Here is a 115,343-nt window from a genome sequence, read left to right on the forward strand (position 1 = left end):
TCCAATTTTAGTCCTTAATAAATGCCTAAGCTTAAATTTCGATTTAAGCTGTGTCCCTTAAATCTTTCATGCAATATTCTGCCCTTTAAACTAGACCGTATCACATTAATAATTATAAGCAAAACATATCTCTAGGAGATAAATACAAACGTGATTTCACGCAATAAAAAGGCTATGTCTGAGTAAATTGTTGCAAAGGAACCATACTTAATTTATGTGTGAATAACTTCCAAGGTGACACTCATGAATGAACAACAATTTACTCCTTTTTTACAGCAGCTTACATTGTTATCGCCGAGTCAGCGACAACGACTTCATCACAGACTAGGACAGACTGAATTATCGGCAGAAGAAGTCTTATCAGTTCAGGCAACTTTGCAACGATGTCCTCACTGTCAGTCAACGTTATTAAAATCATGGGGTTCAAGCCATGGACTGCCCCGTTATCGGTGTGCAACCTGTCAAAAAACATGTAATCCATTAACTAAAACGCCACTGGCTAGATTACGCCAACGCGATAAGTGGCTAACCTATGCTCAAACATTAATTGATGGGTTGAGTATTAGAAAAGCAGCCACATTATGCGGTGTTGATAAGAACACAGCATTTCTTTGGCGTCACCGGTTTCTAGAAATCGCTAACACGCATCAAGCGTTGCATGAAGAAGGGATTGTTGAAGCTGATGAAACCTTTTTTCTTGAGTCGTTTAAAGGTCAACGCAACTTACCGCGGCCACCAAGAAAGCGTGGAGGCGTGGCGTAACGCCATAACTTACAATATCTATTAATACATTAAGCTGCCCGCCAAAGGCACTATCGGTTCCTGTTCACCCCTTCATTATTCGTGCAACCAGTCCATCAGCCCAATCAAAAGTAACAGCCCAAATCATGCAAATCATAGCGGCTGCATAAACACCTATGATACAAAAATAAATTGCAAGTACTGTACAAGCCAGACCAGCAAGAGAGCAAAAGTTGGGAATATCCTTTACATAAGAGGGTATGGTTGGTTGCTGAGTTTCTGTTGTCATTCTGGTTCCTTGTAATTATTCAGTTCTACTTCATTTGAAGTGTGCTATCTTGGCTGCGAAATTATTACTATCATAGGATTATAAGAGAATGGTTGTTTATACAGTCGGTACATTTGATTTATTGCATGTTGGTCACCTTGCCTTGTTGGAATACTGCGCTAGCTTAGGTGATACAGTTGCCGTTGGTGTTGCCTCTGACGAAGTTGTTAAATTGTATAAGCCTAATGCTCCGGTTATTCCTCTTGAGCAACGTATAAAAATGCTTCTTGCTCTAGACTGTGTGGATATCGCACTTCCCTACCATGAACTTGATTATATCGCTGTTTGTAAGGAAGTTAAGGCTGATATTTTTGTGATTGGCGAAGACTGGGGGAGAAAACCTCATAATCAGGGTGTAGAAGAATATTTAAAAGATAATGGTAAGAAAATTGTTCAGGTTAACTATCATCCGCATAATTCATCGACTAAAATCAAAGCACAAATTATCGCTCAATATCAAATTGATGCAAATACATATAACAAATGATAAAATAAACTTGTGTAATGTCTTATATAAATAACAAAAGCATCTAAGGGACTTCCGCTTCGCCCGTCCCCGGATGCAGGGCGTTGGTACAAAATCTAATCCAAACCCTGTTTTTACAGTTTAAGCCTAATGTCGGCAGTGTGGTAGAAACGGTCTATATTAAATTATTATGTGTGGAACAGGGAACTTTAATACCGATAGGTGTTCTTATAATGCGTTTACTTGAATTCAGGTGAACGCTTTTTTTTGACCTGATTTTAAGTTTCTTTATTGATACAAAATATAATCCTAATCACTATTTTAACCAAATTAAATAATGTCTATTTTGTGGTAACAGTGTTCCTTATCTCGTAATCAATGACCAATAAAAAACAGATAACCGTAAGCTAACGGTGTTTTGAGTGTGATATTTTATTACTCTCCCGCAGTAATAAGCCTAGGTCTAGTTAACATAGACTAGGACTTACTTTAAAGGGTCATTCGAAGAAATTAACGCCTGCTCAAACGCGGCCTTTAACACACCCTCAATTTTTGCTGGTTTTTCGGTTACTCTATCAATAAATACATGGGTCATAGTGCCATAAGCGCATGCAGACTCTTGTCCTTGTTTAAATATTGCCACGCCATATTCAACTGAAGAGTTACCTATTCTGTTTACTCGAAAAGCGCCAAAAATTTTGTCTGGAAAAGCGATGCTCGTATAATAATTACAGGCTGAACTTACGATATAACCAATAATTGGACTGGTTTGAATATCGAAACCGGCATGTTCAATAAGGTAGTTATTGGCAATGCTATCAAAGTAAGAATAATAGGTGACATTATTGACATGCCCGTAGACGTCATTATCCATCCAACGCGTGGTAATTTCTTTCATAAGCGGCTTGGTAAATAGCCAAGACATCTTCATATAGCACATCTTTAGGATTATTAACCAATAAACGCGTTTGCATCATGGCATCTTGTGCCAACATGGCTAATTTATTTTCGGCTATGTTCATTGCTTTTAATGAGTTAGGTAACCCTAAACGTTGTATCAAATCTTCAAGGTAAGTAATTAAGTCATAACAAAGTAATTAAATAAAAGTAATTTGAACTTGCAGTATGTTTTGAGTGTATTCAAGTATTAGTTAACTAGATAATTTTGATAGATGATTTATTGAGTAAGTAAACCCTCTTTTGACATTGTCATTTCTATCACTTATAAACTATAAATGCGTAATTTCATTTTGAGCAAAAATCACTTTATTTTTTCCAGGTCCAACATCATCAAAAGCAAACAAGGAAGCAGCACTATACTCAGATGTATTAGCTTTGATACCAGCTAAGTCATCAATAAATGATCCTTATTTTCTTGGGTTGAGAATGTCTTTGAAGGAGACTAAACCTTACAACGAATTTATCAAAGATTGAGCTGACATAGCGATTATGTTCGGAAGTGTCTAAAACGAGAAAGGGCTGCACATTGTGCAGCCCTTTGAATGTGGCGGTGAATCCAGATTTGAACTCTACGTCGTAGGTGCTGCACTACAAACCCTTGTTTTTTTTAACGTCAGAAAGCAAAAAACCGCAACTCGTTAAAGTTGCGGGTTCTTAGAATGTGGCAGTGAGATTGAAATTTGAACTCTATGTCGTGGGTGTTGCGCTATAAACCCTTTACCTACTTTTAAACACTTTAAATGCAAAAAACCGCAACTAGTTAAAGTTGCGGTTTCTTAGAATGTGGCGGTGAATCCAGATTTGAACTCTATGCCGTAGGTGCTGCGCTACAAACCCTTGTTTTTTTTAACGTCAGAAAGCAAAAAACCCGTTAACCTTTCGATTAACGGGTTTTTCTAAATGTGGCAGTGAGATAGATATCTGAACTCTATGCCGTAGGTGCTGCGCTACAAACCCTTGTTTTTATTAACGTCAGAAAGCAAAAAACCCGTTAACCTTTCGATTAACGGGTTTTTCTAAATGTGGCGGTGAGATAGAGATTTGAACTCTAGGAGGGCTACAAACCCTCGCCGGTTTTCAAGACCGGTGCTTTCGACCACTCAGCCATCTCACCAAGTTACTTAAAAGGAAAGGTTTTGCTATTCCTCGAAAGTGGGCGCATTCTAAATACTGGCACCTTCTTTGTAAAGCGTTAAATGCGAAAAATGTTAAATAAAGTCATCTAAACTGTTTGTTCGGCTTTTAAATAAGCAAGTTGTTTTAAAAATAAGCAAACCTTTGCTGATTTTACTTTCAAATAAAATATTATTTACTTAAGGTGTGACAGTGGTTAACAAATAGATATGAGTTGCATGATAGGATAAATCACCGGCTAGTTCTTTTAATGCTAACCCTATAAAACATAACTAATAAAATTTTATAGTAAGGACTTTTCTTATACATCTATAATCGCTTTTATATTTGTATTTATGCGATAATAGCTAAAAATACCGTTTAATTCATCGTTTTTATCCTAGGTCGCGACGTTAGCATTATGATACCCACTGATTATTGGCTTAGCGTATAGTGTTTTATTTTAGGGCATTAGCCAGCGGATTTTTTATACTTATCTTAAGTCACTCTGTTTACGCCAGTAATTTAGTGGTCACACTCAACGGCCAATTGCCAAAAGTTGTCCATAACAATATACGTGCTCATTTAGGTAAGTTACCCAATAGTGTCTTAGAGCGCTCTGCTTTTATTTATAGCGCCAAAGATAACACCCGCGAAGCACTACAAGCGCTAGGCTATTATCAAGCAGAGATTATTAGCCAAGTAATTGACAACAATACTATTACTGAAAAAACGAGTGCAAAGCCATGGCTGCTTAACCTTAACATAACGTTAAACGCTGCTACCTTAATAGATAAAGTGATTATTAGCCTTGATGGTGAAGCGAGTCAAGACCCCGCCTTCCAAGCATTACTTAATAATCATGGGATTAAACCAGGTGAAAACCTTCATCATGGCAAGTATGAAAAGTTAAAAGCGGATTTGCTTTCTTTAGCTTTACAGCGTGGGTATTTCAATGGTGCATTAACTGAAAGTAAAATAGTGATCAAAAATCAATATCATTACGCTGATATTACTTTGCGCTATACCAGTGGCCCTCGTTACCGGTTTGGCGACGTTACCTTTAATGATTTTGATCTAGAGCCTGAATTGTTATCCAATTTAATCCCCTTTCAGAAAAATCAATATTATAGTACCAGCGCTTTTCACCAACTACAGCATCAACTGGAAGCTACTCAGTACTTTGGCAGCATCATCGCAGTGCCCGCAGATAAAATTGAGGATAATATTAATCACCAATATACTTTACCCATTAATGTTGCTCTAACGCCCGCTAAAAGTCATCAATTCGACTTGGGCATTGGTTATGCCACCGATACCGATTTTCGTCTTTCTGCGGCTTGGCGTACGCCTTTAATTAATAAATATGGACACTTTCAAGAAACTAAATTTGAATATTCTGAAATAAATCCAACAGGTAAATTTATTTATAGTATTCCTTTAAACCACCTAAGCCGAGATTTACTGCAATTTCAAATGAACATTGAAAATGTGGATTATGCTGAGCAAAAAACAAAATTTTATTCCACTCAAATTGGCAGGCTGGTCAGTAATAATAAATGGCAAAGGCAAATTTATACTCGTTATCATAAAGAGGTCTGGCAATACGAACTTGATGAGCAAGTACCGAATATTGATTGGTCTGAGTTAGATGCAGCAAGTTATCTTATTCCTGGCATTACTTGGTCAAAAACAAAGCGCTCAGGCCCGCCATTAGATCCCAGTGAAGGCTTTCGCCAAACCTATAATATAGAAGGGGCGCATTTAAAAGCAGGTTCGGACAATAGTTTCTTTCGCATTCATGCCCGTTGGAATTACATTACCACATTGAAAACTAATCACCGTCTGGTTACCCGCGCCGAGTTTGGCGCCATTTATGTGGATAGAGACGCAGAATTAGCGCCATCATTACGTTTTTATGCCGGTGGTGATCAAAGCATTAGGGGATTTGCCTATCAATCTATTGGTGCAACGATTCCCTCATCATCTGATCCTGAGCAAGGCGAGCCTATCGTTGTCGGCGGTACTCGCCTCTTAGTAGCAAGCATAGAATATCAATATTACCTGAACGATAAATGGCGTATTGCCCTATTTTCTGATGGTGGCAGCGCCGCCAATAAAGGTGAATTTAAACCCGTGTATTCTTTTGGCACAGGTTTACACTATATCTCCCCTGTGGGCGCGGTAAAATTTGATTTCGCCTATGGCATTGATGGTGATGATAGCAACTGGCGCATTCATATCAACTTAGGCGCCGAACTGTGATCTGGCGCAGAATAACCTATAAAATAGCAAAATGGTTAACGCTATTACTTTGTTTAGTCACTATTTTACTGACCACACCTATAGGCAGCCGCTTAACGATTAGCTTACTGAACAACATTGATGGCATTCATGCAGACTACAAAGCTGGCTCCTTAATCAGAGACATTGAACTCAACTCTTTTCATCTTAACTTAACGACTTTAGACATTAAGATTAAGGATTTAGTTGCTGAAATTGATTTTTCATGTAGTTGGCAAAAAAAGTTATGTATTAAATCACTTAAGCTAGCTAGCTTTTCGCTAACCTATACAAAAAATAAAACGGCGGCTAAGCGTGCGAGTAATACGGTAAATGATGAGCGTTTGTTTGTTATGCCCTTTGCCATTGAAGCGCAAGCAATAACAATTAATAACAGCCATTTAGTCATTAACCAAACGGTAATAGATATTGAGCAGTTCACCGCGCAAGTAGATATTAAGGCAAGTCAATTTACTATCTTGCAGCCAAATGCCGACAAATTAACCATAACGTTCGACAAAAATAGCAACAATGAAAACAATAGTTCTCAACAAAATAACGCTGAAAACAGTAATAGCACAAATTCAATATATGCTGCTTTTAGTACACTACCAAAAGTCTATTTACCCATATCGTTAAATATTCAACAATTATTCGTTGATAAGTTACGCATAGTCGATGATCAAACACAGAAAAACATCACACTAAATAGTACCCTTAATAATGATATCCAATGGCCTTATCAACAAAACCAACTCACTGGCACTTGGGCTAAAAGTGATGTCAATATAACGGAGTTTAAGACCTCAACAGCAGACTATGCCATAAAACATTTAGCGCTAAACACGCAACTGATACCGCCTTATAAAATTAATGCTCAGTTGGTTGCCCGATTAGATAAAATACCACTTTGGCCGGAAGCGTCTGATTCAACCCTAGACATAAGATTGCAAGGTAGCGTTGATCAATTAAACGTAAAGCTAACCAGTCAGGGTAGCGTGGTATTAAACAGCCAAGGGACAATTAACTTAACCCACCAGCAACTTCCTTTTGAGCTACAATTATCGGCCGATAAACTACCCCTGCCCTGGTCTTTAGCGCAATACGGCCAGCCTTCATCACTTTACTTAGATCTGGTTGGTGATTTAAGCCAGCAAACAGTTAAATTAAGCAGCCAGCTCAATAGTTATGGTTATAAAAATGCCCAATTAAAGTTATCCGCTCATCACCAACAAGGTTTAATTAGCCTGGATAAATTAGCATTTAACGAGCCAGACTCGAATAGTCAATTAAATTTACACGGGCATATAGATTTTCAGTCTAAAGAAATAACGTGGCAATTATTTGCTGACTCTGCTGGTTTTACCTTGCCAGAAATTAACCTTAAAGCGTTAGTTTTTCCAGAAAACACTGAGTTCAACATTAACACCAGCGCCAACGCCAGTGCAGACAAAAGCACTGAAGCCAAAACCAGCTTTATTGAAGACATATTACCAGATGTTATCAATGGTCGAATTCGAGGGAAATTTGCCAGTACTGGCTCTTGGTCTAAGTCACAATGGTCACTCGCTATTACGGATACCGATGTTTCTGGCCGCATTAATGATTCGGAGCTAGTCATTCAAGGCGACATAGCCTTAAATCAATCTGGCTACTTCTCATCGGGTGATTTATCACAAGGTAAGCTGCTAATAGCCATTGATAATGATCAATTAACCTTACAAACGTCCCGCGATAATAACTGGCATGTTAACGGTCAACTCAGAATTAGTGAGATTAACCGCTGGTATCCATTGGCTAGCGGCGCTATTACCAGTAATTTCACCATTAAGGGCAATAAACACCAGCCCATTATTACCCTTAATAGTAAGCTAAAGCAGCTACATTGGCAGCAGTTTTATAGCCCCTCGCTAGAAATCACCGCGGTTTATCAGCCATTTAATAATCATAGAATCCAGCTAACAATACAAAATGAACGTTTGCACATCACTGTTAACAACGACAGCCTAAGTTTGCAAGATATAGCGCTTAATTTTTCTGGTGACTTTAATCAGCAGCAATTACAGCTCGATTGGTACGGCGATTTGGCGGGCAAACTAAAATTGTCAGGTCAATGGCATAACGCCCTAAACGATTGGCAAGGCATAGTTGAATACAGTGCCTTAACGTATAAAGACATCACTTGGCGCAATGATAACGCTTTTTCTTTAGCTTTTAATCTAGATAAACAGCAGTTACTCATCGAGAAACATTGCTGGCAAGGTACAGCAGTTAAAGTATGTTTACCTGACAATACCATTGTGGGTGCATCAGGTGATATTACTTTAGGGTTAAACATAGATTTATCCTTAATGGATGAATTGATTTTACCCGAGGGGGTACAACTAAAGGGTAAGGTTACCGGTGAGATAACCGCACAATGGTCACCCACTCAGGCAATATCGGCACAGGCTAACTTTGCCTTGTCGTCAGGTAACATAAAGGTAAATGACGAGTACCATGAACAACAAATTGGCCAGTGGCACCAAGGTGGGTTTTCGTTCAAGGTAAACAAAAAGCAATTTACCAGTAAATTTCAGTTACAAGATATTCAAGAACAAGTACTTATTAACATCAACTCAAAAATTGACTTTATTGATGATTTTCCCATTGATGGGCAAATAGAAGTTAATCAGTTTAATTTACAACCTTTTCAAGCACTAATTAGCAAGGTAGTTCATTTACAAGGTTTGGTAACGGCCATGCTAAGCGTTAGCGGTACAATAAAGGCTCCTGTAGTCAACGGTAGTTTAGCACTAGAGAGTGGCGAGCTATTATTGAGTCAAAACCCCAACAAACTGACAGACATTAACGCTGAACTGCACATTAACAATAATCAGGCAACGCTGCTTGGGGAATTTTCTATAAAAGGTGACCCGGCTATGTTAAAGGGTCAGCTTGGCTGGCAAGATGGTTTTACTATGGAGTTAGATCTTACTGCCAAGCAGATACCCTTAGTATTTCCGCCACAATTGCTAATGACAATATCACCCGCATTGAATTTCTCTGTGCAAGATAAAGTATTAACCATTAGTGGCAATGTAACTGTGCTAGACGGTAGTTATAATATTGAAAAACTGCCACAAGGCAGTATTACCTTAAGTGATGATGTCATTATAGTTGATCAATATGGACGGGAAGTTGTTAAAAAATCATCTGGGTTTGATATTACAACCAATGTCAGCATTCATATCACCAAAGCGTTTAAAGTCTCTGGCCAAGGGTTAAAAAGTAATTTGTTTGGCCAATTACACGTTAGTCAGCAGCTGAATCAACCGTTACAAATTTTCGGTAATATTCAATCAGCAAAGGGTACCTACCAAGCCTACGGACAACGATTAACGATTGAAAAAGGAGAACTGAGCTTTAACGGGCCGATTAATAATCCCTACTTTAATTTACGTGCGAGTAGACATATTAAAGCCGAAGATATTGAAGTTGGACTAAAAATAACTGGCTTAGCTGACACTTTAGCTATACAACTATTCTCGACACCAACGATGGAAGCGCCTGAAATACTGTCTTATTTAGCCAGAGGGCGAGGTTTAGATTCTGGTGGCAGTAATGGCACAGCAGCGGCAAGTATGCTCATTGGTTTTGGCGTAACGAATAGTGTCGGCTTATTTGATCGATTAGAACAGCTACCATTTATTAGTAATATTGCTATAGATACTGAAGGCGAAGGCGATACCACACAAGCGATCATAAGTGGCTATATTGGCAACCGTATCTATGTAAAATATGGTATTGGTGTCTTTGAGCCTATTAATGAATTGACGGTAAGGCTGTATTTACTTAATCGCTTATGGTTAGAAATTGTCAGTGGCATTGAACAATCAAGTGATCTCTATTATTCCTTTGATATTGATTGAAGGCCATAGATAAACGTTTTGTCTGGTAAATATTCAAAATAAATAAGCATCGCGTCGGGGATTTCATCAATAAAGTAAATTACGGTGAATTACTCATTGATTGGCAACAAGACGATCCACAAATCACACTGAGTTTAAAAGAAGTTGATGGTAAGGTTTTTAATCGAAAAAAAATATCATAGTCGAGCATCAGCCCTTACGATAAAGAATAAAATATAGCGTTAAATCAAAAACGACAGCTATGTTTATTGCCATTTATAACGAGCATTATTTTTAAATTAGAGTTTCATAGGGATTGCTAGTATATTAGCTGATAACATCATTAACCTATTATTGACCTTTTATTGACACTATGATATTTACTCATTCTAAATTCTATCCGAGCAACGCATGCTAAAGTCTCACTTTCTTCCACACGGAAGTATCGATATTCAGCTGGATAATGACCTAGTTTCTATGGATATTTCAGGACCTTGCAATACTGAGTTTTTTGAACTTATGGCGGAAAAATTAGCGAAACTTATACCACAGCTAAATATGAATAACTATACTGGCTTAGTCATACTTCGCGATGAGGCACTAGCAACACCTGAAGCGATGGCATACTTCACCAACTATTTAAAAACAGTGCAAGTACGTGCTGTCGCCATCAACTTGCAGCATAGCCTTACTCCGTCAACCACTCATGACATTTGCAAAAAAGCTTACACTGAGGCCGGCGTAGAGCATCGCTTTTTCTATGATAACCATAGTGCTAATGCTTGGCTAAGAAGTTGTATGGCTACCCCGAGATAACATATTAATATTGGTAAAACTATTAATAGATTTTATCTTTGTCTGTCAAATAACAGCTCAGCTAATTTATCGACTCAAATTTATAAATAATTTTCCGCTGATATTGTTGCTTTGGCATCAATATATTACTGGGGAAATGTTTATGATTGTCCGCATCGGTATAGTTTTGCGCTTCTAAACATAAACCTTGGTACGAGCTAAATTTGCCAGTTAAGTAAAAGCCCGTATAAAGCTGTATCGTTGCTTGGTCGGTATAAACAGACACACTAATTTGATTTTTTAGTGAAGTAAGAATTGCTTTAGGCTGTTCAAACGGCGTGTTATCCAAAATAAAACAGTGATCATAACCGTTTTTTGTTTTAAGGGATTCATCTTCAGTATGCTGTTGTCGATGGCCAATAGCGGCAGGCTCTCTAAAGTTATAATCTGTCTCTGCTACCGAGATAATATTACCCGTAGGTATATTGGCTGAATCAGTTTCAAGCAATGCCGATGACATCATTTGTAAATAGAGTGATTGGCAATCTTTTTCACCCAAATTAAAATAAGCATGGTTGGTCAAATTTATTGGCGTAGCTAAATCAGTATTGGCCGAATATTGAATACTGAGTTTATTGTCAGCACTTAACTGATAAGTAACAGATAACGCTAAGTTTCCAGGAAAACCTTGATCGCCATTAGGGGAAATAAGCAATAATGTCACTGCAGAATTAGTGACTGTTTCTTTATCTACTTGCCAATAACGTACGGAAAAATTATCGGGTCCGCCGTGTAAACAGTTGTCACCATCATTTAAGGCTAACTGAACTTGACGACCAGCAAGCTCAAACTTACCACCGGCAATACGATTACAGACTCGACCACAAGTTGCCCCTAAATAAAACTCATCGGTTAAGTAATCGCTAGCCGAGGCATAGCCCAATATCATTTCCGTGGCTTTAGCGTTAACGGGAAACTTAATTGACTTAATTCGGGCACCAAAATTCATAATTTCAACTGACATGCCAAAGTCATTGGTCAATGTTACTGTTGTCAGTGCTGATCCTAATTCTGGTGCTGTTTCTAGCTCGGTTGCCAAATAAGTCATTAAATTAAAAATCCATTTGGATTCTTTGACTGCCAGCGCCAGGTATCCGTCATCATTTGTTCAAGACTTCGATTGGCTTGCCAATTCAATTCTTTATTGGCTTTGCTAGCATTGGCCCAAAAAGCAGGCAGATCGCCGACTCGTCTTGGTGATACTTCAAACGGAATTTTTTTATTAATCGCTTGTTCGAATGCTTTGACAATAGCAAAGACCGAAACGCCATTTCCTGTACCTAAATTAAAGGCTTCAACACCGCTAAAGTCAGGGTGGCGATTTAACCAGTCTAGTGCCGCAACATGACCTTGGGCTAAATCCATCACGTGTAAATAATCACGCTCGCAGCTACCATCTTTAGTAGGGTAATCATCACCAAATATGCGGAGCTTGTCGCGCTTACCTACGGCAACTTGGGCAACATAAGGTAATAGGTTATTGGGAATACCTTTTGGATCTTCCCCTATAGCACCACTTTCATGAGCACCAATGGGATTAAAATAACGTAGGGATACAGCTCTAAATTTACTATCCGATAGTGCTAAATCGGCTAGTATACGCTCGACCATGACTTTGCTAGCACCATAGGGACTAGAAGGTGTACCCAGTTTCATCGTTTCGACATAGGGCACATTATTTTCTTCGCCATAAACGGTAGCGGATGAACTAAAAATGAAATTATGTACCTTATGTTGCTGCATAACTTCCAGTAGGCAAACCGTGCCATGGACATTGTTTTGATAATAACTTAACGGGATTTCTGCCGATTCACCAACCGCTTTAAGTGCAGCAAAATGAATAACCGCATCTATTGAAAATTGTTTAAATACCCGGCTTAATTTCTCTTTGTCGCAGATATCACCTTCAACAAACTCAACTTTCTTTCCGGTGAGCTTTTCAACTCGGTCAATTGACTCAATACTGGAGTTAACCAAATTATCATAAACGATAACGTCAACATTATTTTCTAATAACGATAAAACCGTATGGGAGCCAATATACCCCGCGCCACCGGTGACTAATACTTGCATTTTGTGTCCTTTAAAAATATGAAAGGTCAATTGCTTATACTTTTAATTAGCATATGGATGGCAATTGACCTTTATTAACTTACTGTTTAGCTGATTATTTTGCTTAGCGCTTTACGTACCGCTTTGTTTACCACCAAGTGGCATATAAAGCGGTAAGAATAAGTACCACACCTACTGCGGCGACATTAAATGACTTAGTGGTGGTAAAACTCACTTGTGATAAATCAACACTACTATCTTCCGTAGGCGGTTTACCTGCCATAGAGACAAAGTAACAAAGCGCTAAACATAGTAAAAACACTAAACCAACACGGTCCATAAACGGTAGTTCAGGCCAAGCAAACTTAAGTATTAAAGAAAATACTGCCGAGCCTAAGGCGGCCGATAATGCGCCCATTGAGGTAGCTCTTTTCCAGAACATACCCAGAACAAATATCACCACTATGCCTGGAGTAAAGAAACCAGTGAATTCTTGGATGTATTGGAACGCTTGGTCAAATTCACCCAATAATGGCTGAGCGACGATCAAGGCGATACACAAAGAAACTAACGCGGCAATACGGCCGATATGCACATAGTGACGTTGGCTTTCATTCGGTTTAAATTGGCTATAAATATCCATGGTAAAAATGGTAGAAATACTATTGGTCATCGATGCCAACGATGACACTATCGCAGCAACCAAGGCGGCAAAAACTAAACCTTTAATGCCAACAGGCAACATTGCCATCATCGATGGATAAGCTTGGTCTGGTGTGGTTAATGTGGGATAAAGTACAACCGCGGCAATGCCGGGCAAAACCACAACAATCGGCATCAGCAATTTAAGGTAGGCAGCAAAAGCAATGCCTTTTTGCGCTTCTTTAAGATCTTTAGCGGCCAAGGCGCGCTGAATAATATACTGGTTAAAGCCCCAATAACTAAAATTCATCACCCACATGCCGCCAATTAATACCGAGATGCCCGGCAGGCTCATATAATGTTCATTTTCTGGGCTTAAGATCATATCAAAATGCTCTGGCATTTGCTCGGTCAGTATACCAAAACCAACTAATACCCCTTGGCCATCAGCAACTGCATCTAAGGCCAAGTAACTCAGTAACAGGCCGCCCAAGACTAATAACACCACTTGTAAGATGTCGGTAAAAGCCACCGCTTTCAAACCACCATATAAAGAATAAGCAACCGAGAATACCGCTAAAAAAATCATGCCGAACATCCAATCGACGCCCGCCACGGTTTCAATAGCCATGCCGCCTAACCATAACACCGCCGTTAAGTTAACAAAGGTGTAGACCGCCAGCCAAAAAATGGCCATGGTCGTTTTTACCTTGTTATCAAAGCGTTGTTCAAGATATTGCGGCATGGTAAATATTTCATTTTTCAGGAAAATAGGCAGCATATATTTACCGACTAACACCAAGGTAATGGCAGCCATCCACTCGTAGGAAGCAATCGCTAAACCGATGGCGTAACCCGAGCCTGACATGCCGATAATTTGTTCAGCGGAAATATTGGCAGCGATTAAAGAAGCGCCGATAGCCCACCAAGGTAAGGATTTACTGGCTAAAAAATAATCTTCGGTATTCGCTCCCTCGGCCTTCTCATTGCGAGAAATCCATAACGCTAGGCACAACAGTCCTATGACATAGACAATAAAGATGGTGCTATCTATCGTGCCCAATTTGTTGGTAAATTCCATATATCTCCCCTTTAACTTTTAATTGTAATTATTTGTTTTTATTAGTTTTATTATATTTTATTTTTATAAATGTTAGCTTTATTCAATTCTAACTTTAGCAATTATCTAAATGCACCTTGTGTCGCCGTACAGTAATATATACTCGGCTTTAAACCAAATTCCTTCTCATAGTTGTTGTTGACAACCTGCTTTACCTGTTCGACCAAAGCCGTTGGCACTAAAGCGACCACACAGCCACCAAAACCACCGCCGGTCATGCGCACGCCGCCTTTTGAGCCTAAGACACCATCAATCATGTCAACTAAGCCATCCATTTCCTTGGTAGTGACTTCAAAATCATCACGCAAAGAAATATGAGACGCTCTCATCGCGACACTGATTGTTGCCATATCATTATTTTTAAGCGCCTTGAAAGTAGCAAGCGCTCGAGAATTTTCACTGATCACATGACGGGCGCGCTTGAACAATACCGGCTCAAGTTGCTCTTTGGCTGAATTAAGTTGCTCTATGGTGACCTCCCGTAGGGCAGAAACACCAAAGTACTTGGCAACTTGTTCACATTGCTGACGCCTTAAGTTATAGGCACTGTCTACCAAGCCACGTTTTACCTTGGAATTTACGATAAACAGCGTTAAATCATCTGGAATAGGCGCATTTTCAAACGATAAATCTTTGCAATCAAGTAACATGGCATGCCCTTGCTGTCCCAGGGCTGAGATAAGTTGATCCATAATGCCGCAGTTACAACCAACAAAATTATTCTCCGCTTGTTGGCCAATAAGCGCGGCATTAACACCATTTAAATCTAATTGATAAAGCTGGCTAAAGGCTTTTAAGATAGCAATCTCAAAACTGGCAGAAGAGCTTAAACCAGCACCTTGTGGTACATTTCCGGTAACCACTAAGTTTGCGCCATTAATTTCAGGGTACTTTTTCATTAATGCTTGTAATGTACCTCTAACATAATTACTCCACATCATCTGTTGATCAAACACTATCTCAGTCAAATTAAATTCATTAGTTTGTTGGTCACAATCATGAGCATAAACTTTAATGACCTTATCTTCGCGAGCTGATGCAGCAATGGTAGTGCCGTAATTAATAGCGGCGGGCAGAACAAAACCATCATTGTAATCGGTATGATCGCCAATTAAATTGACTCGGCCAGGGGCATGGCAAACTAGCTCAGCTGAGCGTTGAAATTGCTGTTCAAATAATTGTAGGGCTAGTTCTTGCAGTCCAATATTCACTTGAGTCATTTACTTGCCGCCTTATAATGAATATTTGGCAAATCACACAATTTTTGGGCTGCTTGCTCTGCCGTAATATCTCGTTGCGCTTCAGCCATCATTTCATAACCGACCATAAATTTACGCACCGTGGCCGACCTTAATAGTGGCGGGAAGAAACTGGCATGTAGAGTCCATTCATCATGTTGTTGGCCATCAAAAGGCGCACCGTGCCAACCCATAGAATAAGGGAAAGAACACTCAAATAAATTGTCATACTTGATGGTGATTTTTTTAAGAATATCTGCGAGAGATAACTTTTGCGCGGCATTTAGCTCAGTTATACGAGCCACGGAAAAGCGTGGTAGTAGTAAAGTTTCAAACGGCCATGCGGCCCAATAAGGTACTACCACTAGCCAATCATCATTTTTCACCACAATACGTTCTTTATTTTCGACTTCTCTGTTTACATAGTCTTGCAATAAATTGCTGCCATGTTGCTCAAGATAAGCCAACTGCGCATTTTGTTTTTTCATCACCAAGGTCGGTAATTGTTGTTGCGCCCAAATTTGTCCATGGGGATGTGGATTAGAACACCCCATAATACTGCCTTTATTTTCAAAGATCTGCACCGATAAATAACGTTGTCCTAATTCTTGACATTGATTTTGCCAAGTATCAACAATATGAGAAATTTCCGCTATTGATAACTCCGGCAAGGTTTTACTATGATCCGGTGAAAAACAGATAACACGACTTTCGCCCTGCTCTGTCGCCATTTTAAAAAGTGGATCATCACTACTCACGATTGGAGTATCTTTTTTTATCGCGGCAAAATCATTAGTAAAAACAAAGGTATCTTTATAGTCATCGTTAACTTCACCATTGATGCGAGTATTACCTGCACATAAAAAACAGTCTTTGTCGTAGGCCGGTCTTTGCTGCTCATCAAGCTTTTCTACCTGACCTTGCCATGGCCGCTTTGCTCGGTGAGGAGAAACCAACACCCATTCATCAATAAGTGGGTTATATCTTCTGTGCGGGTGTTCCGTTGGGTCAAATTCTACAGTCATAATATTTTTCAAAGTGAATAAGTGAAAACTTAAAACCAAGGGTAAACGTTTACCCTTTTATGTGCAAGATCTATTTTTAGTAAGGTTAATCTTGATGGATAGCTATTAATTAGTGTATATTCCCTGAGTATTTAACTAAATCTAATCATGTAAACATTTACCCTATGGCAACAATAAAAGACGTAGCTCGCAGCGCTGGTGTTTCAGTGGCATCCGTTTCACGCGTATTAAACAAGGGTCCAAAAGTCAGTCAAAAGACTATTGAAAATGTATTAAAGGTGGTGAAAGAGTTAAACTACAGCCCTAATGCTAATGCTAGAGCCTTAGTCACACAAAAAAGTACCACTATTGGTGTGGTCATTCCTGAGCTAGTCGACCCGTTTTTTGCCTCATTAGCTCATGGTGTTGAACAAGTAGCCCGCAAAAAAAACATGCAATTATTATTAAGTACCGGACTAGTAAGTGCAGCAACAGAAATGCAGGCCATCAATTTACTGATTGAAAGGCGCTGTGATGTCATGGTGGTGCATAGCAAAAAATTATCGGATGAAGCCTTAATTGAGTTAGCCAATAACGTCCCTGGCTTAGTACTGATTGATCGCTATATTGAAGCAATAGCTCACCGTTGTGTTTGGTTAGATAATCTAGAAGGTGGTAAAATCGCCGCTCGGCATTTATTAGCTTTAAATCATCAAAGCTTTGCCTGCATATCCAGTAAACATCAAATAGACGACCCTCTACTGCGCCTACAAGGTTTTCAAAGCGAACTTGAATTGGCCGGTGCCAATATTGAAGAAAGCCTGATTGAATATGGCGAGCCGACCCTGCAAGGCGGGGAAATGGCCACGCAAAAGCTACTGGCTTCAGGCAAGCGTTTTTCTGCGTTATTTGTTTATAACGATGCCATGGCAATAGGGGCAATTTCGACCCTAGAAGATAATGGTTTTAAAGTGCCATCAGACATTTCTGTACTCGGCTTCGATGATGTTTTACTGTCAAGATATTCTAGACCAAAATTGAGTACCCTCAATTACCCCATTGAAGAAATGGCCATGCAAGCCGCCAATATAGGGCTTGAGATAACAAAAAATCGACCTACAAACACTAGTGGCGTAAGCTGCAAGCATATCCCTAGACTTGTTAAACGAGAGTCAACAAGTTTTAAACAGTAGCGGTGAATCCAGATTTAAACTCTACGTCATAGGATTTACGCTACAAATCCTATATCTGTTGCACAACTACACTCTAAACGAAAAGAAACCGCAACTCGTTAAAGTTGCGGTTTCTTAGAATGTGGCGGTCAGATTGAAATTTGAACTCTACGTCGTGGGTGCTGCGCTACAAACCCTTTGCTACTTTTAAACATTGTAAAAGCAAAAAGCCCGTTAATCTTTCGATTAACGGGCTTTTCTAAATGTGGCGGTGAGATAGAAATTTGAACTCTATGTCGTAGGTGCTGCGCTACAAACCCTTGTTTTTTTTAACGTCATAAAGCAAAAAACCGCAACTCGTTAAAGTTGCGGTTTCTTAGAATGTGGCGGTGAGATTGAAATTTGAACTCTATGTCGTGGGTGCTGCGCTACAAACCCTTTGCTACTTTTAAACATTGTAAAAGCAAAAAACCCGTTAACCTTTCGATTAACGGGTTTTTCTAAATGTGGCAGTGAGATTGAAATTTAAACTCTATGTCGTAGGTGCTGCGCTACAAACCCTTGTTTTTTTAACGTCAGAAAGCAAAAAACCGCAACTCGTTAAAGTTGCGGTTTCTTAGAATGTGTCGGTGAGATTGAAATTTGAACTCTACGTCGTAGGTGCTGCGCTACAAACCCTTTGCTACTTTTAAACATTGTAAAAGCAAAAAACCCGTTAACCTTTCGATTAACGGGTTTTTCTAAATGTGGCGGTGAGATAGAGATTTGAACTCTAGGAGGGCTACAAACCCTCGCCGGTTTTCAAGACCGGTGCTTTCGACCACTCAGCCATCTCACCTGAAGTTAACAAATAAGCTGATAAAACAATGCTTGCTTGAGAACGAGGCGAATATTAAAGTCTCTCCAATGGCTTGTAAAGCACTATTTTAGTATTTATGCTTGTTTTAAGTTTGTTTGCTAAAAAAACAACCAGCTTGCTTTTTTTTCCAGCAATTTAATTAACATCAAAGAAGGAATGTCCCAATGACAGCTGAAAATACCTGCCGTTGCCCTTGGTTAGACACAACGAAGCTAGACTATGTTAAATACCATGATGAAGAATGGGGGGTTCCTGTTCTTGATGATGATAAGATGTTTGAATACCTTGTACTTGAATCAGCTCAGGCGGGTTTAAGTTGGTATACCATATTAAAGCGACGTGATGGCTACAGAAAAGCCTTTGCAAACTTTGATGTTAATAAAGTCGCTTTATTTACTTTGGCGGATGAACAACGTCTAGTGCTCGATGCCAGTATTATTCGTCATCAGGGGAAAATTGCCGCCACAGTTAATAACGCTAAATGTTTTATTGCCATACAAAAGGAATTTGGTAGTTTTATTAACTACATTTGGGCATTTGTCGATAACAAGGTACAAGTCAGTAATTTACAGCAATTGAGTGATTATCCGGCCACCTCCCCTATTTCGGATAATTTAAGTAAGGATTTAAAAAAGCGGGGCTTTAAATTTGTCGGTTCAACCACTCTATATGCTCATTTACAAGCCTCAGGTTTGATTAACGATCACAGTAATGACTGTAAAAGAAAACAAGAGATAATCGACAGTTATCAAACTTTAGGACTAAACTGGCAACAGTGTTAACTAACGCCCTTTTGTTTAGCACCTTAAGCAATGCATAGGTAAAATGGTTATCATTTGTTACAAAAGAAAACAAATTATTGCCACTGTTAAACAAAGCAAAGCATAGTATTTTAAAAATCACCATGCCATAATATGTCATAAGGCAGCAAGTTAGCGTAAGTCGGTTATACAGTTATATAAATAATAAAAACTTGAACTTATCTAAAATGACCTTATCTTAGCTTATAACAAGTAAATAGAATTAAATTCTTAAGGAAGTTTTATGCAATCTAATATGAGTTTTCAAACGGCGAGTCAAAGTACGGCGCTAGAAATTAATAAAGTATTGAAAAATACTTATATGTTGTTATCAATGACACTAGGGTTCAGTGCCGTAACAGCAGGCATTTCCATGGCGATGAACCTACCATCCGGTGCTGCGCTTGTTATGACGTTAGTGGCTTTTGGTTTAATGTTTGTTGTTAACAAAAAAGCAGATTCTGCCAGTGGTATTTATTGGATTTTTGCGTTCACCGGTTTAATGGGTGCTTCTTTAGGGCCAATGTTAAGTTCTTACGCGGCAATGCCGGGTGGCGGCGCATTAATCATGCAAGCACTTGGTGGTACAGCATTAATATTTTTTGCGCTTTCAGGTTATGCACTAACCAGTAAAAAAGACTTCTCATTTATGGGCGGTTTCTTAATGGTCGGTATGGTTGTGGCATTGGTGGCAATGGTTGCTAATATCTTCTTTCAAATTCCAGCGCTTTCTTTAGCGATTAGTGCAGCAATCATTATGATTATGTCGGGCTTAATCTTATATGATACTAGCCGTATTATTAATGGTGGTGAGCGTAACTACATTCGTGCCACTATTTCTTTATACTTAAGTATCTATAACATTTTTGTCCACTTACTTATGTTATTAGGCGTATTAAACAACGATGATTAGTTAATACTAAAAATTTAGCTGAAAAAGCTTTATAATCATTTATAATAAAAGCCTCGCAATTGCGGGGCTTTTTTTTGACTTATTTTTTTATGATGGATGTGTTGTGAAAACTCTTGCTGTAGTAATAACTACTCCCCCCTATAGCCACCTAACGATTACCGCGTTAACGTATGTCGAGGCGGCATTAGTCGCTGGCATCAACGTTATTGGCGTGTTCTTTTACCAAGATGGCGTAATGCATGCGAATGAAAATATTAGCATTGCTAGTGATGAATACCAGGCTATTGAACACTGGCAACGACTGCAAAAACAGTATCAATTACCACTACATATTTGCATTACTGCAGCAGAAAAACGTGGTATAGCTTGTGATGCCATAGATAATGACAAAATAAATAAAGCCTTTACCGTCTCAGGTTTAGGTGAATTAGTTGAGTTAACAACAAAAGCATCGCGCTTGGTACAATTTTAATGACCTCAATAGAGCAAAACTCCTCTGCATCGCCACAAGAAAGTGTTCTGGCAATCATTAACAGTAAAGCGCCTTTTAGTAGTAACAATGGTAAAGATGCCCTTGATGTTGCGTTGATTTTTGCTGCATTTGAACAAAAGGTTTCGTTATTCTTTCAAGGTGATGGTGTTTATCAACTGATGGATAAGCAAGACGGCAGCTTGCTTGGCATTAAAGATTATTTAAAAACGTTTTCGGCTTTTGAGTTCTATGATATTGAAGACATATACGTTTGCCAGCAGTCATTAGCCAGTCGTCAACTCGATGAGGATTTTCATATTGATGATGTACAAGTATTATCGAGTATTGAATTTGGTTTAGCGCTTAACCGCCACCAACATGTACTGAGGTTTTAAGGCTTTATATTTAAGAGCTTTTATTTAAGGAAACGAACATGAGTACTTTACATTTAATACGACAATCCGCTTTTGCTAGCAATGACTTTGCCCAATGTTTAAGTGTGCTAGACCATCAAGACTCCGTAGTATTGATGGATGATGGCTGTTATAACCTTAAACACTCGTTGATGGATAGCTTAATCAAACGAGTAGGCTCGGTTAATATCAATATTATCGCCAGTCATGCACAGGCTAGAGCCATTGAAATCATAACAGCGGTCAACACCATTGAAATTAGTGATGTTGTTGAATTAACCTTTACCCATAATAAAGTGATCACATGGCAATAGCATTAATTTTTCAAGACAAAATTATTCCAACAGATAAACACGGTTATTTACTTGATCATCAGTTGTGGCAAAGAGAATTAGCCTTGGTTATGGCAAATCATGATGATTTTGAGCTAACGGATGCCCATTGGGAAGTGATTAACTTTGTCAGAGAGTTTTATCTCACTTATAACACCTCTCCTGCTATTCGAGCACTCACCAAAGCGATGAAAGCAGAGTTTGGTGCAGAGAAGGCTAGCAGCCGTTATTTGTATAAGTTATTTCCTGAGGGACCCGCTAAACAAGCAACAAAATATGCAGGATTACCTAAACCTGCTCGTTGTATTTAAGCGACAGCTAGTTTGACAAACACCCTTGGTAAGTCAGGGCCATAAGATAAAGGCTTTACACCTTAATATTGACTTGAAAACCACTATTGCCCATTGGCGCGGGCACATTATTTATATTTGCTGATTGAATAAGCAGTAATACCATTTGTCCCTCTAATTCTTGCTGGCTTTTAGCTACTGCTGCAGTGAGAAATTCAGCACCAAAGTTAGATTGCGCAGCAACAGAATTATTTTGACCTAAGCTGATAGACATAAATCCCCCTTGTGTATTAATTAGCAATAAACATTTATCGGCCGACTGCTGAAAAACATAAGTATTATACCAATTTGATTAAATTTCTTCCCAACTCAGAGTTATGCTCGATGTTCAATAACAAGGTAAATTCGTTTCGGTTTAGTCACTCTAAATCAAATGAATTTAACGAAGTTAGTGGTCATCGAGTAAGCTCCCGAGGGCGAGTTTAAAAGGCTTACACACAGCGTTATTGATTTGGAGAAGGGAGTAACCATTCTCTTCAATCAATGCCTTGTCTCTAAGCCTTTTAATTCTCGCTGAGTGGGAAAGAACTTAATCAATTTGGTATTAAGTGAGTTGTTATTACCAGCCACTAAAAAACAACGACTACTAAAACAAAAAAGCGCATATTATTATATAATATGCGCTTTTTTTTGATCACTTATGTTTATTAAGTGAATTTATTTATGCGGTAAGCTAGGTACCGTAATTCCTGACATTTCAAGCATAACTTGCAATACTTGACAGCTATAACCAAACTCATTGTCATACCAAATGTATAATACCGCACGATCACCCTCAACAATTGTTGCTTGTGAATCAACAACACCCGCATAACGTGAGCCAACTAAATCGCTAGAAACGATTTCGGTCGAAGCGGTATAATCAATTTGGTTTTGTAAAGGCGAGTTCAATGAAATATTACGTAAGTAATCATTTAACGCTGCTTTATCCGTTGATTTTTTCAGGTTCAAGTTCAAGATAGCCATGGAAACATTTGGCGTTGGCACTCGAATTGCGTTACCAGTTAATAAACCTTTCAGCTCAGGTAATGCTTTAGCCACCGCTTTAGCTGCACCCGTAGTGCTGATAACCATATTTAAAGGCGCACTGCGACCACGACGTGGTGCTGGATGGTAATTATCAATCAAGTTTTGATCGTTGGTATATGAGTGGATAGTTTCCACATGGCCATTGCGAATACCGTATTCATCATTAATCGCTTTTAATACCGGGGTAATCGCATTCGTTGTACAACTAGCAGCAGAAATAATTTTATCTGAAGCTAATATCATATCGTGGTTAACACCATAAACGATGTTTTTAATATCGCCTTTAGCCGGTGCTGTTAGTAATACTTTACCAACACCTTTAGATTTAAGATGTTGCCCTAAACCCTCTTCATCCGTCCAGATACCGGTATTATCAACAACTAAGGCGTTATTAATACCATATGCAGTGTAATCGATTTCAGCCGGTGAATTGGCATAAATCACCTTGATAAAGGCACCGTTGGCTTTAATGACATTATTTTCTTTATCAATAGTAATGCTGCCATTAAAAGCACCATGAACGGAATCACGACGGAGTAAACTCGCACGTTTTTCTAGATCATCGGCGCCTTTACTTGGACGTAAAACGATAGCACGAAGGTTTAGTGTCGCATTTGGTCCGGCACGCTCAATTAATAAACGCGCTAACAAGCGACCAATTCGACCAAAACCATAAAGCACTACGTCTTGGCTTTTTTGACCGGTGTTTTCACGACTTTCTACTGATAACTCTTTCTCTAAGTATTGTTCAATCGATAGGTCATTGGCTTTACCAAGGTATAAATAACTATAGGCTAGTTTACCGACATCAATGCGAGCAGGTGCTAGTTCCATTTTGCTAATGGCTTCAACAAAAGGGAAGCTTTCACGTAAACGTAATTTGCTTGCTTCATGTAGAGCAACAGACTTATGTGCTTTAATAATATCAATAGGAGACGCATTTAATAACTGGCGACCGTACACTGAAATTTCAATGCCTTTATTACGATACAACTGTCCAATAAGGGGTTGCATATTTTCTGCGAACGTTTGACGCTCTTGCCAGCTTGCTTGATATTTTTCCTCAAGATGAGAAGTCATTACTTAAACCTTTTATTTCAGTCAATTAAACAATAGGCTATTATCATAGTGTTCTAGAATCGATAATAGCTAGTTGGGTTATACTCACGGGCGTATTGTAATTCAGTATGAATTATTTCTCTACCGGTTACAAAAATCTTTTTGGTGTTTTTATGATTGCTTTTCGAAAAATAATACAGTTACGATTTCCCTCGGTTAGCAAATGCTGGCCCCTCATTTTAGTGCTAACTCTTAATGCCTGTGACAGCAGTGTTACCTTGATGCAATTGTGTAAGGAAAATGAAGATATATGTAATGATTTTGGCCAAGATAGCTGGTGTAAAACCCAACGAAACCAAGTCATTTTTGCACGAATTAATGTCAAAGATAAAAACCTTGATGTTGATAAATACAGCTTACTTGTTGCTTATGAGGGGTATATTAAATGTATGTCACTGGCTTCTCAAATCCAACACATCAAATTAAAAGAAAAAACCACGCTAAGAAAAGATAATTTAATAAAAGCTCAAGCGAATTTATCATTACTAACCGAACAAAGTGCTCAGGCTAAGCACCCACACCTGCTTTATTATCACTGGTCCCGGGAAGGAAATACCTTGGCCCTAGCCGAGTTTTTAAAACTAGAAGGTACACCGATACTTGAAAACTCAACGGCACAACTGCATTTAGCCACCTATTATATAAAACGAGACCGCAATAAAACCTTGGGCTTGTTATACCGTGCCCTTGAACTTCATCAACCTGGCACTGAACTGCCTGCTGAAATATTACAGACCCTAGTCACGATATTCACGCAGAAGAAGCAATATAAGCAAGCATATATATGGTTACGAATATACCAGTTATTACAAGATAAGCCCGACCAGAGGATAGAAGCTAACCTTAAGAACTATCAACAAGCTAAAAGCCTAGATGCAAAGTTTCTTGATAAAGTCGCGCGCACTACCTTTGCTAAAATTACCGCGGGACAATTTACTAGCCCAAGTTATTAATCTGGGTAAGTATATGTTTAAGGGGGGCAGCGATAGTGCTATATACGACTAAGCAACATTGCTGTTACCGCTTATGTAGGCTGAAAGTTTAAGCTAAGTGAGTTAACGCAATAACGTTTACCCGTAGGTTTCGGGCCATCGTCAAAGACATGGCCAAGATGAGATAAACAGTTTTGGCACTGAATCTCTACCCGTTGCATGCCATTTGAGCTATCTGTTTTATATAGCACTTGTTTTTCAATACTGGCAAAGAAGCTAGGCCAGCCACAGCCGGTATCAAACTTACTTTCACTGGTAAATAAAGCTTGCTCACAGCAGGCACAATGATATGTGCCCTGCTGCCAGTGATCATTATAAATACCACTAAAGGGCTGTTCAGTAGCCGCTAACCGACATACTTTATAAGCATCATCGGTGAGTTTATTTTTATAATCATCATTATTTGTCATAATTTGAACCCTTAGCTATCAACAACGACAGTTTCTCTGTCCTTGGTTGACCACTGCACATGATATTTTTTACCCGGCGTTTTATCAATTCGCTCAAAAGTATGAGCACCAAAAAAATCTCGCTGAGCTTGCAACAAATTAGCGGGTAAGGTTTCACATCGCATTGAATCATAATAAGCAAGTGAAGAGGACAAGGCCCCTATAGGTACACCCTGCATAGTTGCAAAACATATCGCTTTGCGCCAGTTTAATTGTCGCTCATTTAGTTGCTTAATAAAGAAATCATCTAGCATTAAATTATCTAAATGCTCATTTTGCTGATAAGCATTTGTTATCGACTGCAAGAATGCGGCTCGAATGATGCAACCCGCACGCCAAATTTTAGCAATACTGGCAAAATCTAAGGTCCAACCATGCTCTTTGCCGGCAAGTTTCATTAACTGGAAACCTTGGGCATAAGCACAAATTTTAGCGCAGTACATGGCATCATGTAATTGCTCAATAATTTCTTGCTGCTCTGCTGCAGGTAAAGCTGTCTGTTGTGGACCGGTGAGCAATGCTGATGCCTGAGTTCGTAGCTCTTTAAATGATGAAATAGAGCGAGCATAAACCGCTTGAGCTATGGTAGGTGCTGGACAACCCAATTCTAAGCTACTCATTGCCGTCCAAAGCCCAGTGCCTTTTTGCCCCGCTTTATCTAGAATCAACTCAACCAAGGGAGTATTAGTATCCTTGGTTTTATGGCGTAATACTTCGACCGAAATTTCCAATAAATAACTGTCTAATGGACCCTTATTCCACTGGGCAAATATATCAGCAATTTCATCGCACGTTAAACGTAACGCCGATTTTAATACGTGATAGGCTTCACAAATTATTTGCATATCCGCATATTCAATACCGTTGTGCACCATTTTAACGTAATGGCCTGCTCCCGCTGGACCAATATAAGTAGTACAAGGCTCACCATCAGTGATAACTTGCCCAGGTTGAGTACGCTCGATAGGTTTACCCGTTTTCTTATCAACTTTAGCGGCAATAGCTTCCCAAATTGGTTTAACACGAGCCCAAGCATAAGGAGAGCCACTTGGCATTAATGATGGACCAAAACGTGCGCCAACTTCGCCCCCGGATACTGCCGAAGAAAACAACAAGAAATTACTCTTGTACTTTTTTTCTCTAGCAACGGTATCAAGCCATAAGCTGTTACCGGTATCAATAATGATATCGTCTGGCTGAATACCCGCACCAATAAGGTTTTCACAGATTTGGTCAACCGGATCCCCCGCAGGAACACTTAAGACAATAAGGTGAGGAGCTTTAAGTTGCGACAATAATTCAGTATAAGAGGAGCAGCCATACACACGTGGAGTGCCGGTAGTGTTCTCAATTTCATCTTGAGCAATAAGGGCTTGAACCTTTTCATCACTTAAATCAAATGCTGCAATATTGTAGCCATTATCTGCTAAATTAAGCACCAGATTTTTACCCATAACACCTAGGCCAATAAAGCCAATGTCACACAAAAATTTATCTTGTGTCATAAATATTTTTCCTCTGCCAAATAAGGTCGGGAGTCTTGGCTCGCAACTATTCTTCAAAATTTTGCGCATTCTATCATGCTATTTCTAAAGTATTGTACAAAATACGCAATTAATTAAGCTGTAAATACAAAGTTTTGTAATTAAAACAAAACAACAGGCTAAATATGAAATATTAAGTCAAAAAAGCTATGTTTAGCTTGTAATAATCTCAAAATGGTGTAATTTTACTACATAATGAAGTTAAGAGGTTCTCCATGAAAATTAAAGTTGGTATTAATGGTTTTGGCCGTATTGGCCGTTTTGTATTTAGAGCAGCCGCAGTACGTGATGACATTGAAATTGTTGGTATCAACGATTTGATGGATATCGAATACATGGCCTATATGTTGAAATATGATTCAACTCATGGCCGTTTTCAGGGTACTGTTGATGTAATTGACGGGCAGTTAGTGGTAAATGATAAAGTAATTCGTGTCACCGCTGAGCGTAACCCTGAAGATTTAAAATGGAATGAAATTGATGTAGATGTTGTGGTTGAATCTACTGGTTTATTCCTAACCGATGAAACAGCGCGCAAACACATTACTGCCGGTGCCAAGCAAGTGGTCTTAAGTGCACCGTCAAAAGATGATACCCCTATGTTTGTTTGTGGTGTTAACTTAGACACCTATGACGGGCAAGATATTGTTTCAAATGCCTCTTGTACTACTAACTGTTTAGCGCCTATCGCTAAAGTATTGCATGATAATTGGGGCATCGAACATGGCCTGATGACCACAGTACATGCGACCACCGCGACGCAAAAAACAGTAGATAGCCCTTCGGCTAAAGATTGGCGCGGTGGTCGTGGTGCCAGTCAAAATATCATCCCGTCATCAACGGGTGCGGCAAAAGCGGTTGGTAAAGTTATTCCTGAGTTAAATGGTAAGTTAACCGGTATGGCATTTCGTGTACCAACCCCGAATGTATCGGTAGTTGATTTAACGGTAAACTTGAAAAAACCAGCCACTTACGCAGAAATTTGTCAAGCCATGAGCGCGGCTGCAGAAGGTGAGCTAAAAGGTATTTTAGATTACACTGAAGATGCTGTGGTATCGAATGATTTTATCGGTGCAACCTGTACATCAATATTTGATGCGACAGCAGGTATTTCTTTAACCGATACCTTTGTTAAAGTTATTGCTTGGTACGATAATGAGATTGGTTATTCAAACAAGGTACTCGATTTAGTTGCCTTCATACACCAATACGAAAAATAAACGCCAGTGAAATAAAAACTCCGGTATAAAAAAGCTAGGTCATTCATTGAGCTAGCTTTTTTTTGTCTTGTTTTTATAAAGTATTATAAAAAATATGCATTATTAATACAGAAAATAACGTTATACCATTTTCATTAAGTTTGTGATCTTGTTGTGCTTAGAGAAAATATTGCAGGACAAGGCGCTCGATTGACCAATAGCAGGCTATTGGGATTGAGAGCAACATAGTCTTGGGCTATTTTACCCCCACAAGTGGGCAAGACCTTAGTGGAATTGCTATTAGCTTATGGAAGCATTAATTTGTTGTAAGACAAGTTGTGGATCTTTTGCTTTAGTAATGGGGCGTCCGATCACCAAATAGTCGACACCCACATTCATTGCTTGCTCTGGCGTCATAATCCGCTGTTGATCATCTTGCGCCGAGCCTGCCGGTCTTATGCCAGGGGTTATCAATTTAAATTCTTTACCTAAATCCAATTTTAATTGCTCAGCTTCCCATGCAGAACAAACAACACCATGCAAACCACTTTGCTTGGCTAGATTCGCTAAAAAACTCACCTGCTCTGCCGGAGATTTAGTAATGCCTAAACCACGCAGGTCATCCTCGCTCATACTTGTTAATACGGTGACCGCTATTAATAACGGCGCATCTTTGCCGTAATGATCTAAGGCCTGCTTAGCTTTAGTCATCATTTGGCTACCACCACTAGCATGAACATTCACCATCCAGACACCTAAATCAGCAGCTGCGGTAACCGCTTTTGCCACAGTATTAGGAATATCATGAAATTTTAAATCGAGAAATACATCAAAGCCCTTCCCTGTCAGTTGCTTGACAAACTCAGGACCAAAGTAGGTAAACATTTCTTTACCGACTTTTAAGCGAGCATCTGTGGGTTGAATCTTATCAACAAATGATAACGCAGCTTCTTTTTTATCAAAGTCTAGAGCGACTACTACTTTTGGATCGTTCATGATTTTTCCTTTGTGTTCTTTACTTAAGGCCTTCAATTAATTCCTGAAGGTCTAGTTTGTTGCTAACTTTTAATATTACTAACAGAAAATTAATAAACTGGATATTCAAAGCGAGTTTCTTCAATATTGAGAAAAGAGCACGGAGCTGACGAATGTCAGTGAGTACTTTTGACAATAATATTGTTGAAAGTAGCAACGAAGATGCTGTTTATTCGCCTTCGAGCCCGCGGATCGGTTTCAATTGCTCCCACTCATGACATGATGGACATGACCAATAATGAATCTGGCTATTAAAGCCACAAGTACGGCAGCTATATCTGTGTTTAATTTTCAAATATTCACTGATCAACTCTTTAATTAAATCTAAGCCGGTATTGCTGACCGGCCCATCTGTCGATGTCATTTGCATATTGACGAAGTGTTCAAAGCCACGGATAGTCGGTCTACGCTTTAACGCTGACACAATAAATTCTAATGCTTTTTTCTTACCGTGTTTTTGCTCTACATAGCTAAGGTAGCAGATTAACGCCCCTGAGCTTGCCGTTTCATCATAAACCATTTTAATAAAGCTATAGAATTCTTCCAGAGCATCTAAGCGAGTATAACAAGCTAACATTTGGTCAATAACATCAGGAAAAAACTCATTATCTTGATGATAAATAGCTTGATAACACTTAGCCGCTAACTCACATTGCTGATGACTCTCATAAATTTTAGCCATCAGCCAATTTGCGCGACATGAATTGGGATCGAGTAACAGTGCTTGCTCTAGTAATTCAATCACTTCAATAAATTGATCTTGTTCAAAAGCTGTGGTCGCTAATTCACAGTAAAAGTTAGCTAGGGTATGCAATAAGCGTTTATCTTTATATTTTACGATTAATTTTTTTCTGTCTATGCCATGCTGCCAATCTTTTGTTGATTGAAATATTTTCAATAAATACGATAACGATTTCACCCCATAGTCTTTCGACTTTAACAACTTGGTAAACATAGTTTCCGCACGATCATACAAACCTGCGCTTAAAAAATCTTTACCTAACTCAAAGACCGCTTGCTGTTTATCTTTAGTGGGGAGGTGATTTAACCTAACAAGATGCTCGTGAACTTTTAATGCACGGTCTAACTCACCACGTTTACGAAATAAATTGGCCATAGCAAAATGTGCTTCAACACTATCATCTTCAACCTTTAGCGCATCGAGCAATGAATCAATAGCTTTATCTTGCTGGTTCGATAGTAAGTAATTTAAGCCAGTAGAGTATTTTATCGATAGATCTTGTTTTGCCGTTTGTTGGTTTTGTTTGATGCTATTACGCCCCATAAACCAGCCATAAGCCATAGCAACGGGTAATAATAAAAAGAGTAATTCAATCATTTGATCTCTTGAGACAGGTGGTATAAAGAAAGAGAAAAGTCTAGTGTTAAGTCATATGACACTACACTTCCTGAGATTTATTTTTCGCGAATGCTTTTTTACTTTTTCGTACAATACGCCAAAGAATAGTAACTAATAAACCTAAGAAAAATCCTAGACCAGTAAATAAACTCACCGCGGCAGCCACAGTTAATTCTGTGCGCGCAATTAAATAGTTTAAGGTCAGTAATTGCTCGTTTTGGCTACCAAAAATAAATGCTACGGTAAGTAAAACTAAGATAAAAAAGAGTGTAGTATATAATCGCATTTTCATCGGCCTTGTTAAATTTTGCAAAAAAAAACGGCATGGTTAACATGCCGTTTATTATCTAATTTTTTAGTTAGCTTTGCAATTTATGCTACAGAAAGATTAACTCTTTCACGTAACTCTTTGCCTGGCTTAAAGTGAGGAACGTATTTCCCGCTTAACTCAACCGATTCACCGGTCTTTGGATTTCTTCCAACTCTAGGTGCGCGATAATGCAATGAAAAACTCCCAAAACCTCGAATTTCAATGCGCTCACCTTTTGATAAAGATTGTGCCATTAATTCTAAGATTTCTTTGATTGATTTTTCCACGTCTTTAGCGGATAAATGACTTAATTTATCGGATAATTTTTCAATAAGTTCTGACTTAGTCATGCTCGACCTCTCAGTATTTACCTAGCACCGCGCAACTTTACTTATCGTATAAAGTTGGCTCCGCCGATGGCGTTTAAAATAAGAAAAGAGTATCACCACAATAGTGATAAATACTCTTTTCACTTGCTGTAATAATTACAGCACCATTGCAAAGTAAAACTAATTCCGTTTAAGGAATATTAGTTTTTAGCGTTTTTAAACGCTGCAGCCATAGCACTTAAACCACTTTCTTCAACTTGGTTTAGGTTATCCATTGCTTCACGTTCGTCAGCTTGATCTTTTGCTTTGATAGATAAGCTAATAGTACGATTCTTACGATCCACACCCATAAACTTAGCTTCAACGTCGTCACCAACTTTAATTACTGTAGAGGCATCTTCGATACGGTCTACAGAAATGTCGCTAACACGTAGGTAACCAACAACACTTTCAGCTAACTCAATAGTTGCGCCTTTAGCATCAACTTCAATTACCTTACCAGTAACAATAGCACCTTTTTTCTTATCTGTCAGATACATATTGAACGGGTCGTCTTCAGCTTGTTTAACGCCTAACGAGATACGCTCACGTTCTGGGTCAACTTGTAAAACGATAGCGTCGATTTCATCACCTTTCTTATAATCACGAACGGCTTCTTCACCACCAGCCCATGAAATATCAGATAAGTGAACTAAACCATCAATGCCGCCGTCAAGACCGATGAAGATACCAAAGTCAGTGATTGACTTGATTTTACCTGAAACTTTATCACCTTTGTTGAAGTTTTTAGCAAACTCTTCCCAAGGGTTAGCAATACACTGTTTAAGACCTAGAGAAATACGACGACGTTCTTCGTCAATTTCTAATACTAGCACTTCAACTGTGTCACCTAAGCTAACAACTTTAGATGGGTGGATATTTTTGTTAGTCCAATCCATTTCAGAAACGTGAACTAAACCTTCAACGCCTTCTTGGATTTCAACAAAACAACCGTAGTCAGTTAAGTTAGTTACGCGACCAGAAAGTTTAGAACCTTCTGGGTAACGGTTAGCAATTGCTACCCATGGATCTTCGCCTAACTGCTTCATACCTAGAGATACACGAGTACGCTCACGGTCAAATTTCAATACTTTAACTTGAATTTCATCGCCAACATTTACGATTTCACTTGGGTGTTTAACACGTTTCCAAGCCATATCTGTGATATGTAATAAACCATCAATGCCGCCTAAATCAACGAATGCACCGTAGTCAGTAAGGTTCTTAACGATACCTTTAACTTCTTGGCCTTCCGCTAATGATTCAAGTAATTCATCACGTTCTGCACTGCCTTCAGCTTCAATAACAGCACGACGTGAAACAACTACGTTATTACGCTTTTGATCAAGCTTAATAACTTTGAATTCTAATTCTTTACCTTCAAGGTGAGCAGTGTCACGTACTGGACGAACATCTACTAATGAACCTGGTAAGAAAGCACGAATGTTGCTAACTTCAACAGTGAAACCACCTTTAACTTTACCGTTGATAACACCGATAACAGTTTCTTTTTCTTCGTATGCTTTTTCAAGCACTTGCCATGCTTCGTGACGTTTCGCTTTTTCACGAGAAAGAATCGTTTCACCGAAACCATCATCAGTTGCATCTAGGGCTACGTCAATTTCATCACCAACAACTACTTCAAGTTCACCAGCAGCGTTTTTAAATTGATCAATTGAGATAACACTCTCAGATTTAAGGCCAGCATCAACAATAACATTGTCTTTGTTAATGGCTACGATTGTACCCTTGATAATTGAACCAGGGCGTGTTTCGATTTCTTTTAAACTTTCTTCAAAAAGTTCTGCAAAATTTTCCATCATAACTTGTAATAACTCAGCTATTAATCCAGTCAACGTCAATGTTTCATGGGGTGGTTAAGTATGCCCAGTGCATCCATACAGTAGGCTTTCAAATAAAAGTTCTTTAATGCTAGCAGGTATTAATGATTAAGCTAGCTTAAAGCTGGTTGTTTTACGTTAACTTGCCATTGGCAAACGACAGAATTTTATTGACCACTTCCGTAATGGAAATATCAGTAGAATCAATCATTAACGCACCCTCTGCTGGGATAAGCGGCGCCACCTTACGGTTTTGATCTCGCTCATCTCGTTGACGTATGTCATCCAAAAGGCGGCCGATTTTAACATCAAAGCCCTTTTCTTTCAACTGATTAAAACGTCTTTGTGCGCGCTCTTCTGCACTGGCCGTTAGAAATATTTTAACTTCTGCTTGCGGAAAAACGACTGTGCCCATATCACGACCATCAGCAACCAGCCCTGGACTCACGCTAAAAGCACGTTGTCTGCGTAATAATGCTTCTCGAACACGAGGAAAGGCCGCCACTTGTGAAGCTAACTCACCGATTTCTTCGGTACGAATAATATCGGTAACATTCTCGCCTTCTAAAATAACGGTTCCTTCACCTTGATTATTAATTTCAAATTGCACATCTAAGTGGGCAGCCATAGGGATAAGCGGCTCTTCATCATCTAAGGAGAGTTGATGATGCTGAATTGCCACCGCTAAGACACGGTAAATAGCACCACTATCGAGCAGATGCCAACCCAATTGATCCGCTACTATCCGAGCAACGGTCCCCTTACCTGCACCACTTGGACCATCAATGGTAATAATGGGGAATTTTTCATTCATATAGTTTTCCTTTCTTTACGCCACAGTACGTTATTCATTTTAAAGCATTATAAACAATTTAACGCGACAACACTCTGTTGTTTTGTAACATTATCACCCAACTTACGCTTGAGTAATGGATAAACCTACTTCATTTGCTAAACTAACAAAATTAGGAAAAGAGGTGGCTACATTATCACAATCTAAAATAGTAATACTACCGGTTGCTCTTAATGAACTAATAGCAAATGACATGGCGATTCGGTGATCATCATGACTATGAATAGTACCTGAGCCGATTTCCCCACCGGTAATGTCAATACCATCGTCAAAAACAGTACACTCTATACCAAGTTCAACAAGGCCGTCAGCCATCGCCTGGATACGATCACTTTCTTTTACTCTTAACTCTTCTGCGCCGCGTAATCTCGTTGTACCATTAGCACAGGCTGCGGCAATAAATATTGCTGGAAATTCATCGATAGCGAGCGGCACATCACGTTCACTAATATCTATGCCCTGTAATTGCGATGCTTTAACAACAATATCAGCAACGGGCTCACCACCAGCCATGCGTTCATTGATAATGGTTAAATCACCTTGCATTGCTTTTAAAATATTTATAGCACCGATGCGGGTTGGGTTCATGCCTACATTACGAATCGTCAGTTGCCCTGACTTAGCAATTAAGCCAGCAACCATAAAAAAGGTAGCCGAAGAAATATCACCCGGTATTTGAATATCACAAGCGGTCAATTCATGGCCACCTTCAATAGAAATACGTGTTTTTTGTTCGTCTCCGTCGATATTTTTCTCAACAGTAACAGGGTAACCAAAAGCGGTTAACATACGTTCAGTATGATCACGAGTAATGCCAGGTTCAATAACGCTAGTAACACCTTCTGCATACATGCCAGCTAAAATAACGCAAGACTTCACCTGAGCGCTAGCCATAGGCAATATATAATCGATAGCTTTGAGCTTTTGATTTTCTGCAAGTCCCTGACAAACAACCGGTGGTGTGCCATCTTCACGTGCACTTATATTAGCAGCCATTAATTGTAATGGCTCAACGACACGTGCCATAGGTCTTTTATTTAACGATACATCACCGGCCATAGAAGAACTAAACTGCTGTCCAGCTAGGATGCCCGAAAGCAAACGAATAGAGGTACCTGAGTTGCCAATATCAAGCTGTTCTTTCGGCTGTGATAAACCATGTAAACCTTTACCGTGAACAGTCACATTATGATCGCTATCTGGCCCTTCAATTTCTATGCCCATCGCTTTAAAGCAATTCATAGTCGCTAAACAGTCTTGACCCGGTAAAAAGCCTTTAATATGGGTAGTACCATTGGCTAATGAACCAAACATGATTGAGCGATGAGAAACTGATTTATCGCCAGGTACTATAATATCACCTGAAACGCTATGACCAGGGCGAGTAGTAAAGGTTAACGCCTTTTTTGCTTGAGACATGGATATTCCAACTATTAATAATATTGTTCTAGAAAGTGTTAAAAATAATTTTTCTTTGTTTTATTGTTAAGTAAGAGCCACTAACTTTTATTTTCTTGCTCAAACTTTGCCATAAAGGCAACAAGGGCTTGCACACCTGCCAGTGGCATGGCGTTATAAATGCTTGCCCGCATACCGCCAACCATTCTATGGCCTTCTAGCGCCATTAAACCCGCAGCTTCAGATTCACTTAAAAACTTATCATTTAAGCTGTCATCTTTTAGCCAAAAAGGAATATTCATCTTACTACGATACTGGCTTTCTATGTGATTAAGGTAGAAGTCACTTTTATCGATAGCTTGATACAATAGCTCAGCTTTAACTTTATTTACTTTAGCCATTGCCTTTACCCCGCCTAACTCTTTGAGCCACTGAAAGACCAGACCGGCAAGATACCAAGCATACGTTGGCGGCGTGTTATACATAGAATTATGATCGGCAGATGTTTTATAATTCATAATACATGGCGTTGCTATTTGTGCATGACCAAGTAAATCTTCTCGAATAATAACAATGGTTAAACCAGATGGACCAATGTTTTTTTGTGCCCCTGCGTAAATTAAACCAAACTTACTGACATCCACTTCATGGGATAAAATAGTTGATGACATATCAGCGACTAAAGGCACACCATGTGTTTCTGGAATAGTATTAATTTCAAGACCATTAACGGTTTCATTGGGACAGTAATGGACATAAGCGGCATCGGGGTTAAGTGGCCAGTCTGAACTGGCTAAAAGGCTCAAGCTGATATCATTGTCTTGGTTGATATTAATGGTATTAATGTCACCAAAGTTTTTGGCTTCAACCGCCGCCGCTTTTGACCAAGAGCCTGAGACAATGTAATCCGCAGACTTACCCTGAGGTAACAAGTTAAGTGGTACCGCAGAAAATTGTCCTCGTCCACCACCATGGCAAAACAATACTTGGTAATTATCAGGAATAGACATCAACTCACGCAAGTCTGCTTCTGCTTTTTTAGCCATAGCGATATAAATATCACTACGGTGACTGAGTTCCATCACAGAGCATCCTGTGTCTTGCCAATTAACAAATTCTTGCTGTGCTTTTGCCATTACCGCTGTCGGTAACATGGCCGGTCCAGCACAAAAATTAAAAACTTTAGACATTATCATTCCTAATCATGTTAACTATGCCCGTTAAAGTCACTTTAAACCCCATCGAAGAAGCGTTTGAGCAACATCACTTCATCGTTGCTGTAACTTATAATGGCACAACCATTATTTCATCACTACACCTTGAATTGAAATGACTTAAGCACTCTGAAACATGCATCTTGAATGGTAACGGGTATGGTATCTTAAATATTATTTTTTATTAATAAAATCACATTAAAAAAGGCGGTTATTAGCCGCCCTTGTCATTGTTACTACGACAATTACTCTTGTTTGTCGTCTTGTTTTTCGTCTTGTGTGCTATCTGCACTATCCTGCTGAGCGCTATGCTCTGGACTGTTTTCAGAATTGGGCTCGGCACTCGTTTCGACTATCTCGTCACCCTCAGCAACTTCTTCAACGTGTTCGGGCTCCTCAATTTCATCAATACGTTGTAGTGCAACCACATGCTCATTCTCTGCTGTACGAATCAGACGTACCCCTTGAGTATTGCGGCCGATAACGCTCACTTCATTAACGCGGGTACGAACTAGAGTACCATTGTCAGTAATTAGCATAATTTCATCAAGTTCTTCAACTTGCACTGCGCCAACAACTTTACCATTACGTTCGCTGACTTTAATAGAAACAACACCTTTCGTCGCTCTACTTTTCGCTGGATATTCTGCTAATTCAGTACGCTTACCAAAACCATTTTCGGTAATGGTTAGAATGGCACCATTATTTTTAGGCACAATAAGCGAAACAACTTTTTGATCACCGTCAAGTCGAATACCACGAACACCTGTACCGGTACGACCAATGGAGCGTAAGGCTAGTATTTCTTCGCCAGTTTCAGGATCAATTTTAACTGCACCTGTTTCACTATCACGAGCTTTCTCATTGAAACGCACCACTTTACCTGCATCAGAGAAAAGCATTATATCGCTTTCACCGTTAGTAATATCAACACCAATTAAGGTATCGTCATCACGCAAGTTCAAAGCAATGATGCCATTGGCACGTTGATTTGAATAAGCCTTCAATGGTGTTTTCTTAACGGTGCCCGAAGCAGTGGCCATAATGATAAATTTATCATCTTCATATTCACGCACGGGTAAAATAGCAGTAATACGTTCATTACTTTCTAATGGTAAGATGTTTACAATCGGTCTACCTCTGGCAGTACGGCTTGCTAACGGTAATTGGTAAACTTTCAACCAATATAATTTACCACGATTTGAGAAACATAAGATGGTGTCATGGGTATTCGCCACTAATAAACGTTCGATGAAGTCTTCTTCCTTCATCTTAGTTGCCGCTTTGCCTTTACCACCACGACGCTGAGCTTCGTAATCACTTAATATTTGGTACTTAACATAACCTTCGTGAGATAAGGTCACGACAACATCTTCTTCAGTGATTAAATCTTCTAACGATAAATCATGGGAAGCGTCAGTGATTTCAGTCCGACGTTCATCGCCAAATTCTTCACGAATAGCAATAAGCTCTTCACAAATAATTTCCATTAAACGTGATGGCGTAGTCAAAATATGCAGTAATTGCGCAATTAGCTCTAATAGCGATTTGTACTCGCTTAAAATCTTTTCGTGTTCCATGCCCGACAATTTATATAACTGCAAGTCCACGATGGCTTTTGCTTGTTCTGCGGTCAAATAATATAAACCATCACGAATACCGTATTCTGCTTCTAACCACTCAGGGCGTGCGGCATCATTGCCTGACGCGCTAAGCATATCGGCAACAGCACCTAATGCCCAACCTTGGGCAATCAGTTTTTCTTCGGAATCTTTTCTATTGCTTGAATTTTTAATTAATTCAATGATCGGGTCAATATTTATTAAGGCAATCGATAAGCCTTCTAAGATATGAGCACGTTCGCGTGCTTTCTTTAATTCAAAAATTGTTCTACGAGTAACCACTTCACGGCGATGTAAAACAAACTCTTCAAGCATCTCTTTAATGTTAAATAATTTTGGTTGACCGTTAGTTAACGCCACCATATTAAAACCAAAAGAGACCTGCATCTGTGTGAGTTTAAATAAGTTATTTAAAACAACTTCACCGACTTCGCCACGTTTGATTTCGATAACCATGCGCATGCCGTCTTTATCCGACTCATCACGCAAAGCTGAAACACCTTCAAGACGTTTATCTTTCACTAGCTCGGCCATTTTTTCAATGAGACGTGCTTTATTTACTTGATACGGTAATTCATGGACAATAATGGTTTCTTTACCCGTAGTTTCGTGCACTTCAATGCTGGCGCGAGCACGAATCTTTATTTTACCACGACCCGTACGATAGGCTTCTTCGATACCCGCACGGCCACTGATAATACCTGCTGTTGGAAAGTCAGGTCCTGGGATGATTTCTAATAACTGTTCAAATGATATTTCACTGTTTTCAATAAGCGCTAAACAGCCATTGATGACTTCAGTCAAGTTATGTGGCGGGATATTGGTTGCCATACCTACCGCAATACCACTACTACCATTGACTAACAAGTTAGGCACACGCGTTGGCATAACCACGGGGATAAATTCAGTGCCATCATAGTTAGGCACAAAATCAACGGTTTCTTTCTCTAAATCAGCTAAAATAGAATGGGCAATTTTAGACATACGGATTTCGGTATAACGCATTGCCGCGGCACTATCACCATCAACAGAACCAAAGTTACCCTGCCCGTCTATCAGCATGTAACGTAATGAGAATGGTTGCGCCATACGAACGATGGTATCGTAAACAGCCGTATCACCATGGGGGTGATACTTACCAATAACATCACCAACCACACGGGCTGATTTCTTATACGCTTTGTTCCAATCATTACCTAAGACATCCATGGCGAATAAGACGCGGCGATGTACAGGTTTTAAGCCATCACGAACATCAGGCAATGCACGCCCAACTATTACGCTCATGGCATAATCTAAATAGGAGGTTTTTAGTTCATCTTCAATATTAACTTGAACTATTTGTTTGGCCAGATCGGACATAAATCGATGGTATCCCTTAACTAATTCTTTTGCTTAACAAAACATCTAATATAGCGAGGCTAATTATTAGCGTCTTGAAAAACGCTATTTTAAAGATTTTATTGTTATCTAATAGACACTAACAATAGTAATCAACGCAGCATACTAGCATAAAAATGTTTGATGCCATACCGCTTTATTTAAAGCATTTTTAAGGGGTTATAATCAGTTTAAAAAAACAACAAAATAGCCTTGATTTGATCTATACCCTTTGTTTCAAAATAACTTTGGTTTAGAATAAAATAATGAAAAGTTAACTTGAAGCTTAAAATACTATGTCAACCAAACCGCTTAACGTAAATGAAGATGAAATTGCAAAATTTAATAAAATTGCCAGTCAATGGTGGGATTTAAATGGAGACTTTAAACCCTTACATCAAATCAACCCATTAAGAGTACAATTTATATGTCAACATATTGCCTGGCTAGATAACGACACTCAAGCAAATAATGGCTTGTATGATAAGCAAGTCATCGATGTAGGCTGCGGAGGTGGCATCTTATCTGAATCATTAACAAAGTTAGGTGCTAAAGTCACCGGGATAGATATGGGCATGGAACCCTTAAATGTTGCTAAATTACATGCACTAGAAACCAGTTTATCCATAGATTATCAGAAGATTACCGCAGAAGAAAAGGCGCTAGCATGTAGTGAAACGTTTGATGTGGTTACCTGTATGGAAATGCTTGAACATGTGCCTGACCCTGCTTCCGTGGTGCAAGCGTGTGCGACATTAGTCAAACCGGGTGGTTTGGTGTTCTTTTCAACGCTAAATAAGGGTATTAAGTCATATTTACTGGCCATAGTTGCCGCAGAAAAAATCTTAAAAATTGTTCCCGACGGTACCCATGACCATGATAAATTCATTCGCCCTTCACAACTCATTAGCTGGGCAGCATTACATGGCTTAAAGTGTATTGATGCCAGTGGCATTCACTACAATCCGTTAACGGGCAATCACAAACTGATAGACTCTCTTGATGTTAATTATATTATCTGTTGTCGTAAGCTTTGATAGCAAGCGATAGACCTAGCTAAATTAAAGAATGCTAGTGCTTAGCGTAAGGAATAAGAGTGTTGTATTAATAGCCAAGTTGTTTAAACATTAATCTGCTGTTGCCATTAATTCATAAGTCATTGTTATTAATACACATTAAATCCGTTATACTAAATCATTATAGCGAGCAGATATTTTTACTAAAAATAATTTATGAAATTGAGTGCAGACTAAAATAACTAAAATAATCGTTGCTTTTGGTAAATTCCAAAATGAAATAGTCTTGCTAGGTTAGTCAACACTAACCCTGGTTTTTTGGAAATAAAAATGGCAACGATGAACGTGTTTTATCACTTGCAAAACAGCTCAAACCCCATTATCTTGTGTTTGAAATTATAAAAAACCCTAGATATTGTGCATTTGCTGCTCAGTCGTTATTTTAAAATACTTCGTTTTTAGGCTGCTATTTGCTAAAACGAGTGTGGGATTTTTTATTAGGGAAGTTTTAGACCCTTTTTATTAGGGACGATAAATAAGCAATCACAATAATCTCTTTACAGGTACTTCATGAATAACAACCTCTTTGTAACCAAACGAAATGGCGAGAAAGAAGCCATTGACCTTGAAAAAATTCACCGTGTTATTGCTTGGGCCGCGGAAGGACTTGAAAAAGTCTCTGTTTCTCATGTAGAGCTCAAATCTCATATTCAATTTTATGATGGTATAAAGACTGAAGATATTCACGAAACCATTATAAAATCTGCCGCGGATCTTATTTCAGAAGAAACACCTGATTATCAATACCTTTCGGCAAGGTTAGCAGTATTTCATTTGCGTAAAAAAGCCTATGGTCAATTTGAACCGCCGGCGCTTTACACCCACGTTGTTAAAATGGTGCAAGCAGGGAAATATGATCAACACTTATTAACCGATTACACTCAAGATGACTTTGAGCATATGGAAAAGTTTTTAGATCATAGTCGTGATCTAGCCTTTAGTTATGCCGCGGTAAAACAGCTTGAAGGTAAATACTTAGTCCAAAACCGTGTTACCGGTGAAATTTACGAGAGCGCACAATTTCTTTATTTATTAGTTGCTGCCTGTTTATTTGCTAAATATCCAAGTGAAACACGTTTACAGTATGTAGAAAAATTCTATCATGCTATCTCAACCTTCAAAATTTCATTACCGACACCTATTATGGCTGGCGTACGCACACCTACCCGCCAATTTTCATCTTGTGTATTAATCGAATGTGGTGATAGTTTAGACTCAATTAATGCTACCTCTAGTGCCATTGTGAAATATGTTTCTCAACGTGCTGGTATTGGTGTTAATGCGGGAAGAATTCGTGCCTTAGGGAGCACTATACGAAACGGTGAAGCATTTCATACCGGTTGCATTCCCTTTTACAAACACTTTCAAACCGCAGTAAAAAGTTGTTCACAAGGTGGTGTCCGTGGCGGTGCTGCAACCCTCTTCTATCCCTTGTGGCATTTAGAAGTAGAAAGTTTACTGGTGTTAAAAAATAACCGTGGGGTCGAAGAAAACCGTGTTCGTCATTTAGACTATGGCGTGCAATTTAATAAAGTAATGTATCAACGCCTCATTAAAGGGGGGGTTATTACCTTATTTAGTCCCAGTGATGTACCTGGCCTTTACGATGCATTTTTTGAAGACCAAGAAAAATTCGAACAGCTTTATGTACAATATGAAAATGATGATTCTATCCGTAAAAAACGTATTAAAGCGATAGAGTTATTTACCTTGTTTGCTCAAGAACGTGCCAGCACTGGTCGTATCTACTTACAAAATGTCGACCACTGTAATACTCACAGTCCGTTCGATCCCAGCAAAGCCCCGATTCGTCAAAGTAACTTGTGTTTAGAAATTGCCTTACCGACTAAACCCATGAATGACATTAACGATGAAGAGGGTGAAGTGGCACTTTGTACACTGTCGGCATTTAACTTAGGCGCTATCGATTCATTAGATGAATTAGAGGGCTTAGCCGATCTAGCGGTTCGTGCCTTAGATAGTTTACTTGATTACCAAGACTACCCGCTTGCTGCCGCAAAAAGTGCCAGTATGGCACGCAGAACACTTGGTATAGGTGTTATCAATTATGCTTATTACCTCGCAAAAAACGGTCTTTATTATTCCAATGGTAGCGCGAATAATCTAACCCATCGTACGTTTGAAGCTATTCAGTTTTATTTATTAAAAGCGTCCAATGAATTAGCGAAAGAGCGAGGTGCTTGTCCTAAATTTGATGAAACTCGCTTAAGCCAAGGTATATTACCCATTGATACGTATAAAAAGACCATTGATGATATTACCAGTGAGCCATTACATTTAGATTGGGAAAGTTTACGAGCAAGCATTAAAAAATACGGTGTAAGAAACTCAACTGTTTCCGCGTTAATGCCCTCTGAAACGTCATCACAAATATCTAATGCGACCAATGGCATTGAACCACCACGTGGTTTAATCAGTATTAAAGCGAGTAAAGACGGGGTATTGAAACAAGTAGTGCCTGAGTATGAAAGACTTAAAGATAACTACGAGTTATTGTGGAATATTCCTAATAACCAAGGTTACTTGGAATTAGTAGGCATAATGCAAAAATTTGTCGACCAAGCTATTTCAGCCAATACTAATTACGACCCTGCTAAGTTTGAAGGTGGTAAAGTACCAGTAAAACAAATTCTAAAAGACATTTTAACCGCGTATAAACTAGGCATTAAAACCTTGTATTATCATAATACCCGAGATGGTGCTAGTGATAATATTGAGCTAGAAGATGATAGTTGTGCTGACGGCGCTTGTAAGATTTAATTTGTAATAAAAACTTACTCAGCTTACCATTTATACATAAAAAAGAGCCTAGTTAAATACTGGGCTCTCGTTACTACATCGGCCTAAGAGCAATAAGGCTAGTAGTACTCCAAAGGAATAAGATTCATGACGTATACCACGTTTAACCAAACTCCAAATAATGCGTTATTAGAGCCCATGTTTTTAGGCAATAACGTCAATATATCTCGTTATGATCAACAACGTTATATGGCTTTTGAGAAATTAATTGAAAAACAACTTTCATTTTTTTGGCGCCCTGAAGAAGTTGATGTCTCTAAAGACAGAGCCGACTGGCAGGGCTTAACCGACTCTGAAAAACATATTTTCATTTCTAATTTAAAGTACCAAATATTATTAGACTCAATGGCAGCACGCTCTGTTAATGCCGTGTTTTTGCCGTTAGTTTCTTTACCTGAAGTAGAAACCTGGGTGGAAACGTGGGCCTTCAGTGAGACAATTCACTCTCGCTCTTATACTCATATTTTACGAAACTTATTCACCAACCCCAGTGAAGTATTCGATGACATCATTGTTAACCCAGCAATTTTAAAACGCGCAACTAGCATTGCTAAGTATTTTGATGATGTCATTTTGACCACTCAGTTATTACAATCTCAAGGTGAAGGTAGTTATGAGGTTGAGGGGAAAACAATTGAAGTTAGCACTCGAAAGTTAAAAGAACGTTTATACTTAGCCGTGTGCTCTCTTAATGCCTTAGAAGCTGTTCGCTTTTACGTTAGTTTTGCTTGTTCTTTTGCTTTTGCAGAGCGTGAGTTGCTTGAAGGCAATGCTAAAATCATTAAATTGATAGCCCGCGATGAAGCACTACATTTAACAGGTACTCAACATATTCTAAATAATTGGAAATCAGGAAACGATGATCCTGAAATGAAGATTATTTGTGAAGAGATGCGCGATGAGGGTTTGCAAATATTCTTAGAGGTGGTCGAACAAGAAAAAGAATGGGCACAATATTTGTTTAAAGATGGCTCAATGATTGGCCTTAACGCTGAAATACTGAACCAATATATCGAATATATTTCAAATCAACGCTTAACTGCCATTGGCTATGAGGCACCTTTCGATATAAAAAGTAACCCCTTACCTTGGATGAGTGCTTACCTTGTTAGTGATAACGTGCAGGTTGCTCCTCAAGAGACCGAAATATCGAGCTATTTAGTTGGTCAAGTTGACTCTTCTGTTGATGTTGCTGATTTTGACGGTTTTGACTTATAGAGATAAAATGATGGTGATACTAGCCTTAATTTAGGCTGGTTGCATGAATATGAAAGTAAAAAATACCAGTCAAAACATGAAGGACATCATCAAATTGCAGCCTAAAATTACCGTTCAGGGTAAAGTTGTTCCTTTTGAAAATAACGAACAAACTTTACTCGACTGTTTAGAGTCTGCCAACATCGAAGTACATTATCATTGCCGTGATGGCTTTTGTGGTGCATGTCGGGTAACTTTAGTTACCGGCGAAATTAACTATCCCTTAGGGGAACCCTTAGCTTTTGTCGGTGAAAATGAAATCTTACCCTGCTGCTGTGTTCCTGTCACCGATATTAGCCTAGCAATAGACGAGTAGCGCCTGTCTTGATAATGTCTAGTAAATGCCTAGCTAACATCCAAGTGTAATTCTATGCCCTTCATCACCCGGCTGAGCTCTGGAGAAAGCAGGGAAAACAAGCCATCAAAATCATCTTGCTGATTATCATTGATAGCGATATCTAGGGCTTTTGTTGCTTCAAACAAAGCCATAGCACCCACTGAACCAGCAACGCCTTTTAAGGTATGAGCTATATGTTTAGCGCTAGCAATATCTTGCTCTTGTATGGCACTTTGTAACTTCTGAGCATCAAGATGGTGATCTTGATAAAACATCACTAAAATTTCTTTAAATAAGTTTTCATCACCTAAGACATTATTAACGCCTACTTCAAAGTCAATACCATCATAATTAAGAACAATAGCATTGCCAACAGTGACGGATAAAACATTATCAGTAGCCATTAAGCTGGCTCTAATGGGATCATCGTCGATGTCGACCAGATTAGTCAGTGAGGCAACATCAATAACTTGATTACGGCCATTTTCTTTCGCAAAATATAGCGCACTATCCGCTTGTTTTAATAATTCATCAATGGTTAAGTAATCATCGTCAGCTAGGACTAGGCCAACACTGACAGTAATTTTTATTTCTGTCTTTTTACTATCCGCATGAGTGATGTTGATACTAAGCTGCTCAACTTGTTGCCGTAACCTCTCGCAAGCAATATAGGCATCGCCACTACTGGTATTAGGCAAACAGACAGCAAATTCTTCACCGCCAATTCGACCAACAATATCATAATCTCTAAATACCTCGGTCATGCTTTGACCAAAAGCGCGCAATACTTGATCGCCCGCATCATGACCGAAATTATCATTAACTTTTTTAAAAAAATCAATATCAAACATTGCTACGACTAATGGTTGCTCTGCTCTATTAGCTAAACTTATGGCTTTACTACTTAGTCCAAAAAAACTGCCACGATTATTCAAATTGGTAAGAAAGTCTGTTTTAGCTAAATATTCAAGTTGAGCGGTCTTTTCTTTTAATCTTATGGCAGTCCTAATGCGCGCAAGCAGCACTTTAGCGACATAAGGTTTGATCACATAATCCCCTGCGCCAAGCTCTAAAGAAGCAACCACTTCATCTTCATCTGTTGAGGCGGATAACATAATCACAGGAATTTGAGCACTTTTTGGTTGAGCTTTAATTTTTGCTAACGTTTCTAAGCCGGAAAGGCCCGGCATATACATATCGAGTAAAATAAGGTCTATTGCCAAGGTATCTAAAAAAACCAATGACTCTTCGCCACTATCACAGCTTGTGACCTGATAGCCGGCAGTACCAAGATCAAACTCTAATAGTAACTGAGTATCTTTGGCATCATCAACTACAAGTATTCTATATGCTTTATCTAAGATCATTTAGCATTCACCCGACAATAAGTTTTAAATCACATCGCTAAAAATTCAGCTAATTCCTTCGAATTAAAAGGTTTTCTAAGGACCGGATAATCCCAGCTTCTATCTTCAATGGCTATGTAGCCACTAATAGAAAACACATTAATATCAGGGAACTTTTCCATCACCAAATTAACCGCTTCTTTACCTGATAAGTCAGGTAAAATCATATCCGTGATAAAGATATCAAAGCCAATATCCGAATTAATTCTGTCTATCAGTTCTTTTTTATTATTGGCGACAACAACGTTTGCCCCTTTACTCTCCAGAAACAATGCCACAAACTCCGCAATACTAACCTCATCATCAAGCACTAAAATGTTGGTATTTTTATAACGTAACGAGTTTGATTTAGGCTCCTTGGCTAAAAACTTTTCTATTAATACTTTGCATTTAAATACTAGGGTAAAATGTGCGCCACCAAGGGCTCCATACCCTTCCACCTGAATCAAGCCATTATGTTTATACATAGTACTATATACATTTGCCAAACCAATACCATTACCTTTATTAACAGATTTAGAGCTATAAAACGGATCAAATATCTTGGTTAAATTTTCTTTTTCTATACCAATACCGCTATCTTTCACATGAATTTCTAAACGATTATTATCCAGTAAGTTTGCTGAAATCTCAATGTGACCACTAAGTCCTTTTTCTTGAATAGCATCTTGAGCATTCAGTACTAAGTTTAATAAAATATTAATAAACTCACCCTGAGGGAAGTTGATTAAACAGTGCATAGGTTTAAAGTTAAAAGTAATCTTGATAGTGCTTAGCAATAACTGTTTAAATAAATATTGATTATCGAAAATATCTTGAATAGGATCAAAGCTAACAACTTTCACGGTAGGCCGCCGCGTAAATGCCAATAAACGCTCAGTAACATCTTTACCTTTATCTATGGCATTTTTGACTCTGTCGATATAATCAGAAATATCTTCGCCCCGGGAAAACTTTATCTCCAACATTTCAATAGCACCAAGCGCCACGCCTAATACATTATTAATATCATGGGAGACATTACCAAAGGTATTACCTAACAAAGCTAAACGATTAGAGATCACTTGTTGCTGCTCTGTCCGAAACTTATCTGTTACATTCTCCACTATCCAAATATAAATACCTTCATCGGCCTCATAGGTAACTGATAAATCAAACACCGTGGTGTATTTATCAAAGCTAACATTATTCTCTTTTATTTGACCTTGTTCTTTAGCGAGCTTTTTAAACTCCATATATTCAGTAATGCTAAAATTTATATAATTAAAAAGCACGCCACTGATGCCATCATGATGAGGAGAGATATCTTGATAAACAACATTATCATTATCATCAATAAAGAAGATCGGTACTTTTATGGTAAAATTTACCATAGCCAAAAGCTTTAACTTTTCAAATAAATCTTCACTGCGAGTGATGTCCTTATAAACGCCGAAAACGGCAAGGGCAACGCCATTACTATCACGTTCTACTTCGGCAATGACTTCCACTTTGATTTTTTTTCCCGACGGTTGCGTAAGCGCTGTTTTGAGATAAAAAGGCTGCTGTTGGTGAATAGCATTATGAAAACTAGTGCGAAACTTTGCTCTATCTTTGGCTAAAAGTACATCAACCGCTTTATCAAAAGTGGGTACTATCGATTTATTCGTTAGCCCATGAATACGAAATACTTCTGCCGACCAATCGAGTGTTGCTGATTGGATATCAAAGCGCCAATGACCAGAATTGCTGATACGCTCGGCTAACATTAACCAATCATTTTGTTTTTTTAATTGAACTATCATGTTCTTGGTTTCAGTAACATCTTTTACTGTGCCAAACATTAAACTAGCTCTGCCATCAATATGTTCAACAACTTTACCAACCGCATGTAACCATAACTTATGACCTTGATGGTTTACAATCGGTATAGTAATATCAATACGATCTATTTCGCCCTTTAAATGTTGTTGTATTTTGCTATGCACATCCTCTAGCGTATTACGATCCAAATGTTTTTCCCATATAACACTTGTGCCTATTTTCTCTTTATTTTCATAGCCCAGTATTTTCATTAACTGGGCGGAATAAAAAATGCTTTCATTAACAAGATCCCATTGCCAATAGGCCTCATCAATGCCCGTTAATACCTTGTGTGTTAATTCGTGTGATTGTGAGCTCAAAATAGTTCATCCTCATCATCAAAATCATAAGTATTATCAATTTGGTCATTCTCGGTATTTAATTGTTGCAGTTGATCAATACTAAATAAAGCTTGATCAAGTAACTGGGTAACTTCTAGAAAATTTATATCATCTTGGCTATGTTTTTTTAGCGCTCCATGCACTAAATCCATAAGGTAATCTTCTTGCTCTTGGGTCATATCTAAAATATGGAAGCTAGTACCCATCTTTTGCACTATTTCATTCATTACTTCTTGTTGATGATGTTTAGATATTTCCACCATTTTTTTAGTTGTACTCACCGCGGTCTTTATTTGTTCTTGCACACTAACCAGTGAATTTTTATAGGTAATGAAGGCAATTCTAGAACCAATACATTCGATAACTGAGGCTAAAGCATCAATAAATATGTCAGTATCAACCGTGTCATTTTCAAGGTTAAGAATAAATAATGATACCAAGGTATGATTGAATATGGTTCTTGAGCCAAAGCGATAAAGACGTGATTTAAACTTCAACAGCTCCATTACTTCAATTTCGACCGGTGAGCACACACCTTTTTGAGCACTATAGAAACTAGGTTTATCATTAATTGGATAAAAAGCAATACAACCATGCAAATCCATACGATTAAAATATGAAAAGACTTCATCTCTAATTTGCTCATAAGAAAAACAATGATTGAGTTTAGAGGTCAATTGCATACAACTGCCATATTTTGATGCTTGCGCCATTGAGACATTGATGACATTATTTTTTGATTTAATTTCATCTTCAAAATCATGTATTTTATCTTGATAGTCAATCAGTTTCTCAAGCTTTGAATTAAGGGCTAATAAGGAAAATGGTTTTGCTAAAAAATCATCGGCGCCGCACTCTAAGCCTTTTAATATTGCCTCTTCAGTAGCCATACCTGAATAAAGTACAAATGAGGTAGGCGAATTTTCATGCCCTTGCTGGGATTTAATCCAAGCAGAGCCTTTCTCATTGCCAATATTTTCATCAACTAAAGCAATATCAAATTTGATATTTTCTTTTAGTAAATCTTGAGCTGCCGATAGGTTATGGGCACATTTCACCTCGAAAGAATCTTCTAAACTTTCAGCCAATAACTTTAAGTAGTCAATATCATCATCAATAATTAATAAATTATGTTTCACCATCTTACTATTCCTTTTATGATAATTAACGCTACTTAGTCGTGCCAAATATAACTGGCTATCACTAAAGTACCTTGCTCTTGATAATCCAAGGTGTCACAAAGTTGATTGACTAACTCCACCCCTCGACCACTTAACTTTAAACCGTCATTCATGGCCATGCTGTTATCTTTCATAACATCCAAAATATCAAACCCTTGGCCACTGTCTTTAATATTTATTATCATCTTGCCACCTTTAGTCAGGGGAAAGTATTTAAGGGTAATGCCAACAAAATCCTCAGAGCCTTGAATATCATCATTCCCCAACATCTCTAGCCTGTTTGCTCGCTCTTTAAAATATTGACTGAAACCTTCCGCTGAATTTTTTAATGAGGAGTTCAACTCGAGTACCCCATGATCTAGGGCATTAATAAACAGCTCTGTTAATATAGTATATAAACTTTGCCAATGCTCACCAGCGCCTTCTAAATCATTAATTTGATTCATAACTAACGGGATTGGATTAACCTTTTTGAGTAACTCTCCCGTTAAATGTAAGTGATAAGACCAAGTGGGTAATAAATTTTTCACGGTAGAAAAATAGTTATCCTCTTCGGTAAAACCTTCAGGTATTGTTACTTTATTACTCAATTTAATTTGTTGCCAGCCACTACAGGGAACATCGACCAATGAAATATCATCTTCTTGGGCGCAGTTCTGGCAAAAATCATCAAGGCTACTCAAAACCGTGTTTACTAGCATTTTTTTGCCTATGCCATCCATAGCTGCTTTTTCAAAACGCGAAAAGCCAAAGAGTTCACCTGCTTGATTACGGGCTTCAACAATGCCATCAGTGATAAATACTATGCGGTCATTAGCCATAACTTGCACCACTTCGACCTGAGCATCGGCAAGCAATTTCGGTAAAATGCCTAAAGGGGGATGTGTTGAAACAAATTGTTGTTTTATGTTTGCCTGGACATCAAATAAATAGCCATTGGGTAAACCGGCATTAAATATATATGCCGATTTTTCATGCTCTGAAATACAAGCAAAACTGGCCGCAAAAAACAAATCTCCGGGTAATAAGGTAAACATTTGTCGGTTTAATTGAGCGACTATTTCTAATAGGGAAAAGCCCTTTTTAGTCATTGCTCTGAACGTTTCAGTGACTGGAATAGCACCAATGGATGCCCGTAAGCCATGGCCGGTGAAATCCCCAAGTAAAATATGCAGATCACCATTAGGACATAAGGCACTCAACTGGATATCACCGCTAAAAATTGTGGCGGCTTTTTTAATAACACCAATCTTATCTAAGGCAAAGTTTCTCGCTTCAATAACTCCTGACATCATTTTTTCAGCAAGCTCAGCATCTTTCTGTTGCTCTAGTTGTAGACCTTTTACTTGGTCAACTAAATCACTAATCCTTTGAATAGACTTTATTTTTGCCTTGAAAACCCTAGGCGTAAAAGGCCGTACCAAAATACTATCACCGCCAGCCTCGACACTATCGATAAAGGCTTGTTCGCTATCCATGCTGGTAATAAATATAAGTGGCGCTAGTGTGCCCTCCCCCGACAGTTTCTTTATTCTCCTGCTCGCTTCAAAACCGTCCATAATAGGCATATTAATATCCATTAAGACAAGATCTGGTTGGTGTTCAATATACATTTGCACACCACTAGCACCATCATTAGCAATAATTACTTGATAATTTTCCTCATTCAATAACACAGTTAACAATTTACATTGCATTTTTGAATCATCAACAACTAAAGCAAGTTTTTGATTTTTATGCATATATTACCCTTGGTATCGGTAAAAAGAAGGTATCAGATTATTCAATCGTCATTAGCCGTTGAAATTGCGCTATTTCTAAAATTTTCCTTACGGTCTCGCTTGGTTTTGAAATAGTTAATTGTCCCGCATAAAGTTGTACATGATCTTTAAGTAATAAAATCATACCCAAAGCGGAACTGTCCATATATTCTGTTTTGCTTAAATCAAGTACGTAGCTTAAATCTTGAGTGGTAATACTGGTGTAAGCATCACGAAATAGCTGGTGTAATGAGAAATCAAAACGAGCATCAATGGCAATAACGAGTTCTTTTCCATCTGGTGAAATTCTACGGCTAACGGTCATAACAGCATTCCTTATATAGTTAAATAATTAAACAAGTTAAAATAAATCTACTTCACCTTCTTCCATATTAAGCTGTAATACACTCCGTGAGTTATCTGCTTTTTGAGTCGCTTGATAGACACTTTGACAAGTACATTTGAGCTTAACTAATTGTTCGTGCATATCTTCATCAGTGTTTTTATTAAACATTGCCAAGACATCACTTATTTCATGAATACTACTGATATTCAGTTGTAAGGATTCTAATGACTGTCGGGTTATGTCTTCAAATTGCAAAGAACGAATACCAAGGCTTACTGCTTGAGTTATCTGAGGTGCTAGGCTGGCAAGTTCTGCCACACTTTTAGCCGTTTGAATGTTGACCTGCTCAACATGACTCATCATGACAGACATCTGCTCCTTTGCTTCAAGGGTTGAAGTCATATCTGCCGAGGCCATTATTTCAACGGATGAACGAAGGTTGGCAATGATGCCCTTAGCTTTATTTATTTCAATACGAATATCCTCATTGAGTGCTGTTGAGCCGATAGACAATGAACGTACTTCATGAGCAACGACGGCAAAGCCACGGCCAGCTTCGCCGGCTCTTGCCGCTTCAATGGCGGCATTTAAGGCCAATAAGTTAGTTTGACTTGCTAAGCCTTCAACCTGAGACAACAACTTAAATATGCGGTTAAATTGTGACACCATTTCATCGGTATAAGTCATAGTTACCAGGCTTTGCTTACTGGTATTAATAATGACACTAACAAAGTCATCTAAGGTTTTATTGGAATCAGTGACAAAGTTTTCTAATGTTACACCGTCGCCCTCTTCTGTCCTGCCAGAATGAGAAATCAGTACTTTGATCATATGCTGCTGCTCTTCACTTAGTCTCTGCAGATTCTTAAAACTATCCGATATGCCCGTTACGGCATCAGCGACAACGTTCTTTGTCCGCGCTAATTCTTGTTCAACGATATTAATTTCTTGATGAATAAATTGTTGTAATTCAAAAATCACGCTATGGATAAGTTCCTCATCAACCACAGGCATGCCCGTCTCAGTCGTAGTCATACATTCTTGTTGGATTATTTTATTAACTTGAGCCGCTAAAGCGAGCAATAGGATGAGTAATATAGCTAATAACAGCATAAGAATTGTTTTATCATCAGTAAAGAGGTAACTGGTCAATGACAGCAGACATAAAAAGCACGAGGCATACAAACCCTTTTTTAAATTTCTCATAAAACGTCCCCAACACAATTTTTAGCTAAGACATCTTGCATTTCAACACGAGTTAAACCGGCGTAATCGAGAAGATGTTTAGTGACTTCAAGCAAAGGAGCTTGCATAGTCTGAGCCGAAATCGCATGGGCTTTGCCCGGCATACCCCATATTAAGCTCGAATTTTTATCTTGAATAATAGTGCGTGAACCCAATTCTTTTAGCCGTAACATGCCTTTGGCGCCATCTTGTCCCATGCCAGTTAACAAAACAGCTTGTACATTGTCGGCAAAATCACGCATTGAATGGAACAAAACATCCACAGCAGGTTTATGCCTATTTACCTCGTCCCCATCACTTAAAGTACAAAATAAAGCGCCATTTTTATAGACAACCTCTAGATGTTTATCACCTGGCGCTATATAAACATGTCCCACTTTGATTTTTTGACCATGACTTGCCTCATGTACCTCCACTTGACAGTGTTCATTGAGGCGCTGGGCAAAACGTAAACTAAAGGTTTTAGGTATGTGTTGGGTTATGACAATGGCGGGAGCATTACTAGGTAAGCTGACAAGAAGTTTTTTAATCGCTTCGGTGCCACCTGTAGAAGCGCCTATAGCAATAAGGTGATTAGCCCGTTTGATACCAGTAAAAGATAATATATTGCCACTCTCTTTGATTACTTTACCACTGGCTAAGTTATCCGATAACTTAAAATTCTTTTGGTCTATGGTGACTGCTTGAGTGATTTTGTCAATGAGCACTTCTTTAAAGCTGGCTTGGGGAGCCAGTAACTCTTGAACAGTTGGCTTAGCAATAAAGTCTACCGCTCCAATTTCAAGTGCTTGTAAGGTAATATCAGCGCCTTTAGTGGTAAGAGTCGACAGCATAATGACCGGCATAGGTCGCAAGCGCATCAAATTAATAAGAAAAGTAATACCGTCCATTTTAGGCATTTCTACATCTAGGGTTAATACATCAGGGTTTAACTTTTTAATTAGTTCTCGGGCAACTAAAGGATCTTCAGCCTCGCCAACAACTTTAATATGTGGGCTATGGCTTAATGCATCCCTGATGATGTTACGAATAACAGTAGAGTCATCAACAATAAGTACTTTAATTATATCCATACAATTTAATTCCTATGCGGTAACCACTAAAAAATTTCAATATCGCCACTAACCTCTTTTTTATTAATTTGACTGCGATAGTCACTTTCTCGGCGAATAATAGTGTCATTGTGCAAGTTATCCAGTCGCTTAATAAATACTCGCCCACTACAAGGCTCAAAAATCACTTTTCTGGGGTAAATATCACCAATGTCACTACTTTCAATGACAATCTCTTCTTGGTCTAAATAAGACAAGGCAAAATCAATGTTCTTTTGGCCAACATCAGACATTTGATTAAGTACTTTTGCGCCACCAAACAATTTAGCTTTTAAGTTTATTTTACGACCTCCCGACCTTAAAATAGTATTGATGAGGTGCTCCATAGCGAAGTTGCCATACCGGGTCGCATCCGTCGTTCTATCTCTTTGCCCCCAATTAACTTGATGTGCTTCTTTATTGGTGATCGGGAGCATAAAGTGATTCATACCACCGATACGAATTTTCTCATCCCAGATACAGGCTGAAATACAGGAACCCAGTGTTGTTGCTATCGCGACATTCTCAGTGGTCATGTAAAATTCACCGGGTAAAATTTTGGCAACCACCATATCTCGTTGTTTATCCCAATAATGATTAATTTGCATAAATTCAGGCAAACACTGCGCCATATATTCAGCTATTTGTGGATGATCATTTCGTAGCACAAAACGTCCTCACTAAAGCAGACTTTAGTTAACTAATTAGGGTTTTCTAAAAATGGTCCGACCAACATTACTAAAATACTGTTGATAATTACCTAAATTCTCACTGTGCCCTAGAAATAGTAAGCCACCTGGCGCTAGCATTTCATAATAGCGGGCAAATAATTCTTGCTGCGTTTTTTTATCAAAATAGATGATAACGTTGCGACAGAAAATAGCATCAAATGGCCCTTTCATTGGCCAGTCATGTAATAAATTAAGTTGCTTAAAAGTGATGATGCTTTTTAGATCTTTATGTACTTTAACACTTTCACTACTTTGTCCTGACCCCTGAAGAAAGTAACTTTTTTTGAGCTTGAGTGGCAGTTCTTCAATGCGGTTAACATCATAGATTCCTGCTTTGCCTTTCGCTAACACATTACTATCAATGTCTGTGGCAAGAATTTTCACATCCCACTGGGCAAGTTCTTTTTTCAGCGCTTCAAGTATAGTGATGGCAATACTGTAAGGTTCTTCTCCGGTCGAGCATGCTGAAGACCATACTCGAAGTTGTTTTTTTCCGTTTATGTTTGCGGTTTTGTTTTTTATCAAGGTGGGAATCACTTCGCTAGTTAGATATTCAAAGTGATGATTTTCTCGAAAAAAACTGGTTAGGTTTGTGGTTATCGCATTAATAAAAAAGTCTTTTTCTTGCTCGCCGTGATCTCTTAATAACTGACAATAATCAGTGAAGGAGTTAAGCTTTCGTTCTCTGATTATGCGAGTTAATCGTCGGTATAACATCTCTCTTTTACTGTCATTTAGTACAATGCCAGTTGTTTTATATACAAACTTACAAATAAACTTAAAATCGTCTTCAGACAATTTCATCGCCTGTTCTCTATTTACCCGACGATCTTGCGGATGACCTGGCCTATTAGTTCTCTTCCTCCTTAGCTCAGTCATCTGCATATCTCTCCATCATGTCAATGTTAGTATTCTACTTTTACCATCCTATTTTTACCGCTAGAACTCTTCCCATTCTTGATCAACCGGTGTACTAGGTCGTTTGGCCCGGCGAGTTGTCGCCGGAGTTGATGCTGGACGCCTATCGGTGGGAGCAGGAGTTGATGCTGGACTAAAATTTGATTGCCTAGCAGCTGGAGCGGCTTGTCTTGCTGGTCTTGGTTGTCTTGGTTGTGTACTACGCTGTTGGCGCTGGACGGCAACGGGTTGTTGCTCAACTGTTTCACCATTATTAAAGAAGGCAACTTGATCTAATAATAACTGAGCTTGCTCTTCCATCGACTTACTGGAAGCTGAGGCTTCTTCAACCAAGGCAGCATTTTGTTGAGTCATTTCATCCATCTGACTCACCGCAGCACTTACTTCACTAATCCCAGCAGATTGCTCTTTACCGGCATTATCAATATCACTGATCATTCTACTGACATCTTCAATGGCAGTAACCAGCTCACTAAAGGTTTTCCCCGTTTCATCAACCAACTTAGTACCTTGACCAACAGCCTCGACACTGTCGTTAATCAAACCTTTAATTTCTTTCGCTGCCCCTGCTGAGCGTTGTGCTAAATTTCGCACTTCCGCGGCAACAACAGCAAAGCCTCGTCCTTGCTCACCAGCTCTAGCAGCCTCTACCGCAGCATTAAGCGCAAGTAGATTGGTTTGGAAAGCTATTTCATCGATAACACTAATAATGTCGGCAATTTTTTTGCTCGATTTATTAATATCACCCATGGCAACAATAGCACTTCGAACCACAGAGCCGCCATTACTGGCTTTCTCCATAACAGACTTCGATAACTTACTTGCTTCTGACGAGTTCTCGGCATTTTGCTGAACCGTACTGGTTAACTCTTCCATGGCAGAAGCCGTTTCTTCTAAGCTAGAAGCTTGAGATTCAGTCCGGTGACTTAACTCATTATTACCAGCGGCAATTTCGCGTGCTGAATCAAAGACATTATTGGAAGCATTACGTATTTCATCAACCATATTACTTATATTTTCAATGGAGCCATTAATCGCATTAGCGAGTGCCAGGAATTCACCACCGTAATCATTGCGCATGGTTTGAGTTAAATCACCTTCGGCTAGCGCCGTGGCAATATTAATAGCATCATTAATAGGTTCAACTATAGAATCCATCAAACTATTAATATTATTGCCTAATTCTTTCATAAAGCCTTCATATTCAGCCGTATCAATACGGCTATCTAATTTGCCGGCGATAGCATCTGAAATTAATCTATCTATCTGACTTTGCGCGTCTTTTTCTTCGGTTAAATCTACCCATTGCACCCCTGTGCCAACATGATTTCCGTCGTTATCGAGTAAAGCCATGGCAATAAGTTGAAAGGTTAACCCTGCCACCGAAATTTCAGTGGTATAGGGTAAGTTATTAGGATTACCTAATAGATTTTGTTGATGTGCCGGGTTTTTATGGAAGGTATCAAAGTTAGTGCCTACCATGGTATCAACACTAAAAGACGGTAAGACCGTGCGTAATGTAGCTTCACGGCGACGTAACATAGTTACTACCGCAGGGTTGGCGTAGACAATATTACCCTGAGTATCAGCCATCATTATATTTGTCGTCATGCCTTCCATGGTCGAGGTTAAACGCCCTACTTCAATAGAGTTTTGTCTTGCTGCGGTGACATCTTGCCATTCTAGGGCATTGCCTATGTACGCGCCGCTAGCATCCATAATCGCGGTGACATTGAGCTCAAAGGATAAATGTTTAATTTGAATATCGGTTTTAAACGGTAAATTATTTGGGTCATCGAGTAATTTACGTTGATGTGCCGGGTTTTTATGGAAAGTGTCAATACAAGTGCCAATAATCACTTCGGGATCGGCGACAAAACCTGGCCAATTTTCGGCAAAAGTGACTTCATGTTCTTTCAGTAAAGCCAGGCTAGCGGCATTAGCATAGGTAATATTAAAATCCCTATCAATCATGATGTTGGCGGTACCCGATTGGTCAATAGCCCCTTGTAACTGCGCGGTTTTGTTTTCTTGCGCTCTTGCTGCGGTGACATCTTGCCATTCAAGGGCATTACCTATGTACTCGCCAGCTGCATCCATAATGGCGGTGACATTGAGCTCAAAGGATAAATGTTTAATTTGAATATCGGTTTTAAACGGTAAGTTATTTGGATCATCGAGTAATTTACGTTGATGTGCTGGAACTTTATGAAAACTGTCAATGTTAGTGCCAATAATCACCTCGGGATCGGCGACAAAACCCGGCCAATTCTCAGCAAAGACAGCTTCATGCTCTTTCAATAAGGCTAAGGTCGCGGCATTAGCATAGGTAATATTAAAATCCCTATCAATCATGATGTTGGCGGTACCCGATTGGTCTATGGCCCCTTGTAACTGCGCGGTTTTGTTTTCTTGCGCTCTGGCTGCGGTGACATCTTGCCATTCAAGGGCATTGCCTATGTACTCGCCAGCTGCATCCATAATGGCGGTGACATTGAGCTCAAAGGATAAATGTTTGATTTGAATATCGGTTTTAAACGGTAAGTTATTTGGATCATCGAGTAATTTACGTTGATGTGCCGGTACTTTATGGAAACTATCAATGTTAGTGCCAATAATCACTTCGGGATCGGCGACAAAACCCGGCCAATTCTCAGCAAAGACAGCTTCATGCTCTTTCAATAAGGCTAAGGTCGCGGCATTAGCATAGGTAATATTGAAATCCCTATCAATCATGATGTTGGCAGTACCCGATTGGTCAATAGCCCCTTGTAACTGCGCGGTTTTGTTTTCTTGCGCTCTGGCTGCGGTGACATCTTGCCATTCAAGGGCATTGCCTATGTACTCGCCAGCTGCATCCATAATGGCGGTGACATTGAGCTCAAAGGATAAATGTTTAATTTGAATATCGGTTTTAAACGGTAAGTTATTTGGATCATCGAGTAATTTACGTTGATGTGCTGGAACTTTATGAAAACTGTCAATGTTAGTGCCAATAATCACCTCTGGATCGGCGACAAAACCCGGCCAATTCTCAGCAAAGACAGCTTCATGTTCTTTCAGTAAAGCCAAGGTCGCGGCATTAGCATAGGTAATATTGAAATCCCTATCAATCATGATGTTGGCAGTACCCGATTGGTCAATAGCCCCTTGTAACTGCGCGGTTTTGTTTTCTTGCGCTCTGGCTGCGGTGACATCTTGCCATTCAAGGGCATTGCCTATGTACTCGCCAGCTGCATCCATAATGGCGGTGACATTGAGCTCAAAGGATAAATGTTTAATTTGAATATCGGTTTTAAACGGTAAGTTATTTGGATCATCGAGTAATTTACGTTGATGTGCTGGAACTTTATGAAAACTGTCAATGTTAGTGCCAATAATCACCTCTGGATCGGCGACAAAACCCGGCCAATTCTCAGCAAAGACAGCTTCATGTTCTTTCAGTAAAGCTAAGGTCGCGGCATTAGCATAGGTAATATTGAAATCCCTATCAATCATGATGTTGGCAGTACCCGATTGGTCAATAGCCCCTTGTAACTGCGCGGCTTTGTTTTCTTGCGCTCGCGCCACGGTCACATCTTGCCATTCAAGGGCATTACCTATGTATTCATCTTTTTCGTTGAAGATGGCGCTAACATTAAGCTCAAAGGTAAGATGTTTGATACTAATATCAGTTTTATATGGCAGGTTATTTGGATCTGATAATAACTCCCGTTGATGGCTCGGGTTGGTATGGAAACTATCAATATTGGCCGACAGAATGGTTTCTTTATCTGCCTTAAAACCCGGCCAATTCTCGGCAAAGGTTTCTTCATGTTTCTTTAATAAAGACAAGGTCGCCTGATTAGCATACGTGACGTTAAAATCACGATCAATCATCATAAATGCGGTCGCAGATTGATCGAGTGCCCCTTGAAATTTTGTGACTAAATCTGAGCTTTTATTATTTTCGACAGTATTCTGTTCCATGTTAGGTCCTTTTGCTGACTGAGTTTTTGCGGCAGCATTTGCGCCGGCAATCATAGTAGTTGCTAAGGTTTGGTATACCACTGTCCAAGCCTTTTTAATGGGTGCGGTAAAGTCATCACCTAAACCTTGTGCTAAAGTTTTGAGTAACGCGGCGCCAACCGTATCGTAATGTTCAGGCTCTGCCCCGTAATGATGATGTTTGGCACCTAAGTTTTCTAATGCAGGAATTAATTTATCTGGTTTATCAAGTAACTTAACCGCGGTATCAAGCATCGCCATTAATTTTTTGCCTTGCTCGGTAATATCGTTGGGAAATAGAGTTTTTAATGAAGGGTCCATTTCAAACAAGGTGTCATAAAATATTTCTGCGGCTTGTGGCGCGATGGGTAATACTTTTTGCCAACTGTCTTGCACTAAACTTATTTGTTTGGGGGTCATAAGTTATTTTCCTGTGTGGTTATTTTTAATAATGGCTGATGGGGGGGAACTCTCTTTTACTCTCGATTTTAATTAGCTAGATAATTATCGTTAAGCACTCGATAAAGTAGGTGCTGAGGTGGTTAGCGCTTCGCTACCCGATAAGTCAACGGTCTCCTGCTCAGTACTTTTTTCATTTTCATTTTCATGAACAGTGCGATATAGATCGTCTTCATTTAATAGCGAGTCACTATCGAGTAAAATAATTAACTTCTCATCGACTGACGCTAGCCCTTTTAGAAAACAGCTATCTATATTGCTGCCAAAAGTAGGTGCTTGGCGTATAGATTGCTTGCTAAACTTGTAAACTTCTGAAACTGCATCGACAACAATACCAACTACCATAGTGCTCTCTTTAGATTGCTGGCGTAAAATGATGGTGACGGTTTGATCATTATAAGCAAGTTTTGGCTGACCAAAACGTAAACGTAAATCGATAATTGGAATAATTACGCCCCGTAAATTAATTACCCCTTTGATATAACAGGGTTTGTTAGGAAGTTCGGTCACAGCGCTCCAGACACGGATCTCTTGCACACATAGAATGTCAACGCCATACTCTTCGCCCTGAAGGATGAAAGTAAGATATTCTTGTTCTATATCAGTCATGCTCTTTCCTTAAACAAAATAGTTAGGGTATTCTCACTGTTATATAAATAACCGAGACATTTATACTGCGGTTTGTTACAGAGGCTCCGGTAAAAATTAACTATGCAATCTATGCGGCTCGACTTTTTGCAAGTGGGCAACATTGAGTATGGTTACTACCTTATTTTCACTATTAATTAAGCCCTCAATATATTGGGGACCAACACAGCCGCCAAATGCCGGTGCAGGTTTAATATCAGCATTGTCAACATTGAGCACATCAGAAACGGCATCAACAACAAAACCAATAGTGCGTGAGTTATTATCGCTTTGGTAAGTCAGTACTATAACTACCGTTGTATCTAAGTAACTCGCTTCGCCAATACTAAATTTGAGACGTAAATCGACAATTGGCACGATAATCCCTCTCATATTAATGACACCTTTAATATAACTTGGCGCATTAGGTATTTTTGTTGGTTGCTCCCAACTTCTAATTTCTTCGACACACAAAATATCAACGGCATATTGCTCTTGTGCTAATAAAAATGTCAGATATTGATCACCGCTGGTGATAAAGTCGACACCTTCCATCGTGTGCTCACCTTCGACGGGAATATCTTGTGCCATCGCTTGAATATTCATAAACAAACCTCCGCTGTTACACTAGCATTGCCGTCGGTTTTTTCCCGTTGGGTATGCTGCGCTTGTGCTAACGCCATATGAATGATACCCGGTATATCAAGAATCATTGCGACTGAGCCATCACCAAGGATTGTCGCCCCTGAAATACCAGCAACTTGTTGATAATTATCTTTTAAACTTTTTATAACCACTTGCTGCTGGGCAAGTAAATCATCCACCATCAAGCCTATTTTTTGACCGTCAGCTTCAACAACGACAAGTAGGGCTTTATCTATTTCCGTACATTTTGTCGCTAAATTGAACAGTTGATAAATGGGTAAAATGGGCACGTTGTCATCACGTAAACGATAAAGCACCATATCGCCAGAAACACGATTAATTAGCTTGTTATCAATTTGCAGGGATTCAACAATCGCAATAAGGGGGATGATGTAGGTTTCGCTACCCACTTTGACTAGTTGCCCGTCTAAAATGGCGAGTGTTAGCGGCAGATGCACCCTAAAACAGCTGCCTTTGCCCAGGGTTGACTCAACTTGAATTCGGCCGCCAAGTGATTGAATATTACGCTTAACCACATCCATGCCAACACCACGGCCGGATATATCAGTGACTTCTGCCGCGGTTGAAAAACCTGGTTCAAATAATAAGTCATATACCTGGCTTTCCGTTAAGATAGCATCAGCTTCAATGAGACCTTTTTCGACCGCTTTGTCCAACACAACTTGTCGATCTATACCGGCGCCATCATCCTTAACTTCAATAACAATATTGCCACCTTGGTGATAGGCGTCTAATGAAATGGTGCCTTTTTCCGGTTTACCCTTAGCAAGTCTAACTTCGCATGATTCTATGCCGTGATCAGCAGCATTTCTTACTAAATGTACTAAGGGATCGCCAATTTGCTCCATCACAGTTTTATCTAATTCAGTTTGCTCACCCTTAATCACTAATTCCATTTTCTTACCCGTTTTTATCGCTAGATCATGGACAAGACGAGGAAAACGATTAAAGGCAAAGCTGATAGGCAGCATACGTATACGCATAACGCTTTCTTGTAATTCTTTGGTGTTTTGTAATAGCTGTTCAAGGCCACTGGTAAGGCGATCAACCTTGTCCATGTCAAAATCATTGCCTAACTCAGATAACATTGATTGGGTGATAACTAATTCGCCAACTAAGTTAATTAAATTATCAATTTTATCTACCCCAACCCGAATGGAGCCAACATCTGCTTTAGCTTTAGCTTTATCTTTATCTTTAGCTGTAGCTGTAGCGGGGATATTTGTATCTTCAGCAGTAGACTCTTTCGCATCTGCTATTGCAGTACTAGCGTTTTGTGTACTCGCCAGTTGCTCTTGGTTGGTTGTCGTGCTTTGCGATTGCGGCTGTTCTTCTGGGGCGAGTACTTCAATATCTTGAGATGTATTTGAGGTGTCTGCTATGGGCACTAATTCTAATAAACATTCATCTTCAACCCATTCAAAAATTTCTCTAATCTCAGCTTCACCCACGTCGGTGTAAAGCGTTAGTTGCCAGCTTAAATAGAGCTCTTGCGGATCAATATCCACTAAAGCAGGTAAATCATTGCAGTCGGCACTAAGTGTTAACTGGCCTAACTCTGCTAAGGCATTGAATATAAAGAGTGGATCATTACCCGTTTTGGCTAAGCTATGCTCTGGAATGAAGTTGATGGTATAGCCGCAGACATTACTTGCTGCAACTATATTTTCACTTTGATTATCGCTGTCACTTGACGGCTCATCGCCTAATGTTTCAGCTAAGCGGCTAGTGGTTTGCTCAACCTTATCATGGTCATAATTATCATCATCACGAGCAGCTTCAATGAGTAAGCGCATACAATCGACAGATTCAAGTAATATCTCGGTATCTTTACTGGTAATTTCTCGTCGTCCATCACGCATTTCATCGAGTAAGGTTTCCACTAGATGAGTAAACTCGGTTACTTTATCAAAGCCAAAAGTGCCAGCCCCACCTTTAATCGAGTGAGCGGCTCTAAAAATTGAGTGAATAGTTTCATTATCCCCCTCTTTTAAATTTAATAATTCTGACTCCATTAACTCGAGTCCTTCAAAGCTTTCTTCTAAAAAACTTGGAATAAATTGCGATAAATCAACAGTCATAAGTGATTACCTACTCTTTCCTTGTCAAAATCAGGGGTATTATCACGACAGGGTACTTGTATTAAAAGCACCTAAGATAACTAAGTTACTGAACTAAATTTATTAAACAGACTTTTTAACTTAACAACGTTACTTAACCACACGTTTAATGGTAGCTAGCAACTTTTCCGGGTTAAACGGCTTAACCAACCAACCAGTTGCACCAGCCGATTTACCACGCATTTTCATCTCGGCAGAGCTTTCTGTGGTTAACATCAAAATAGGGGTAAATTTAAAATTTACTAGTTTGCGTAACTCGGTACATAAACTAATGCCATCCATATTGGGCATATTTACATCGGATATCACCAAGTCGAAATTACTGCTTTTCGCTTTACTTAAACCCTCTTGACCATCTTTTGCCTCAACCGTTTCGTATCCGGCACTTTTTAAGGTAAAACTGACCATGTCCCTTATGGAGTTTGAGTCATCAACAACTAACACTTTAGTCATACTGGTTTCCTCATCGTTTAATGCATTGGAGTGCTGTATTCTATTGATATATTTTTAATAAGAAAAAGTTCTCAATCCATGATGTATTGCAATAAAATGGCATCACTGATACCAAGTTTTTGAATACTTTCCTTTAAAACGCTGGATTTTGATTGCCACTTAATTTCTTTACCCTGGGCAGTGATGTAGGTAACAACGGCAAGGATAAATTGCACGCCGATAGTATCGATTCGTGTTAATTCACTGTCATCAATGGTTATTACATCTTGGTCATCAATTAAGGGAATGATTAGAGCTCGATACTCGTCAACCTGAGCAATTGTTAAGTCATTGGGGAATTTGATCATTTATTAAAATATCCGTATTTTTATTATTGTGCTTTGTGACTTAAAGCATATGACAGATTTAACGGAATGCAAGAAAGAGTATCCGAAAATACAAAAATGATATAACTAGTTGATAATTATAGTATTAATATAACATTTTGTAACTATGCCTCAAGGTTTAACGGCATTATTTCGGCTAGCATAAAATATTGAAAACACAAGAGAAATTAACTATTCTTACACTTTTTAGAGGATTATCGACAAATAAATTTGGCTTTAACCCGAGCACTTTTTACACCTGGCGAAACACTAGCCATTAAAGCGCAACAGGTGATCGCATTGCTTATTCATAAGCCGCTCTTTATTCAATCATCAATAATTAAACTGCCCCCCCCCCAGGGTTAGCAACTAGATGTTGAGCCGACACTCCCGCACCAAACGTCAGCACAATTTATAAACATGTCGGTAGCCATCAATTAAGTAGATTTTACTAAAATTATGCTCTAATTTTAGAGAGTCATAGGCTGCCCGATATGAATCAATGTCGGCCATGCAATAAGTATTAAATAGTGCCAGCCAATATTCATCTATATCGCCATTGGCATTGCATTTTTTATTCTTGATATTGATCCTGTTTTCTAACAGGAATAGAATGTTTTCCTGAATGTTTGTCGAAGCAAATTTAGTTGCTATTGCTGGCACCACTTTTATCTTTGGCGGGTGTTGACACTTATATAAATTGATTGATACCACATAACCTAAAATGTCTATCACTGCATCGTATTTCTTGATCGCGATCATATTGATAATTATGCCGGTCAGCTCTTTTTTAAAGTCATTGATACGCTTAATTGGGCTAGGAATAACAAGATGAATCCATCGGTTCTTAGGAATTAGCTTGCCTATTTCTTCATTTAACTGTGCGACGATATTCGAGATGGGTACATCATCTGCCAGCCTTGAGCGCCGTTTGCCATTTTCATTGATGTGCTCAACCAGTTTGGTAACTTCAACGGCAATTCTGCGGTTATTTAGTAGTAAATAACCGTCTGGCGGGTCTTCACCATCGATATATTTCCCCCCGAATTTAGACGCTAAAGTCGCAAGAACGTATTCTTCATCTGGTTTCATGATGTATCCTTAAAGCATATCCGTACATTATGTGGCTAATACTGCAATGGCTATGTTAATCATTCGCTATTTTTTATTAATAGGCATGAATATCAATTACTTCTACTCCATAAAGGCATGGTTTCGTGATCAAATCAGGCCATTAGCTGGGCTAACAACTCACCCATAAATATAAATAATTAATCAATTCATATTGTTAGTATAGGATATTGACTCGTTCTTTCCGTTTAGTACGTATCTGCTTGCTTGGTAAGGGTAACGATGACAGCCATAGGTCAGTAAAGTATTATCTGACGCTGAGATGCAAGTCGATTTTTACTTATTTAAACGGGTCAAAGGTCGGCTAAACCCAAGCGACGAAGCAGAAATGTTTTTTGATGAGGTTGATAAAATATACCAACAGATGCGGTCGATAAAGAATACTGCGCAGAGCCTTGGTGTAATGGCGTATAACGCATAACAACGTTCACTTTACCTTGATATTTTTTAACTAGGTTATTGAGCAAGGGGAAAATTGACTACAAGTACCACAAGCTGAAGCCTTTTAGCTTAACGTTCACCGTTTCCTAATAAATAGACTAAGCGTAGGCTGGTATTGTGGTCTGATGTATTGGCATTGGTACTGTGATAAAAGCGCCAATCTAATTGCAGAGCAAAGTTATTATTAAGTTTGTAATGTAGACCCGCACCTGCATTGACTTGGAATCTTTTGCTGTCGATATCCCTTCGCCACAAGGTTTCACCAAAACCCGCGGTTAGGTATGGTCTGAAATCACTGTCAGTATTGAAGTAAAACTGGCTATCTACACTGTAATTTTCATAGTTATCTTCTGCTGCGCTCAAGTTATTAGTCAACTTAGCTTTTGAATAAGTGACTCTGCTGGAGAATTGACGGGTAAAATATAAACCTAAACTGTATTCAGTGGTGGTTCCGCCTGCAATGTCCCATAAATCATCGAGTACTACATTACCGACACCATAACTCACGCCTATGATACCGGTATCAATAGGATCATTGTTATAGGATGACCTTTTCATTGTGCTTGGTGTGTAACTGCCACCATCACCAAATTGTAAGGATATATTAAAGTTTATTTGCCTGTCAGTTTGGCCAGTATATCCGTAGGGGATTTCGTTAAAACTAACAAAGCCCGTACCCGCTCTTATAATTTCTTTGCCAAATATATTATTAATACCGACACTCATACTATCTACTGGGTCTAAAAAAAATAATGCTGTGCTACCTAACATACTCGAGCCCAAGACTGTGCCGCCCTGTTCTCTAATGTCCATTTCAGTATTAAAAGCCCACTCACCGTATGCCCAACCGAGTACTGGGGTAATCACTAAATCTTGAATCGAGGGTGTTTCCGCGAAGGCTTCAATGCCGTATTCCCAGTAGAAGGTCGACATAATAGCCGAATACAAAAAGGCATCCCATTGACGATAACCTGATTTACGCGCTACTTGATAATAAACACCACCAAAATAAGGGTGACCAATAAGGTTTAACATGCCAGTGTCTCTGTCCCATACCGGACCAGCTTTGACATTATCAGACCATTTACCAATAATACCCTCTTCTTTATCCCAGTTAGAAATTTCTTCTGGTAATAAAGCAATTATACCAATAACACCAAAACCGTAGGTAAAAATTGAATTGGTTTGTGACCAAAGTCTGTCACTATCTTCACCGTTGGCATCGGAGAAAATAGACAGTTGAAAAGGAGAATCATAAAAGTCAGCGGCTGGGGTAGAATTTTCCCACAGAGTATTGCTCGCCATTTCTCGATAAATTTCATCCAGGTTTTCAACGCTGATCTCGGCAGTAAACTCAATGTCACTGTCAGTTTGTGACTGTGCCTTAGCAATAGCTGGTTTCGCCTCTTGGTGCTTCTTGTCTTGAGTAAAGTCTTGAGCAAAGTCTTGAGCAAAAGATTGACTGGGTAATATTACAGAGATTACGAGTAATACGGCTAAAACAATAGGGTTAATATTGTTGCTCTTAGTTAAATATTTATTCAGGTCCAAAATGGTCAAACGCAGATCCTTAATGACTTACAATGCATAATCACTTCATTATCAGTAATTATTTTCTTTATTTATTGATGAAAAGAGCCACTAACTTTTCAGCTAACGGCTTATTCACTTTTGCGGTACGATAAATATTTGCACGCTAACAGGGCTATCAGCCCCTAAGTCTGCTCAAATAACACACCAACAACTGAAAAATCAATAACTTAAAAATCAATAACTTAAAAGTGTATTCTGAATTAGTCATGACACTTTATGTCAAGAAAACCAATGTACAACAAGCCTGTACCCGGAAAGGTCCGCATTATATTCTGTTACCTTGAGTAGAGCAACAACGGACTAACAATTGATGACCAGTTTGATGTTGAGCAGCACCATATTTTCAAAAATATTGTGGTAAAGAAATTACTTTATGCTGCTCTATTTATACTCGTTCTCCTTCTGGCTAGCTAAGATTATAAACAATGTTAAAGCATGGCAACGACTTCTAAACCCTGTTTAATCGCGCGTTTAGCATCAAGTTCCGCGGCAACATCAGCGCCACCAATCAAGTGATAAGGTTTGTTTAGCCCTTCAATCAGCTCTCTTGCTGGCTCTTGCCCGGCACAAATAATGACATTATCAACGGCTAATACTTGTCTTACCCCAGCAATAGACAGATGCAGACCGGCATCGTCAATTTTATGGTAAACACACGATGACAGCATTTTTACTTGTTTGTTTTTTAGCCCAGCTCGATGGATCCAACCGGTAGTTTTACCTAAACCGGCTCCGACTTTAGTGTCTTTACGTTGTAACAGATAAACATCACGTGCCGGCGGTGAAACTACAGCTTTGACCCCTTCAATTCCCGCTCGAGCCGTTAACGTCATATCAACGCCCCATTCTTTCATGTAGGCAGCAATATTTTGACTGGTTGGGGTGCCAGAATGGACCAAGTATTCAGCGATATCAAAACCAATACCTCCAGCGCCGATAACTGCCACCTTTTTGCCGACCGCTTTTTTGTGCTTAATGACATCGATATAATTTAAAACTTTATCATGGTCAATGCCTTCAATGGGCGGCAACCGTGGATTGATGCCCGTGGCTATGATGATTTCGTCAAAATCACTGTTGTTTAACTCATTGGCCGAGACCCGAGTATTTAACTTTACCGTAACGCCCTTTAATTCTAATTGACGAGAAAAATAGCGAATGGTTTCACTAAATTCTTCCTTACCTGGTACTTGTTTAGCAATATTGAATTGGCCACCAATAACACTTTCACCATCAAACAGAGTCACTTGATGCCCTGCTTCTGCCGCCGCCGTTGCCGCAGATAAACCTGCCGGCCCTGCACCTACCACCGCAATTTTTTTGCTTATTTTTGCTGGCACAATATTAAGTTCAGTTTCAAAACAAGCCCGTGGATTAACTAAACAACTGGCCATTTCACCATTAAAAACGTGATCAAGGCAGGCCTGATTACAACCAATGCAGGTATTAATTTCATCACTGCGCCCTGCTGCCGCTTTGTTAACAAATTCGGCATCGGCTAGAAATGGTCTTGCCATTGAAATCATATCGGCATCGCCACGTTGTAATACTTGCTCGGCAACTTCGGGGGTATTAATTCTGTTTGAGGTGATCACCGGAATGGTAAAATGTTCTCTATATTTAGCGGTTACCCAAGTAAATGCGGCTCGAGGCACCTTGGTTTGAATAGTCGGAATACGCGCTTCATGCCAACCAATGCCGGTATTAATAATGGTTGCCCCAGCTTTTTCAATGGCTTGACCGAACTTAACCACCTCGGCAAAACTACTGCCGCCCTCGACCAAGTCCATCATCGACAGACGGAAGATAATAATGAAATGTTCACCAACCGCTTGGCGGATACGGCGCACCACTTCAACACCAAATTTAATGCGGTTATCATAACAGCCGCCCCATTCATCATCACGTTGATTGGTTCTTAAGGCGGTAAATTGATTAATAAAATAGCCTTCTGAACCCATTACCTCAACACCGTCATAATTTGCTTGCTGTGCTTTAACGGCTAAATCGACAAAAGCTTGCAACTCTTCTGCAATCATGTCAACAGTGACCGCTTCGGGTGTGAATGGATTGATAGGTGCCTGAATAGCCGAGGGCGCAATCAACTTATGATTAAAAGCGTACCGGCCAGTATGAAGTATTTGCAGACAAATTTTACTGTCATATTTATGTACTTCATCGGTAATAACCCTATGTTTAGCAATATCCTCTGCGCTGGTCATTATTTGAGTATTAGGGTGCGTCGCTCCACGTTTACTTGGGCCATAGCCACCGGTAACTATCAAACCACAACCGCCTTTAGCACGTTCACCATAAAATGCCGCCATACGCCTAGTGCCGTCTGGATGCTCTTCAAGACCGGTATGCATTGAGCCCATTAAAATTCGGTTTTTTAAGGTGGTAAAACCAAGGTCAAGTGGTGCTAATAATTTGGAAAAACTGTTTTTTTTTGTGGCTGTAATATTAACTTGGGACATAACTCGCTCTCTTTGTATTTATCAAGTAACCCATTCAAGGTAGATACTTAATTTAGACACTGTCTAGTTTGATTAAAAACAAAATACAGGTTAAATTTGACAGTGTCAAGATTGATTATTAAACCATAGCTTGCTAAATTAGCTATTATGAAAAATACTCCCGAAAAATCAAAGTATCACCACGGTGATCTAAGAACGACTTTACTTCACGTTGCTGGAGAAATGCTCAAAGAAAGCGGCATTGAAGAAGTTTCATTGCGTAAATTGGCCGCCCGCGTCGGGGTATCCAGAACAGCTCCCTATCACCACTTTAAAGATAAAAACGCCCTGCTTTGTGGTATTGCTGAAGCTGGTTTTAAGCAATTACATGCCATGAATAACCGTAGTTTTAATGCTGAAGGTCGTTCAACTAAAGAAAAGTTCTCACTTTTTATCCATGAATATGTAAACTTTGCCAAGAGCAATCCAGATCTTTATGAATTGATGTTTGGTCGTACCATTTGGAAACAAGAAAATAGCACACAAGAATTGCGCGCTGCCGCCTACCCCTGTTTTCAATATCAGGTAACCATGACTCGCGCATGGCAAAAACTTAAACTGCTTAATCATCGCGGTGAAGACAATGCTTTACGTGCATCACAAGTGCTGTGGGGCACGGTTCATGGTATTGCTAAATTACTTATCGATGGCATTTATACCGACGTTGCCCATGTTGAAGAAATATGTGATTACGCCGTTGATATGTTTCTGGTTCATTAGTTAACAGCTAGATAACTCACCCTTAGGCTTAACTAATGAATAGCTAGGCTTACCCGTAGCAATAAAATATTACCTCGTTGCGATGTCGGTCACCCGAAAACTATTCCAGCTGAACTCTGCATAAGGTGTGATGGCTATTCAGGTAAAACGTTTATCAATCGCGGGCTATTTATCGACGTTTTAACGCAGAGCATCGAATAAAGGGGCTGATTGAATAAGTGCCGGTTATTTAGGTTTATCAAAATTTAAAATAGCATCGCTGTTAAAACGAGGCATACATTCAGCTGCTGATTTTTTCACCAAAATACGACGAAATGATTCATCAAGAGTAAGCCATTTGTTCATCAATTCTGGGTGGGTATTAGTCTCACTAAAGGAGTCCAGCAGCAGTTGTTTTCTAATATCAAATAACTCGTCTGGAATAAAAATATGGCGATGGGCTATGGGTGGGGCTTTGCCAATATAGTTATTTTCCCCACCAAGCACTTTTTGCATAAAATCAACTTGCTGATCTTCAATATGCTGCTGTGAAATATGAAGAAAGTACTGTTTTAACCAGGGGTGCTGGTAGACTTTATCATAAAAGACTTTGTTAATAGCCACCAGGCTAGACCGGCCCCCTATGCGGTTAAAGTTTTCAAATCTTGTCATTATTTATATGCTACTCAAATACTAGCGCTATGAATTATTAGCTAGCTAAACTATAGGGGGAAAATAGCTAAAAGGTATTTAATTGCCCTAACTATCGATAAGTTAAACAGAGCGCTGAGTTCAAATCCGCCATATTGGCTGACCAAGATGGCCCATTGGCGGTAATTAAATGTCGAGCAACACCACTTCGTTGTTACTGCTATTTGTAAGGGAATAACATTCCTGCACATGCCTGTTGCAGTAGAACCGGTATAGCAGTACCAGTCAAAGCACTCGTTCAGTGATAAGCTGCAATGATGCGAGTGAAATGAAATTTTTATAGTTTCGCAATATGTAAATATAAGCTTGGCTATTAAACTCGCATTCGTTAAAATTGTCTTATTCGTACCATGGCGATTATTAATTTCGCTTTACTTGCTCATTTAATATTGGTTTTATATGCAGTTATTTCTTGAATACTTCCCGCTTATTGTTTTTTTCATTGTTAATTCAGTAGCCGGTATTTACTGGGCCACGGGTAGCTTGATTATCGCTGCTTGTATACAAATGCTGCATTATAAATTTAAGAAAGAAAAAATCCCCACTAAGCAATGGATTATCTTTGGCTTGGTGGTGGTTTTTGGTGGTCTTACTATTTATTTACAAAATGATGCTTTTCTCAAATGGAAAGTTACCATTATTAATGCTTTTTTTGCCGGTGCGTTATTAGTGAGTGATCTGTTATTCAAAAGAAATATCATTAAACAGTTTTTAGGCGAGTCCTTAGCGCTACCTGAAAAAATTTGGACTCGGTTAAACCTTGCTTGGGCCATGTTCTTCCTATTTTGTGCCGGCTTAAATTATTACGTAGCTTTTAATTTCGACCTTGATACTTGGGTCAATTTTAAGGTTTTTGGTTTAACTGGCTTAATGTTTATTTTCTCTATCACGTCAATTTTATTTTTATACAAGTATTTACCTCTTGAAGAAGATGATAACGATAAAGTTAAAGATGAAAAAAGTAGTAAATCAAATTAAGTTGCCCTCGTCATAACGAACTAAGTCACCCTATTATTTAAAGGAATATATCCGTCATGTTTTATCTTATTTACAGTGAAGATGTTGAAAACTCACTTAGTTTACGCCTATCGGTACGCGATAAGCATATTGAGCGTTTAAAAGCCTTACAGACGCAAGGAAAGTTATTAATAGCCGGCCCATGCCCAGCCATTGATAGTGAAGATCCCGGTGAAGCCGGTTTTACCGGTTCTTTAATCGTTGCTGAATTTGATAGTTTAACTGCTGCACAAACTTGGGCAGATCAAGACCCGTATATCAGCGCAGGTGTTTATAAGAAAGTCACAGTAAAACCCTACAAAAAGGTATTACCTGCCTAATAAAGCTAAAATACTCAACTAAACTTAACAGCAAAGATGGCTATCTAGTCGACCCGTTTTTTAGTGTCTTTGCGTACTTTGTCCTTGTAACTATTAGAGTGTATAAACGAAAAATGATCTATAAGAAAACACTTTTAGCCTTATCATTGTTATACCCATTATTGATGATGAACCCTGCTTATGCGGTAAAAAGCATTAACGTGTGTCAACAGCAAACCGCAGAACAACTATCATCGGCGGCCATGTCTCGGTGTTTAGACGGCGTTATTTCTTCTGTGGATCGGGAATTACAAACCTGGGTAAATTTGCACACCTTTAATTTAGAGGAAAAAGCCTTAGTGAATGGCCGCTATTCTGCATTAAAAATGTTTAAGCGTTCACAAAGTAATTTTATTACCTATAGAGAAAATGATTGTCGCTGGCAATATCTAGCAATATCCCCAGAGAAAGGCGCCAATATTGCGTACAAAACTTGTTATGTGCTATTAAGTAAAAGCCGGATAAGCACGCTAAGTAAAATTAAAACTACCAATCCTACGACATAGGTTTTACTTTTACCGAGCGACTTTAGTTGAATTAATGCCTCTTAATTCAACTAAACTAGCCTAAGCCTACATTAGCTAAGTAATGCTTGCTCAGTTTTATCATCCAACTCATTACCATCACTTAGCATCACAGCTAACCAACGACCTTCTGGCGAATTTTCTAAGCCGATCTTTAATATCATGGTTAATGGCACGCTTAATAACATACCAACCGTGCCAAGTAACCAGCCCCAAAATATCAGTGATAAAAAAATCACTAAAGTCGATAACCCTAAACCTTTACCTAGATATCTAGGCTCAATAATGTTGCCCATCACCATATTGATTAAAATAAAACCTGCACCTATGGCGCCAGCATCGCCAATACCTAGTTGTAAAATGGCAAGAGTCATTGGTGGTACTGCGGCAATTATAGAGCCAATATTAGGAATATAATTAAGTAAAAAAGCCAATACGCCCCATAATAAAAAGAAATCTAAACCAAAACCCCATAACATCAGCGAAACAATACAGCCAGTGGCAAGACTAACCAAGGTCTTAATGGCAATGTAATGGTTTACTGAAGATATAAAGCGCTCAATTTGTTTCAAACGCATTTGTGGATCATCTAACGCTAAATGTAACTTATGAGGAAATGAAGAGGATTCAAACAACATAAACACCACCGTTAAGATGATCAGAAACAAGTTTGCCATCACTGAGCCAAAACTTGATAGCATTTCCGCGGCTAAGCCCATGGCAGCAGCGGGATCAAAATACTCTGTCACGATAGCAGTAGAAAGTTGAATGTCGTGTTTGGCAAAAAAATCCGTTAACCAGACAAATTGTTGTTTAAGTTGCACCCGGTATTGAGGAATGTATTGTGAAAGTTCATTTAACGAACTGCCCACTAAACCCGTTAAAAACACCGCCATGGTAACAAAAGCTGCGATAACAAAAATAATTGAAATTGCTTTCGGTATTTTGAATTCACTGGCTTTGCTGATGAGTGGATTACAGATGATGGCGATAAATACGGAAAGTAAAAACGGCACTAATATATTCGCTGCAATTTTAATACCGGCAAAAATGATAAAAATAGCCGCTACCGTAACAAAAGCTTTGACGATAGAGCTATGATTTGAATTTGAATGTGAAACCATGAAAATCAATCCTTATATTTTTATCGTTTCAATATACCTTAAATTCCCTAACTACACTAGATTACTTGTGTTTAAGCTTAAGTAATCAATTCGTTATGCCTCAACGGTGCAATACTCCCCGCTAGCCTTTACCCTTTATTTAGACTTTGCGGCCCCATCATAAACAGGGACCGTTATCGGTAATTAACCAAGCTTCCTTAACAATCCTTGGGTGTTTTGCCTCATGGTATGAGCTACCATAAAGTAACCTATGCTCGAAACAAATAGTGCACCACTTAACGGTCCTAACAGCCATATATAAGGGTGAAGGCGCCCTGCGACATTAAAGAGTTGCTGTTGAATGACCAATAAAGCAATATCACTCACTATGGCGGCAACTAGGCCGGCAATGCCACCTAACAGCATAAATTCATAAAGTGTCGCCAATTTAATTAAACGGCCTTTAGCACCTAGGGTACGTAATATCACCATTTCTTCCATGCGCTCTGCCAAGCTTGCTTGCACCTGAGAAACAAGCACTAAAGCGCCACTGACTAACACTATCGATAAAACAAAGCCTATCGCTAAAGACACTTGGGCGATAATTGCTTGTGCCTGTTCAATTTGAGACTTAATATCAATCATACTTATCGTTGGGTAGCGCTGTAACAGCTGGCTAATCGCTTTGGTATCACTGTCATGCAATTTAGCGGCACTAAAGTAAGTTACCGGGACTTTACCGGCCATATTGGGGCTTAAGATCATAACAAAATTGGGTTTAAGTGTACCCCAATCAACTTTCCTAAAACTAGTGACTTTGGCGTTTATCACCTGTTCATTAACCAACAGTGTAATCGTATCACCAAGTTCTAGCCCTAGAACGTCTTGCCAACCATCAAAGACGGATACTTCAATATCATTACCGCCAGTAACTCCATAAGTGAACCATTGCCCTTCGGTTATTACATTGCCTTCAGGTAAGGACGTTAACCAAGTTAAATTGGGCTCTCTACTGACCCCTTTCTTGGCATTTTTATCTTTTTCTTCCCCTTCTTGTTTTGACACTCGACGGGCAAATTTTTCACCATTTACCGCATCAACTCTACCACTAAATACCGGATAGAAATCTTCATGGGCGATGTTATTATCGCGAAAGAATTGCTTAATAGGCGTAACTTGTTCTTCGGCTATATTGATGATGAACATATTAGGTGCATCGGCAGGAACTTGCATTTGCCAGTCGGTAATGATGTCATTTTTTAAGATAACTAAAAATAGCATCAGCTTAATAGCTAAAGCGAAACTGATCAGCTGAATGGCATTGGCATTGGCTCTTTTTTGTAACGTCGCTAGCGCTAAAGACCAACTAGACCCTGGTCTAAGTCCTAGCCGGCGACCAGCAGCAAATAATAACCGTGAGATGGCAAATAAAATCGCAATGATTAATAAAGTCGAAGCAAATAAAATTAAAGTAGTCAGGATCTCACCACTAAATATCCACATCAACACAAAAATAGTCATCATTGAAAGAGCAATATGAATTCGACTGATGGCTAAGGTGTCTCCTAAATTACGGCGCAATACTCTCAGTGGTGGAATATCAAATAAATCTAACAAAGGTTTTAGTGAAAACATCAATGCGCAAACAAGGCCAATAAAAGCTGATAATAACCAAGGGCGAAAGCCCGCTTGTGGTAACTCAGTGCCCATAAAGCTTGCTAAATAATCTGCCCCTATAGTTTGCAAGACAAAACCTACCATTAAACCGGCAACAATGGAAAAAACGGTCACTAAACTTAGATGTAAAAGGAAAATATTGCGGATAACTTTACGGCTGCCACCTAGCGTTTTCATCATAGCGACGGGATCGTATTGACGTTCACAATAACGTTTAGCGGAAACTGCCATCGCTACGGCTGCCAGCATGATGCCAAATAAACCGGCCAATAATAAAAAGCGCTCGGCACGAACTATATTATTGCCTAACGGTGATTGTCTATCTTTAATCCCTTGCCAGGTTTGGTTACTTTTGAGTTGCGGTTTAAGCCAAGCATAATACTCACTTAACTGTTGTTCATTACCAGCAAACAGTAAACGGTGAAAGACCCGACTACCTGGTTGCACGGCTTGGGTAGTCGGAATGTCGGCATAGTTTAACAGCACACGTTTATTACCCGATAAAGAGAAAAACGGGGCATCGGGTTCTTTTACTAACACCTTGGTGACGTTAAAAAGTCCGGCACCCAACTCAATCTTATCGCCAACATTGACGTTAAGGGTATAAAACAAGCCTTCACTAAGCCAAATTGATCCAGCCTTGGGCCCAGTATCAACGTCATAAGCTGGGCTAGTAAGGTGGTCTTTAATGGTGATTTTCCCTCGCAGAGGGTAAGAGCCAGTTATTGCTTTTACTGAGCTTAAAACCAATTCATCATTGGCAAACAACATAGAATCAAAATACAGCATCTCTGCCGTTGCCAGTCCAAATTTATTCGCTTGCGTTAGTAGCTGTGGCTCAAAGGCATGATTGCTTGATAAGCGGCGATCGCTGGCAATAAAATCACTACTTTTCTGTGCTAAGTTTAAAGAAATTCGCTCGGTAATTGCCGATAAACTAAAGACAGTAAGTACTGCCAGAGCAATTGCTGCAAAGATAATAGTTAGTTCACCACGGCGCAGTTCCCGAGAGAATAACTTAAAAGCCAGTTTAACCCACATTGGCAGCTCCCCCTTCACTGATTTTTTCCAGTTGGCCACCTTCAATATGTATAATACGCTGGCACTTTTTTGCTAATTGTTCATCGTGAGTGACTAGTACTAACGTAGTACCGTTCTGCTTATTTAAATCAAAGAGTAGGTTTTCGATCAGCTGACCATTTTTACGGTCTAGATTCGCTGACGGCTCATCGGCAAACAGTATTTTAGGGGAGCCAATAAAGGCTCGGGCAATGGCAACTCTTTGCTGCTCTCCACCAGACAATTGTGAAGGATAGTGGGCAAACCGATGTGAAAGTCCAACCTTGTCCAGCAGTTCAACCGCCTGTGCTTTAGCATCATGATCACCGGCAAGCTCCGCGGGTAACATGACATTTTCCAGAGCGGTTAAACTTTGCACCAACATAAAGGATTGAAAGACAAAACCAATTTTATCTGCTCTTAACCGAGCACGTGCCTCTTCATCGAGGGTACTTAAGGCTTCACCATCGAGATGAATTTCACCTTGACTAGCAACATCTAGTCCAGCCAATAAACTAAGCAAGGTAGATTTACCCGAGCCGGAAGCGCCAACAATAGCAACTGACTCCCCTGACTTGACAGAAAAGTTTATATCGCTAAGGATAGTGAGGCTGCCTTCAAGTGTGTTAACACGCTTAGTAAGGCCTGACACTTGAATAACATTTAACTGAGAAAGTACTGACATGACACGCTATTTCCTAAAATCTATTATTATCTTAATGTTGACAAACCTGGCATTTACTAGCCAAGCAAACGACAAAATTTTACTTATTGGTGACAGCTTAAGCGCTGGCTATGGGCTTGAGCAAGCACAAGCATGGGTTCATTTGTTACAAAATAAATACCTAGAAAAAAACCAGCCCATCACCGTCATTAATACCGCCATAAGTGGGCAAACTACCGATAACGCCTTATTGAAAATTGATGCTTGGCTTAAAGCTCATCAACCTAGTCATGTATTGATTGAGCTTGGTGGCAATGATGGCATTAGAGGTTTTCCAGTGAAATTACTGCAGAAGCATTTAAGCCAACTCGTCACGATAAGTCAACAACATGGTGCAAAAGTTGCCTTAATGGAGATTCATATCCCGCCAAACTTAGGCCCAAGATACGGTAAAATGTTTACTGACAGTTATCGTAAAGTAGCTAAACAAACAGGTGCTTACCTTATGCCCTATTTTATGACAGCTGTTGCTGTTGATGCTTCGTTAATGCTAAATGATAATTTACACCCTAACGCCAAAGCTCAACCAATTATCCGTGATTTTATGTATAGTGAGATTAATAAGTGGCTAGCAGACTAAGTTAAACGATAATCAACAAAGATGTTATAAAACAAGCAGATTTTCTAACACTCAACGTGACTAAGGTGCTTTTTAAATGGTTTTAATAGCCAATAACCTCTTTATTCTCCATGCCAATGCCAGACCCAGCCCATCATCTGCCCGTTAACAATAATCAATACTCATCAAAAATTGCTAATTCCTTAATTAGATTGGTATAAGGGGTTGTTTTTAAGGTAAACTTCTCTTCAAGACAGTGGCTGTTGCGAAGGTATGTTCTAATAAAAGTCACTGCTGCTTGCTGTATAGATGTCAACCTATTACCTGCATAATGTGCAAAACAATCTATAACCTTTTCCGCTCAGTAAACCAACTTAAATTAGAGTAATGCTATGGACTTTATCTGGATACTTTTCGCATTTATCTGCGGCTTGGCAGCAAAAACCACCTCACTTCCCCCCTCAATAGGTTACCTTGCTGCTGGTTTCATCTTAAATATCGCTGGTTATCAAGCCGATGAAAGCTTAAGTATATTAAGTGATTTAGGTATCACCATCATGCTCTTTACCATAGGTTTAAAGCTGAACGTGACCAACCTATTCAAAACCGAAGTTTGGTTGGGTTGCTCTTTACACACCTTAGTTTGGATGGTTGTTACCATAACCTTTGTCAAGATACTCGCGCTCATGTCGGTGAGTTACTTCAGTGACTTAGACTTAATGACTGCGGCGTTAATTGCTTTTGCCTTAAGTTTTAGCAGCACAGTTTGCGTGATAAAATTATTAGAAGAAAATGGTGAAATGCGTACTCGCCACGGTAAATTAGCGGTCAGTATACTGGTTATTCAAGATATTGTCGCCGTTGTCTTTTTAGTTGTCGCTACCGGTAAAATGCCATCGCTTTGGGCTTTTGCTCTACTGGGTTTATTTCTAATAAAACCTATTATTAATAGGATTATTAGCCATGTTGGCCATGGTGAATTAATGCCTTTAATGGGCTTTTTTCTCGCGCTAGGTAGCTATGAATTATTTGAGCTAGTTAACATTAAAGGTGACTTAGGCGCACTACTGGTCGGCATGTTCTTAGCCTCCCATGTTAAAGCGACTGAAATTAATAAAGCCTTAATGAGTTTTAAAGATATCTTTTTAATAGGCTTCTTTTTATCGATTGGCTTTACTGCGGTGCCGACACTAGAGATGCTAGGTTTAGCGAGTTTATTAGTGCTGTTGATCCCGATTAAGTTTGTGCTGTTTTATGGCATTTTCAGCCTATTAAAAATGCGTTGCCGTAGTGCCTTCCTTAGTGCCCTAGCTTTAAGTAACTATAGTGAGTTTGGCTTAATTGTTGGCGCATTAAGCGTGACCGCTGGTTGGCTTAGTAATGATTGGCTAGTGATCCTAGCATTAAGTGTATCTATCTCCTTTATTTTAACCAATATCATTTATCGCTTTGCCCACACACTCTTTGCTAAATATAGAGGTTTTTTATCAAAATTTGAGCGCCAAGTTAAACTCGAAGAGGACATTTTTTGTCAACCCTGTCAGCGCCCTATAGTTATCATCGGCATGGGCCGTGTTGGCATCGGCGCTTATCAAGCCATTAATAGCCATAGTACTAGCTCTGCATGGGGCTTAGATGCTGATAAAGAAAAAATAACCTGGTTAACAAACAAAGGGGTCGAAGCTTATTATGGTGATGCTGAGGATATTCATTTTTGGGAAAGTATTGATCTTTCACGACTTCAATTAGTCTTGCTGGCGCTACCCTCGGTACAAGATGCCATCAGTATTACTGCCCAGTTAAAGGCAGCAAATTATCAAGGGAAAATTGCGGCTGTTGCCCGCTATGATGATGAACGTTTACAACTGGAAGAATTTGGTATTGATAAAGTGTTTAACTTTTATACCGATGCTGGGGTCGGTTTTGCTGAGGAAAGTTTAGCTTTATTACCTAAAAGCAAGGTGATAACAACTAACTGATGATAACCGCTGGCTGCGATTATCATCAGTTAGTAACGATAAATCTCTGCTAAAATAGCCGTCCTAAGAGGCTAAGAACGCAAGGGTTTTATCCGCGGTAAAAGCTGTGATAAAACGCTATTACCACGGTTAATATCCGCTATTAAAAATCAATTAAAAAAGCACAACATCAATGTAAGACATTGTTTTAGTTTGATAAAATAAATACATACAGAAACATTCGCTATTTAAAAAACATCCACTACACTTAGTTACACAAGCTTAGCATGAAGTAAGATTTTCCTGCTAAGAGGTTAGTAAATATGATTACACCACCTAGTTTATTTTTGTTTTTGTTTTTGTTTTTATCTTGGTTATCAGGTTATGGTTAATTAGCGCACGGCTCAAACCCCTTGAGCCAATCCTTGAGCCCAAACTATATGTTTGGGCCTTTTTTTATCTAAATTTTAGCAAGCTATCAATTGATTCAAGGTGCTAAAATACCATTAAAGTTTAAAGAGGCGATTAAAATTATCACTAGAAAGCTGGGCTATTTTTTCAACCGACTGACCTCGAATACTGGCTAAATGTTTAGCGACTTCGACCACAAAGGCTGGTTGGTTTTCTTTACCTCGATAAGGTACCGGGGCAAGATATGGCGCATCTGTTTCAATTAAGAATTTATCATCGGGTACTAAGGCGGCAACTTCTCTTAATGCGCTGGCATTTTTAAAGGTCACTATGCCTGAAAACGAAATATAAAAACCTAATGCTATTGCTTGTTCAGCCATATCCCAGCTTTCCGTAAAGCAATGTAGAATACCACCGACCTGCTCTGCTCCTTCACTGCGTAATAACGCTAAAGTATCTTCTTGTGCGGCTCGGGTATGAATAATAAGTGGCTTATTTAATTGCTTGGCAACGTGAATATGTTTTTTAAAGGAATCAAGCTGCAGCGCTTTAGTCTCTGGTGCGTAGTGATAATCCAAGCCAGTTTCACCAATGGCGATAACTCGCTCATTTTTACTTAAGGCTAATAGCTGCTCAGGACTAATTTCATCTTCTTGATTTAAAGGGTGAGCACCACAGGTAAGTAAGACGTTATCATAATGAGCCGTTTTTGCTGCCATTTCAGGGAAATCAGCTAACGTTACGCTGACACAAAGTATTTTATCTACTTTAGCCGCTTTGGCCGCCTGGATAACATTATCCAGATTATCATCATAAAGGGATAAGTTAAGGCGATCTAAATGACAATGGGAATCTATAAACAACGAGGAACTCCTGTGCTTTAAAAGTGTTAAGCGGTTATAATTTTTGTCACTACTTCATTTTGTGACAAGAAAACCAAGCTACATAGTTAGCGTAGGCTCGGAAGAATTTAAGTGTCGAGCAATGATTTGCTCAATTTGATGGCGTATTTTTTCTGGATCTTTAACAAAAGTAATACCTACACCAGGGGGGGTACCGTTTTGCGCGCCAATGGGGGTCAACCAGCAAACTTCACCATGAACGACCGACTCTTCTAACGCATCGGGCAGCAATATGTGTAACTCAACTTCATCACCTAGCTCATATTGGCGTGGTGTACGAACAAAAACCCCACCTTCTTTAAGAAAAGGCATAAAGGCAAGATATAGATCACGCTCTGAATGAAACTCTATGTTTAGTGGAACCAAGTTGGTCTCCTATGTCGATGGTCTAACGATATCATTTATCGTCATAAGTAGCTGTGCACCAACGTATTGTCGATTAGCTTGTGTAAAAGACTTTATCAGTTTATTACTACTGATGATAGCTTGATATATTTGATTAAGCATCTGTATTGAAATTTCTTTATTAACCACAAGATTAGTCTGCTCAGGGTCTTTAACAAGATAATATTGTCTTACTAGATTGCAGGTTATCTTTTCTAACCAACGTAAAGCGTGAATATTATCAACCAGCTGATTAAGTAAGTCACTTTCACTTTTTCCATGATTTAAGTAAGCTAGAAAGCATTGATTAAAGTGTTGAAACGCTTGAAAAACATCCTCGTCAGTTAATTCTGCTAGTTGGGATAAATTAACAAAAGCATTAGCATTTATGCCGCTGTTCATGGCTGAGTCATTACTAACTTGCGTGTTTTCATGCAGCGATGTTTTGAGTTGTGCCAGCAAGGCTTCCCCTACCATAGGCCTAATAGTATATATTGCGCATCGACTAATTATGGTCGGTAATAAACTATCCAGATCATCGGTGATTAAGACAATATAACTGTTAGCACTTGGCTCCTCTAAGGTTTTTAATAAAGCATTGCTCGCAGCAACCGTCATTATTTGAGCTTGAGGAATTAAGATGGTTTTCACCACACCAAGGTGAGCTGTTTTTTCTAGGAAAGCATTACCGCGGCGAATATCATCAACCCCTAAGGTTTTATTTTCACTGGTTAATAATAAGTGATCAGGATAGCTTTTACTTTTTCGCAGTAAACAAGCTTTACATTGCCCACAGGCTAGGTTGATAACCTCGCCAGTCACTGCATCATTGCTTGATAGTGGCGCTTGGCAAATTAGCAGCTCAATGAGCCACTGTGCCAATGCCTCTGTGCCCGAACCGGTTATACCTTGTAATAGTATGGCATGAGCCAAGGTTTGTTGTTGATATTGTTGACTTAATTGTCTTTGCTTTTCCCGGCAAATTGCTAACATATTCGCGCTCTAATCCAAGTCTGTTGCAGCGATAAACTCAATAACCACTTTTTCTATATCCTGATGCACTTGCACCATGGTTTGCGCCGCATCAATGGTAATAATTGCTTTATCTTGTGCGGCTAGCTCTCGATACTTATTATGAACTCGGATAAAGAAATCCATTTGCTCTAATTCAATACGGTCTAAATTCCCCCGAGCTTTAGCACGAGATAAACCAATATGTGGGTCTATATCTAAATAGAGGGTGATATCAGGGCGAAAGCCTTTTAACGTTATATCACTAATGGTATCCATGATGCTTTGCTCAAAACCTCGACCACCACCTTGGTATGCACGTGAACTCAAGTCATGCCTATCACCTATTACCCACTTTCCTGCAGCTAAAGCAGGCAGTATTTTGTTGGCAAGTAATTGACTACGACTGGCATACATAAGTAACAGCTCTGTTTCAACGGTGAGCTTTTCTTGATGCTCTACCGATTTCACCATGTCACGCAGGGCTTCAGCTAAAGGTGTGCCACCTGGCTCTCTGGTATTAATATACGCTATACCCTGTTTATTTAGGATACTTTCAATAACAGCAATCGCCGAGGATTTACCTGCGCCTTCCATGCCTTCAATGACAATAAATTTTCCTGTAGACATACTTGAGCTTTACCTTGGGTCAGTTATTTTTTATATTAAATTATGGGGTAATGACTAGTTAACAATATTATTACTTTTGCTCTGCTGTTTTTTTCTTTGTTTTTTCCGGTAATCCCTATAAGCGCGATTATGCTCAGCCAAGGTTTTACTAAAAACATGTTTGCCGTTAGCATCACTAACAAAGTATAGGTAATCACTAGTCGCTGGGTTTAGTGTCGCTTTTAAAGCTGACAAACCAGTCATTGCAATAGGTGTTGGTGGTAAACCATGAATCCGATAGGTATTATACAGCGTTTTTTCTCGTAAATGGGCTCGCGTAATATCACCTTTATAACGTTCCCCTAAGCCATAAATCACCGTAGGGTCGGTTTGTAAACGCATTTTTTTGCGTAATCGATTAACAAAAACAGAGGATATAACAGCTTGCTCGGCAACATAGCTGGTTTCCTTTTCAATGATGGAAGCCATAATCAACGCTTGATAAGGTGTGCTATAAGGCAGATTTTCTGCTCTATTTTTCCAGAGAAGATTTAGCTGTGTCTGCATATTGGCATAAGCACGTTTCAATAACATGATATCTAAGGTATCGGCAGTAAAGGCGTAGGTATCGGGAAATAACCAACCTTCGGGGTTTGCTGAATCGATGCCAACTTTTACCGCTATTTCACTGAGCGTATCACCTTGAATGCTTTTTTTAATATAAGGGTGCTCTGCCAGAATAATTACCGCATCTTGAAAACGAGTGCCTTCAATAAAAGTCACCGTGAATTGGTGTTCTTTACCCTTAACCAACTGGACTAATAATTGCGCTAAAGTAGTACCTTTAGTGACCAGGTAGGTGCCGGCCTTAATATTAGCTTTGTGCGGAAATAATCGGCCATAAGTTCTCAGCCAAAAACGGTTAGTTAACCATTGTTGCTGCTCTAACTGCTTAGCAAAAGAGCTGATTGAGCTACCGGGCTTTACTTTTAAAAAGCTATCGTTTTCAACCGCTAGTGGCGTAGATAATGCCTTATCAAATTGGTAGAGCAAGGTTCCCGCAGTAGCCAACAATATTAATAGCATAAAAATAATAAGATTTCTAAGCACACATTTTTCCTTAACAGGTAATAAATTATCTAACCACTAAAAAAGCGTCAGATAAAGTCTTTCATTTCGTTTTGCAGCTGTAATACCGCATCCATAGTCAGTAGGTTATTATTGTACGTTTTTACCGGCACTATGCCCATTAAAGAATTACAGATAAACATTGCTGGTGCTTGTTTAAGCTCGACTAACTTAGTATGGCAGACTTTGATCTGCGGATATTTAGCCAAAATGGCCTGTCTAATAATACCATCAACACCGGATGTTGTTAAATCTGGCGTGCATAAGTGCCCATCTAACCAATAGAATAAATTTGAACTGGTTACCTCAATCACCTCACCAAGGTAATTAGTCACAATAAGATCATCTTCAATACGTTCATCAAGCTCAGCCCTAAATAACACTTGCTCGAGTCTATTAAGGTGCTTTAATCCGGCAAGCATTGGGCTAATAGAGATCTGTTGCTTACTATCGCCTAAGTTAATTCCTTGCTGGGCTAACGCGGTATAATGGCTAGGAAAATCAGAGATCATGATAATAACATTGCTGGCATTATCGTTTAGCCCTATTCTTGAATACCCTCTGCCACCACTACCGGCAGTAATTATCACTTTTAATACCGCCAGCGGATAAGCCCTGGCAAGCGATTGCAATTGTGCCGTTAACTTCGCCATGAATGGAACTTGCAACTTTAATTGCTGACAACCTAGGGTTAATCGCTCTATATGCTTGTTCAGTAATACTATTTCGCCATTGACAATTTTTGCCGTGGTGAATATCCCATCACCGTAGGCTAATCCGCGTTCTGTTACCGCTATTTCTGTTTGTTGTTGACCATTTACCGAGCAATATTTCATATTTTATCTTAATAATATTAATTATTGACATAAAAAAGCCTGAAGACTTCCCCCTAAGTAGGGGGCTAGTATTCAGGCTTACTCATTCTTTTTCAAGTAATTTAACTTAGTTTGACTCGCTTAGCTAAATTTTCTTAAAGATCAAAGAGCCGTTAGTACCGCCAAAGCCAAAAGAGTTACAAAGCACATATTCCAGTTTAACATCACGTGCAGCACCGGCAATATAATCTAAATCACAACCTTCGCCTGGGTTATCTAAGTTTATCGTTGGTGGCACTTGATTATTCATCAGTGCTTGAATACTAAAAATAGCTTCAACAGCGCCAGCAGCACCTAATAAATGCCCAGTCATTGATTTAGTAGAGCCCATCATGACCTTGTGCGCACTGTTACCAAAGACTTTTTTAACGGCATTGGTTTCGGCAATATCACCCGTGGGTGTCGAAGTACCATGGGCATTGATATAGCCAATTTTACTGATATCAATTTTTGCATCATTAATCGCATTTTGCATAGCACGCGCGGCACCCTCACCACTTTCAGGCGGTGAAGTCATATGATAAGCATCACCACTCATGCCAAAACCGACCAGCTCAGCATAAATTTTTGCGCCACGCGCTTTGGCATGTTCATATTCTTCAATAACGATAATACCAGCACCATCACCAAGCACAAAACCATCTCTGTCTTTATCCCAAGGACGCGATGCAGCCTCAGGGTCGTCATTGCGACGAGATAAAGCACGTGCAGCACCAAAACCGCCCATACCTAGAGACGTAGACGCTTTTTCAGCACCACCGGCCACCATAACATCGGCATCACCATAGGCAATCATACGAGCCGCATGACCGATATTATGCACACCACTAGTACAGGCTGTGGTAATAGCAATATTAGGGCCTTGCAAGCCAAACATAATAGATATGTGACCGGCAATCATATTAATGATGGTTGAAGGTACAAAAAAGGGCGATAACTTACGGGGATTACCTTGGGCTTTTAATAGCTTATTATGGTTTTGTTCAATTAAACCTAAACCACCAATACCAGAGCCAACAGCAACACCAATACGAGGAGCATTTTGCTCGGTAACTTCTAGGCCAGAATCTTTAAAAGCTTGCACACCCGCAGCAACACCATATTGAATGAATAGATCCATTTTTTTGGCTTCTTTGCGCTCCATATAATTTTGCGCATCAAAATCTTTTATTAAACCAGCAAACTTAGTTGGATAATCTGTGGTATCAAAATAATCAATATTACCTATACCACTTTTGCCAAGTAGTAAGTTTTTCCATGTTTCTTCTGCTGTGTTGGCTAATGGGCTAAGCATGCCAATGCCTGTAACTACTATACGTCTCATAACAGAGCGGCCTCCGAAAAATTAATTGTATTAGCCAAATGAACACTTAAATTGGCTAATACCGTCATCTTAGACATAAAAAAAAGCGGTCACTTACAATTAAGTATACCGCTTTTAATATTTTACTAAGCTCGATTATATCGAACTTATTAACAATTACTGGTTAGCAGTAACGTAATCGATTGCTGCTTGAACTGTAGTGATTTTTTCAGCTTCTTCGTCAGGAATTTCAGTATCAAATTCTTCTTCTAACGCCATAACTAATTCTACAGTGTCTAATGAATCAGCACCTAAGTCATCAACAAATGATGAATCAATTTTAACTTCTGCTTCACTAACACCTAGTTGTTCAACGGTGATTTTTTTTACGCGTTCTTCGATATTACTCATTTTATTTCCTTTACTGAAAGTGCATTTTTTCAAATTGCGTGTAGTGTATTCGTCAACAGCTTGCCATGCAAGCATCTAATTCACTTTTTTATCTGGTCTAACCTGTTGAAGTATTGAAAAATATTATTTAAAACTATCTAAGCCTTAATAAATAAGGCTTAGATCATATACATACCACCATTGACGTGAATAGTTTCACCGGTCACATATGCGGCTGCATCAGATGCTAAGAAGGCTACCGTGCTAGCAATTTCTTCTGGCTTACCTAAACGCTTTGCCGGTACTTGAGAGAAAATGCCCTCTTTTTGCTCATCCGTAAGTGTTTTTGTCATATCCGTATCAATAAAACCTGGTGAAACAGTATTGACGGTTATGCCACGTGAAGCCACTTCACGTGCCAATGCTTTAGTAAAACCTAATAAGCCAGCTTTAGCCGCAGCATAGTTGACTTGACCGGCATTACCCATAGTACCCACAACCGAGCCTATATTAATAATACGGCCCGTGCGTTTCTTCATCATTGGACGAATAGCGGCTTTACTTACTTTAAAGACCGACGTTAGGTTTGTATCGATAACATCTTGCCACTCGTCATTTTTCATACGTATAAACAAGTTATCACGGGTAATGCCAGCATTATTGACTAAAATATCAATTGCCCCATGTGCTGCTTTAATCGCAGCATACATTGCACTGATCGATTCATCACTGGTCACGTTGAGCACTAGACCCATACCAGTACCATTATTGGCAGTTAAGTACTCAGTAATGTTATTTGCGCCAGTGTCTGAAGTAGCAGTACCAATGACCGTTGCACCAAGTGCTTGTAATTGTACTGCTATAGCTTTACCAATACCGCGGCTCGCGCCAGTTACTAAAGCAACTTTACCTTCTAATGAAAACATATTTTACCTACTATTTTTATTTTATAACGTTAACTTGCTGAATAAGATAACGAGTTCTTTACTTTAATTCATTTACTAACTTGATGTGATGGTTTGAATTATAACATTAAGTTATTATTTAAATTCACTTATTCAGTAGTTCTTTTGCTTGTTGTAAAGTGTCAATAGTGTTGAAACTAACACTTTTTATTGATTTATTAATACGCTTATTTAAGCCCTGTAGTACTTTACCAGGACCCACTTCAACCATTTTATCAATGCCCTCATTTGTTAGCAGACAAATAGTTTCGCGCCAACGAACGGGGGAGTATAATTGCTTAACTAAAGCGGCTTTGATTGCTTTACTACTTGTTTCTTTAGCAACATCAACATTATTAACCACATTAATGAGTGGCACGTTAAAGCTGATTTTATCTAGTTCAATAGCCAACTTAGTCGCGGCATCACTCATTAACGCACAGTGTGATGGCACGCTTACCGGTAGCGGTAAAACCCGTTTAGCACCTGCCGCTTTACATAGCTCGGTGGCACGCTCAACGGCTTCTTTATGGCCAGCAATCACCACTTGTCCAGGGGAATTAAAATTCACCGCGGCAACGACTTGCGTTTGCTTTGCCGCTGCACAGGCCTTAATCGTTTCTTCATCGCCTAAACCAATGACCGCAGCCATGGCGCCAACACCGGCGGGTACACAGGCTTGCATGAATTCACCACGTTTTTCCACCAGTACTACCGCGGCACTTAAGGTAAAAACACCCGCACAAACCAAGGCTGAATATTCACCTAAACTGTGGCCGGCCATGACCTCAGGAATCACCTCAGACTCTGCTTGCCAAACTCGCCATAGGGCGACACTGGCGGTTAACAATGCTGGCTGGGTAAAATTGGTCTGATTTAGTTTTTCTACTGGACCTTGAGCAACTAATTGCCATAAGTCATAACCCAATGCGGTAGAGGCTTCGGCAAAGGTTGCTTGTACTATAGTGTTTTCTGAAAAGTCACTGAGCATGGCGACAGTTTGAGAACCCTGCCCTGGAAATATGAAGGCTAATTTATTGTGCATATTGATACTCTATTTAAGTGCTATTTAAGTGCTATTTAATGAAGAAGATTATTTATTATTGAAGCTGAAGTTGTCAATTTTTCTAAAAGTGACGCTGAATCATTATCGAGCAGATAAACCCTGCTCTAAGGAGTTTTTGATTTTTTCAGGTACTTGCCTTTCAACTTCTTTAACGGCTTCCATAATTGCGGCATAAAAAGCCTCGATATTGGCATTACCATGACTCTTTACCACAATCCCGCGTAATCCTATCAAACTTGCGCCATTGTACTGGTCGGGGTTCATGGTTTTAAAGAGTTTTTTAAAGCTAGGCTTTAACAAAGAACCAAACACCTTAGCCACTAAGCTAGCATTAAAAGCCGCTTTTGATTTCTCATAGACTAACCGAGCGACACCTTCACACGTTTTTAGTGCAACATTACCAACAAAGCCATCACAGACAATGACATCCGCTTTATTGGAAAAAATATCACAGCCTTCAATAAAACCGATGTAGTTAATATCTTCATCTTTACTTAATTCAAGAGCGGCAAGTTTTATATGGTCGCTACCCTTAATGGCTTCTTCACCCATATTAAGCAAGGCAATGCGCGGCTTACTAATGCCATCGACTTGTTCTGCCATGACGGAGCCCATAACACCAAACTGGTATAATACATGTGAATCACAAAAGACATTGGCACCTAAATCAAGCATAAAGACATGTTTATCGTCATCGTGAGTCGGTAAAGATGAAATAAGTGCTGGACGATCGACCCCAGGTAAGGTCTTCAATACAAAGTGTGCCATAGAAAAGAGTGCACCGGTATTTCCCGCACTGACACAAGCTTGTGCACGCCCTTCATTAACTAGGTCGAGAGATTTACGCATGGATGAGTCTTTTTTGCTACGTAACGCCACAATGGGTTTATCGGTCATGGTGACGACTTGTGACGTGGCAAAAAGACTTAATTGTTTATGATTGGCAAATTTTTCTTTAGAAATATTAAGACGGGCAAGCGTTTCTGTAATGATGATTTCATCACCACAAAGTATGAGGTGCAAGTTAGGCTGATTTTTTATCGCCATGATTGCTGAAGAAAGTGTTATAAAGGGGCCTTGATCGCCCCCCATAACATCTAACGCTATGGTTAGATTAGTATTTAAGCTCAAGCGAAAAGCCTAAACTATTTACTATAACGAAGTAATCGCTTAAACAGCGATTACTTTAACGCCTTTGTAAAAGCCATCATCAGTGATATGGTGACGACGATGCGTTTCACCTGATACTGGATCTACTGATAAGTTTTCTGGTGTAACTGCATCATGTGAACGGCGCATGCCACGTCTTGAACGAGACTTTTTGCTTTTTTGAACTGCCATGAGTTTCTCCTAAATCGGTTATTAGTTAAAGGGCTTTATGCTTATTAACTACTTGAATTGTTTTAATACATCAAATGGATTTGGCTTCTCAAGCTCTTCTGGCAATTCACCCCAAACTGAATCAGCATCAGCTGCACAGTCTTGAATGTTATGCCGTGGAATTAATGGAATAATGAGCATAAACTCTTCTTCTATTAATTCGCGTAAGTTTACTTCACCATTTTCATCTAATTCTATTACGTCATAATATGACGGAATTTTTTCAGCGGCTTCCTCATCTTTGGCCGGACTAAAAGTAAAATCTACTTTAAGTGCATGGTCAAAATTTTCGTTACACCGCTGACAAGTTAATGCAACTAATGTCGAAGCCGTACCTGACATTACTGTCAAACCACGTTCATCGACATTAAACTTAACACTAACTTTGACATCCTCGCTTCCGCTTTCGCATTCAGCAAGTAGTCGAGTCATATCTGACAATTTATACTCACCTTCACACACAAGTCTGCGCTGTGCACTACGGGATGGGCTAATTGTTATTGGAAGTTTAAGATTCTGCATAAGGCGCGCATAATATAGTCCCTATAGGCAAGTGTCAAAAGAAAATTGCACTATTTTGTTTAAAAGCTCAAGATAGAACCAATAATAGCAATAATTGCCTAAAAACTGTTTATTTAGCCAACATTTGTGCTCTAAGTAAACAATTGCGTAACTATAGCTATTCTTCTCGTTATTCCCATTTTAAAGGCTAAATATGAAAACCTTAGTACTCGGCTCAACCTCTCCATTTCGTAAAACCATTTTAGCAAAGCTGCAAATACCATTTCACTGCGCAAAGCCTGCTATTGATGAGAGTGCACAACAAGATGAATCACCGCAAGTTTTAGTTAAACGCCTGGCCATTGAAAAAGCAAAAGCGGTTAGCGCAGACTACCCAAAGGCGTTAATTATTGGTTCGGATCAGGTAGCCGTATGTGAGGGCGAGATTATAGGTAAACCCCATAACTTCGACAATGCGGTTAGGCAATTAACTAAATTTAGCGGCAAAACTATTATTTTTTATACTGGCTTATGCGTTTATGACAGTGAAAAGGATAACACACTTGCTTTAGTCGAGCCTTTTACCGTGCACTTTAAGCAATTAAGCCAAGCAGACATTAAAAACTACCTGCATGCAGAGCAGCCTTATAACTGCGCTGGCAGCTTTAAGAGTGAGGGGTTAGGGATATGTTTATTTAGCAAGCTTGAAGGTGATGATCCTAACACCTTAATAGGCTTACCTTTGATTAAGCTAGTTGCCTTATTGAAACAACAGGGTATTGATGTATTAGCGGAGCAGCATAAAACCAGCTGATATAATGGAATACCAAGGCAGTACTCTTCAATGTACTGCCTTGGTGTTTTTCGCACTATGGAGGCGTCATTGTGCAGGCAATAACTGGCTATCATTGGTAATGGCAACACACATAGATGGCGTAATGGCTTGTTGAGTCACTTTACTTAGCACGAGTTGAGGTTATTTACACTGGCAATAATAACGGTTGCAACTCTGCTAGCGAGTCAACAATAGCTTTAGGCTGATAGCGACTTAATGTTGCTCTATCATGGACACCTAACGTTATACCAATGCTGTCAACCCCTGCCGCTTGCGCCATTTGCATATCGTAGTGAGTATCACCAATCATAACCGCGTGTTCAGGCAATACATTTAACTCGGCCAATAGACTCAATATCATTTGCGGATCTGGCTTTGAGCGCATTTCATCGGCACAGCGTAAAGCATGAAAGAAGTGCTCAGTATCACTTTCAGATAAAACACGCTGTAGACCTTGACGTCCTTTTCCTGTTGCTACGGCAAGCAACTTATTATTATCCTTAAGAGCCGTTAACAGTGACCGTGCATTATCAAATAAAGGTGTAGGGGGATTATCACCTTCGACATATTGGTATTTATATTGCTCAAGCATAGCCTTCAGTTGCCCTTGAGAGCCCAAGGGGAATAAAATAGCAAGAGCTTTAGGTAAACTTAAACCTATAATGTCTTTTACTTGTATTGCTGTTGGTATGTCTAATTGACAATGATGTGCTGCCGCTTGCATTGAAACAACAATGCGCGCAATCGAGTCCATCAAGGTACCATCCCAATCAAATATAATTAATTTATACTCAGGCATATACGTTATTCTTTAACCAATTTAGCTAACAATCTTTCTAAACTTGGCTCGAGCGGCGCTTCAATTTTCATGCGTTGCTCGGTTTTAGGATGAGTAAACTCTATACTGGCAGCATGTAAGAATAAACGTTTTAAGCCCTTACTTTTCATCTCTTCATCAAACCCTTCATGACCATATTTGGCATCCATGGCAATGGAATGGCCACTCACTTGACAATGAACACGTATTTGATGGGTTCTGCCTGTGACAGGAAAAGCCCTAATTAAGGTAGCACCTCGATAACGCTCTAACACCCTAAAACGTGTTTCACACTCTTTACCCGCTTGATTATCAACGACAACAACACGTTCACCGGACTTTAAGTCATTTTTCTTTAATGCGGCAGTCACTCGGGTTAACTTGGTTGGCCAATGCCCTTTCACCAAAGCATGATAGAATTTTTGTACATCTTTATTACGTAACTGTTCATGTAAATGCCGTAAGGCCGAACGTTTTTTGGCAACAACTAAGCAGCCAGACGTATCTCTATCTAACCTATGTACTAACTCTAACATGCGCGCATCAGGTCTTAATGCACGTAATGCTTCGATTAAACCAAAACTCAAACCACTGCCGCCATGTACGGCCATACCTGAAGGTTTATTGATAACAATTAATCTGTCATCTTCAAACAATATTTGCTTCTCTAAATTGGCAACAATAGTTAATCCAGTAGAGACCGCATCTTTTTGTTCAGAAACTCTAATAGGGGCAATGCGTACTTCATCATTAAGTACTAATTTGTAAAGAGGCTTGATGCGTTTTTTATTTATCCTAATCTCGCCCTTACGCATTAAACGATAAAGGTGACTTTTGGGCACGCCTTTGAGTGTTCTTAATAAGAAGTTATCAATACGTTGTCCCGCATCTTCACTATCTATGGTGATGTAGCGTACTTTAGGTCTTTCGGCTTCAACAGTACTCTTAACTTGAGTGCTATTTTCAGCAGTTACTTTTTGATGTTGATGCTTTTTATCAACTGAGCGATGTTGAGAGCTTGCTTTGTTTTTATGCACGTGATTGGCTTTTTTGCTATTAATTTCTTTCATAACGGCAGTTTAACACATTTTTTTTCGCTTATAATGCAATTAAAATAGCTTTTTATTGGCTAAAATCAAAAGATAGTGGGATACTTAAAGGGTTATTAGTTGATATATAACGCTAACACCGTATATAAGCCGCCCTATGAAAAAACTAACATTAGGCTAATCAACGTAACATTTAACCCTAGAAGCTTTAAAGAGAGACGTAAGAGGCAAATTGCGGCCACATTATTATGCGAATTCTATTTTGTTAACTGTACCATTATGACGTTAACAAGCGTAAATAAGACATATTAATAGTACGGCCTATTGTATAAATTGACACAGGTAGTTATCAGTTTTGTAAACTTAACCGCGGTAGATTGTCATAAAAGCAAAAACAGTTTTAACAATTTGATTTTAAAATGTTATTAGCCCAGCACCATAAAGCAATTATTATAAAATAATACCAATGCGAATTAAGCTGGTATTTTGCACAGCACACCAGCTGAGCACATAAAGAAATAAATTAACATTGCCTACTTTAATTACGGCAGTGATATTGAATAACAATCAGAATTTATAACAGCTTGACCTGGTTTTATGACAGGTTAACCGTGACAACCGTGAGGCTGACAATTTGCTGTTATCAGAAAAACAGATTGCTTTATGTCCTAAGCAAATGATGTGTTGTGACTAAAAATGAGTCCGACAAACTATGAAACGTATGTTAATTAACGCTACCCAATCAGAAGAATTGCGCGTAGCACTAGTAGATGGCCAAAAACTTTACGATTTGGATATTGAAAGTCCTGGACATGAACAAAAAAAATCTAATATATATAAAGCAAAAATCACCCGTATTGAGCCTTCTTTAGAAGCTGCTTTTGTTGATTATGGCGCTGACCGCCATGGTTTCTTACCAATGAAAGAAATTGCGCGTGAATACTTCCCTAAAGGCTATACCTTTCAAGGTCGGCCTAACATTAAAGAAGTCTTGCGCGAAGGCCAAGAGGTTATTGTTCAAATAGATAAAGAAGAACGTGGCCAAAAAGGTGCCGCGCTTACTACCTTTATAAGCCTCGCCGGTAGCTATCTAGTATTAATGCCAAATAACCCTCGCGCTGGTGGTATCTCACGCCGCATTGAAGGTGATGAAAGAACCGAATTAAAAGCGTCTTTAAATAAGTTAGAATTACCTAAAGGCATGGGCTTAATTGTCAGAACCGCGGGCGTTGGCAAAGATTATGACGAATTAGCATGGGATCTCAGTGTCCTTTTACATCACTGGCAAGCAATCAGTGATGCCGGAAAAACTCGCCCGGCACCTTTCTTAATTCACCAAGAAACAAACCTTATTTTACGCGCCATTCGAGACTATTTACGCCGTGATATTGGTGAAGTATTGATTGATCGCCCTAAAACCTTTGAAAGTGTTAAAAAGCACATCGAGGTGGTTCGCCCTGATTTCTTAAGTAAAATAAAGCTTTATACCAGTGATGTACCTTTATTTACTCATTACCAAATTGAAACACAAATTGAAACGGCTTTTCAACGAGAAGTACGCCTACCTTCTGGTGGTTCAATCGTAATTGACCCGACCGAAGCCATGACTTCCATTGATATCAACTCAGCTAGAGCCACTAAGGGTAGTGACATTGAAGAGACGGCTTTCAATACCAATTTGGAAGCGGCTGAAGAGATTGCTCGTCAGCTACGTTTACGTGATTTGGGTGGTTTAATCGTTATTGACTTTATCGATATGACACCCGTTCGACACCAACGTGAAGTAGAAAATAGAATGCGTGATTCAGTTCACCAGGACAGAGCCCGCATTCAATTAGGTAAGATCTCTCGTTTTGGCTTATTAGAAATGTCTCGTCAACGTTTACGTCCGTCAATTGGTGAAACAAGCCAAGGGGTATGTCCTCGTTGTAGTGGTACCGGTCATGTACGTGGTGTTGAGTCTTTAGCGTTATCGATATTACGCTTAATGGAAGAAGAAGCCATTAAAGATAATACCTTACAGGTACAAGCACAAGTGCCAGTACCTGTTGCTACTTATTTATTAAATGAAAAGCGCCGTTCAGTGATGCATATTGAAAAGCATCATAATGTCAGGGTTTTAATCATTCCTAATCCACATATGGATACCCCGCAATACGAAGTACTGCGTGTTAAAACTGATGAAACTGTCGAAGAAGCAAGTTATGAATTACCGGTAAAACAAGCTGAAATTGAAGAAGCTAAAATGCCTAAATTTGATAAAGTGACGGCAAAACGTGATGAACCCTTAATTCAAGGCATGACAACACCAACACCTGCCCCACGACCAAGTGACTTAAGCAAAAAAGCTGAACAAACAAAGACAGAAAAGCAAGAAAATCCTAAGGGATTATTTGCTTGGTTAAAGGGACTTTTTGTTACTGAAAAAGTAGCTAAAGAAGTTAAAGATGTAAAAGATGTAAAAGAAAGTAACACCAGTGATAAGCCTAGACGTTCGCAAAGTAGACGCGAGAATCAACAAGGTAAGCGTCGTAATAGTCGTAGCGGTAATCGTAATCGCATCGAACAAAATGATCGCAACGAGGACAATTCTTCGACTCGCTCAACCAGTAATAGCAGTGAAGCAAGAAATACCCGTTCCACTCGTGATGACGAACTGAATAAGCCGAAGAGACAAGCGCGTAAGAATGACAATCTAGATAAAGATAAAGTTGTTAAAGAAGAGAAAGTCACTGAGCGTCGTCAACGTAGAACTAGTCGCAAAAAAATACGTATTGAAATACCTAGTAAAGCTATTGATAGCGCTGAACAATCAACCGCAGTTAAAGTTATTGAGACTGAACAATCAACCGCAGTTAAAGTTATTGAGACTGAACAGCTTAATAATCCTGTGGCAGAAAGCGAAGCAAAACATGATGACCGACCACGAAATAGACGTTCACCTAGACACCTAAGAGCAAATGGACAACGTCGTCGTCGTAATAGTGAAAACAGTGCTGAAACTGCAGCGCAAGAGCAGCCATTAACCAGTGAAACTTTGACTGTCGATGAATCAGTAGAAGCGCGTTACCCTGCTACTGCTAATCCTGTTACGGCAGAAATGGCCGCACAGTCTGAAGTAGAGACGTCCTCAACTGAAGTCGATAAAGCAACATCTGATGAAGTTGTTAAAGATGAAGTCGTTGCAGCAGTGACAACACCGACAATTGAATCTACTGTTGAAGAGCCGTTAGCAAGCGCAGCAGTAATTGCTGCGCCGCAAGCCAAAGAAGACACGTCAACAACTGAGGTTGCGGAGCCAGTAACAGAAGTTCAACAAGAGTTACCTTTAGAGCAAAAAGAAGATATTACTGCAACTAAAGAAACGTTAACGGCAACCACCGCAGACGTTGACGAAACTAAAGTAACCTCAGTAGTGACAAATCAAACGGCTGAAGTTGTTGAGCAACAAAGCGAAGATATTGTCACTCCGGTAGCTATTGACACTGAAACCGCTAATACCGACAGCAAAGTTCAAGAAGAAAAGGTTGAGACGGTGCCAGTTGAAAAATTTGAAAAACCGGCTACTACGACTAAAAAAGCAGCCCCGGTGACAAAGAAATCGGCACCTAAGGATAAAAAGCTAGCCAGGCAAGTTAAAAAAGCAAATCGCCTTTCTGGCCATGCCACGGCGCCTATGACAAAAACGGAAACTATCACCACCATTAAAGAAATTCCGACTAGCTTTATGGCCGATAGTGAGCGACTCGCTCATCAGTCATCAGGCAGAACGGCTATAACGGCTGATGTAGTAAACCGTAGCGCTGCGCAGGCAACTAAGCCGTAAAGCACACATAACTTAACGTTTAAAGCCAGTTATAAAATAATATAACTGGCTTTTTTTTGTCTAAATCCCAGCTACTTTATCAATGAATATGAGGAGTAGTCATCTACTCGACCTAAGCTAAATCACCCAACAAGCTAACTCTGGAAAGATATACTAAGTTGATTAAGTTCTTTCCCACTCAGCGAGAAATTTCATCAAATTGGTATTATACAAACAATAACTTAGCATTAACAAATAGCTTGACTGTTGCTCTAGGCTAACGTTAAATGGTGAATAGTTGTCGGCCAGCTGTTAATAAATTAGATAGGTCATTATTGTTACCTAGTTAAGAGTAAGGTAACGAATATAAAAGAGAGTAATAATTATTATGAAAAAATGGTTTTTTTCTGACAATGGAGAAGTAACTGGCCCTTTAGGATTAAAAGAGTCAAACGAATTTATTTCTAAAAATCCTGACTTATATGCTTGGCATCCTTCTTATACTCATTGGGTTCCGGTTAGTTGTATTAATGAATTTGAAACATCAGTCACGCCCCCTCCTCCGCCAATAGCCATCCCCAATGATCTTATTGATGATTTAATTGGCGAAGAAAAAGAATTAATAACAACCTTAGAACGTATAGATAAAACAATTAAAATCACTTCCGACTCTTTATATGAAATAGATACCGAATTAGATAATTATAGCACTATTGCCCATAATTTAACGGAAGAAGTTAGAGTGGTCGTTAAGACAATTGAAGAGCAGTACGCCGCTTTACAAAAGAACCTAGCTAACGTAATTAAAGCTGATTACTAATGACTTCAGCATATTTAACTAACAGTTAACCAGTGAATCCGATTCATCATAAACACTAAAGTTAACAGATAAGAGTATTTACTATGAAAAAATGGTTTTTTTCAAATAATGGCGAAATTACTGCCCCCTTAGATTTAGATGCAGCAAAAGATTATTTAGCCACTAACCCTAATGTCTATGGCTGGCATCCTTCATTTAATCAATGGAAGCCAGTCAACTGTATTAGTGAATTTGTCGATGTACTTCCGCCAACAGTACAAGCGCCATTAATACCAAAAGAAATTTCTGATCAGTTTTTAGCTAAAAAGCAGCGCTTAGAAGGAAAATTAACCTCCATTGACGATAGTATTAATCACAGCCAGTCATCTTTAGCTAAGTTTGAACAACAAATTGCCAGCTATAAAGACTTGACCAAAAATTTAAATGATGATGTTAAAGGTGCTATCGATAACATCGAGAAGAAGTACAAAAATTTAAGCCGTAAGCTATCTCAGGTTAAAGACGCGGTACATATTGCGGAAACAGAAATGTCAGCAGTGGTTGATGATTTTACCCATAGAATGAGCTCGAATGATATCTTCATGCCCTCTTGTACTCCAAGTACAGCAATACTACAAGAGCAGGAAAACAACCTGTTAGCAGACAATGCCCAAGGAAGCAAAGCCAAGCTTGCGCAAGAAATATTAGCTACCCCTCATCAGCGTGTTGAACCCAACGAAGCAAAGCTTGAGGAAACACCGGTTGCAATAAAAGAGTCCGTAAAAACTCAGGCTAAACAAGAAGCTAAAAAAGTCACTAAAAAACCGGCTAAAAAAGTAGAAAAAACGGCAAGCCAATCACCTTTATATGACTCCTACGAAGCCAGTCAATCGCCTAAAGACAGTTTCAATGGCATGAAAAATATGATGAAATCGGTATTTAAAGGTGACAGTAAAATAGAGAAAGAAGTAAAAACTGTCAATGTAGATGCGAATAAAGCTAAAGAAGAACCACTATCAATGGCTGAACGTTTAAAAATAGCTCAAAACAACCAATAAAATCGTTACTGCTATCGCAATTAATAATCTTTTAAACGACATACATAAAAAGCCAGTCATTATTTATAATGACTGGCTTTTTTAATGGTGGTTATCTCACCCTCAGAGTAGCTATACCCTTAGTGCTTTTGCTGGTAATTTGTACCCCTGAGCTACTTTACATGGACTAAGGCTTGTTTGGCTAATTTAGTAATTTCCGACCAGTTCTTATTGTCAACAATTTCACTTGATACTAACCATGAGCCACCACAACAAACAACATTAGGTAAGGCCAAATAGTCACGCACGTTATTTAAATTTATGCCTCCTGTTGGGCAAAAACGAATGTCTGGGAAAGGTCCACCAATTGATTTAAGGGCCTTAATACCACCGGATGCTTCTGCTGGGAAGAATTTCAAATGGTCGTAACCATAATCTGCTCCATCCATAAGCTCAGAAATTGAAGATATACCGGGTATTAGGGCAATATTACCGTCATTGCCGGCTTGTAATAAGTCTTTGGTTAAACCTGGGCTAATTGCAAATTTAGCACCAGCATCATAAGACTGCTGTAACTGATGACGATTGGTCACTGTACCTGAGCCAATGATCGCTTCTGGCAGCTCTTTGGCAATGATACTAATCACATCAAGTGCGACGGGCGTACGTAAGGTTACTTCTAAGACATTAACATCCGCAGCTAATAATGCTTCCGCAATATACAACGCATCTTCAACTTTATTGATTACTAATACAGGAACAATAGGCCCCATGTTGAAAAGGTCCTTTGGCATGATTTGCCAATTTTTTGATACTGTCATAAATCCTCTCTATTTTCTTGGCCTATTAAACCTAGGGTTAAATAGGCGCTGAATGCTTTAAATTATTAATTATTAAGGAGCCAAGGTATGACTCCTTAATCGTTATCTGTTCTTTACTCTTATTACTAGTGATTAAGAGTCGAATAGCGAACAGGCACCTGTTTCAGCTGAACTCAAGTTACGGCGCATAAAGCCAAATAACTCACGCCCCATACCTTCATGGTGGCCATTAACTTGAAATAGTGCCGTCTTACGATTGGCTAATTCCTGCTCATCAACGAGCAATGTCAACTCACCTGTTTCACCATTGAGGTTAATCATGTCGCCTGTCTGAACCTTAGCAATCAAACCACCATCAAGTGCCTCAGGGCATAAATGAATGGCTGCAGGTACCTTACCCGAAGCACCAGACATACGTCCGTCAGTAAGAAGGGCTACTTTAAAGCCTTTGTCTTGCAGCACGCCTAACAATGGCGTTAATTTATGTAATTCAGGCATACCACGCGCTTTAGGCCCTTGGAATCTTACCACTGCAACAAAATCTTTTTCGAGTTCACCGGCGTCAAATGCCGCCTGTAATTCATGCTGGTCTTCAAAAACAACCGCTGGAGCGTTAATAACAAAGCTGCCTTCTCTAAGTGATGACGTTTTAATAACAGCAACACCTAAATTACCTTTCATCACTCGTAAACCACCATGAGAACTGAATGGCTTAGCAACTGTGGCAATAATTGCATCATCAAGTGACTTTTCAACGCAATCAACCCACTTAAGCTGTCCATTATCTAGCACAGGCTTCTTAGTGTATCGAGTTAAGCCGCGACCACAGATGGTTTCAACATCCTCAAATACAAGTCCGCCTTCAATAAGTTCACGGAACAGTAATGCCATACCACCTGCTTCTTGGAACTGGTTGATATCCGCATGACCATTAGGGTAAATACGGGTAAGCAAAGGAACCGCTGAAGATAAATCATTAAAATCTTGGAAGTTAATAATGATGCCAGCCGCTTTAGCAAAAGCAATGATGTGCATGACCAAGTTCGTAGAGCCACCCGTTGCTAACAAGGCAACAATTGCGTTAACAACTGAACGTTCATCGACCATTTTACCAATCGGCATATAGTTACCCGATTGCTGAGTTAAACGTGTCGCCTGACGAGCAGCAGCCTTTGTTAATTCTTCACGAAGCTGGGTATTAGGTGCAATAAAAGAGGCACCTGGTAAATGTAAGCCCATCACTTCAACAACCAGTTGATTTGAATTTGCTGTGCCGAAGAAAGTACAAGTACCGGCAGAATGATATGATGCAGATTCAGCCTCAAGTAACACTACTTCATCTACTTCACCCTTAGCATGCTGCTGACGCACACGAGCTTTTTCTTTGTTTGGCAGACCTGAAGGCATGGGCCCCGCAGGAATAAATACAATAGGTAAATGCCCAAAGGTCATACTCGCTATCAACAAACCCGGTACGATTTTGTCACAGATGCCTAACATTAATGCGCCATCAAACATGTTGTGAGATAAACCTATAGCCGCTGACATCGCAATTACATCACGACTCATCAGGCTAAGATCCATACCTGGTTGACCTTGCGTAACACCGTCACACATGGCAGGTACGCCAGCAGCGACTTGGGCAACACCACCGGCATCTTTTACTGCAGCTTTAATGATATCAGGATAAGTTTGATACGGTTGATGCGCACTAAGCATATCATTGTAAGAGGTAACAATAGCGATATCTGAGTGTTGAATGCCGCGTAATGATGACTTATCATCCTTGCCACAGGCAGCAAAGCCGTGAGCTAAGTTACCACATGATAAAGCTGCACGATGTACTGTGTCTGATTTTGCTGCGTCAATTTTCGCTAAATACTCAGCACGTGTTTTAGCACTACGTTTTATTATTCTGTCGGTAATATCTACTATTTGCTGTTTCATTTTCTCTCTCAACTTATATACTTTTATTTTATTTATTACTTAAACTTATTTGACAAGTGAGTTAGGGAGCCCAAAAAATTTGAGTGTTTAAGCTAGGGTGTTGTAAAAATGCTCTGATCGGCATTTCAAACGGATCATCACCATTTAACGCTTGTGTTAATACCGTCTTCTTTCCTTCTCCGCATGAATGAAGGAAAATATTTTTGCTGGTGATTAAGCTAGCAAAAGTAAAACTGATACGTTGATGCGGCGCTGTTTTAGGTTGAACTTTCATGAGTACTGCATCGTTTTTCTCATCAAGGCCAACATTAATTTCGTCGCTACACGGGAATAATGAAGCAGTATGACCGTCTTCGCCCATACCTAAAATTAATACATCCAGTGGTAATAACGTTTTACTTGCCGCCACGTTTAAATCAGTAAGGGTTTCATCCGTTAATTCATCACCTTGTTTCAAGTGAAAGAAATTCGCTGCCGCGGCATTATTTTGTAGTAAATTTTCATGCACTAAGCGGGTATTACTGTCTTGACTATCGATTGCCACCCAACGTTCATCCGCTAAGGTGATGGTTACTTTTGACCAGTCAATATCACTTTGTGATAACACCTTAAAAAAGCCTTTCGGTGTTGAACCACCTGAAACGGCGATACTTGCTTTGCCTTTTAGGCTTATTGCTTGCGCAAGGATTTGACTCACTGTTTGGGCCAAGGCAACATCTAAATCATTACGTGTAGAGAACTCTGTTAACTGGTGCATTATTCAACCCATTGGCGATCATCACGCGCGATTAAGGAAATAGAAGCTACAGGTCCCCAAGAACCGGCAGCATAAGGTTTAGGTACTTCATTGGTGGTTTTCCATGCTTCAATAATGCTATCAGCCCAAGTCCAAGCGGCTTCAACCTCGTCACGACTAACAAATAATGATTGATTACCATTTAACACTTCTAACATTAAGCGCTCATAAGCATCAACAACACGCTGGTCTTTATAGGTATCAGAGAAACTTAAATCCAATTTATTTTCTTGAATAAGCATCTGTGAAGCTATACCGGGTATTTTGTTCATCATTTGTAACTCAACCCCTTCATCAGGTTGCAAACGAATGGTTAATTTATTGGCAGGTAAATCACTGTAACTGTCTTTAAAAATATTATGGGGTTGTTGTTTAAAGTGTATGACTATTTCACTATGCTTCTTTTGCATACGCTTGCCGGTTCGAAGATAAAATGGCACACCTTTCCAACGCCAGTTATCTATCTCTGCTTTTATAGCGACAAAGGTTTCCGTATTACTGTTGGCGTTAGCACCTTCTTCATTTAAATAGCCTGGTACAGCAACACCTTCTAAAAAGCCATCACTGTATTGGCCACGAACCACTTTATCTTTAATGTTTTCGCGGTTAATGGGCTTTAATGCTCTTATCACTTTAAGTTTTTCTGCACGCACACTCTCGGCACTTAAATCTGCAGGAGGCTCCATGGCCAATAGCGACAAAATTTGCAATAGGTGATTTTGTACCATATCGCGCAGTTGCCCTGCTTCGTCATAAAACCCCCAACGACCTTCAATACCGACACTTTCAGCCACGGTGATTTGCACATGGTCGATACTGTTACGATCCCAATTATTGGTAAACAATGAATTTGCAAAACGTAACACCAAAAGATTCAGTACCGTTTCTTTACCTAAATAGTGATCAATTCGGTAAGTTTGCTTTTCTGTGAAGTATTGTGAAACTTGGTTATTGATTTCAATAGAAGACTCTAAGGAGTGACCAATAGGCTTTTCCATAACCACACGATCAGCATCATTAATTAAATTAGCCTGAGCTAAACCCTGACAAATATCACCATAAATTGACGGAGGTGTTGAAAAGTAATAAACACGAGTCTTATTGCCATTAGCGAGTGCATCAGCTAAGAGATTAAATGAAGCACTGTCTTTAAAATCCAGTTGTTGATAAACAAAACGATTGACGAAACATGTCAGTACTTGTTCATCTATTGTTTCGTTGACAAAATTAGTTAAATTCTCGACCACAATACTTTTGAATTCTTCTAGACTATGTTCTTGTCTTGCTGCGCCCACTATACGGCTATCTTTATGGATTAAACCCGACACCTCCAATTGATAGAGTGCGGGTAATAGCTTACGTCGTGATAAATCACCTAAGGCTCCAAAAATGACGATGTCACTCGCTGATTGACAATCTAAATTACTCATAGAATTTCTCTTATTTAAAAGTGTATTGCTTTACTTATATTTTTACGCAAGTTTCGACGCAAGTGCAGTTACAGTAAAAAATAGTTGTAACTAAACTACATATGGGCCTAATTTAGCGCTTGTTTAGCTGACAGTAAAGAACTTTTTGTAATTTTACTACATAAATCAATACCACGGTGAACTATTAGCTTACAAACAAGATGAGCTAAGGATTAATTGCTCTATTCGTCAAAACAAGCCCAACATAGTATGGTTTAAAGGGTAAACAGTACCAATTCAACTAACTTTACTGAGTTTAATCCAAAATTATGAAATAAAATTTCATTATTTCTGTTCCTTAGGCAGAAAATAAATTACAGTATAGACAAAATTGCCCATTAATTAATGTTGGCTATCATTCAAATATCGTTTAAATGTACTTTAAATATTTAGATAAAGACGATCTAGGATCAGACCATAATGAATATATTAGAAAAGATCACTAACGAACTAGACATGCTCAGTAAATCAGAACGTAAAGTAGCGGAAGTCATTTTAGCGTCACCAAGTACTGTTATTCACTCAAGTATTGCGGCACTGGCCAAACAAGCTAAGATCAGTGAACCAACAGTCAACCGTTTTTGTCGTCGGTTAGATACTAAAGGTTACCCCGACTTTAAACTTCATCTTGCGCAAAGCCTAGCTAATGGTACACCTTACGTTAACCGCCATGTCGATGAAAATGATACGGCTGAAGAATATACCGACAAGATATTTGAATCAACGATGGCAAGTCTTGAACAAGCCCGTAAAAACTTAGACTCAAATGATATCAATCGCGCGGTCGACCTATTAACCCAAGCCAGCAAAATCTCATTTTTTGGTTTAGGAGCTTCTGCCATCGTTGCCCATGACGCCCAGAATAAGTTTTTCCGCTTTAATGTGCCTGTTGTTTATTTTGATGACATATTAATGCAACGTATGAGTGCTATAAATAGTCGCCAAGGTGATGTGGTTATTATGATTTCTCACACAGGTCGTACTAAATCACTGGTTGAAGTTGCTAATTTAGCAAAAGAAAACGACGCCACGGTTATTGGCATTACTGCAAAAGGTACGCCACTTGCTAAGGAATGTAGCATAGTATTGTCCGTTGATGTTTGTGAAGATACTGACCTGTATATGCCTATGTCATCACGCATTGCCCAACTCGCTTTAATTGATGTTTTAGCGACAGGCTTTACCCTACGTCGTGGTAGTAAATTTAGAGACAACTTAAAAAAAGTAAAAGATAGTTTAAGAAGTTCACGCTTCGAAAAAAAAGACTAAGTATTTAGTTCTAAGATTTGACACTGTATTTCAACCATCATTAATCAAGCCATAAACCTAATTAAAAAACGTAAGAGGATTAAAATGCCAAGAAGAACAAAGATTGTTGCTACCTTAGGTCCTGCAACTGACGATAGAAAAGTTTTAAAAGATTTATTAGCTGCGGGTGTAAATGTAGTTAGACTGAATTTTTCTCATGGTATTCCGCAAGATCACATTGATAGAGCAAAAAATGTCAGAGAGATAGCGAAAGAACTTGGCATTTATGTTGGTATATTAGGTGATTTACAAGGTCCAAAAATTCGTGTTTCTACCTTTAAAAATGGCCCCATTAAATTAGTCATTGGTGATAAATTTGAATTAGATGCCACGCTAGAAAAAGGTCAAGGCTGCCAAGAAAAAGTAGGTATTGATTATAAAAAATTAGTACAAGATGTGAATACCGATGACATCTTATTACTTGATGATGGTCGCGTACAATTAAAAGTATTATCGACCTCTGACACGTCAGTGTTTACGATAGTGACTGTTGGTGGTCCATTATCTAATAATAAAGGCATTAACCGACAAGGTGGTGGCCTAACTGCCCCAGCTTTAACGGCTAAAGATAAAGAAGATATTAAACTTGCCGCTAAAATTGATGTTGATTTTCTGGCAGTTTCATTTCCTCGTGATGCAGCCGATATGCGCGAAGCGCGTTTACTCGCTCAAGAAGCTGGTTGTGATGCCCGTTTAGTCTCTAAAATTGAACGTGCTGAAGCCGTTAATGATGATAAAATTCTTGACGGAATTATCTTAGCCTCAGATGTTGTTATGGTTGCCCGTGGTGATTTAGGTGTTGAAATTGGCGATGCTGCGCTTGTTGGTACACAAAAACATATTATCGCCCGTTCTCGTCAACTAAACCGTGTGGTCATTACCGCCACACAAATGATGGAAACCATGATTGAGCAACCTATGCCAACTCGCGCCGAGGTTATGGATGTAGCAAACGCTGTGTTAGATGGTACTGATGCGGTAATGTTATCGGCCGAAACAGCGGCGGGTAAATACCCGGTTGAAACCGTAAAAGCGATGGCAAATGTTTGTCTAGGTGCTGAGAAACACCGTTCGGTAAATGTTTCCAGCCACAGAATTGAGCTTACTTTCAGTGAAGTTTCAGAAACGATTGCCTTATCCGCTATGTATGCCGCTAACCATTTAGAAGGCGTTAAAGCAATTATAGCGTTAACTGAGTCAGGTCAAACCCCTAAAATAATGTCACGCATTACCTCAGGTCTACCTATTTTCGCCTTATCTCGTCATGCAAAAACATTGAATAAAACGGCAATATACCGTGGAGTTTACCCTATTGAATTTGATTCAAGCAAGGTCAATCATGACAATTTATCGAATGAGATATTAAAAGCGCTCCGTGGTCACATTGACCTAGCTGTTGGTGATAAATTAATTTTAACGCACGGTGATATCATGGAAACTGTTGGTGCATCGAATACCTTAAAAGTGTTAACCGTCACTAAAAAACACCTTAGTAAATAACAAGCAGAATTAAGGCTAAAAAAGGCCAGATGTTATCAACATCTGGCCTTTTTTATTGCGATGAAAGTAAACGCTTAACTAACTATTAACGGCCTGCTTAACTTTATCTTTATAACTGCGACTCACCTTCAATTCTTTACCATTTTTCAATACTAAAAAATATTCACCATTGACTTGGCTACAAAATTTTTGAATAACATTCTTATTCACTATGGTCGACCTATGATTGCGAATAAATTGCTTAGGATCTAAACACAGTTCTAGTTCTTTCATGGTCTTTCTAAGAATATAGGTATTTTCTTGTAAAATGTTTTGCTTAGTTTCCAAGGTGTGTACACACATATAATCACCAGCAGCATCAATCCAAAGAATATCTTTTACCGGTACACGGTTCACTTCGCCGGCATCCTTAATTGCCAAGATATCTGAATAGTTAGATAATGTTAATTCTTGATTATTCTCTAATTCCGTTAAAATTTTCTGATAATCATTGCCCGTGACATCACTCACTAAACGCACTAATTTCGATTTATGTGCACTATCGGCGCTGCTTTTAAAATATTGTTGTATTTTTTTAATGGTCTGCGCCAGTCTGACTTCATCGGCTGGTTTTAATAAATAATCCAACGCGTGTACTTCAAAAGCTTTAATTGCATATTGATCAAAGGCGGTGACAAAAACCACCATAGGCATAGTTAAGCCCTGCTCGATAATACTTTCGAGCACCTGAAAACCGTTGAGACCTGGCATTTGAATATCAAGAAACATCAGATCCACTTGATAAGCACGTATCGCTGCTAATGCCTCTCTACCGTTACAACACTGCTCAATAATATTTATATTATCATGGGCTTGTAAACGTATGGTTAACCCCTTTCGAGCCAGTGGTTCATCATCAACAATGATGGTTGATAGAGACATAATGATTCCTAATTTATTATACCAATTACACTACTTTATTGAGCCACTTGCTATGAGTTACGGTAAAGAGCAACGCGGTACTTAACTTGACGAAGTTAACTATACTTTATTGTTAATTAAGTTCGAATGGCATACGTAGATTCACTTTAACACCTGTCGGTTGGTTATGGGAAACAACTAACGAAAATTTCTCATGATATAAAGCTTGTAAGCGCTCGCGGGTATTCACTAAACCGACACCACGCTCTCGGTGTAAGTTGCCATCGATAATATCAGCTCCTGGACCATTATCAGCTATTTCAATTAATAAGTCGTCGGCAAAACGCTGTACCGAAATGGTAATGCAACCCCCCTGCTCTTGTACGGCAATAGCATGTTTAATCGCATTTTCAGCTAATGGTTGTAAAATCATACTGGGTACTAACGCTGCTTGGCAATCCTCGTTTATATTAAAATATAGCTGTAATCTATCTTCAAAACGCACTTGCTCTATTGCCAAGTATAGTTGTAAGGCTTGTATTTCTGTTTGTAAACTAACCTTTTTCATCGGATCTTTATCTAAGGAGTAACGGAGAAATTCACTGAGTTTAGTGACCATAGAATTAGCGGTTTTATTTTCTGCCACCAAAATCAGCGTTGAAATAGCATTGAGGGTATTAAACAAAAAATGAGGGTTCAATTGATAGCGCAACATTTTTAACTGGGCTTGATGTGCCACAGCATTCGCTTTAAGGACATTTTGCTTTTCTATTTGCAGCATTTGATAGTATTTACTACCAAAGTATAAGCCGCTCCAACTTAAAATAATGTAAAAAGAGCCTAACGTGGAACGGGTATACATATACCAAAATTCTGGCTCATAACCGTGTTTGTAGATTTCCCAATAGTTAATATTTTTAACTATTTGCCATAATACACCGGTGAAATAAGATGAAAGTATCACCACCAAGGCAATTTTAATGGGCGGAAAGTTCCACGCTTTTTGATAAATATAGCGAAGGGGTACGGTAAACAACCATCCAGCGTAAGCGTTAAGAAAAATAATTACCACAAATATATCACGCAAATCATGCTGTAATGAGCCAAGATAATGTACAAAAGCAAAGCCAAACCAACCAGCAGTATGGACCAGCCAAAATAAACGATTTCTATTTTCTAGTAATTCTTTCCAATTCACAAACGTAACCATTTAAAGGATGCTATAAGGAAGTATGCGCTAATAATTAAATGATTTCATTGCCTTTGACCTTAGTAAACTAGCGACTTATCGCATAGTAACTAAGATAATCAAGCTATTATCTTAGCAAAGACAATATAGTAGCCATTAGCGCTAAAGGTAGGTTGTCAGTGATTAACAGGCCATCTAACAGAGTCTATTTGACTTCCCCAAAAGATAAACCTAACAACAAAGCAATGGCCCCAATGGTTGCCCACCTAATAAATGCATATGAATGTGGTAAACCTCTTGACCGCCATCGCTGTTACAATTGATAATTAAACGGTAGCCATCCTCATCAATACCCTCTTCTTTAGCAAGCTTTTTGGCAACAGTAATCATACGCCCTAAAGTTAATTCGTCCTCACTAGTGACATCATTAATAGTGGCAATGTGCTTATTGGGCACAATTAAAATATGACTATCTACACGTGGCGATATATCTCTAAAAGCGGTTACTAAGTCATCTTGATATAATAAAGGCGTGGGGATTTCTTGACGTATAATCTTCGAAAAAATGGTTTCTTCAGTCATGGTTATTATTTCCTTTGTCAATTACTAAACATTTTATTGACTAGTTTACCTTTATATAAATATAAATCACTCTTTACTGTAGTTTATTAACCTTAAGCAACACGCTAGTTAAGCTAGCGATAACATGCATATTGTTTATTAAGGCTGGCATGGATATTAATCCCTGCTTTGTGATAAAAACTGTGCTTTAGCATGCCCGGCAAAGTGCAAACCTTATGGTCAGCGAGCATGCTTAATTGAATCGGCCATCAGAGAGGTCTGCGCTAAAATGGTGACCGACCTTCATTATTTATCAAGCTCAGCGCAACGATTGCGCTAAACTCAGTAGCGACCACGGCTACATCGGCTCGGCTTCACTTTTTCCACGTTTAAATTTTTGCTTAGTTTGATGTTAATGGCTTCGATTAGGTACAATTTTTCAATGCTCATAGCGGTAAATGCCTATTTTTATCTGACTAAACAAATTTCAGCCGAAATATAGTCCAGCTGAAAATAATAAGGCTCTGTTTTGCCTAGATATTCTAATAATAGCTTACTTACTGTCATTAGATAGACAAAGCTAAGGTGACTGTTTAGAATTACACATTTTCACATGCTCAGGTGCCCTATGTTTAGTGCTAAAAAGTATACCTCGTTTTTCTCTACACTGACCTTATTAAGTGCTGTTGCTCTAACTATGAATAATGCAACTGCTACAGATATGAAGCAGCAGGGTCAAGTAAAGCAAGTAGATTTACCTAAAAATATCATTATGGTTGTTGCCGATGGCATGGGACCAGCGTACACCTCTGCCTATCGGTATTTTAATGATAATCCAGCAACGGATGAAATAGAGCAAACAGTTTTTGACAGACATTTAAAAGGTCTCGCCAGTACTTACCCGGCACCTGTTTCAGGTTATGTGACCGACTCGGCTGCAGCGGCTACAGCACTAGCAACTGGCATAAAGACCTATAATGGCGCCATTAGTGTTGATATAAATAAAAAACCGTTACTAACGGTACTTGAATGGGCTAAACAACAGGGTAAGAAGACCGGCGTAGTGGTAACTTCGCGTATTAACCATGCCACACCTGCCTCATATTTATCACATAATGAAAGCCGCCGAAACTATGACCAGCTGGCAAATAGCTATATCGATAATGGCATCAAAGCTGATGTCTACTTTGGTGGTGGCTGGAAAAACTATATTCGCGACGATAGAAATATCGTTAATGAATTTAAACAAGCGGGCTTTCAATACATTGATAGTTACAGCCAGTTAACTGAATTAGTTCACGATAAACCTGTCATTGGTTTATTTGCCGACCTTGGCTTGCCTTGGGCGCTTGATGACAGTAATAAACACCGACTAACACTTTTAACCAAGGCTGCGACTAAGCAATTGAAAAACGAGGCTGGCTTTTTTCTATTAGTTGAAGCTAGCCAAATTGACTGGGGCGGACATGATAATAATATCGCGACGGCCATGCATGAAATGGATGACTTGGCCAAAGTGATGGAATATTTAGAATCATTCGTTGCAGAGAACCCTGATACCTTAGTGGTATTAACCGCGGATCACAGTACTGGTGGCTTGACCTTGGCGGCCAATAAAGACTATCGCTGGAATCCTGAAATATTACGTACCATGCAGCATTCACCAGCAACAATAGCGAAAAATATTGTCGCTAACGACCAGCTAAATCTTCAGGAAATCAATCAGTGGCTAAACTTTGACTTAAACAGCAAAGAATTCCAACAAATAATTCAGGTGAACGCTAGTTACCAGCAAGCGACAACACTGCACTTGTTGTTAAGCGCTACAGAAAAAACAGCACAAAAAGCGCCAGAACTTAAAGAATTCTATCGCCAGGAAATTTTGACTATCATTGATAAACGTACCAATACTGGCTGGACCACAACGGGCCATACCGCCATTGATGTGCCAGTATTTGCTTTTGGCAAGCAAAGTGAACAGTTTAGCGGCCAATTAGACAATACCGATATTGCTAAAAAGATATTTACCTTATTAGGAAAATAAGGTAACTAACCTGAACTCTGGATAAGCAGCACTTGCTCAATATTCCCCTTTATCCGATTCTCAGCGTTAACACGTCGATAAATAACCCGTTATTCATAAACGTTTTGCCTTGATAATCGAATAAATTGAAACATTGATAGTGTATATTGCTACTTAATCTTGTATATTTTGTTCTTAACAACCGTAAGTCGTTGTTTTTACTTATACATCAAGCACTCATTATCCAGAGTTCAGGTTAACTAAATATACATAGCTGACAAATGAGCACAAAATATAGTGCGCTTATTTGTCAGTTTATCAGTAAATTTTTTCACTGTGTTGTAGTTTAGTGTAGCTGAGTAAACAAGCGAGACGCGTACACGCTCTTTGACATCCTGTCACCGCGATATATCGTTCGTCCTGAATACACCCATCCGAGGGGACACGATACAAGATAAGCACAGTGTGCTCCTGCACTGTCTAACAAGGTTATCCATATACCGTCATGCTTATGAAACTCGCTGTTATCACTTCAGCAATACTCATTATAAAATCATAAGGTGACAATATAGACAACAGTATTGTGGAACAGAAGCAAAATTTTATTAAATACACTTAACCATCAGCTAGAACTTTATTAAATCGTTCAAAACCACTTTCAAGATCACTGATTAAGTCTTCAACATCTTCTAAACCAATATGGAGGCGAATTAATGGGAACTCGCAATCAAAGCTAGTGGCACTACGAATAGAATTTACATTACTAAAACCCAAAATTAAACTTTCAAAACCGCCCCATGAATAGCCCAGTTTAAAGTGCTCTAAACCATCCAAAAATGCGGTTAATGCGACTTTGTTGCCGCAATTAAGTACAAATGAAAACAAGCCATTCGAGCCAGAAAAATCCCGCTTAAAAAACTCATGCCCTGGACAAGACGCAAAAGCGGGATGTAAAATTTTAGCGACTTCTGGTCGTGCCGTTAACCAAGTAGCAACGGTAATTGCACTTTGTTGATGTTGCTTTAATCTAACGACTAGGGTACGAATACCACGCAACGCTAGGTATAAGTCATCTGGGGAAGTACATTGACCCATTAAATAACTGTAATCACGAAGTTGCGGCCAATGTTTTTCTACTGCCGTTGCGGTACCCAGCATAACATCAGAGTGACCAACAATATATTTAGTCGCCGCTTGCACGCTAATATCGACACCATAATCAAACGGTTTAAAGTTAATACCAGCGCCCCAAGTATTATCAAGCATAACAATACAGCCATGTTTATGGGCAACCGCACTGATGCTCGGCACATCCTGTACTTCCATGGTAATTGAGCCGGGAGATTCTAAAAAAACAATACGGGTATTATCTTGGATCAGAGCTTCAATACCAGCACCGATCATAGGATCATAATAGGTGGTACTAACCCCTATTTTAGCTAATATTTTATCACAGTAATCCCGGGTAGGCTCATAAGCAGTATCCACCATTAAAATATGATCACCTTGCTGGATAAAAGCTAGAATAGCATTGGTAATAGCAGCAGTACCCGATGGGTATAATGCACAACCAGCACCGCCCTCTAACTCGGTCATGGCCTCACTAAAAGCAAAAGCTGTGGTGGTGCCACGACGGCCATAAACCATGGTTTGATTATGTCGATTGGCAACGGCATGATTCATTTCGGCAACCGTATCAAAAACAACCGTTGATGCCCGGGTAATTGCAGGATTGACCACACCCTTAGTCCATTTTGCGTTTCGTCCAGCTTTTACTATTTTAGTATCATGTTTCATATCAACTTCCATCAAAGGGGCTTAGCTAAGCGCATAAAAATTTATTCCAGCTATCTAGCCATCTAAATAATGATAAAGCATTTACAACCTGATTAAAGCTTACTGACTAGAAATTGTTAATAAAAATTGAAAATAAATGTAATTAAAATAAAAAAACATAGCAGCCATTAAATAATCGTCAAAAAAGACCTAACTGGTCACCAGCAATCGACTCAAAGTCTCGGCCAATAAAGGGTAAAATATCATCTGCTATTGGCTTAAGTTGTTTCTCCACATAAAAATCATAATCAAGTTTACTGTCGTTAAACTCTAAGGGCTGGACCCCCTCTAGAGTAATTACATACCTAATGGTACTCCTATGTTTATATTGTTGCTCTTTACCCTGCGCTGTTAACTTTTTATTGGCAATCAGTGCCGCTTTAATATGAGGCGGTGTATTAACGTAATCACTGAGCTTTCGTCGAATTTTTTTCTGATAAATCAATTTATTGTCATAATGGCCATGCTTCAAATTAGCCACTATCATTTTAATATATTCATCAATGGGCTCATCGTTAAACACTAACCGATAAAGCTCTTGTTGGAAGTCTTTGCTTAACTCGGTCCAATCACTTCTCACTGTTTCCAAGCCTTTAAAGATCATCACACCATTAGCAATACCGGCATAACGCTTTTTAGTACCAATATCATTTTGACCTTTGCCGGTATTTTTATTGCTATTAAGACCACGTATTTTAGGCATTAAAAATTGAGTGAAATGGGTTTCAAATTCGATTTCTAATTGGCTAGTGATTTTAAATTCTTGTTGCAGGGTATATTGCCATTTATCATTAATAAATTTTTGTAACTCAAGGCCTATTTTCGTTGCCTGTTGCTTTGATTTATCGGCACCGATATAAACAAAAAGGGAGTCGGTATCACCGTAGATGACTTTATGGCCTTTTGCGGTGATCCAACGACTGGTTTTCTTT

The 115,343-nt window shown here is 39.2% G+C and carries 99 protein-coding genes, 2 tRNA genes and 1 pseudogene (2 of these 102 running past the window's edge); 31 read left to right on the forward strand and 71 right to left on the reverse strand.

Translation table 11 applies throughout. The annotated features are described in order from the left end of the window. A protein-coding gene (locus CMT41_RS09400; protein ID WP_058027119.1) for an ATP-dependent nuclease crosses the window boundary here: on the reverse strand, nucleotides 1–5 show its 5' portion. 2,104 nt of this gene lie to the left of the window's left edge; the window shows 5 of its 2,109 coding nt (coding positions 1–5); the start codon lies at nucleotides 3–5; its stop codon lies beyond the left edge, outside the window. A 238-nt stretch (nucleotides 6–243) separates the two neighbouring features. Here CMT41_RS09400 and CMT41_RS19115 point away from each other — a divergent pair. Continuing rightward, nucleotides 244–759: pseudogene (locus CMT41_RS19115) on the forward strand (transposase); the annotation flags it as partial. Between the two features lie 67 nt (nucleotides 760–826). Here CMT41_RS19115 and CMT41_RS09410 read toward each other — a convergent pair. After that, nucleotides 827–1,030 carry a CDP-alcohol phosphatidyltransferase family protein gene (locus CMT41_RS09410; RefSeq protein WP_198149736.1) on the reverse strand — a complete coding sequence of 68 codons (204 nt, stop codon included), beginning with the start codon at nucleotides 1,028–1,030 and terminating at the stop codon, nucleotides 827–829. A gap of 88 nt (nucleotides 1,031–1,118) precedes the next feature. Between CMT41_RS09410 and CMT41_RS09415 the strand changes: the two genes are divergently transcribed. Continuing rightward, complete coding sequence (locus CMT41_RS09415; RefSeq protein WP_057181065.1) at nucleotides 1,119–1,556, forward strand: adenylyltransferase/cytidyltransferase family protein; 438 nt, start codon at nucleotides 1,119–1,121, stop codon at nucleotides 1,554–1,556. A gap of 463 nt (nucleotides 1,557–2,019) precedes the next feature. On the opposite strand, the gene CMT41_RS09420 is transcribed toward CMT41_RS09415, so the two are convergent. The 3 genes from CMT41_RS09420 to CMT41_RS09425 all read right to left on the reverse strand — a co-directional run bounded on the left by CMT41_RS09420 (nucleotide 2,020) and on the right by CMT41_RS09425 (nucleotide 3,609). Next, on the reverse strand, nucleotides 2,020–2,433 hold the full coding sequence (locus tag CMT41_RS09420; RefSeq protein WP_232299940.1) for an acyl-CoA thioesterase: 414 nt from the start codon (nucleotides 2,431–2,433) through the stop codon (nucleotides 2,020–2,022). After that, nucleotides 2,402–2,596 carry a hypothetical protein gene (locus CMT41_RS18675; RefSeq protein ID WP_231733029.1) on the reverse strand — a complete coding sequence of 65 codons (195 nt, stop codon included), beginning with the start codon at nucleotides 2,594–2,596 and terminating at the stop codon, nucleotides 2,402–2,404. The genes CMT41_RS09420 and CMT41_RS18675 overlap by 32 nt, the downstream gene beginning before the upstream one ends. 922 nt (nucleotides 2,597–3,518) lie before the next feature. Then, nucleotides 3,519–3,609 (reverse strand) — tRNA-Ser (locus tag CMT41_RS09425). A 527-nt stretch (nucleotides 3,610–4,136) separates the two neighbouring features. Between CMT41_RS09425 and CMT41_RS09430 the strand changes: the two genes are divergently transcribed. The 3 genes from CMT41_RS09430 to CMT41_RS09440 all read left to right on the forward strand — a co-directional run bounded on the left by CMT41_RS09430 (nucleotide 4,137) and on the right by CMT41_RS09440 (nucleotide 10,597). After that, the gene (locus CMT41_RS09430; RefSeq protein WP_232299941.1) at nucleotides 4,137–5,873 is read left to right on the forward strand and encodes an autotransporter assembly complex protein TamA; all 1,737 of its coding nucleotides are present in this window, start codon (nucleotides 4,137–4,139) and stop codon (nucleotides 5,871–5,873) included. Next, on the forward strand, nucleotides 5,870–9,802 hold the full coding sequence (locus tag CMT41_RS09435) for a translocation/assembly module TamB domain-containing protein (RefSeq protein WP_058027123.1): 3,933 nt from the start codon (nucleotides 5,870–5,872) through the stop codon (nucleotides 9,800–9,802). The genes CMT41_RS09430 and CMT41_RS09435 overlap by 4 nt, the downstream gene beginning before the upstream one ends. Nucleotides 9,803–10,192: 390 nt before the next feature. Beyond that, nucleotides 10,193–10,597, forward strand: a complete 405-nt coding sequence (locus CMT41_RS09440) for a hypothetical protein (RefSeq protein WP_157466345.1) — start codon at nucleotides 10,193–10,195, stop codon at nucleotides 10,595–10,597. 61 nt (nucleotides 10,598–10,658) lie between these two features. Here CMT41_RS09440 and CMT41_RS09445 read toward each other — a convergent pair whose 3' ends face one another. From CMT41_RS09445 to CMT41_RS09465, 5 genes are all read right to left on the reverse strand, one after another. Next, on the reverse strand, nucleotides 10,659–11,684 hold the full coding sequence (locus CMT41_RS09445) for an aldose epimerase family protein (protein WP_058027124.1): 1,026 nt from the start codon (nucleotides 11,682–11,684) through the stop codon (nucleotides 10,659–10,661). Continuing rightward, nucleotides 11,684–12,709, reverse strand: coding sequence for a UDP-glucose 4-epimerase GalE (galE, locus tag CMT41_RS09450; protein WP_058027125.1), 1,026 nt, complete (start codon nucleotides 12,707–12,709; stop codon nucleotides 11,684–11,686). The genes CMT41_RS09445 and galE overlap by 1 nt, the downstream gene beginning before the upstream one ends. 127 nt (nucleotides 12,710–12,836) lie before the next feature. Further along, the gene (locus tag CMT41_RS09455; protein WP_058027126.1) at nucleotides 12,837–14,411 is read right to left on the reverse strand and encodes a sodium/sugar symporter; all 1,575 of its coding nucleotides are present in this window, start codon (nucleotides 14,409–14,411) and stop codon (nucleotides 12,837–12,839) included. A gap of 101 nt (nucleotides 14,412–14,512) precedes the next feature. Further along, the gene (galK, locus tag CMT41_RS09460) at nucleotides 14,513–15,670 is read right to left on the reverse strand and encodes a galactokinase (RefSeq protein WP_058027127.1); all 1,158 of its coding nucleotides are present in this window, start codon (nucleotides 15,668–15,670) and stop codon (nucleotides 14,513–14,515) included. Continuing rightward, the gene (locus CMT41_RS09465; RefSeq protein WP_058028193.1) at nucleotides 15,667–16,713 is read right to left on the reverse strand and encodes a UDP-glucose--hexose-1-phosphate uridylyltransferase; all 1,047 of its coding nucleotides are present in this window, start codon (nucleotides 16,711–16,713) and stop codon (nucleotides 15,667–15,669) included. Before CMT41_RS09465 ends, galK begins: the two co-directional genes overlap by 4 nt. A 164-nt stretch (nucleotides 16,714–16,877) precedes the next feature. Between CMT41_RS09465 and CMT41_RS09470 the strand changes: the two genes are divergently transcribed. Beyond that, nucleotides 16,878–17,885: a LacI family DNA-binding transcriptional regulator gene (locus CMT41_RS09470; protein ID WP_058027128.1), complete on the forward strand. Its 1,008-nt coding sequence runs from the start codon at nucleotides 16,878–16,880 to the stop codon at nucleotides 17,883–17,885. 726 nt (nucleotides 17,886–18,611) lie between these two features. Here CMT41_RS09470 and CMT41_RS09475 read toward each other — a convergent pair. Next, nucleotides 18,612–18,702, reverse strand: a tRNA-Ser gene (locus CMT41_RS09475). A gap of 185 nt (nucleotides 18,703–18,887) precedes the next feature. Between CMT41_RS09475 and CMT41_RS09480 the strand changes: the two genes are divergently transcribed. The 6 genes from CMT41_RS09480 to CMT41_RS09505 all read left to right on the forward strand — a co-directional run bounded on the left by CMT41_RS09480 (nucleotide 18,888) and on the right by CMT41_RS09505 (nucleotide 21,964). Further along, nucleotides 18,888–19,505, forward strand: a complete 618-nt coding sequence (locus CMT41_RS09480; RefSeq protein ID WP_058027129.1) for a DNA-3-methyladenine glycosylase I — start codon at nucleotides 18,888–18,890, stop codon at nucleotides 19,503–19,505. A gap of 262 nt (nucleotides 19,506–19,767) precedes the next feature. Beyond that, nucleotides 19,768–20,436 carry a Bax inhibitor-1/YccA family protein gene (locus tag CMT41_RS09485; protein ID WP_058027130.1) on the forward strand — a complete coding sequence of 223 codons (669 nt, stop codon included), beginning with the start codon at nucleotides 19,768–19,770 and terminating at the stop codon, nucleotides 20,434–20,436. A 103-nt stretch (nucleotides 20,437–20,539) separates the two neighbouring features. After that, on the forward strand, nucleotides 20,540–20,908 hold the full coding sequence (tusD, locus tag CMT41_RS09490) for a sulfurtransferase complex subunit TusD (protein WP_057181074.1): 369 nt from the start codon (nucleotides 20,540–20,542) through the stop codon (nucleotides 20,906–20,908). Beyond that, complete coding sequence (gene tusC / locus CMT41_RS09495) at nucleotides 20,908–21,303, forward strand: sulfurtransferase complex subunit TusC (protein ID WP_058027131.1); 396 nt, start codon at nucleotides 20,908–20,910, stop codon at nucleotides 21,301–21,303. Before tusD ends, tusC begins: the two co-directional genes overlap by 1 nt. 38 nt (nucleotides 21,304–21,341) lie before the next feature. Continuing rightward, nucleotides 21,342–21,635, forward strand: a complete 294-nt coding sequence (gene tusB / locus CMT41_RS09500) for a sulfurtransferase complex subunit TusB (protein ID WP_058027132.1) — start codon at nucleotides 21,342–21,344, stop codon at nucleotides 21,633–21,635. Next, nucleotides 21,626–21,964: a TusE/DsrC/DsvC family sulfur relay protein gene (locus tag CMT41_RS09505; protein WP_058027133.1), complete on the forward strand. Its 339-nt coding sequence runs from the start codon at nucleotides 21,626–21,628 to the stop codon at nucleotides 21,962–21,964. Before tusB ends, CMT41_RS09505 begins: the two co-directional genes overlap by 10 nt. 55 nt (nucleotides 21,965–22,019) lie before the next feature. Here CMT41_RS09505 and CMT41_RS09510 read toward each other — a convergent pair whose 3' ends face one another. Both CMT41_RS09510 and CMT41_RS09515 read right to left on the reverse strand, forming a co-directional pair. After that, a complete protein-coding gene (locus CMT41_RS09510; RefSeq protein ID WP_058027134.1) occupies nucleotides 22,020–22,217 on the reverse strand; it encodes a hypothetical protein in 198 nt (65 codons plus the stop codon). A gap of 443 nt (nucleotides 22,218–22,660) precedes the next feature. Continuing rightward, nucleotides 22,661–24,112, reverse strand: coding sequence for a glyceraldehyde-3-phosphate dehydrogenase (locus CMT41_RS09515; RefSeq protein WP_057181079.1), 1,452 nt, complete (start codon nucleotides 24,110–24,112; stop codon nucleotides 22,661–22,663). A 107-nt stretch (nucleotides 24,113–24,219) separates the two neighbouring features. Between CMT41_RS09515 and CMT41_RS09520 the strand changes: the two genes are divergently transcribed. Beyond that, nucleotides 24,220–25,104: a DUF2989 domain-containing protein gene (locus CMT41_RS09520; RefSeq protein WP_232299942.1), complete on the forward strand. Its 885-nt coding sequence runs from the start codon at nucleotides 24,220–24,222 to the stop codon at nucleotides 25,102–25,104. Nucleotides 25,105–25,175: 71 nt separating this feature from the next. On the opposite strand, the gene msrB is transcribed toward CMT41_RS09520, so the two are convergent. Then, nucleotides 25,176–25,553 carry a peptide-methionine (R)-S-oxide reductase MsrB gene (gene msrB / locus CMT41_RS09525; RefSeq protein WP_057181081.1) on the reverse strand — a complete coding sequence of 126 codons (378 nt, stop codon included), beginning with the start codon at nucleotides 25,551–25,553 and terminating at the stop codon, nucleotides 25,176–25,178. 11 nt (nucleotides 25,554–25,564) lie between these two features. Beyond that, nucleotides 25,565–27,097 (reverse strand): NADP-dependent phosphogluconate dehydrogenase, encoded by a 1,533-nt coding sequence (gndA, locus tag CMT41_RS09530; protein ID WP_058027135.1) that lies wholly within the window; start codon nucleotides 27,095–27,097, stop codon nucleotides 25,565–25,567. 254 nt (nucleotides 27,098–27,351) lie between these two features. Here gndA and gap point away from each other — a divergent pair, with 254 nt between their 5' ends. Then, entirely contained in the window at nucleotides 27,352–28,356 is a 1,005-nt protein-coding gene (gene gap, locus CMT41_RS09535; protein WP_057181083.1) for a type I glyceraldehyde-3-phosphate dehydrogenase, read from the forward strand. A gap of 279 nt (nucleotides 28,357–28,635) precedes the next feature. On the opposite strand, the gene pyrF is transcribed toward gap, so the two are convergent. The 9 genes from pyrF to gyrA all read right to left on the reverse strand — a co-directional run bounded on the left by pyrF (nucleotide 28,636) and on the right by gyrA (nucleotide 39,698). Next, nucleotides 28,636–29,331, reverse strand: coding sequence for an orotidine-5'-phosphate decarboxylase (pyrF, locus tag CMT41_RS09540; RefSeq protein WP_057181084.1), 696 nt, complete (start codon nucleotides 29,329–29,331; stop codon nucleotides 28,636–28,638). A 208-nt stretch (nucleotides 29,332–29,539) separates the two neighbouring features. Then, the gene (gene lapB, locus CMT41_RS09545; protein ID WP_057181085.1) at nucleotides 29,540–30,709 is read right to left on the reverse strand and encodes a lipopolysaccharide assembly protein LapB; all 1,170 of its coding nucleotides are present in this window, start codon (nucleotides 30,707–30,709) and stop codon (nucleotides 29,540–29,542) included. 61 nt (nucleotides 30,710–30,770) lie between these two features. Continuing rightward, the gene (locus tag CMT41_RS09550; protein ID WP_231733032.1) at nucleotides 30,771–31,016 is read right to left on the reverse strand and encodes a lipopolysaccharide assembly protein LapA domain-containing protein; all 246 of its coding nucleotides are present in this window, start codon (nucleotides 31,014–31,016) and stop codon (nucleotides 30,771–30,773) included. An 86-nt stretch (nucleotides 31,017–31,102) separates the two neighbouring features. Then, nucleotides 31,103–31,390 carry an integration host factor subunit beta gene (gene ihfB, locus CMT41_RS09555; protein WP_057181087.1) on the reverse strand — a complete coding sequence of 96 codons (288 nt, stop codon included), beginning with the start codon at nucleotides 31,388–31,390 and terminating at the stop codon, nucleotides 31,103–31,105. Between the two features lie 179 nt (nucleotides 31,391–31,569). Then, complete coding sequence (gene rpsA, locus CMT41_RS09560) at nucleotides 31,570–33,231, reverse strand: 30S ribosomal protein S1 (protein WP_057181336.1); 1,662 nt, start codon at nucleotides 33,229–33,231, stop codon at nucleotides 31,570–31,572. A gap of 151 nt (nucleotides 33,232–33,382) precedes the next feature. After that, on the reverse strand, nucleotides 33,383–34,063 hold the full coding sequence (gene cmk, locus CMT41_RS09565; protein WP_057181088.1) for a (d)CMP kinase: 681 nt from the start codon (nucleotides 34,061–34,063) through the stop codon (nucleotides 33,383–33,385). Between the two features lie 102 nt (nucleotides 34,064–34,165). Beyond that, complete coding sequence (aroA, locus tag CMT41_RS09570) at nucleotides 34,166–35,521, reverse strand: 3-phosphoshikimate 1-carboxyvinyltransferase (protein ID WP_057181089.1); 1,356 nt, start codon at nucleotides 35,519–35,521, stop codon at nucleotides 34,166–34,168. A gap of 80 nt (nucleotides 35,522–35,601) precedes the next feature. Beyond that, a complete protein-coding gene (serC, locus tag CMT41_RS09575; RefSeq protein ID WP_058027136.1) occupies nucleotides 35,602–36,690 on the reverse strand; it encodes a 3-phosphoserine/phosphohydroxythreonine transaminase in 1,089 nt (362 codons plus the stop codon). A gap of 269 nt (nucleotides 36,691–36,959) precedes the next feature. Then, nucleotides 36,960–39,698 carry a DNA topoisomerase (ATP-hydrolyzing) subunit A gene (gyrA, locus tag CMT41_RS09580; protein WP_058027137.1) on the reverse strand — a complete coding sequence of 913 codons (2,739 nt, stop codon included), beginning with the start codon at nucleotides 39,696–39,698 and terminating at the stop codon, nucleotides 36,960–36,962. 314 nt (nucleotides 39,699–40,012) lie between these two features. Between gyrA and ubiG the strand changes: the two genes are divergently transcribed. The 4 genes from ubiG (at nucleotide 40,013) to yfaE (ending at nucleotide 45,185) form a co-directional block, all read left to right on the forward strand. After that, nucleotides 40,013–40,753: a bifunctional 2-polyprenyl-6-hydroxyphenol methylase/3-demethylubiquinol 3-O-methyltransferase UbiG gene (gene ubiG, locus CMT41_RS09585; RefSeq protein WP_057181092.1), complete on the forward strand. Its 741-nt coding sequence runs from the start codon at nucleotides 40,013–40,015 to the stop codon at nucleotides 40,751–40,753. A gap of 549 nt (nucleotides 40,754–41,302) precedes the next feature. After that, entirely contained in the window at nucleotides 41,303–43,573 is a 2,271-nt protein-coding gene (gene nrdA, locus CMT41_RS09590; protein ID WP_058027138.1) for a class 1a ribonucleoside-diphosphate reductase subunit alpha, read from the forward strand. A gap of 126 nt (nucleotides 43,574–43,699) precedes the next feature. After that, nucleotides 43,700–44,830, forward strand: coding sequence for a class Ia ribonucleoside-diphosphate reductase subunit beta (nrdB, locus tag CMT41_RS09595; RefSeq protein WP_058027139.1), 1,131 nt, complete (start codon nucleotides 43,700–43,702; stop codon nucleotides 44,828–44,830). Between the two features lie 43 nt (nucleotides 44,831–44,873). Beyond that, the gene (yfaE, locus tag CMT41_RS09600; RefSeq protein WP_083494256.1) at nucleotides 44,874–45,185 is read left to right on the forward strand and encodes a class I ribonucleotide reductase maintenance protein YfaE; all 312 of its coding nucleotides are present in this window, start codon (nucleotides 44,874–44,876) and stop codon (nucleotides 45,183–45,185) included. A gap of 29 nt (nucleotides 45,186–45,214) precedes the next feature. Here the strand turns inward: yfaE and CMT41_RS09605 are convergent, their stop codons facing one another. From CMT41_RS09605 to CMT41_RS09690, 19 genes are all read right to left on the reverse strand, one after another. Next, nucleotides 45,215–46,573 (reverse strand): diguanylate cyclase, encoded by a 1,359-nt coding sequence (locus CMT41_RS09605; RefSeq protein WP_057181095.1) that lies wholly within the window; start codon nucleotides 46,571–46,573, stop codon nucleotides 45,215–45,217. A gap of 29 nt (nucleotides 46,574–46,602) precedes the next feature. After that, complete coding sequence (locus CMT41_RS09610; protein ID WP_057181096.1) at nucleotides 46,603–48,774, reverse strand: ATP-binding protein; 2,172 nt, start codon at nucleotides 48,772–48,774, stop codon at nucleotides 46,603–46,605. Continuing rightward, nucleotides 48,771–49,937 (reverse strand): response regulator transcription factor, encoded by a 1,167-nt coding sequence (locus CMT41_RS09615; protein ID WP_058027140.1) that lies wholly within the window; start codon nucleotides 49,935–49,937, stop codon nucleotides 48,771–48,773. The genes CMT41_RS09610 and CMT41_RS09615 overlap by 4 nt, the downstream gene beginning before the upstream one ends. Before the next feature lie 32 nt (nucleotides 49,938–49,969). Further along, nucleotides 49,970–51,718 carry an ATP-binding SpoIIE family protein phosphatase gene (locus tag CMT41_RS09620; protein WP_058027141.1) on the reverse strand — a complete coding sequence of 583 codons (1,749 nt, stop codon included), beginning with the start codon at nucleotides 51,716–51,718 and terminating at the stop codon, nucleotides 49,970–49,972. A gap of 37 nt (nucleotides 51,719–51,755) precedes the next feature. Then, on the reverse strand, nucleotides 51,756–52,061 hold the full coding sequence (locus CMT41_RS09625; protein ID WP_057181099.1) for an STAS domain-containing protein: 306 nt from the start codon (nucleotides 52,059–52,061) through the stop codon (nucleotides 51,756–51,758). 36 nt (nucleotides 52,062–52,097) lie between these two features. Further along, entirely contained in the window at nucleotides 52,098–53,288 is a 1,191-nt protein-coding gene (locus CMT41_RS09630) for a methyl-accepting chemotaxis protein (protein WP_058027142.1), read from the reverse strand. Further along, entirely contained in the window at nucleotides 53,285–54,394 is a 1,110-nt protein-coding gene (locus CMT41_RS09635; protein ID WP_058028196.1) for a protein-glutamate methylesterase/protein-glutamine glutaminase, read from the reverse strand. The genes CMT41_RS09630 and CMT41_RS09635 overlap by 4 nt, the downstream gene beginning before the upstream one ends. Before the next feature lie 32 nt (nucleotides 54,395–54,426). Beyond that, on the reverse strand, nucleotides 54,427–55,086 hold the full coding sequence (gene cheD, locus CMT41_RS09640) for a chemoreceptor glutamine deamidase CheD (protein ID WP_231733033.1): 660 nt from the start codon (nucleotides 55,084–55,086) through the stop codon (nucleotides 54,427–54,429). A gap of 36 nt (nucleotides 55,087–55,122) precedes the next feature. Beyond that, entirely contained in the window at nucleotides 55,123–55,953 is an 831-nt protein-coding gene (locus CMT41_RS09645) for a CheR family methyltransferase (RefSeq protein ID WP_057181102.1), read from the reverse strand. Between the two features lie 135 nt (nucleotides 55,954–56,088). Continuing rightward, on the reverse strand, nucleotides 56,089–60,474 hold the full coding sequence (locus tag CMT41_RS18680; protein WP_083494257.1) for a methyl-accepting chemotaxis protein: 4,386 nt from the start codon (nucleotides 60,472–60,474) through the stop codon (nucleotides 56,089–56,091). 90 nt (nucleotides 60,475–60,564) lie between these two features. Beyond that, nucleotides 60,565–61,122: a chemotaxis protein CheW gene (locus CMT41_RS09655; protein ID WP_082606501.1), complete on the reverse strand. Its 558-nt coding sequence runs from the start codon at nucleotides 61,120–61,122 to the stop codon at nucleotides 60,565–60,567. A 96-nt stretch (nucleotides 61,123–61,218) separates the two neighbouring features. Continuing rightward, nucleotides 61,219–61,746 carry a chemotaxis protein CheW gene (locus CMT41_RS09660; protein WP_057181103.1) on the reverse strand — a complete coding sequence of 176 codons (528 nt, stop codon included), beginning with the start codon at nucleotides 61,744–61,746 and terminating at the stop codon, nucleotides 61,219–61,221. Beyond that, complete coding sequence (locus tag CMT41_RS09665) at nucleotides 61,743–63,887, reverse strand: chemotaxis protein CheA (RefSeq protein WP_058027143.1); 2,145 nt, start codon at nucleotides 63,885–63,887, stop codon at nucleotides 61,743–61,745. The genes CMT41_RS09660 and CMT41_RS09665 overlap by 4 nt, the downstream gene beginning before the upstream one ends. Nucleotides 63,888–64,016: 129 nt before the next feature. Further along, nucleotides 64,017–64,379 carry a response regulator gene (locus CMT41_RS09670; protein WP_057181105.1) on the reverse strand — a complete coding sequence of 121 codons (363 nt, stop codon included), beginning with the start codon at nucleotides 64,377–64,379 and terminating at the stop codon, nucleotides 64,017–64,019. A gap of 71 nt (nucleotides 64,380–64,450) precedes the next feature. Beyond that, nucleotides 64,451–64,726, reverse strand: coding sequence for an STAS domain-containing protein (locus CMT41_RS09675; RefSeq protein WP_057181106.1), 276 nt, complete (start codon nucleotides 64,724–64,726; stop codon nucleotides 64,451–64,453). Between the two features lie 420 nt (nucleotides 64,727–65,146). Continuing rightward, nucleotides 65,147–65,836: a hypothetical protein gene (locus tag CMT41_RS09680; RefSeq protein ID WP_057181107.1), complete on the reverse strand. Its 690-nt coding sequence runs from the start codon at nucleotides 65,834–65,836 to the stop codon at nucleotides 65,147–65,149. A 332-nt stretch (nucleotides 65,837–66,168) separates the two neighbouring features. Then, on the reverse strand, nucleotides 66,169–66,342 hold the full coding sequence (locus CMT41_RS19795) for a hypothetical protein (RefSeq protein ID WP_307188493.1): 174 nt from the start codon (nucleotides 66,340–66,342) through the stop codon (nucleotides 66,169–66,171). Nucleotides 66,343–66,385: 43 nt separating this feature from the next. Further along, entirely contained in the window at nucleotides 66,386–67,876 is a 1,491-nt protein-coding gene (locus CMT41_RS09685; RefSeq protein WP_058027144.1) for an acyloxyacyl hydrolase, read from the reverse strand. A gap of 461 nt (nucleotides 67,877–68,337) precedes the next feature. After that, nucleotides 68,338–70,386, reverse strand: a complete 2,049-nt coding sequence (locus CMT41_RS09690) for an NADPH-dependent 2,4-dienoyl-CoA reductase (RefSeq protein WP_058027145.1) — start codon at nucleotides 70,384–70,386, stop codon at nucleotides 68,338–68,340. Between the two features lie 147 nt (nucleotides 70,387–70,533). On the opposite strand from CMT41_RS09690, the gene CMT41_RS09695 reads away from it, so the two are divergent. Continuing rightward, entirely contained in the window at nucleotides 70,534–71,145 is a 612-nt protein-coding gene (locus CMT41_RS09695; RefSeq protein ID WP_058027146.1) for a TetR/AcrR family transcriptional regulator, read from the forward strand. A 225-nt stretch (nucleotides 71,146–71,370) separates the two neighbouring features. On the opposite strand, the gene CMT41_RS09700 is transcribed toward CMT41_RS09695, so the two are convergent. Further along, a complete protein-coding gene (locus CMT41_RS09700) occupies nucleotides 71,371–71,796 on the reverse strand; it encodes a group I truncated hemoglobin (RefSeq protein WP_057181111.1) in 426 nt (141 codons plus the stop codon). 438 nt (nucleotides 71,797–72,234) lie between these two features. On the opposite strand from CMT41_RS09700, the gene CMT41_RS09705 reads away from it, so the two are divergent. The 3 genes from CMT41_RS09705 (at nucleotide 72,235) to CMT41_RS09715 (ending at nucleotide 73,717) form a co-directional block, all read left to right on the forward strand. Further along, complete coding sequence (locus tag CMT41_RS09705) at nucleotides 72,235–72,813, forward strand: septation protein A (RefSeq protein ID WP_057181112.1); 579 nt, start codon at nucleotides 72,235–72,237, stop codon at nucleotides 72,811–72,813. A 56-nt stretch (nucleotides 72,814–72,869) separates the two neighbouring features. After that, nucleotides 72,870–73,172 (forward strand): YciI family protein, encoded by a 303-nt coding sequence (locus tag CMT41_RS09710; protein ID WP_057831662.1) that lies wholly within the window; start codon nucleotides 72,870–72,872, stop codon nucleotides 73,170–73,172. Nucleotides 73,173–73,285: 113 nt separating this feature from the next. Then, a complete protein-coding gene (locus CMT41_RS09715) occupies nucleotides 73,286–73,717 on the forward strand; it encodes a lysozyme inhibitor LprI family protein (protein ID WP_058027147.1) in 432 nt (143 codons plus the stop codon). Between the two features lie 71 nt (nucleotides 73,718–73,788). Here CMT41_RS09715 and CMT41_RS09720 read toward each other — a convergent pair whose 3' ends face one another. The 3 genes from CMT41_RS09720 to CMT41_RS09730 all read right to left on the reverse strand — a co-directional run bounded on the left by CMT41_RS09720 (nucleotide 73,789) and on the right by CMT41_RS09730 (nucleotide 78,259). Then, nucleotides 73,789–74,859 (reverse strand): AI-2E family transporter, encoded by a 1,071-nt coding sequence (locus tag CMT41_RS09720; protein WP_057181115.1) that lies wholly within the window; start codon nucleotides 74,857–74,859, stop codon nucleotides 73,789–73,791. Nucleotides 74,860–75,042: 183 nt separating this feature from the next. Then, nucleotides 75,043–77,556 (reverse strand): ABC transporter permease, encoded by a 2,514-nt coding sequence (locus CMT41_RS09725; RefSeq protein WP_058027148.1) that lies wholly within the window; start codon nucleotides 77,554–77,556, stop codon nucleotides 75,043–75,045. Next, nucleotides 77,546–78,259: an ABC transporter ATP-binding protein gene (locus CMT41_RS09730; protein WP_057181117.1), complete on the reverse strand. Its 714-nt coding sequence runs from the start codon at nucleotides 78,257–78,259 to the stop codon at nucleotides 77,546–77,548. Before CMT41_RS09730 ends, CMT41_RS09725 begins: the two co-directional genes overlap by 11 nt. Here CMT41_RS09730 and CMT41_RS09735 point away from each other — a divergent pair. Both CMT41_RS09735 and CMT41_RS09740 read left to right on the forward strand, forming a co-directional pair. Next, complete coding sequence (locus CMT41_RS09735; protein ID WP_057181118.1) at nucleotides 78,258–78,878, forward strand: arylesterase; 621 nt, start codon at nucleotides 78,258–78,260, stop codon at nucleotides 78,876–78,878. The two genes, CMT41_RS09730 and CMT41_RS09735, sit on opposite strands and share 2 nt — an antisense overlap. A gap of 371 nt (nucleotides 78,879–79,249) precedes the next feature. Beyond that, on the forward strand, nucleotides 79,250–80,836 hold the full coding sequence (locus tag CMT41_RS09740; protein ID WP_057181119.1) for a cation:proton antiporter family protein: 1,587 nt from the start codon (nucleotides 79,250–79,252) through the stop codon (nucleotides 80,834–80,836). Nucleotides 80,837–81,321: 485 nt separating this feature from the next. Here the strand turns inward: CMT41_RS09740 and CMT41_RS09745 are convergent, their stop codons facing one another. From CMT41_RS09745 to yceD, 13 genes are all read right to left on the reverse strand, one after another. Then, nucleotides 81,322–82,089, reverse strand: coding sequence for a TatD family hydrolase (locus CMT41_RS09745; protein ID WP_057181120.1), 768 nt, complete (start codon nucleotides 82,087–82,089; stop codon nucleotides 81,322–81,324). Between the two features lie 78 nt (nucleotides 82,090–82,167). Further along, nucleotides 82,168–82,494, reverse strand: coding sequence for a PilZ domain-containing protein (locus tag CMT41_RS09750; RefSeq protein WP_057181121.1), 327 nt, complete (start codon nucleotides 82,492–82,494; stop codon nucleotides 82,168–82,170). A gap of 9 nt (nucleotides 82,495–82,503) precedes the next feature. Further along, nucleotides 82,504–83,505, reverse strand: coding sequence for a DNA polymerase III subunit delta' (locus CMT41_RS09755; RefSeq protein ID WP_058027149.1), 1,002 nt, complete (start codon nucleotides 83,503–83,505; stop codon nucleotides 82,504–82,506). Between the two features lie 9 nt (nucleotides 83,506–83,514). Continuing rightward, complete coding sequence (tmk, locus tag CMT41_RS09760) at nucleotides 83,515–84,153, reverse strand: dTMP kinase (protein WP_057181123.1); 639 nt, start codon at nucleotides 84,151–84,153, stop codon at nucleotides 83,515–83,517. A 54-nt stretch (nucleotides 84,154–84,207) separates the two neighbouring features. Beyond that, the gene (gene mltG, locus CMT41_RS09765) at nucleotides 84,208–85,242 is read right to left on the reverse strand and encodes an endolytic transglycosylase MltG (protein WP_058027150.1); all 1,035 of its coding nucleotides are present in this window, start codon (nucleotides 85,240–85,242) and stop codon (nucleotides 84,208–84,210) included. Between the two features lie 47 nt (nucleotides 85,243–85,289). Beyond that, a complete protein-coding gene (pabC, locus tag CMT41_RS09770) occupies nucleotides 85,290–86,096 on the reverse strand; it encodes an aminodeoxychorismate lyase (protein ID WP_058027151.1) in 807 nt (268 codons plus the stop codon). 124 nt (nucleotides 86,097–86,220) lie between these two features. Continuing rightward, entirely contained in the window at nucleotides 86,221–87,459 is a 1,239-nt protein-coding gene (fabF, locus tag CMT41_RS09775; RefSeq protein ID WP_058027152.1) for a beta-ketoacyl-ACP synthase II, read from the reverse strand. Nucleotides 87,460–87,615: 156 nt separating this feature from the next. Beyond that, nucleotides 87,616–87,849 (reverse strand): acyl carrier protein, encoded by a 234-nt coding sequence (acpP, locus tag CMT41_RS09780; RefSeq protein WP_011043112.1) that lies wholly within the window; start codon nucleotides 87,847–87,849, stop codon nucleotides 87,616–87,618. Nucleotides 87,850–88,007: 158 nt separating this feature from the next. Beyond that, the gene (gene fabG / locus CMT41_RS09785) at nucleotides 88,008–88,754 is read right to left on the reverse strand and encodes a 3-oxoacyl-ACP reductase FabG (RefSeq protein WP_058027153.1); all 747 of its coding nucleotides are present in this window, start codon (nucleotides 88,752–88,754) and stop codon (nucleotides 88,008–88,010) included. A gap of 124 nt (nucleotides 88,755–88,878) precedes the next feature. Then, a complete protein-coding gene (fabD, locus tag CMT41_RS09790; RefSeq protein ID WP_058027154.1) occupies nucleotides 88,879–89,817 on the reverse strand; it encodes an ACP S-malonyltransferase in 939 nt (312 codons plus the stop codon). Nucleotides 89,818–89,919: 102 nt separating this feature from the next. Further along, nucleotides 89,920–90,969, reverse strand: coding sequence for a phosphate acyltransferase PlsX (gene plsX, locus CMT41_RS09795; protein ID WP_082606502.1), 1,050 nt, complete (start codon nucleotides 90,967–90,969; stop codon nucleotides 89,920–89,922). A 39-nt stretch (nucleotides 90,970–91,008) separates the two neighbouring features. Beyond that, nucleotides 91,009–91,179: a 50S ribosomal protein L32 gene (gene rpmF, locus CMT41_RS09800; RefSeq protein WP_057181129.1), complete on the reverse strand. Its 171-nt coding sequence runs from the start codon at nucleotides 91,177–91,179 to the stop codon at nucleotides 91,009–91,011. Nucleotides 91,180–91,227: 48 nt separating this feature from the next. Then, nucleotides 91,228–91,740, reverse strand: a complete 513-nt coding sequence (gene yceD, locus CMT41_RS09805) for a 23S rRNA accumulation protein YceD (protein ID WP_057181130.1) — start codon at nucleotides 91,738–91,740, stop codon at nucleotides 91,228–91,230. A gap of 193 nt (nucleotides 91,741–91,933) precedes the next feature. On the opposite strand from yceD, the gene CMT41_RS09810 reads away from it, so the two are divergent. Further along, nucleotides 91,934–92,533, forward strand: coding sequence for a Maf family protein (locus tag CMT41_RS09810; RefSeq protein ID WP_057181131.1), 600 nt, complete (start codon nucleotides 91,934–91,936; stop codon nucleotides 92,531–92,533). Nucleotides 92,534–92,699: 166 nt separating this feature from the next. Here CMT41_RS09810 and CMT41_RS09815 read toward each other — a convergent pair whose 3' ends face one another. Together CMT41_RS09815 and rluC are read right to left on the reverse strand one after the other, a co-directional pair. Further along, complete coding sequence (locus CMT41_RS09815; RefSeq protein ID WP_058027155.1) at nucleotides 92,700–93,353, reverse strand: HAD-IA family hydrolase; 654 nt, start codon at nucleotides 93,351–93,353, stop codon at nucleotides 92,700–92,702. 5 nt (nucleotides 93,354–93,358) lie between these two features. Then, nucleotides 93,359–94,441 carry a 23S rRNA pseudouridine(955/2504/2580) synthase RluC gene (gene rluC, locus CMT41_RS09820; RefSeq protein WP_082606503.1) on the reverse strand — a complete coding sequence of 361 codons (1,083 nt, stop codon included), beginning with the start codon at nucleotides 94,439–94,441 and terminating at the stop codon, nucleotides 93,359–93,361. Nucleotides 94,442–95,132: 691 nt separating this feature from the next. Here rluC and rne point away from each other — a divergent pair. From rne to CMT41_RS09835, 3 genes are all read left to right on the forward strand, one after another. After that, nucleotides 95,133–98,246, forward strand: coding sequence for a ribonuclease E (gene rne / locus CMT41_RS09825; RefSeq protein ID WP_058027156.1), 3,114 nt, complete (start codon nucleotides 95,133–95,135; stop codon nucleotides 98,244–98,246). A 367-nt stretch (nucleotides 98,247–98,613) separates the two neighbouring features. Then, complete coding sequence (locus CMT41_RS09830) at nucleotides 98,614–99,045, forward strand: DUF4339 domain-containing protein (protein ID WP_058027157.1); 432 nt, start codon at nucleotides 98,614–98,616, stop codon at nucleotides 99,043–99,045. Nucleotides 99,046–99,128: 83 nt separating this feature from the next. Beyond that, nucleotides 99,129–100,082 carry a DUF4339 domain-containing protein gene (locus CMT41_RS09835; RefSeq protein WP_057181135.1) on the forward strand — a complete coding sequence of 318 codons (954 nt, stop codon included), beginning with the start codon at nucleotides 99,129–99,131 and terminating at the stop codon, nucleotides 100,080–100,082. Nucleotides 100,083–100,234: 152 nt separating this feature from the next. Here the strand turns inward: CMT41_RS09835 and CMT41_RS09840 are convergent, their stop codons facing one another. The 4 genes from CMT41_RS09840 to zwf form a co-directional block, all read right to left on the reverse strand. Continuing rightward, nucleotides 100,235–100,882: a bifunctional 4-hydroxy-2-oxoglutarate aldolase/2-dehydro-3-deoxy-phosphogluconate aldolase gene (locus tag CMT41_RS09840; protein ID WP_057181136.1), complete on the reverse strand. Its 648-nt coding sequence runs from the start codon at nucleotides 100,880–100,882 to the stop codon at nucleotides 100,235–100,237. A gap of 132 nt (nucleotides 100,883–101,014) precedes the next feature. Next, entirely contained in the window at nucleotides 101,015–102,829 is a 1,815-nt protein-coding gene (gene edd / locus CMT41_RS09845) for a phosphogluconate dehydratase (RefSeq protein WP_058027158.1), read from the reverse strand. Between the two features lie 61 nt (nucleotides 102,830–102,890). After that, complete coding sequence (pgl, locus tag CMT41_RS09850) at nucleotides 102,891–103,586, reverse strand: 6-phosphogluconolactonase (protein ID WP_058027159.1); 696 nt, start codon at nucleotides 103,584–103,586, stop codon at nucleotides 102,891–102,893. Further along, a complete protein-coding gene (gene zwf, locus CMT41_RS09855) occupies nucleotides 103,586–105,055 on the reverse strand; it encodes a glucose-6-phosphate dehydrogenase (protein WP_058027160.1) in 1,470 nt (489 codons plus the stop codon). The genes pgl and zwf overlap by 1 nt, the downstream gene beginning before the upstream one ends. Nucleotides 105,056–105,514: 459 nt before the next feature. On the opposite strand from zwf, the gene CMT41_RS09860 reads away from it, so the two are divergent. Together CMT41_RS09860 and pyk are read left to right on the forward strand one after the other, a co-directional pair. Further along, entirely contained in the window at nucleotides 105,515–106,363 is an 849-nt protein-coding gene (locus CMT41_RS09860; protein ID WP_057181140.1) for a MurR/RpiR family transcriptional regulator, read from the forward strand. A gap of 84 nt (nucleotides 106,364–106,447) precedes the next feature. Then, a complete protein-coding gene (gene pyk / locus CMT41_RS09865; protein ID WP_058027161.1) occupies nucleotides 106,448–107,902 on the forward strand; it encodes a pyruvate kinase in 1,455 nt (484 codons plus the stop codon). A gap of 78 nt (nucleotides 107,903–107,980) precedes the next feature. On the opposite strand, the gene CMT41_RS09870 is transcribed toward pyk, so the two are convergent. The 3 genes from CMT41_RS09870 to CMT41_RS09880 all read right to left on the reverse strand — a co-directional run bounded on the left by CMT41_RS09870 (nucleotide 107,981) and on the right by CMT41_RS09880 (nucleotide 110,573). Continuing rightward, on the reverse strand, nucleotides 107,981–108,823 hold the full coding sequence (locus tag CMT41_RS09870) for a LytR/AlgR family response regulator transcription factor (protein ID WP_058027162.1): 843 nt from the start codon (nucleotides 108,821–108,823) through the stop codon (nucleotides 107,981–107,983). Nucleotides 108,824–108,935: 112 nt separating this feature from the next. Continuing rightward, complete coding sequence (locus tag CMT41_RS09875; protein ID WP_058027163.1) at nucleotides 108,936–110,012, reverse strand: sensor histidine kinase; 1,077 nt, start codon at nucleotides 110,010–110,012, stop codon at nucleotides 108,936–108,938. Between the two features lie 210 nt (nucleotides 110,013–110,222). Beyond that, nucleotides 110,223–110,573: an HIT domain-containing protein gene (locus CMT41_RS09880; protein ID WP_057181144.1), complete on the reverse strand. Its 351-nt coding sequence runs from the start codon at nucleotides 110,571–110,573 to the stop codon at nucleotides 110,223–110,225. 676 nt (nucleotides 110,574–111,249) lie between these two features. On the opposite strand from CMT41_RS09880, the gene CMT41_RS09885 reads away from it, so the two are divergent. Next, a complete protein-coding gene (locus CMT41_RS09885; RefSeq protein ID WP_058028197.1) occupies nucleotides 111,250–112,596 on the forward strand; it encodes an alkaline phosphatase in 1,347 nt (448 codons plus the stop codon). A gap of 594 nt (nucleotides 112,597–113,190) precedes the next feature. On the opposite strand, the gene CMT41_RS09890 is transcribed toward CMT41_RS09885, so the two are convergent. Further along, nucleotides 113,191–114,372 carry a cystathionine beta-lyase gene (locus tag CMT41_RS09890; RefSeq protein ID WP_083494357.1) on the reverse strand — a complete coding sequence of 394 codons (1,182 nt, stop codon included), beginning with the start codon at nucleotides 114,370–114,372 and terminating at the stop codon, nucleotides 113,191–113,193. 178 nt (nucleotides 114,373–114,550) lie between these two features. Next, nucleotides 114,551–115,343 carry the end of a DNA polymerase II gene (locus CMT41_RS09895; protein WP_083494259.1) on the reverse strand. It continues 1,745 nt past the right edge of the window, so only the last 793 of its 2,538 coding nucleotides appear in the window; its start codon lies off the right edge, out of view; it ends in the stop codon at nucleotides 114,551–114,553.

The sequence above is a fragment of the Colwellia sp. MT41 genome, from assembly GCF_001444365.1.
GTDB lineage: Bacteria > Pseudomonadota > Gammaproteobacteria > Enterobacterales > Alteromonadaceae > Colwellia > Colwellia marinimaniae.

What these genes read in the sequence shown, in the direction of transcription:
- CMT41_RS09410 (WP_198149736.1), bottom strand. Translation starts at nt 1,030, where the DNA reads ATGACAACAGAAACTCAGCAACCAACCATACCCTCTTATGTAAAGGAT.
- CMT41_RS09415 (WP_057181065.1), top strand. Translation starts at nt 1,119, where the DNA reads ATGGTTGTTTATACAGTCGGTACATTTGATTTATTGCATGTTGGTCAC.
- CMT41_RS09420 (WP_232299940.1), bottom strand. Translation starts at nt 2,433, where the DNA reads ATGAAAGAAATTACCACGCGTTGGATGGATAATGACGTCTACGGGCAT.
- CMT41_RS09440 (WP_157466345.1), top strand. Translation starts at nt 10,193, where the DNA reads ATGCTAAAGTCTCACTTTCTTCCACACGGAAGTATCGATATTCAGCTG.
- CMT41_RS09445 (WP_058027124.1), bottom strand. Translation starts at nt 11,684, where the DNA reads ATGACTTATTTGGCAACCGAGCTAGAAACAGCACCAGAATTAGGATCA.
- galE (WP_058027125.1), bottom strand. Translation starts at nt 12,709, where the DNA reads ATGCAAGTATTAGTCACCGGTGGCGCGGGGTATATTGGCTCCCATACG.
- CMT41_RS09455 (WP_058027126.1), bottom strand. Translation starts at nt 14,411, where the DNA reads ATGGAATTTACCAACAAATTGGGCACGATAGATAGCACCATCTTTATT.
- galK (WP_058027127.1), bottom strand. Translation starts at nt 15,670, where the DNA reads ATGACTCAAGTGAATATTGGACTGCAAGAACTAGCCCTACAATTATTT.
- CMT41_RS09465 (WP_058028193.1), bottom strand. Translation starts at nt 16,713, where the DNA reads ATGACTGTAGAATTTGACCCAACGGAACACCCGCACAGAAGATATAAC.
- CMT41_RS09470 (WP_058027128.1), top strand. Translation starts at nt 16,878, where the DNA reads ATGGCAACAATAAAAGACGTAGCTCGCAGCGCTGGTGTTTCAGTGGCA.
- CMT41_RS09480 (WP_058027129.1), top strand. Translation starts at nt 18,888, where the DNA reads ATGACAGCTGAAAATACCTGCCGTTGCCCTTGGTTAGACACAACGAAG.
- CMT41_RS09485 (WP_058027130.1), top strand. Translation starts at nt 19,768, where the DNA reads ATGCAATCTAATATGAGTTTTCAAACGGCGAGTCAAAGTACGGCGCTA.
- tusC (WP_058027131.1), top strand. Translation starts at nt 20,908, where the DNA reads ATGACCTCAATAGAGCAAAACTCCTCTGCATCGCCACAAGAAAGTGTT.
- tusB (WP_058027132.1), top strand. Translation starts at nt 21,342, where the DNA reads ATGAGTACTTTACATTTAATACGACAATCCGCTTTTGCTAGCAATGAC.
- CMT41_RS09505 (WP_058027133.1), top strand. Translation starts at nt 21,626, where the DNA reads ATGGCAATAGCATTAATTTTTCAAGACAAAATTATTCCAACAGATAAA.
- CMT41_RS09510 (WP_058027134.1), bottom strand. Translation starts at nt 22,217, where the DNA reads ATGTCTATCAGCTTAGGTCAAAATAATTCTGTTGCTGCGCAATCTAAC.
- CMT41_RS09515 (WP_057181079.1), bottom strand. Translation starts at nt 24,112, where the DNA reads ATGACTTCTCATCTTGAGGAAAAATATCAAGCAAGCTGGCAAGAGCGT.
- CMT41_RS09520 (WP_232299942.1), top strand. Translation starts at nt 24,220, where the DNA reads ATGAATTATTTCTCTACCGGTTACAAAAATCTTTTTGGTGTTTTTATG.
- msrB (WP_057181081.1), bottom strand. Translation starts at nt 25,553, where the DNA reads ATGACAAATAATGATGATTATAAAAATAAACTCACCGATGATGCTTAT.
- gndA (WP_058027135.1), bottom strand. Translation starts at nt 27,097, where the DNA reads ATGACACAAGATAAATTTTTGTGTGACATTGGCTTTATTGGCCTAGGT.
- gap (WP_057181083.1), top strand. Translation starts at nt 27,352, where the DNA reads ATGAAAATTAAAGTTGGTATTAATGGTTTTGGCCGTATTGGCCGTTTT.
- pyrF (WP_057181084.1), bottom strand. Translation starts at nt 29,331, where the DNA reads ATGAACGATCCAAAAGTAGTAGTCGCTCTAGACTTTGATAAAAAAGAA.
- lapB (WP_057181085.1), bottom strand. Translation starts at nt 30,709, where the DNA reads ATGATTGAATTACTCTTTTTATTATTACCCGTTGCTATGGCTTATGGC.
- CMT41_RS09550 (WP_231733032.1), bottom strand. Translation starts at nt 31,016, where the DNA reads ATGCGATTATATACTACACTCTTTTTTATCTTAGTTTTACTTACCGTA.
- ihfB (WP_057181087.1), bottom strand. Translation starts at nt 31,390, where the DNA reads ATGACTAAGTCAGAACTTATTGAAAAATTATCCGATAAATTAAGTCAT.
- rpsA (WP_057181336.1), bottom strand. Translation starts at nt 33,231, where the DNA reads ATGATGGAAAATTTTGCAGAACTTTTTGAAGAAAGTTTAAAAGAAATC.
- cmk (WP_057181088.1), bottom strand. Translation starts at nt 34,063, where the DNA reads ATGAATGAAAAATTCCCCATTATTACCATTGATGGTCCAAGTGGTGCA.
- aroA (WP_057181089.1), bottom strand. Translation starts at nt 35,521, where the DNA reads ATGTCTCAAGCAAAAAAGGCGTTAACCTTTACTACTCGCCCTGGTCAT.
- serC (WP_058027136.1), bottom strand. Translation starts at nt 36,690, where the DNA reads ATGTCTAAAGTTTTTAATTTTTGTGCTGGACCGGCCATGTTACCGACA.
- gyrA (WP_058027137.1), bottom strand. Translation starts at nt 39,698, where the DNA reads ATGTCCGATCTGGCCAAACAAATAGTTCAAGTTAATATTGAAGATGAA.
- ubiG (WP_057181092.1), top strand. Translation starts at nt 40,013, where the DNA reads ATGTCAACCAAACCGCTTAACGTAAATGAAGATGAAATTGCAAAATTT.
- nrdA (WP_058027138.1), top strand. Translation starts at nt 41,303, where the DNA reads ATGAATAACAACCTCTTTGTAACCAAACGAAATGGCGAGAAAGAAGCC.
- nrdB (WP_058027139.1), top strand. Translation starts at nt 43,700, where the DNA reads ATGACGTATACCACGTTTAACCAAACTCCAAATAATGCGTTATTAGAG.
- yfaE (WP_083494256.1), top strand. Translation starts at nt 44,874, where the DNA reads ATGAATATGAAAGTAAAAAATACCAGTCAAAACATGAAGGACATCATC.
- CMT41_RS09605 (WP_057181095.1), bottom strand. Translation starts at nt 46,573, where the DNA reads ATGATCTTAGATAAAGCATATAGAATACTTGTAGTTGATGATGCCAAA.
- CMT41_RS09615 (WP_058027140.1), bottom strand. Translation starts at nt 49,937, where the DNA reads ATGGTGAAACATAATTTATTAATTATTGATGATGATATTGACTACTTA.
- CMT41_RS09620 (WP_058027141.1), bottom strand. Translation starts at nt 51,718, where the DNA reads ATGCATAAAAATCAAAAACTTGCTTTAGTTGTTGATGATTCAAAAATG.
- CMT41_RS09625 (WP_057181099.1), bottom strand. Translation starts at nt 52,061, where the DNA reads ATGACCGTTAGCCGTAGAATTTCACCAGATGGAAAAGAACTCGTTATT.
- CMT41_RS09630 (WP_058027142.1), bottom strand. Translation starts at nt 53,288, where the DNA reads ATGAGAAATTTAAAAAAGGGTTTGTATGCCTCGTGCTTTTTATGTCTG.
- CMT41_RS09645 (WP_057181102.1), bottom strand. Translation starts at nt 55,953, where the DNA reads ATGAAATTGTCTGAAGACGATTTTAAGTTTATTTGTAAGTTTGTATAT.
- CMT41_RS18680 (WP_083494257.1), bottom strand. Translation starts at nt 60,474, where the DNA reads ATGACCCCCAAACAAATAAGTTTAGTGCAAGACAGTTGGCAAAAAGTA.
- CMT41_RS09655 (WP_082606501.1), bottom strand. Translation starts at nt 61,122, where the DNA reads ATGACTGATATAGAACAAGAATATCTTACTTTCATCCTTCAGGGCGAA.
- CMT41_RS09660 (WP_057181103.1), bottom strand. Translation starts at nt 61,746, where the DNA reads ATGAATATTCAAGCGATGGCACAAGATATTCCCGTCGAAGGTGAGCAC.
- CMT41_RS09665 (WP_058027143.1), bottom strand. Translation starts at nt 63,887, where the DNA reads ATGACTGTTGATTTATCGCAATTTATTCCAAGTTTTTTAGAAGAAAGC.
- CMT41_RS09670 (WP_057181105.1), bottom strand. Translation starts at nt 64,379, where the DNA reads ATGACTAAAGTGTTAGTTGTTGATGACTCAAACTCCATAAGGGACATG.
- CMT41_RS09675 (WP_057181106.1), bottom strand. Translation starts at nt 64,726, where the DNA reads ATGATCAAATTCCCCAATGACTTAACAATTGCTCAGGTTGACGAGTAT.
- CMT41_RS09680 (WP_057181107.1), bottom strand. Translation starts at nt 65,836, where the DNA reads ATGAAACCAGATGAAGAATACGTTCTTGCGACTTTAGCGTCTAAATTC.
- CMT41_RS09690 (WP_058027145.1), bottom strand. Translation starts at nt 70,386, where the DNA reads ATGTCCCAAGTTAATATTACAGCCACAAAAAAAAACAGTTTTTCCAAA.
- CMT41_RS09695 (WP_058027146.1), top strand. Translation starts at nt 70,534, where the DNA reads ATGAAAAATACTCCCGAAAAATCAAAGTATCACCACGGTGATCTAAGA.
- CMT41_RS09700 (WP_057181111.1), bottom strand. Translation starts at nt 71,796, where the DNA reads ATGACAAGATTTGAAAACTTTAACCGCATAGGGGGCCGGTCTAGCCTG.
- CMT41_RS09705 (WP_057181112.1), top strand. Translation starts at nt 72,235, where the DNA reads ATGCAGTTATTTCTTGAATACTTCCCGCTTATTGTTTTTTTCATTGTT.
- CMT41_RS09710 (WP_057831662.1), top strand. Translation starts at nt 72,870, where the DNA reads ATGTTTTATCTTATTTACAGTGAAGATGTTGAAAACTCACTTAGTTTA.
- CMT41_RS09715 (WP_058027147.1), top strand. Translation starts at nt 73,286, where the DNA reads ATGATCTATAAGAAAACACTTTTAGCCTTATCATTGTTATACCCATTA.
- CMT41_RS09720 (WP_057181115.1), bottom strand. Translation starts at nt 74,859, where the DNA reads ATGGTTTCACATTCAAATTCAAATCATAGCTCTATCGTCAAAGCTTTT.
- CMT41_RS09725 (WP_058027148.1), bottom strand. Translation starts at nt 77,556, where the DNA reads ATGTGGGTTAAACTGGCTTTTAAGTTATTCTCTCGGGAACTGCGCCGT.
- CMT41_RS09735 (WP_057181118.1), top strand. Translation starts at nt 78,258, where the DNA reads ATGACACGCTATTTCCTAAAATCTATTATTATCTTAATGTTGACAAAC.
- CMT41_RS09730 (WP_057181117.1), bottom strand. Translation starts at nt 78,259, where the DNA reads ATGTCAGTACTTTCTCAGTTAAATGTTATTCAAGTGTCAGGCCTTACT.
- CMT41_RS09740 (WP_057181119.1), top strand. Translation starts at nt 79,250, where the DNA reads ATGGACTTTATCTGGATACTTTTCGCATTTATCTGCGGCTTGGCAGCA.
- CMT41_RS09755 (WP_058027149.1), bottom strand. Translation starts at nt 83,505, where the DNA reads ATGTTAGCAATTTGCCGGGAAAAGCAAAGACAATTAAGTCAACAATAT.
- tmk (WP_057181123.1), bottom strand. Translation starts at nt 84,153, where the DNA reads ATGTCTACAGGAAAATTTATTGTCATTGAAGGCATGGAAGGCGCAGGT.
- pabC (WP_058027151.1), bottom strand. Translation starts at nt 86,096, where the DNA reads ATGAAATATTGCTCGGTAAATGGTCAACAACAAACAGAAATAGCGGTA.
- fabF (WP_058027152.1), bottom strand. Translation starts at nt 87,459, where the DNA reads ATGAGACGTATAGTAGTTACAGGCATTGGCATGCTTAGCCCATTAGCC.
- acpP (WP_011043112.1), bottom strand. Translation starts at nt 87,849, where the DNA reads ATGAGTAATATCGAAGAACGCGTAAAAAAAATCACCGTTGAACAACTA.
- fabG (WP_058027153.1), bottom strand. Translation starts at nt 88,754, where the DNA reads ATGTTTTCATTAGAAGGTAAAGTTGCTTTAGTAACTGGCGCGAGCCGC.
- fabD (WP_058027154.1), bottom strand. Translation starts at nt 89,817, where the DNA reads ATGCACAATAAATTAGCCTTCATATTTCCAGGGCAGGGTTCTCAAACT.
- rpmF (WP_057181129.1), bottom strand. Translation starts at nt 91,179, where the DNA reads ATGGCAGTTCAAAAAAGCAAAAAGTCTCGTTCAAGACGTGGCATGCGC.
- yceD (WP_057181130.1), bottom strand. Translation starts at nt 91,740, where the DNA reads ATGCAGAATCTTAAACTTCCAATAACAATTAGCCCATCCCGTAGTGCA.
- CMT41_RS09810 (WP_057181131.1), top strand. Translation starts at nt 91,934, where the DNA reads ATGAAAACCTTAGTACTCGGCTCAACCTCTCCATTTCGTAAAACCATT.
- CMT41_RS09815 (WP_058027155.1), bottom strand. Translation starts at nt 93,353, where the DNA reads ATGCCTGAGTATAAATTAATTATATTTGATTGGGATGGTACCTTGATG.
- rluC (WP_082606503.1), bottom strand. Translation starts at nt 94,441, where the DNA reads ATGAAAGAAATTAATAGCAAAAAAGCCAATCACGTGCATAAAAACAAA.
- rne (WP_058027156.1), top strand. Translation starts at nt 95,133, where the DNA reads ATGAAACGTATGTTAATTAACGCTACCCAATCAGAAGAATTGCGCGTA.
- CMT41_RS09830 (WP_058027157.1), top strand. Translation starts at nt 98,614, where the DNA reads ATGAAAAAATGGTTTTTTTCTGACAATGGAGAAGTAACTGGCCCTTTA.
- CMT41_RS09835 (WP_057181135.1), top strand. Translation starts at nt 99,129, where the DNA reads ATGAAAAAATGGTTTTTTTCAAATAATGGCGAAATTACTGCCCCCTTA.
- CMT41_RS09840 (WP_057181136.1), bottom strand. Translation starts at nt 100,882, where the DNA reads ATGACAGTATCAAAAAATTGGCAAATCATGCCAAAGGACCTTTTCAAC.
- edd (WP_058027158.1), bottom strand. Translation starts at nt 102,829, where the DNA reads ATGAAACAGCAAATAGTAGATATTACCGACAGAATAATAAAACGTAGT.
- pgl (WP_058027159.1), bottom strand. Translation starts at nt 103,586, where the DNA reads ATGCACCAGTTAACAGAGTTCTCTACACGTAATGATTTAGATGTTGCC.
- zwf (WP_058027160.1), bottom strand. Translation starts at nt 105,055, where the DNA reads ATGAGTAATTTAGATTGTCAATCAGCGAGTGACATCGTCATTTTTGGA.
- CMT41_RS09860 (WP_057181140.1), top strand. Translation starts at nt 105,515, where the DNA reads ATGAATATATTAGAAAAGATCACTAACGAACTAGACATGCTCAGTAAA.
- pyk (WP_058027161.1), top strand. Translation starts at nt 106,448, where the DNA reads ATGCCAAGAAGAACAAAGATTGTTGCTACCTTAGGTCCTGCAACTGAC.
- CMT41_RS09870 (WP_058027162.1), bottom strand. Translation starts at nt 108,823, where the DNA reads ATGTCTCTATCAACCATCATTGTTGATGATGAACCACTGGCTCGAAAG.
- CMT41_RS09875 (WP_058027163.1), bottom strand. Translation starts at nt 110,012, where the DNA reads ATGGTTACGTTTGTGAATTGGAAAGAATTACTAGAAAATAGAAATCGT.
- CMT41_RS09880 (WP_057181144.1), bottom strand. Translation starts at nt 110,573, where the DNA reads ATGACTGAAGAAACCATTTTTTCGAAGATTATACGTCAAGAAATCCCC.
- CMT41_RS09885 (WP_058028197.1), top strand. Translation starts at nt 111,250, where the DNA reads ATGAATAATGCAACTGCTACAGATATGAAGCAGCAGGGTCAAGTAAAG.
- CMT41_RS09890 (WP_083494357.1), bottom strand. Translation starts at nt 114,372, where the DNA reads ATGAAACATGATACTAAAATAGTAAAAGCTGGACGAAACGCAAAATGG.